This is a genomic window from Paenibacillus sp. FSL R5-0341, assembly GCF_037975235.1.
GTDB lineage: Bacteria > Bacillota > Bacilli > Paenibacillales > Paenibacillaceae > Paenibacillus > Paenibacillus amylolyticus_A.
Window position 1 is genome coordinate 2,246,596 of the sequence record NZ_CP150241.1, and the last position, 115,343, is coordinate 2,361,938.

Annotated in this window: 90 protein-coding genes and 1 pseudogene (2 of these 91 only partly in view); 76 read left to right on the forward strand and 15 right to left on the reverse strand. The window is 46.9% G+C overall.

Going from position 1 to position 115,343, the window contains the following annotated elements; translation table 11 throughout:
• The 13 genes from MKX75_RS10285 to MKX75_RS10345 form a co-directional block, all read left to right on the forward strand.
• On the forward strand, positions 1–1,228 hold the 3' portion of the coding sequence (locus tag MKX75_RS10285; protein WP_062833704.1) for a response regulator. Its footprint begins 401 nt before the window's first position; 1,228 of the gene's 1,629 nt are visible here — the last part of the coding sequence; the start codon falls outside the window, past its left edge; its stop codon occupies positions 1,226–1,228.
• A gap of 123 nt (positions 1,229–1,351) precedes the next feature.
• Complete coding sequence (locus MKX75_RS10290) at positions 1,352–3,037, forward strand: extracellular solute-binding protein (protein ID WP_062833705.1); 1,686 nt, start codon at positions 1,352–1,354, stop codon at positions 3,035–3,037.
• 190 nt (positions 3,038–3,227) lie between these two features.
• Positions 3,228–4,118: an ABC transporter permease subunit gene (locus MKX75_RS10295; protein WP_062833706.1), complete on the forward strand. Its 891-nt coding sequence runs from the start codon at positions 3,228–3,230 to the stop codon at positions 4,116–4,118.
• 29 nt (positions 4,119–4,147) lie between these two features.
• Complete coding sequence (locus MKX75_RS10300; RefSeq protein ID WP_062833707.1) at positions 4,148–5,026, forward strand: carbohydrate ABC transporter permease; 879 nt, start codon at positions 4,148–4,150, stop codon at positions 5,024–5,026.
• A 33-nt stretch (positions 5,027–5,059) separates the two neighbouring features.
• Positions 5,060–6,145, forward strand: coding sequence for an arabinogalactan endo-1,4-beta-galactosidase (locus MKX75_RS10305; protein ID WP_339169508.1), 1,086 nt, complete (start codon positions 5,060–5,062; stop codon positions 6,143–6,145).
• 51 nt (positions 6,146–6,196) lie between these two features.
• On the forward strand, positions 6,197–8,269 hold the full coding sequence (locus MKX75_RS10310) for a beta-galactosidase (protein ID WP_339169510.1): 2,073 nt from the start codon (positions 6,197–6,199) through the stop codon (positions 8,267–8,269).
• A gap of 210 nt (positions 8,270–8,479) precedes the next feature.
• A complete protein-coding gene (locus MKX75_RS10315) occupies positions 8,480–9,919 on the forward strand; it encodes an NAD-dependent malic enzyme (RefSeq protein ID WP_145146871.1) in 1,440 nt (479 codons plus the stop codon).
• 1 nt (position 9,920) lies between these two features.
• Entirely contained in the window at positions 9,921–10,646 is a 726-nt protein-coding gene (locus MKX75_RS10320; RefSeq protein ID WP_339169513.1) for an HD domain-containing protein, read from the forward strand.
• Positions 10,647–10,990: 344 nt separating this feature from the next.
• Positions 10,991–12,058: an aromatic acid exporter family protein gene (locus MKX75_RS10325; RefSeq protein WP_062833711.1), complete on the forward strand. Its 1,068-nt coding sequence runs from the start codon at positions 10,991–10,993 to the stop codon at positions 12,056–12,058.
• 353 nt (positions 12,059–12,411) lie between these two features.
• Entirely contained in the window at positions 12,412–12,873 is a 462-nt protein-coding gene (locus MKX75_RS10330) for a pyridoxamine 5'-phosphate oxidase family protein (protein ID WP_339169515.1), read from the forward strand.
• Positions 12,874–13,121: 248 nt separating this feature from the next.
• The gene (gene helD / locus MKX75_RS10335) at positions 13,122–15,497 is read left to right on the forward strand and encodes an RNA polymerase recycling motor HelD (RefSeq protein WP_339169517.1); all 2,376 of its coding nucleotides are present in this window, start codon (positions 13,122–13,124) and stop codon (positions 15,495–15,497) included.
• Positions 15,498–15,811: 314 nt separating this feature from the next.
• On the forward strand, positions 15,812–17,671 hold the full coding sequence (gene ade / locus MKX75_RS10340; RefSeq protein WP_339169519.1) for an adenine deaminase: 1,860 nt from the start codon (positions 15,812–15,814) through the stop codon (positions 17,669–17,671).
• A gap of 393 nt (positions 17,672–18,064) precedes the next feature.
• The gene (locus MKX75_RS10345) at positions 18,065–18,985 is read left to right on the forward strand and encodes a hypothetical protein (protein WP_339169521.1); all 921 of its coding nucleotides are present in this window, start codon (positions 18,065–18,067) and stop codon (positions 18,983–18,985) included.
• 174 nt (positions 18,986–19,159) lie between these two features.
• Here the strand turns inward: MKX75_RS10345 and MKX75_RS10350 are convergent, their stop codons facing one another.
• Positions 19,160–20,080 carry an AraC family transcriptional regulator gene (locus tag MKX75_RS10350; RefSeq protein ID WP_339169523.1) on the reverse strand — a complete coding sequence of 307 codons (921 nt, stop codon included), beginning with the start codon at positions 20,078–20,080 and terminating at the stop codon, positions 19,160–19,162.
• A gap of 172 nt (positions 20,081–20,252) precedes the next feature.
• On the opposite strand from MKX75_RS10350, the gene yicI reads away from it, so the two are divergent.
• From yicI to MKX75_RS10370, 4 genes are all read left to right on the forward strand, one after another.
• Complete coding sequence (gene yicI, locus MKX75_RS10355) at positions 20,253–22,571, forward strand: alpha-xylosidase (RefSeq protein ID WP_076330523.1); 2,319 nt, start codon at positions 20,253–20,255, stop codon at positions 22,569–22,571.
• A gap of 74 nt (positions 22,572–22,645) precedes the next feature.
• The gene (locus MKX75_RS10360; RefSeq protein WP_339169526.1) at positions 22,646–23,656 is read left to right on the forward strand and encodes an aminoglycoside phosphotransferase family protein; all 1,011 of its coding nucleotides are present in this window, start codon (positions 22,646–22,648) and stop codon (positions 23,654–23,656) included.
• A 19-nt stretch (positions 23,657–23,675) separates the two neighbouring features.
• Positions 23,676–26,615 carry a glycoside hydrolase family 3 C-terminal domain-containing protein gene (locus MKX75_RS10365; RefSeq protein ID WP_339169527.1) on the forward strand — a complete coding sequence of 980 codons (2,940 nt, stop codon included), beginning with the start codon at positions 23,676–23,678 and terminating at the stop codon, positions 26,613–26,615.
• A 158-nt stretch (positions 26,616–26,773) separates the two neighbouring features.
• The gene (locus MKX75_RS10370) at positions 26,774–28,075 is read left to right on the forward strand and encodes an MFS transporter (RefSeq protein ID WP_339169528.1); all 1,302 of its coding nucleotides are present in this window, start codon (positions 26,774–26,776) and stop codon (positions 28,073–28,075) included.
• Positions 28,076–28,239: 164 nt separating this feature from the next.
• On the opposite strand, the gene MKX75_RS10375 is transcribed toward MKX75_RS10370, so the two are convergent.
• Together MKX75_RS10375 and MKX75_RS10380 are read right to left on the reverse strand one after the other, a co-directional pair.
• Positions 28,240–29,586, reverse strand: coding sequence for an MFS transporter (locus tag MKX75_RS10375; RefSeq protein ID WP_339169529.1), 1,347 nt, complete (start codon positions 29,584–29,586; stop codon positions 28,240–28,242).
• Positions 29,587–29,616: 30 nt separating this feature from the next.
• Positions 29,617–30,039, reverse strand: a complete 423-nt coding sequence (locus MKX75_RS10380) for a MarR family transcriptional regulator (protein ID WP_062833722.1) — start codon at positions 30,037–30,039, stop codon at positions 29,617–29,619.
• A 257-nt stretch (positions 30,040–30,296) separates the two neighbouring features.
• On the opposite strand from MKX75_RS10380, the gene MKX75_RS10385 reads away from it, so the two are divergent.
• The 3 genes from MKX75_RS10385 (at position 30,297) to MKX75_RS10395 (ending at position 32,236) form a co-directional block, all read left to right on the forward strand.
• The gene (locus MKX75_RS10385; protein ID WP_339169531.1) at positions 30,297–30,770 is read left to right on the forward strand and encodes an RbsD/FucU domain-containing protein; all 474 of its coding nucleotides are present in this window, start codon (positions 30,297–30,299) and stop codon (positions 30,768–30,770) included.
• A 267-nt stretch (positions 30,771–31,037) separates the two neighbouring features.
• Complete coding sequence (locus tag MKX75_RS10390; RefSeq protein WP_339169532.1) at positions 31,038–31,538, forward strand: GNAT family N-acetyltransferase; 501 nt, start codon at positions 31,038–31,040, stop codon at positions 31,536–31,538.
• 77 nt (positions 31,539–31,615) lie between these two features.
• Positions 31,616–32,236, forward strand: coding sequence for a TraX family protein (locus MKX75_RS10395; protein WP_339169533.1), 621 nt, complete (start codon positions 31,616–31,618; stop codon positions 32,234–32,236).
• 113 nt (positions 32,237–32,349) lie between these two features.
• Here the strand turns inward: MKX75_RS10395 and MKX75_RS10400 are convergent, their stop codons facing one another.
• Positions 32,350–36,024 carry an amino acid adenylation domain-containing protein gene (locus MKX75_RS10400; RefSeq protein ID WP_339170416.1) on the reverse strand — a complete coding sequence of 1,225 codons (3,675 nt, stop codon included), beginning with the start codon at positions 36,022–36,024 and terminating at the stop codon, positions 32,350–32,352.
• 79 nt (positions 36,025–36,103) lie between these two features.
• Positions 36,104–37,846 (reverse strand): methyl-accepting chemotaxis protein, encoded by a 1,743-nt coding sequence (locus MKX75_RS10405; protein WP_062835977.1) that lies wholly within the window; start codon positions 37,844–37,846, stop codon positions 36,104–36,106.
• A gap of 513 nt (positions 37,847–38,359) precedes the next feature.
• Here MKX75_RS10405 and rpiA point away from each other — a divergent pair.
• From rpiA to MKX75_RS10465, 12 genes and pseudogenes are all read left to right on the forward strand, one after another.
• Positions 38,360–39,031, forward strand: coding sequence for a ribose-5-phosphate isomerase RpiA (rpiA, locus tag MKX75_RS10410; RefSeq protein ID WP_076330530.1), 672 nt, complete (start codon positions 38,360–38,362; stop codon positions 39,029–39,031).
• Positions 39,028–39,240 (forward strand): annotated as a pseudogene (locus MKX75_RS10415) (GNAT family protein); the annotation flags it as partial. The gene rpiA and the pseudogene MKX75_RS10415, both read left to right, overlap by 4 nt.
• A gap of 15 nt (positions 39,241–39,255) precedes the next feature.
• Positions 39,256–39,717 (forward strand): MarR family transcriptional regulator, encoded by a 462-nt coding sequence (locus MKX75_RS10420; RefSeq protein ID WP_062833727.1) that lies wholly within the window; start codon positions 39,256–39,258, stop codon positions 39,715–39,717.
• 285 nt (positions 39,718–40,002) lie between these two features.
• The gene (locus MKX75_RS10425) at positions 40,003–41,085 is read left to right on the forward strand and encodes a cobalamin-dependent protein (RefSeq protein WP_076330531.1); all 1,083 of its coding nucleotides are present in this window, start codon (positions 40,003–40,005) and stop codon (positions 41,083–41,085) included.
• 12 nt (positions 41,086–41,097) lie between these two features.
• On the forward strand, positions 41,098–42,813 hold the full coding sequence (locus tag MKX75_RS10430; RefSeq protein ID WP_339169536.1) for an ATP-binding protein: 1,716 nt from the start codon (positions 41,098–41,100) through the stop codon (positions 42,811–42,813).
• Positions 42,814–42,851: 38 nt separating this feature from the next.
• A complete protein-coding gene (locus tag MKX75_RS10435) occupies positions 42,852–43,829 on the forward strand; it encodes an alpha/beta hydrolase (RefSeq protein ID WP_339169537.1) in 978 nt (325 codons plus the stop codon).
• 201 nt (positions 43,830–44,030) lie between these two features.
• Positions 44,031–45,017 carry a BadF/BadG/BcrA/BcrD ATPase family protein gene (locus tag MKX75_RS10440; protein WP_076330533.1) on the forward strand — a complete coding sequence of 329 codons (987 nt, stop codon included), beginning with the start codon at positions 44,031–44,033 and terminating at the stop codon, positions 45,015–45,017.
• Between the two features lie 63 nt (positions 45,018–45,080).
• On the forward strand, positions 45,081–45,518 hold the full coding sequence (locus tag MKX75_RS10445) for a GNAT family N-acetyltransferase (protein ID WP_076330534.1): 438 nt from the start codon (positions 45,081–45,083) through the stop codon (positions 45,516–45,518).
• A 219-nt stretch (positions 45,519–45,737) separates the two neighbouring features.
• Positions 45,738–46,196, forward strand: coding sequence for a MarR family transcriptional regulator (locus MKX75_RS10450; RefSeq protein ID WP_076330535.1), 459 nt, complete (start codon positions 45,738–45,740; stop codon positions 46,194–46,196).
• Complete coding sequence (locus MKX75_RS10455; RefSeq protein ID WP_339169538.1) at positions 46,193–49,360, forward strand: MMPL family transporter; 3,168 nt, start codon at positions 46,193–46,195, stop codon at positions 49,358–49,360. Before MKX75_RS10450 ends, MKX75_RS10455 begins: the two co-directional genes overlap by 4 nt.
• Before the next feature lie 199 nt (positions 49,361–49,559).
• Positions 49,560–50,186: a GDSL-type esterase/lipase family protein gene (locus MKX75_RS10460; RefSeq protein WP_062833735.1), complete on the forward strand. Its 627-nt coding sequence runs from the start codon at positions 49,560–49,562 to the stop codon at positions 50,184–50,186.
• A gap of 92 nt (positions 50,187–50,278) precedes the next feature.
• Positions 50,279–51,340: a phosphotransferase gene (locus MKX75_RS10465; protein ID WP_339169539.1), complete on the forward strand. Its 1,062-nt coding sequence runs from the start codon at positions 50,279–50,281 to the stop codon at positions 51,338–51,340.
• 112 nt (positions 51,341–51,452) lie between these two features.
• Here the strand turns inward: MKX75_RS10465 and MKX75_RS10470 are convergent, their stop codons facing one another.
• From MKX75_RS10470 to MKX75_RS10480, 3 genes are all read right to left on the reverse strand, one after another.
• Positions 51,453–52,130 (reverse strand): tetratricopeptide repeat protein, encoded by a 678-nt coding sequence (locus tag MKX75_RS10470; protein ID WP_339169540.1) that lies wholly within the window; start codon positions 52,128–52,130, stop codon positions 51,453–51,455.
• A gap of 14 nt (positions 52,131–52,144) precedes the next feature.
• Complete coding sequence (locus MKX75_RS10475) at positions 52,145–54,133, reverse strand: translation factor GTPase family protein (RefSeq protein ID WP_339169542.1); 1,989 nt, start codon at positions 54,131–54,133, stop codon at positions 52,145–52,147.
• A gap of 216 nt (positions 54,134–54,349) precedes the next feature.
• Positions 54,350–55,276, reverse strand: coding sequence for an AraC family transcriptional regulator (locus MKX75_RS10480; RefSeq protein ID WP_339169544.1), 927 nt, complete (start codon positions 55,274–55,276; stop codon positions 54,350–54,352).
• Between the two features lie 141 nt (positions 55,277–55,417).
• On the opposite strand from MKX75_RS10480, the gene MKX75_RS10485 reads away from it, so the two are divergent.
• On the forward strand, positions 55,418–56,935 hold the full coding sequence (locus tag MKX75_RS10485) for a tagaturonate reductase (RefSeq protein ID WP_339169546.1): 1,518 nt from the start codon (positions 55,418–55,420) through the stop codon (positions 56,933–56,935).
• Complete coding sequence (locus MKX75_RS10490) at positions 56,932–58,446, forward strand: altronate dehydratase family protein (protein ID WP_339169548.1); 1,515 nt, start codon at positions 56,932–56,934, stop codon at positions 58,444–58,446. Before MKX75_RS10485 ends, MKX75_RS10490 begins: the two co-directional genes overlap by 4 nt.
• A 101-nt stretch (positions 58,447–58,547) precedes the next feature.
• Here MKX75_RS10490 and MKX75_RS10495 read toward each other — a convergent pair whose 3' ends face one another.
• The 3 genes from MKX75_RS10495 to MKX75_RS10505 form a co-directional block, all read right to left on the reverse strand.
• Positions 58,548–59,234, reverse strand: coding sequence for a hypothetical protein (locus tag MKX75_RS10495; protein WP_339169550.1), 687 nt, complete (start codon positions 59,232–59,234; stop codon positions 58,548–58,550).
• A gap of 38 nt (positions 59,235–59,272) precedes the next feature.
• Positions 59,273–60,226, reverse strand: a complete 954-nt coding sequence (locus MKX75_RS10500) for a YafY family protein (protein WP_076330543.1) — start codon at positions 60,224–60,226, stop codon at positions 59,273–59,275.
• Between the two features lie 442 nt (positions 60,227–60,668).
• Positions 60,669–62,696, reverse strand: a complete 2,028-nt coding sequence (locus MKX75_RS10505) for a beta-galactosidase (RefSeq protein ID WP_339169551.1) — start codon at positions 62,694–62,696, stop codon at positions 60,669–60,671.
• A gap of 128 nt (positions 62,697–62,824) precedes the next feature.
• On the opposite strand from MKX75_RS10505, the gene MKX75_RS10510 reads away from it, so the two are divergent.
• The 15 genes from MKX75_RS10510 to coaD all read left to right on the forward strand — a co-directional run bounded on the left by MKX75_RS10510 (position 62,825) and on the right by coaD (position 82,797).
• Positions 62,825–63,658, forward strand: coding sequence for an AraC family transcriptional regulator (locus tag MKX75_RS10510; RefSeq protein WP_076330545.1), 834 nt, complete (start codon positions 62,825–62,827; stop codon positions 63,656–63,658).
• Between the two features lie 145 nt (positions 63,659–63,803).
• Complete coding sequence (locus MKX75_RS10515) at positions 63,804–64,592, forward strand: alpha/beta hydrolase (RefSeq protein ID WP_339169552.1); 789 nt, start codon at positions 63,804–63,806, stop codon at positions 64,590–64,592.
• 36 nt (positions 64,593–64,628) lie between these two features.
• The gene (locus MKX75_RS10520; RefSeq protein ID WP_339169553.1) at positions 64,629–65,291 is read left to right on the forward strand and encodes an SGNH/GDSL hydrolase family protein; all 663 of its coding nucleotides are present in this window, start codon (positions 64,629–64,631) and stop codon (positions 65,289–65,291) included.
• A 15-nt stretch (positions 65,292–65,306) separates the two neighbouring features.
• A complete protein-coding gene (locus MKX75_RS10525) occupies positions 65,307–66,188 on the forward strand; it encodes an SMP-30/gluconolactonase/LRE family protein (protein WP_339169555.1) in 882 nt (293 codons plus the stop codon).
• A 421-nt stretch (positions 66,189–66,609) separates the two neighbouring features.
• Positions 66,610–69,660 carry a X2-like carbohydrate binding domain-containing protein gene (locus tag MKX75_RS10530; protein ID WP_339170419.1) on the forward strand — a complete coding sequence of 1,017 codons (3,051 nt, stop codon included), beginning with the start codon at positions 66,610–66,612 and terminating at the stop codon, positions 69,658–69,660.
• Between the two features lie 272 nt (positions 69,661–69,932).
• Entirely contained in the window at positions 69,933–71,480 is a 1,548-nt protein-coding gene (locus MKX75_RS10535; protein ID WP_339169556.1) for a response regulator transcription factor, read from the forward strand.
• A gap of 18 nt (positions 71,481–71,498) precedes the next feature.
• Positions 71,499–73,268: a sensor histidine kinase gene (locus MKX75_RS10540; RefSeq protein WP_339169557.1), complete on the forward strand. Its 1,770-nt coding sequence runs from the start codon at positions 71,499–71,501 to the stop codon at positions 73,266–73,268.
• A 351-nt stretch (positions 73,269–73,619) separates the two neighbouring features.
• Positions 73,620–74,900 carry an extracellular solute-binding protein gene (locus MKX75_RS10545; RefSeq protein ID WP_339170421.1) on the forward strand — a complete coding sequence of 427 codons (1,281 nt, stop codon included), beginning with the start codon at positions 73,620–73,622 and terminating at the stop codon, positions 74,898–74,900.
• A 140-nt stretch (positions 74,901–75,040) separates the two neighbouring features.
• Complete coding sequence (locus MKX75_RS10550) at positions 75,041–75,931, forward strand: sugar ABC transporter permease (protein WP_339170422.1); 891 nt, start codon at positions 75,041–75,043, stop codon at positions 75,929–75,931.
• Positions 75,924–76,754: a carbohydrate ABC transporter permease gene (locus tag MKX75_RS10555; RefSeq protein WP_339169558.1), complete on the forward strand. Its 831-nt coding sequence runs from the start codon at positions 75,924–75,926 to the stop codon at positions 76,752–76,754. Before MKX75_RS10550 ends, MKX75_RS10555 begins: the two co-directional genes overlap by 8 nt.
• 164 nt (positions 76,755–76,918) lie before the next feature.
• A complete protein-coding gene (locus tag MKX75_RS10560) occupies positions 76,919–79,966 on the forward strand; it encodes a glycoside hydrolase family 2 TIM barrel-domain containing protein (protein WP_339169559.1) in 3,048 nt (1,015 codons plus the stop codon).
• A 153-nt stretch (positions 79,967–80,119) separates the two neighbouring features.
• Positions 80,120–80,425 (forward strand): hypothetical protein, encoded by a 306-nt coding sequence (locus MKX75_RS10565; protein WP_062833752.1) that lies wholly within the window; start codon positions 80,120–80,122, stop codon positions 80,423–80,425.
• Between the two features lie 520 nt (positions 80,426–80,945).
• Positions 80,946–81,380 (forward strand): hypothetical protein, encoded by a 435-nt coding sequence (locus MKX75_RS10570; RefSeq protein ID WP_339169562.1) that lies wholly within the window; start codon positions 80,946–80,948, stop codon positions 81,378–81,380.
• A 300-nt stretch (positions 81,381–81,680) separates the two neighbouring features.
• On the forward strand, positions 81,681–82,289 hold the full coding sequence (gene rsmD / locus MKX75_RS10575; protein ID WP_036609474.1) for a 16S rRNA (guanine(966)-N(2))-methyltransferase RsmD: 609 nt from the start codon (positions 81,681–81,683) through the stop codon (positions 82,287–82,289).
• A gap of 1 nt (position 82,290) precedes the next feature.
• Positions 82,291–82,797 (forward strand): pantetheine-phosphate adenylyltransferase, encoded by a 507-nt coding sequence (gene coaD / locus MKX75_RS10580; RefSeq protein WP_085981453.1) that lies wholly within the window; start codon positions 82,291–82,293, stop codon positions 82,795–82,797.
• Here coaD and MKX75_RS10585 read toward each other — a convergent pair.
• Positions 82,775–84,112, reverse strand: a complete 1,338-nt coding sequence (locus MKX75_RS10585; protein ID WP_339169563.1) for a nucleoside recognition domain-containing protein — start codon at positions 84,110–84,112, stop codon at positions 82,775–82,777. The two genes, coaD and MKX75_RS10585, sit on opposite strands and share 23 nt — an antisense overlap.
• A gap of 314 nt (positions 84,113–84,426) precedes the next feature.
• Here MKX75_RS10585 and MKX75_RS10590 point away from each other — a divergent pair, with 314 nt between their 5' ends.
• The gene (locus tag MKX75_RS10590) at positions 84,427–85,467 is read left to right on the forward strand and encodes a SepM family pheromone-processing serine protease (RefSeq protein ID WP_339169564.1); all 1,041 of its coding nucleotides are present in this window, start codon (positions 84,427–84,429) and stop codon (positions 85,465–85,467) included.
• A 348-nt stretch (positions 85,468–85,815) separates the two neighbouring features.
• Here the strand turns inward: MKX75_RS10590 and MKX75_RS10595 are convergent, their stop codons facing one another.
• Both MKX75_RS10595 and hmpA read right to left on the reverse strand, forming a co-directional pair.
• Positions 85,816–87,048: a nucleotidyltransferase gene (locus MKX75_RS10595; RefSeq protein ID WP_339169566.1), complete on the reverse strand. Its 1,233-nt coding sequence runs from the start codon at positions 87,046–87,048 to the stop codon at positions 85,816–85,818.
• Positions 87,049–87,334: 286 nt separating this feature from the next.
• Complete coding sequence (gene hmpA, locus MKX75_RS10600) at positions 87,335–88,570, reverse strand: NO-inducible flavohemoprotein (RefSeq protein WP_339169567.1); 1,236 nt, start codon at positions 88,568–88,570, stop codon at positions 87,335–87,337.
• A gap of 463 nt (positions 88,571–89,033) precedes the next feature.
• On the opposite strand from hmpA, the gene MKX75_RS10605 reads away from it, so the two are divergent.
• The 21 genes from MKX75_RS10605 to MKX75_RS10705 all read left to right on the forward strand — a co-directional run bounded on the left by MKX75_RS10605 (position 89,034) and on the right by MKX75_RS10705 (position 109,175).
• On the forward strand, positions 89,034–89,540 hold the full coding sequence (locus tag MKX75_RS10605; protein WP_076330645.1) for a DUF177 domain-containing protein: 507 nt from the start codon (positions 89,034–89,036) through the stop codon (positions 89,538–89,540).
• A gap of 67 nt (positions 89,541–89,607) precedes the next feature.
• The gene (gene rpmF / locus MKX75_RS10610) at positions 89,608–89,781 is read left to right on the forward strand and encodes a 50S ribosomal protein L32 (protein WP_017689233.1); all 174 of its coding nucleotides are present in this window, start codon (positions 89,608–89,610) and stop codon (positions 89,779–89,781) included.
• Positions 89,782–90,154: 373 nt separating this feature from the next.
• The gene (fapR, locus tag MKX75_RS10615) at positions 90,155–90,703 is read left to right on the forward strand and encodes a transcription factor FapR (RefSeq protein WP_062833760.1); all 549 of its coding nucleotides are present in this window, start codon (positions 90,155–90,157) and stop codon (positions 90,701–90,703) included.
• A complete protein-coding gene (gene plsX / locus MKX75_RS10620; RefSeq protein WP_017689231.1) occupies positions 90,700–91,695 on the forward strand; it encodes a phosphate acyltransferase PlsX in 996 nt (331 codons plus the stop codon). The genes fapR and plsX overlap by 4 nt, the downstream gene beginning before the upstream one ends.
• Before the next feature lie 8 nt (positions 91,696–91,703).
• The gene (locus MKX75_RS10625) at positions 91,704–92,693 is read left to right on the forward strand and encodes a beta-ketoacyl-ACP synthase III (protein ID WP_076330647.1); all 990 of its coding nucleotides are present in this window, start codon (positions 91,704–91,706) and stop codon (positions 92,691–92,693) included.
• Between the two features lie 25 nt (positions 92,694–92,718).
• Entirely contained in the window at positions 92,719–93,660 is a 942-nt protein-coding gene (gene fabD / locus MKX75_RS10630; protein ID WP_076330648.1) for an ACP S-malonyltransferase, read from the forward strand.
• Between the two features lie 212 nt (positions 93,661–93,872).
• The gene (fabG, locus tag MKX75_RS10635; protein WP_076330649.1) at positions 93,873–94,622 is read left to right on the forward strand and encodes a 3-oxoacyl-[acyl-carrier-protein] reductase; all 750 of its coding nucleotides are present in this window, start codon (positions 93,873–93,875) and stop codon (positions 94,620–94,622) included.
• Positions 94,623–94,774: 152 nt separating this feature from the next.
• Positions 94,775–95,008 (forward strand): acyl carrier protein, encoded by a 234-nt coding sequence (gene acpP, locus MKX75_RS10640; RefSeq protein WP_024630176.1) that lies wholly within the window; start codon positions 94,775–94,777, stop codon positions 95,006–95,008.
• Positions 95,009–95,188: 180 nt separating this feature from the next.
• The gene (gene fabF / locus MKX75_RS10645; protein ID WP_062833763.1) at positions 95,189–96,427 is read left to right on the forward strand and encodes a beta-ketoacyl-ACP synthase II; all 1,239 of its coding nucleotides are present in this window, start codon (positions 95,189–95,191) and stop codon (positions 96,425–96,427) included.
• 13 nt (positions 96,428–96,440) lie between these two features.
• Positions 96,441–97,145, forward strand: a complete 705-nt coding sequence (gene rnc / locus MKX75_RS10650; RefSeq protein WP_036670338.1) for a ribonuclease III — start codon at positions 96,441–96,443, stop codon at positions 97,143–97,145.
• 372 nt (positions 97,146–97,517) lie between these two features.
• The gene (gene smc / locus MKX75_RS10655; protein ID WP_339169570.1) at positions 97,518–101,087 is read left to right on the forward strand and encodes a chromosome segregation protein SMC; all 3,570 of its coding nucleotides are present in this window, start codon (positions 97,518–97,520) and stop codon (positions 101,085–101,087) included.
• 108 nt (positions 101,088–101,195) lie between these two features.
• On the forward strand, positions 101,196–102,209 hold the full coding sequence (gene ftsY / locus MKX75_RS10660; RefSeq protein WP_339169571.1) for a signal recognition particle-docking protein FtsY: 1,014 nt from the start codon (positions 101,196–101,198) through the stop codon (positions 102,207–102,209).
• Positions 102,210–102,351: 142 nt separating this feature from the next.
• Positions 102,352–102,999 carry a hemolysin III family protein gene (locus tag MKX75_RS10665; protein WP_062833766.1) on the forward strand — a complete coding sequence of 216 codons (648 nt, stop codon included), beginning with the start codon at positions 102,352–102,354 and terminating at the stop codon, positions 102,997–102,999.
• A 261-nt stretch (positions 103,000–103,260) separates the two neighbouring features.
• Positions 103,261–103,611: a YlxM family DNA-binding protein gene (gene ylxM / locus MKX75_RS10670; RefSeq protein WP_017689221.1), complete on the forward strand. Its 351-nt coding sequence runs from the start codon at positions 103,261–103,263 to the stop codon at positions 103,609–103,611.
• A gap of 63 nt (positions 103,612–103,674) precedes the next feature.
• Positions 103,675–105,051 carry a signal recognition particle protein gene (gene ffh / locus MKX75_RS10675; RefSeq protein ID WP_062833767.1) on the forward strand — a complete coding sequence of 459 codons (1,377 nt, stop codon included), beginning with the start codon at positions 103,675–103,677 and terminating at the stop codon, positions 105,049–105,051.
• Positions 105,052–105,103: 52 nt separating this feature from the next.
• Positions 105,104–105,376, forward strand: coding sequence for a 30S ribosomal protein S16 (gene rpsP, locus MKX75_RS10680; RefSeq protein WP_017689219.1), 273 nt, complete (start codon positions 105,104–105,106; stop codon positions 105,374–105,376).
• Positions 105,377–105,399: 23 nt separating this feature from the next.
• Positions 105,400–105,630 carry a KH domain-containing protein gene (locus MKX75_RS10685; protein WP_017689218.1) on the forward strand — a complete coding sequence of 77 codons (231 nt, stop codon included), beginning with the start codon at positions 105,400–105,402 and terminating at the stop codon, positions 105,628–105,630.
• Positions 105,631–105,931: 301 nt separating this feature from the next.
• Positions 105,932–106,444, forward strand: coding sequence for a ribosome maturation factor RimM (rimM, locus tag MKX75_RS10690; RefSeq protein ID WP_076208924.1), 513 nt, complete (start codon positions 105,932–105,934; stop codon positions 106,442–106,444).
• A gap of 1 nt (position 106,445) precedes the next feature.
• Complete coding sequence (gene trmD, locus MKX75_RS10695) at positions 106,446–107,213, forward strand: tRNA (guanosine(37)-N1)-methyltransferase TrmD (protein WP_339169574.1); 768 nt, start codon at positions 106,446–106,448, stop codon at positions 107,211–107,213.
• A 189-nt stretch (positions 107,214–107,402) separates the two neighbouring features.
• Positions 107,403–107,777 (forward strand): VOC family protein, encoded by a 375-nt coding sequence (locus MKX75_RS10700; protein ID WP_076330654.1) that lies wholly within the window; start codon positions 107,403–107,405, stop codon positions 107,775–107,777.
• Between the two features lie 156 nt (positions 107,778–107,933).
• The gene (locus MKX75_RS10705; RefSeq protein ID WP_339169576.1) at positions 107,934–109,175 is read left to right on the forward strand and encodes a hypothetical protein; all 1,242 of its coding nucleotides are present in this window, start codon (positions 107,934–107,936) and stop codon (positions 109,173–109,175) included.
• A gap of 9 nt (positions 109,176–109,184) precedes the next feature.
• Here MKX75_RS10705 and MKX75_RS10710 read toward each other — a convergent pair whose 3' ends face one another.
• Positions 109,185–110,150, reverse strand: coding sequence for a polysaccharide deacetylase family protein (locus MKX75_RS10710; RefSeq protein ID WP_339169577.1), 966 nt, complete (start codon positions 110,148–110,150; stop codon positions 109,185–109,187).
• A gap of 348 nt (positions 110,151–110,498) precedes the next feature.
• On the opposite strand from MKX75_RS10710, the gene rplS reads away from it, so the two are divergent.
• From rplS to MKX75_RS10735, 5 genes are all read left to right on the forward strand, one after another.
• Complete coding sequence (gene rplS / locus MKX75_RS10715; RefSeq protein ID WP_024630190.1) at positions 110,499–110,840, forward strand: 50S ribosomal protein L19; 342 nt, start codon at positions 110,499–110,501, stop codon at positions 110,838–110,840.
• Between the two features lie 361 nt (positions 110,841–111,201).
• The gene (gene lepB, locus MKX75_RS10720) at positions 111,202–111,822 is read left to right on the forward strand and encodes a signal peptidase I (RefSeq protein WP_062833773.1); all 621 of its coding nucleotides are present in this window, start codon (positions 111,202–111,204) and stop codon (positions 111,820–111,822) included.
• A gap of 30 nt (positions 111,823–111,852) precedes the next feature.
• Positions 111,853–112,716, forward strand: a complete 864-nt coding sequence (ylqF, locus tag MKX75_RS10725; protein ID WP_062833774.1) for a ribosome biogenesis GTPase YlqF — start codon at positions 111,853–111,855, stop codon at positions 112,714–112,716.
• Positions 112,717–113,178: 462 nt separating this feature from the next.
• A complete protein-coding gene (locus MKX75_RS10730; RefSeq protein WP_339169580.1) occupies positions 113,179–113,880 on the forward strand; it encodes a ribonuclease HII in 702 nt (233 codons plus the stop codon).
• Between the two features lie 30 nt (positions 113,881–113,910).
• Positions 113,911–115,343, forward strand: partial view of a DNA ligase gene (locus MKX75_RS10735; protein ID WP_339169581.1) — the 5' portion only. Its footprint extends 625 nt past the window's final position; only the first 1,433 of its 2,058 coding nucleotides appear in the window; its start codon is at positions 113,911–113,913; its stop codon lies off the right edge, out of view.

Sequence of the window (115,343 nt, forward strand, 5' to 3'; positions counted from 1 at the left end):
CCGGCTCTTATACAGCCGGAAGTCTGACTATAAGATTTTACGGGAAAATCTCATGCATGATCTGCTGCTTGGTCGTGAGATAACGGCGCGGGCACTTCGGGAACAACTGCAACAATATGAGATCCATATTGATCCGGAACAACCGGCAGTGATGATGCTGATTCGCCTTACGGGACGCTTCTCGTCAATGGACCAGCAATCCCTTGATCTAATGGATTTTGCCGTAGGTAATATAGCGGAGGAAGTACTCGGAGAGCAATTTAACGTGTGGTTTGGTCGCGGACCCCATGAGTGTCTGGTTATGTTTTTACAGAGTCAGGGACAGATTGAAGCTCCACAGATGAACTTGGAAACGTTGAGAATCTCTGCTGAAACTTTCCGTGAGCATGTTATTCGATATTTGCAGGGAGATCTGTCCATGGTGGTTACACCATCATTTCCCTTTAATGAGTTGACAGCAGCGTATAGAAAAAGTCTGGGTTCCCTTGTCCTTTCCGGACCGGAAGAACACCAGATTATATACATGGACATGGATCAGGCACTTAGCAAACGACCGGACAATGATGCGACCCAGGCGCTCGAAGAGCTATACAAGCCGCCTGTACTTCCGCAATTGCTTGAGACCAAGCAATGGGAAGCGGCAGCACGCAAGCTGAACACGGTCTTTGATGCAGCCGAACAAGTACGTTTGTCGAGAGAACATGTGTATGAGATGTATCTGTCCGTAACCAATGCATTTATGTACATCGCTCATAAACAGGGACATCTGGTACATGAGATTGATCATGCGGGATTCGATCTGCTCCTTGCTCATCAGTTAATTCAGTCTCCTGAGAAGCTGCGGCGATGGGCAACCGAGATGCTGGCGAAACTTCAGGAAGAATTGTCTGATCAGGAAGGTGTGCAGAGCCGCAGACATGTGATCAAGCAGGTTCAGGAACTGGTGACTAGAGATACTGGGCAGGATCTGTCGGTGAAGATGATTGCGGACAAGGTATATTTGCACCCTGTATATCTATCGAAGATTTACAAGGCAGAGACGGGGGAAGGTCTTGGGGATTATATGATTCGTATGCGCATGGAGCGTGCGCTGTATTTGCTCAAGAATAGCAACAAAAAAATATACGAGATTACGAGTGAGCTCGGCTATCAAAATCCGCAATATTTCAGCAAAATGTTCAAAAAGCATTATGGCATGACACCCAATGAATTTCGGGATCAGGCATAATTTCAACAACATTCCAGAATATAGGTTGGCAAAGGTGCAGAAATCTTGATTTCGTATCATAGGCTCAAAGGCCTGGTCAGCCTATAATGAAAGGGTAACCAAAACGATTTAAGGGGGAACAACATGAGAGCGCAATCAACGAAAAAGAGATTCTTGACGCTTCTCGCTACAACGCTGTGTCTAACTGTCGTTCTTGCAGGATGTTCAGGAGGCAGTGGGGGCGGAGATAGTGCCACACCAAGTACATCTGGAGTTGAAAACGAATACAAAGAAAAATATGATCCGGAAGTAACCATTACGACTGCATGGGGAATTGACCCTGAGCTGAAGTTTAAAAATGGTGAATCCATGGAAAATAACGTGGCAACCAAGTGGGCCAAGGATCAATTCGGTATTAATATCAGTTCATTATGGTCTGTAACAGATACGAATGGGGCATTTGCAACCAAACTTCGCTTGGCGATGTCTTCTGGTCAAGATATGCCTGACATCGTAACCGTAGGTGATAACCTGCTTGCGCAGGATCTGATTGATTCCGGTATGTATCAGGAAGTGGGTCCACTGTTCGACAAATATGCTTCGGACACTTGGAAGAAAGCAATGGAGCAAGACCCTAACGTATGGAACCAATATAGTCGTGATGGCAAAAGAATGGGTATCCCTGTTCTGGACTACGCATACAACAATGATTACTTGCTCTGGATTCGCCAGGATTGGCTGGATAAGCTGAAGCTGGAAGCTCCAAAAACAATCGATGAGCTTGAAACCGTAATGGATGCATTCAAAAACCAAAACCCGGATGGATTGTCTCCCGATAAGGTCATCCCGCTCAGTATTGGTTTCAAAACATCCATGAACACTTGGATGGGAGACCCATCCTGGATCTTCGGAGCATACGGAACATTGCCGTTCCAATGGAATTTGGCTGCGGATGGCAAGCTGGAGTATGGCTCTATCAATCCCGGCATGAAGCAAGGTTTGACCAAATTGAGCGAATGGCTCACAAAAGGTTATATCCCGCAAGAAGCAGCTCTATGGGATGAAAACAAAACGGCAGAGCCAGCAGTTGCAGGTACAGCCGGCATTATTCCAGGTCCTTACTGGATGAGCGGATGGCCACTTCTGGATACAGCGAAAAACGTACCAAGTGCCGTTTGGAAACCAATTGAGATTCCAACTGGCCCTGAAGGTAAAGCGATGCGTCACGGTACACAGTTCGTTAATGGTGTTACGTTGATCAAGGCAGATATGGAACACCCTGAGGCATTCTTCACGTATCAAAACTACCTATTCGACAATTATGCAGACCCAGCACCAGGTAGCCCTTATGATAACGGTCTGTTTGCAGGCTATGACTATCAATTGGACGCTAATGGAAAACAAATGCCGATTGACGAGATCGAAGGCGGATACGTGAACGTTGTACGTTATTTGCTTGTTCGTGACGGTGCTCGTATTCCAGATGCACAAATGAAAGCACTCTTGAATTTGGCGGACGGCAAAGAGCCGGAAACGAAGTTGGAGAAAGATGTTGCTGTCAACTATGGTAAAGAAACGCCAGCGGCAGCGAAAGTGTTGCTGAGCCAAGAAGAAATTTCATTCAAAAACATGTTCACAGGTCCGACAACGAAGACGATGAAATCCAAGCTGGACTACCTGAATAAAATCGAGAATCAGGCATTTAACGAAATTATCTATGGCAAAAATCCGGCTGATGCGTTTGATACCTTTGTACAAACGTGGAAATCCGGTGGCGGTGACCAGATCACACAAGAGGTCAACGAATGGTATGACGGTGTGAAAAAATAGTTTTAAGCAGCGCCCAGACGATCGTCGTCTGGGCGCTTTTTTTGGTTTGTTCAGGCAGAAGCAAAGTGGTTGAATTTGTGCCATTTATATTGCTTTTATGTGCTGTTTGGACCCCGTAAAAGGTTGATATAATCGCATTATAAGCCACTCAGGGAGTACTTGAGTAGGAAGAAATACAGGGGGAGCAATCATGAGAACTTTGAAACGCACTTGGCCATTCCACGTTATGCTGTTGCCAGCCATTATCTTTCTGATCATCTTCAGTTATGTGCCTATGGGCGGGATCATTATGGCATTTCAGAATTACAAGCCATGGCTTGGGATTAGCGGCTCTGAATGGGTCGGGCTGGACAACTTTAGATATTTGTTTGAACGTGAAGACAGCTTACAAGTTATCTGGAACACATTGATTATTGCTGTACTTAAACTGATCTTCAACTTATTTATCCCATTTGTTTTTGCCATTCTTTTGAATGAGGTTCGCAAGATGGCTGTACAGCGAACCATTCAGACACTTGTCTATTTACCTCACTTCTTGTCCTGGGTCATTCTGGGCGGGATTTTGATAGATTTGCTGTCAACCGGAGGGTTGGTAAACCGGGTTCTGGGAACTTTCGGACTTGGACCATATTTCTTCCTCGGAGACAACAGTTGGTTCCGATCTACGGTCATTCTGACAGATGTGTGGAAGGAATTTGGCTATAACATGATTGTCTTTCTGGCTGCCCTTGCCGGAATTAATCCAGCATTGTACGAAGCAGCAGAAATTGACGGAGCAGGACGCTGGAAACAGACACTGCACATAACAATTCCTTCGCTCGTGCCGATGCTGATGGTTGTAGGTACACTGGCTCTTGGTAACGTATTGAATGCCGGATTTGACCAGATTTTCAACCTGTACAACCCGCTCGTATATCAAACGGGTGACATCATTGATACATTCGTATATCGTTCTGCGATGCAAAATGGTGAGATGGGCTTCGCAACAGCGATCGGATTGTTCAAATCAGTCATTAGTATGATCTTGATTCTTGTATCTTACAGCTTAGCCAAAAAATACGCTGGATACCGCATATTCTAATCGAATGAACAGAGAAAGAAGGGACCACGATGTATCATAAATCATTGCCTTATCGCGTGTTTAATATAGTCAATACCTGCTTTCTGATTTTGATCGCCATCATGTGTATCGTACCGATGATTCATGTACTGGCAGTATCCTTTAGTACGAAGGCTGCTGCCGATGCGAATCTGGTCAACCTTTGGCCTGTAGGTTTCTCACTCGAAGCTTACAAAAAGACGATGAACAATCCAATTTTCTTGAACTCGCTCTGGATTTCACTCCTACGTACAGTGATTGGTACAGCGATTACCTTGCTGATTACGTTCCTGGCGGCGTATCCGTTGTCCAAAGAAAATAGTGAGTTCAAAGGCAGAACAATCTACTCCTGGATTTTCGTATTCAGCATGATTTTCAATGGAGGACTTGTTCCATTCTATATGGTTATCCAGAAAATCGGGCTGATGGATTCCTTCTGGGTACTGGTACTCCCAGGGGCAGTTAACACATTCCTTGTCATCCTGATGCTGAACTTCTTCCGCGGTATTCCGAAAGAGCTGGAGGAAGCGGCGCTGATGGATGGAGCCAACCATTTCAGAACATTGTTCAGTATCTTCCTGCCGATCTCCTTGCCGTCGATTGCAACCATTGCATTGTTCAGCATGGTGTTTCACTGGAACTCATGGTTTGATGGATTGCTCTATATGAATAATGCCAAGGATTATCCACTTGCTACATTTATGCAAACGGTCATTATCGGACGTGACATGAGCAGCATGAGCATGAATCCAAAAGAGATGGAGTCTCTCTCTCAAACGACGGTAAGAGCGGCACAGATCTTCATCGGAAGTGCACCAATCTTGATTGTGTATCCGTTCCTGCAACGTTTCTTTGTTAAAGGTATGACGTTGGGCTCAGTTAAAGGCTGAGCCTGTATCACAAATTAAATGGAGGCTGATACAGTGAGCAACTTGGAGGAAAAGACATTCGTTCTGGGAATGGATGTATCTTTTATGGACGAGATTGAACAACATGGTGGGACCTACAGTGATGTGGACGGCAAGGAACAAGACTTGCTGTCCATCCTGAAGCTCAATGACGCTAACGCCATACGGCTGCGGATCTGGAATGATCCTGTAGGTGGGTTCTGCAATCTGGAGCGGACGGTGGCAGTAGCGAAACGGATTAAGGAGCAGGGCTTGCAGTTTTTGCTGGATTTCCATTATTCCGATCGGTGGGCCGATCCAGCTAATCAGTGGAAACCAAAGGCATGGGAACATCTCTCCTATGAGGAGCTTCAACGTGCGGTATGCACGTATACCGCTGATGTCCTGAGAACGTTGAAGGAACATGATGCTCTTCCAGACATGGTGCAGGTCGGCAACGAGATTACACCAGGCATGTTATGGAATGAGGGACGTGTCGGTGGGGAAGAGCACGATACGGATGAACAGTGGGAGCGTTTTGCAGGCCTTGTGAAGTATGGAATTGCTGCGGTCAAATCCGTTGACGCCGATATCCAGATTATGATACATATTGATCGTGGTGGAGATAACGCCGAGAGCCGCAAGTTCTACGATCGCTTTGAAGCACTGGGTGTGGAGTTCGATATCATTGGACTCTCGTATTATCCTTGGTGGCATGGCACACTCGACGCGCTACGTGACAATCTGCATGATCTGGCTGAGCGTTATGGTAAACCTGTCAATGTCGTTGAAACCGCTTATCCGTGGACGCTTGAACAGCCGGAAGGCATCGAATGGATTTTGAATCAGGAAGACTTGTTGTTGCCAGGCTACCCTGCAAGCGTAGAAGGTCAGACCAAATATCTGAAGGATCTGTTGCAGATCATTCGCGAAGTTCCTGGTGGTTTGGGTCATGGATTCTATTATTGGGAACCTGCCTGGATACCTAGTAAGGAAGAATGGTCCGTAGGACATCCGAATAACTGGGGTAACCTCACGATGTTTGATTTTAAAGGTCGTAAGTTGGAATCGTTTACAGCGCTCGCTGCTGTAGAAGAATCAGATGCAGAGACATACGTGTAATATCGTTGTATTCAATACAAATTGTAATTCAAAAGCAAGGGAGTTGTCCTTATGACATACAAATTTCCACCTGTAAGTTCCAAAGCCCCGCATATGTTGCATGGCGCAGACTATAACCCGGAGCAATGGCTCCGCTATCCTGAAGTTCTGGAAGAAGATATTCGCTTGATGAAGCTTGCCAAGTGTAACGTGATGTCCATTGGTATCTTCTCTTGGGTATCCCTTGAGCCGGAAGAAGGCTTATATACGTTTGAATGGCTGGATCAGGTCTTGGATCGTTTTGCAGCCAATGGTATCTATGCATTCCTGGCTACACCAAGTGGTGCGAGACCTGCCTGGATGTCCGCCAAGTACCCGGAAGTACTCCGTGTCTCTGAGAAACGGGTCCGCAACCTCCATGGTTTCCGTCACAACCATTGTTATACTTCACCGGTATACCGTGAGAAGGTCACTGCGATCAATACAAAACTGGCAGAACGTTATTCGGATCATCCGGCTATAATCGGCTGGCATATCTCGAACGAATTCGGCGGAGACTGTCATTGTGATTACTGTCAGGAAGCTTTCCGAGGCTGGGTTCAGAAAAAGTATAAGACACTCGATGAACTGAATCATTCGTGGTGGACCACATTCTGGAGTCATACAGTTACAGACTGGAGTCAGGTCGAGTCTCCGGCTCCACACGGTGAGACACAGGTACACGCGATGAATCTGGATTGGCGTCGCTTCGTTACCGATCAGACAGCTGATTTTATCGTGCACGAAACGAAACCATTGAAAGCTCAGAATCCAGATCTGCCGGTTACAACGAACCTGATGGAATTCTATGGTGGTCTGAACTATTGGAAGTTCGCCGATATTCTGGATTTCCTGTCTTGGGACAGCTATCCAACATGGCATGACGCAGATGACGATGCAAAACAGGCCTCCCGGATCGCAATGATGCATGACATCGTTCGTTCCATCAAAGGCGGACAACCGTTCTTGCTGATGGAAAGTACCCCAAGCTCAACCAACTGGCAAGAGGTTAGCAAGTTGAAAAAACCTGGTATGCATCTGCTCTCTTCTCTCCAGGCTGTGGCACACGGTTCCGATAGTGTACAGTACTTCCAGTGGAGAAAGAGCCGGGGGTCCAGTGAGAAACTCCATGGCGCAGTGGTGGATCATGTTGGAACGGAGCACACTCGCGTGTTCCAGGATGTGACGGACGTAGGTACAGCTCTTGAAGGCATGGAAGCTATTGTGGGAACAGCGGTTCCGGCAGAAGTGGCGATCATATTCGATTGGGAAAACCGCTGGGCTGTTAATGATTCACAGGGTCCGCGCAATATCGGTGTAAAGTATGAGCAGACGGTAGAAGAGCATTATGAAGCGTTTTGGAAAAAGGGAGTTGCTGTAGACGTTATCGATATGGATGCAGATCTGTCCAAGTACAAGTTGCTGATTGCTCCAATGCTCTATCTGGTACGTGAAGGTGTCGGCGAACGCATTGAGAAGTTTGTGGAGCAAGGTGGTACGTTTGTAGCGACCTACTGGTCCGGTATTGTTGATGAAAATGATCTGTGCTTCCTGGGTGGATTCCCAGGCCCACTGCGCAAGACGCTTGGCATCTGGTCTGAAGAAATTGACGGACTGCATGATCGGGATCTGAACGGAATCATTCCTGAGGAAGGGAACGAGCTTCAGCTCACTACAGCGTATGATGCAATTGAACTGTGTGATCTGATTCATCTGGAAGGCGCACAGTCATTGGCTACGTACCGTTCTGACTTCTATGCCGGACGTCCAGCATTGACGGTTAACCAGTTGGGTTCAGGAAAAGCGTATTACGTGGCGACACGTCTGAAAGCGCCATTCTATGATGATTTCTATGCGCAACTGATCGCTGACCTGAACATTGAACGTGGACTTGAAACGGAGCTGCCTTCCGGCACAACGGCACATACGCGTACAGATGGTACGGCTGATTATGTGTTTGTACAGAACTATACACCTGATGAGAAACTGGTTGAACTAGATGGACAGTCCTATACGGATCTGCTCAGTGGTGATGCTGTGGAAGCTAGTCTCAGCTTGCAACCATACGACATTCGTGTCCTTCGCAGACCAGCTGCCCGAAAATAATATACATTCCATTTATTACTGAATAAACGAAAAAAGTATAAGAAGAGATTACCCTGAACACCTGTTATCGGTGTTTGGGGTGTCTTTTTTATTTTATGTTTTTGGCTGTTGAACCACTTTTTCTGGACAAGATAAAGGATAAACGTGTCCGCGCAGCGAAGACAAACAGGTAACTTGTAACTCAAGACTTTCAGTCTGGGAGGAATTGAAATGAATCAGAGAAATCTGGACGGCAACAGCATTATTATTCGGCTGGAAATGACAACTAAAGATATCAAGTTTGGCGAAGTGGCTTCGGCCATCTCGGAAGCTGGTGGAGACATCATTGCCATTGACGTCATTTCGACCAATCAGGATGTCAGTGTGCGTGACTTAACCGTCGCGGTAACAGATGCACAGGATAACAGCAAAATTATAGAAGGCGTACGCCAGCTCAAAGGTATATCCATCATTAACGTATCAGATCGAACGTTCCTGCTGCATTTGGGCGGCAAGATCGAAGTGACACCGAAGACCCCGATTCAGAATCGGGAAGACCTGTCACGTGTGTATACCCCGGATGTGGCTCGGGTATGTTCGGCCATTGTGGAAGAACCGGGGAAAGCTTTCTCGCTGACGATCAAGCGGAACACGGTAGCCGTGGTATCCGATGGCAGTGCGGTACTTGGACTGGGCAATATTGGTCCCCGTGCAGCGATGCCCGTCATGGAAGGTAAGGCCATGTTGTTCAAACAGTTTGCTGGTGTGGATGCCTTCCCAATCTGTCTGGACACGCAGGATACCGAGGAAATCATTCGTACTGTGAAAGCGATATCACCTGGTTTTGGCGGCATTAATCTGGAGGATATTTCGTCACCGCGTTGTTTCGAGATTGAACGTCGTCTGAACGAGGAATTGGATATTCCGGTATTTCATGATGACCAGCATGGCACGGCGGTTGTGTTATATGCCGGTCTGATCAATGCACTCAAACTGGTAGGCAAGTCCATCACGGATGTGAAGATCGTGGTCTGCGGTATTGGTGCAGCAGGTGTAGCCTGCAGTAATATTTTGCTGTCTGCGGGAGCAAGTCGACTTATTGGTGTTGATCGTGAAGGTGCGATTGTACGGACACAAACCTATGAGAATGAAGTCTGGAGTGACTATGCGGCTCGCACCAACCCGGAACTGGAAACTGGTTCGCTGCGTGATGTCATTCGTGGAGCGGACGTGTTTATTGGTTTATCACGCGGCAATCTGTTAACTCGTGAAGATGTACAGACTATGGCCGAAGATCCAATCGTGTTTGCGATGGCCAATCCGGTACCTGAGATTATGCCTGCTTTGGTGGAGGACATTGTAGCTGTTATGGCGACAGGACGATCAGATTATCCAAACCAAATCAACAACGTGTTATGTTTCCCTGGCATCTTCAGGGCAGTTCTGGATTGCCGGGCTACCGAAATTAATGAAGAAATGAAGCTGGCAGCCGCTCAAGCGATTGCCTCGGCCATTACGGATGAAGAGCGTACACGTTATTACATTATTCCGAGTGTGTTCAATGATAAAGTAGTCAAATCAATGCGTAACCGCGTCATTGAAGCAGCTGTTAAGACGGGTGTAGCGCGACGTATTCCACGTGAGCAGGCTCGTGAAGGTGGGGAATCGTAAGATGTCAGAGAACCCTCTTCAACCATCCAACCAGAGCGTAAAAGGACAAGAACAGCTGGACAATGTAGATGGAACAACCGCAGGAGAGGCTGTACTGCGCGCTGCCCGATCTTTTGTCCAAGGGGACTCGTCCAAGTATACGGATGGTCATGACTGGCCGCATATTGAACGGGTAACTGCACTTGCGGTCGAACTCGCTCACCGTATGGGTGCAGATCCATTTGTCTGCGAACTGGCCGCATTATTACATGATGTACCGGATGAGAAGCTGAATGAGAGTTTGGAAGCCGGGATGGCGAAACTGAATGCCTGGCTGGATACCCAGCCGCTTGATTCGGATACACGCGCAGCGGTTGTGGGTATTATTAGTACCATCTCGTATGCAGGAGGCCAGCGTCCTGCGGTCAGTTCGCTCGAAGCACAGGTAGTACAGGATGCGGATCGTCTGGACGCGCTAGGGGCGATTGGAATCGCGCGCACCTTTGCCTTCTCAGGAGCGAGGGGGCGCGAGATGTATGATCCATCCCTTCCCCCACGGGAGCACATGACCCGTGAGGAATATCGCAATGGGCGCAGCACAACGATAAATCACTTTTACGAAAAGCTGTTTAAGCTCAAAGATCTGATGAATACCTCCTATGGCAAGGAACTGGCGGAGCAGCGTCATCATTATATGGTGCAGTTTGTGGACCAGTTCAAAAGAGAGTGGGAGGGCACGGACCGTTAGACAGGCATGATAAGCATGACGATACACAGAGGTTGAATAGGTAACAGAGGCGAATCTTTAAAGTGGCGAAAATCCATTTTGAAGATTTGCTTCTTTTTAGGTTTATCATTTGGGGTTAATAATGTGTATTAACATACATAAATGAATTAATAATCTATTTTTAGTGAGTGATGAGATGAATTAAGACAAGGTTTACGACTTATGACATGGCAACGGAAGGTCTTCCATGGTACAATAAATCGTTCTCCTGAATGAATTCAGGCAAAAAAAGAAATATGGGGTAATAATGAACATGATTATCAAATGTAAAATTTCAGGTTCGGTAAAGAGGAGGGGTCACCACCATGTCGTTTGGTGCACGTGTACTTAAGACGGGGATCGCGGTCACGCTTGCCTTGTACCTTAGCAGCCTGTTCTTGAACCCGCAATCTCCCGTGCCTGCCGCAATCGCGGCTATATTCGCCATGCAGCCTTCCATCTATCGTTCCTGGAAATACTTCCTGGATCAGCTGCAAACGACCACACTCGGAGCTATTGTGGCTCTGGTGGGAGGTATGGTGTTGTCCAATGAGCCAATCGCTGTTGGATTAATTATTGTACTTGTTATCATGATATGTCTTAAATTGAATATGGGCGAGACGGTTGGACTGACATTAGTCACGGTTGTTTCCATTATGGAAGCCTCAGGTGACTGGCACTTTGCACTCAATCGTTTTCTGCTGACACTGGTTGGTATTGTATCGGCGTTTCTCATCAATATTACGGTATTTCCTCCGAAACCGAAGGTTCAGTTCGTGAAGCAGATCCAGAGTGTCTTCAGCGGCATGTCGTTGCTTCTGCGAACCTCGATCTCGGATGAGATTAAGGAAGTTGTATTCCGGGAGGAGAAAAACAACCTGGGCGGTTCCATTAAGTCTCTGTCCGACAAGTATAACTTGTTCGAAGAGGAACAGAAGAAAATGAAGCGTTCGAAATTCAGTGAAACCCGGCAGATGGTGGTCTACAAACAGATGCTGCTGAGTCTGCAAAAAGGATATGAGGTGCTGGATTCGGTGGAGCGCCACTATTTCCAGGCACCGCGGACACCAGCCATGGATTTGTTTTTTGACTCCCATCTGGAACTGGTTATTAAATTCCATGAGCATGCACTGCTCAAGTTCGAGGATAAGCTGAAACCGAACGGCGAAGAGGCCGCACAGTTTGTATTGGACAATGATCGTTTCATGGAGCAGGCGATTACCGAGTTTGATATCGACAAGGACGGGATGTTACGATTATCCATCGTGGCCGCTGCAATCTATGATTACGGGTATCAGTTGGAACGTCTGAATCGACTTGCTGAACATGTGCACAGCTCCAGTGAAGATAAAGAATCACAGGACAAAATTTTGAATTGGCTTAAGTGGCCTTAAATTCAAGTTCAAAAAGTCTGGTTTTCAGTACCAAGAAGATGGAATGAAGATAGAAATGGAGTAGCGGAGCGTAGGAAAACTACGTGAGCAACTACAATGTTTCCGAAGGAAACATACTTCGTAAGCGTCTGCTTATTCGGCTGAATTTCATATTCGATGCTGATGATGCCGTTAGGCATGAATCGTAATCAAAATTAGACTTTTTGAACAACCTCTAATAACAAATTGCACATCGGCTTCGCGATCATATACAATGGAACTACAACATAGCCCGGACAAACGTGTCCGGGTTGTTTTGTCGTACATACGGCAGAATGGCATGAATGAATTATAAAGAATAGAGGGATAGACACATGATTATAGAGGAATTGGACGCTGAACTAATAGAATGGTTGAGTGGCACAAATCTGGAGCATAAACAGCATGAAGCCATGCAACTGCTGACCATATCTGAGGATCAGTGGCCGCATCAGGCAATGATTAGTATGGGCGAAGTCATTGCGATAAGTCCGCATCGACTTAGACTGGCTCTGTGGCAAGGTACACAAACCAGTATGAACATGAGCAAAACAGGCAAGGCTACCTTGATTGCGGTTCAAGGACATCGATTGCTGCATATCCGTATAGAAGTAGAACTGCTGCCTGAGATGAAGGGGGCTATTCATCCAAGAGATCGTTTTGAAGCCAAAGTGCTTCATGTACGTGTGGATCACGCGCCATATGCGGAGATCACTTCAGGCATTACTTTTCAATTAAAAGATGAACTTGGAGCGATTACCCGCTGGAAAGAGACGATTGAAGAATTACGAAAGTAGAAATGGAGTTGCTAAGTCAGTTGAGGACCCGGTGATTGGGTAATAATGAAGAATAAGAAAACAACAAAAAACGCCTCCGCTTGCATCGGGACGTTGTCACTGGTAGAATAAAAAATGGTTTTCAGAAAATTAGAACTAATTAACATAAAATTAAAATGTTTACTTTCTAATAATTATACCATTGCCTTTTCGGGCTTGTCAAATGGGATTTTGAGGACACAATCCGGGGAAAGAGGGGCTATTAACATATGAGTACAGAGCAGCAGTGGAGTGAGGAACAACAACGGGTCAACACGGTGACCGATCAGATTGAGCGCAAGATCACAACGTTAGAAGATGAAGTAGGTTCCTTCCGGGACGAAGTGGTTGGCATGAGAAAAGACTTCTGGGACGAAGTCACAATGAACTTTAGCGAAGCAGACGATGTTGGTGAAACTTCAACCAGCATGCGACAGCAGTCACAGGTATTGTCCGATCGGGAGCGAAGCCATCTGAATACAGCGGCTGCGTTGGACAAAATGAAACGACTGCATCATTCACCGTATTTTGGCCGGATTGATTTCAAAGAAGATGGATATCCAAATGCAGAACGCATTTATCTGGGTATTGCATCGTTGCTGGATGAGAAGGAAGAATCCTTTCTGGTTTACGATTGGCGTGCACCGATCTCCAACCTGTATTATGACGGGGCGCCGGGCCCGATCACGTATCATACGCCCAGTGGGGAGATTAGCGGTGATATCGAGATGAAGCGGCAGTTTGTCATTCGGGACGGACGGATCCGCTTTATGTTTGATACGGGGGTTACGATTGGCGATGAGTTGTTGCAGGCCGTGCTCAGTCGAACTTCGGATGCACAGATGAAGAGTATTGTAGCGACCATTCAGAAGGAGCAGAACCGGATTATCCGCAATGACCGGACACGCATGCTCATTGTGCAGGGCGCAGCCGGCAGTGGCAAAACATCCGCAGCGCTCCAGCGTGTGGCCTATCTTCTCTATAAATACCGCGAGCATCTGCAAGCGGATCAGATGGTTCTATTTTCGCCGAACCCAATGTTCAATAGTTATGTTTCTACGGTACTGCCTGAGCTTGGGGAGGAAAACATGTTGCAAACGACCTTCCAGGAGTATCTGGAACGCCGTTTGGGTCGGGAATATCAACTGGAAGATCCGTTTATTCAGCTCGAATATGTACTTACGGGCACGCAAGATCCCGATTACGATGTTCGCATGTCCAGCATTCGATTCAAGTCGTCCGAATCTTTCCTCAAGGTGATTACACGTTATAAGGAAAGCATGTTGTCAGGTGGCATGAAATTCAAACCGGTTCGCTTCCAGGGCCGTGCGATTGTCACGTCGGAAGCTATGGCTGAGAAGTTCTACAGTTTTGAGTCGTCCGTTAAGCTGGTGAGCCGACTAGAGATGTTGCGGGACTGGATGCTGAAAGAACTGTCTGCCTTTGGTAAAGGTGAACTGGATGCGCCCTGGGTCGATCAGCAGCTGGATCTGATGGAGCCAGAGGATCTGCAACGTGCCTATCAACGGTTGAAGCGCAAGCAAAAAGGAAAGACCCATACGTTTAATGACTTCGAGCAGGAAAGAGAAATTCTGGCACGTATGGTGGTCAGTGACCGACTCAAACCATTGCGAAAATGGATCAAGTCCTTACGATTCGTTGATATAAGACAATTATATGCACATCTGTTCAACGATGAGGCTCAGATGGTACGACTGCTTGGTGACGAAGCGCTGCCTGCTCAATGGGATGAAATCTGTAAGATGACTTTACGCAGATTGAAGCTTCAGGAGTTGGCCTATGAAGATATTACGCCGTACTTGTACCTGCGTGAGCTTATGCTTGGATTCCACATTAACTCCAACATTCGTCATGTTATTATTGATGAGGCACAGGATTATTCTGCATTTCAGCTGGCCTTTATGAAGAGATTGTTCCCACGGGCGAAAATAACAGCACTTGGTGACTTCAATCAGGCAATCTATGCCCATTCTTCTGTGCTTAGTGGAACAGGACCCTTGACTAATCTGTATGGACCTGACAATACGGAAGTGATTGAGTTAACCAGAAGTTATCGTTCTACCCGGGAGATTGTGGAGTTCACCCGTGGTATGGTGCCTGGAGGGGAAGAGATTATTCCATTTAACCGTAGCGGCGAGAAGCCTAAAGTGATCGTTTCTTCTGATTCGGAGCGTCATATGAATGTCATCACGACAGACCTGAAGCATTTGATTGAGGAAGGGTACGAATCAGTTGCAGTTATCTGCAAGACCGCCGAAGAGAGCAGAGATGTACATGCTGCATTGAGCAAGACACTGCCCACAGCACCGAAGTTAATCAAGAAAACGACGCTGGCTTTTGAGCAGGGTGTTCATGTCATCCCGGCATATTTAGCTAAAGGTGTGGAGTTTGATGCTGTCCTGATCTATGACGGCTCTGCAGAGCAGTATGCCCAGGAGCATGAACGCAAGTTGTTCTACACGGCTTGTACGCGAGCGATGCATCTGCTTCACGTCTATTGTGTGGGCACACCGAGTCCGTTCATTACCGCCCAGTCTGAAGAATGGTATGACCTTGGCAAAGTGTCTGCTGCGCAAGTGGACTGACATAACACGTTCATATGCATGAAGAAGGCTTCCGTTCACAGGAACGGGAGTCTTTCTGTATATGATACATAGATCAGGAAGAAGCTAGCTCGTGAGGAAGTATACGAGATGAGGTTCCAGCCAGGTATAGTTGATCGGATTGAACAAAAAAAACTTGACGTGAATTCGTAAGGATTGGGTTCCGTGGATAAATATGACTTCATAATTTGTATTGAGACACAATGGATGTGATTTTTCTTTACACATGAGGTCCAGACTCATATAATCGTAACAATATATTTTTTTTGGGATCGTTTATTAAAGGAGGCAACCATATGAATAAATCATCTTTTGAACGGCCGCTTATGGCCGATTGTGTACCGGATCTGGTCGCTACAGCCCGGGGAGATTTGCCAGCGACTTTGGTCATTCGGGGAGGTACGCTGGTGAACGTAATATCGGGTGAGATCTTGCCTGAGATGTCCATAGCTGTACAGGGAGCTCGAATCGCTTATGTCGGCAAAGATGTAAGTCACACCATTGGAGAACATACCCGGATTATAGAAGCAAACGGCAAGTATATCGCTCCTGGTTTGCTGGACGGACACTGCCATATCGAAAGTACACAGATGAAAGTAACCGAGTTTGCGAGAGCGGTATTGCCTTCAGGCACGACCGGAGGTTTCTTCGACCCACATGAGATCTCCAACGTGCTTGGTCTCAAAGGACTGAGACTGATGCTGGATGAAGCACGAACCACACCGATGGCTGCGTATATGCAGGTGGCTTCCTGTGTGCCTTCCACCCATCCGGGACTGGAGACAACGGGTGCCTATATAGGGCCAGAAGAGGTGGCTGAGGCTCTTTCCTGGGGGCCGGACATGATTGGCCTTGGGGAAGTGATGAACTTCCCAGGGGTCGTCTACGGGGACGAGACGATGATCGGTGAGATACAGGCGACTCTGCGGGCAGGCAAAGTGGCAGACGGTCACTTTACCTGGGCAGCAGATGACTGGCGTCTGCCAGCTTACGCAGCGAGTGGCGTAACAGGGGATCATGAATGTGTGACTAAGGAAGATGTGGTCGAACGTCTGCGACTCGGGATGTACGCGAAGATGCGCCAAGGTTCGGCATGGCATGATGTAGCAGAGACGATCAAAGCCTGTACCGAGCTTGGACTGGACACACGCCGTATGATGCTGGTGACTGATGACCGAAGCTCTGAATCGTTGCTCAAAGAAGGGCATATGGACTTTGTTGTTCGTCTGGCAATCTCCCAAGGTGTGAAGCCAGTCACGGCTTTCCAGATGGCAACCATTAACACGGCTGAGCGCTTTGGTGTTGCGCGCGACATCGGTGCGGTTATTCCCGGCAATATAGCTGATATTATTCTGCTGGACGGCCGTCTGGCGGATGTACGTGTGGGGATGACGATTGCTGCCGGGCAAGTTGTGGCCGAGAATGGGAAAATGACAGCGGCCTGGGATAGCTTCACATATCCTGAAGAAGCACTGAATACGGTGAAGTTGGAAGCTAATATTCAGGCAGAGGATCTGGAGCTGGCTGCACCGATTACAGAGGGTACGATTGGTGCCAAAATCATTCATGTTACAGAGAACCATGTGGATACGAAGGAGAAACACCTGCCTGTCACGGTGCAAAACGGCAAGGTTGTGGTTTCAACTTCAGGGGAAGTTTGCAAAATCGCGGTATTGGAGCGTCACAAGCAAACCGGGAATCGAGCGGTTGCGCTTGTTGGAGGCATCGGATTCACATCGCCAGCGGCGATTGCGATGACGGTTGCTCATGACAGCCACAACCTTTTGATTATCGGTAATGATGATGCTTTGATGGCCGAGGCTGGTAACCGTGTCATTCGCATGCAAGGTGGGGTAGCCGTGGTAACGGCTACCGGTGTAACTGAATTCCCGCTGCGGATTGCAGGTTTGATGTCAACCGAGTCTTTCGAAGTGGTTGCAGCCCAATCAGCAGCAGTCAGTGAAGCTTTACAATCCGCAGGCTGTACGTTGAATAATGCATTCATGACACTTTCCTTGTTGGCACTGGTTGTGATTCCGGAGCTGCGTTTGTCTGACAAGGGACTTGTGCGGATCTCGGCAGAAGGCATTGAACTGGTGTCCCTTTTCGATGAAGTGGTGGACGGTACACAGGTAACTCCATCGGGTAATGAATGAACGGAAATGTTGATTAGAGCAAAAGCGTCATTAAGTTAAGATACATGCAAAGCCGCCTCAGGGCGGTTTTTTTGTGCGTTCCAGGAGAAAACGCTTTCTAGGTCTTCTGGAGCTTGGCTCACATATGGCAATAATGACTGAAGTCATGAAGAAAGTAGGGTGAATTTAGAAAATAGCTGATAATTGTGACTTTAGAACTATACATACAGAACTACGAATTCCCGAAATATAATTATATGATTCTTTCGTCGTAAGTCTTAGAGATGATATTGCATATAGAAGCAATCCAAATTCGTCGTACTGAAATAAGTCTCCATAAAATGAATATGAAACGACACAATTTCATCCGGATTTGCACGTCAGAGCTGTTAACTTCAGAGGGAGTGTACAAATATGAAAAGCAAAAGGGGTTACCGTTTTATCTTATTACTCAGTTGTTTGATCCTGTGTGCGAGTACAGCCTATACTTCGAAAGCCGTTGCCATTGGTTCTGTGGATAGTTATGAAACAATTCATGGAAACCTTGATGTGCCGGTGAGAGCGACGTGGGTGTGGGACACGACCCAGATTCGAAGTAATCCTCAAGAGGTATTGAATTTTGCGACAACGAACAAGATTAATACGATCTATCTGCAAATGAACCGGGATGTGAAAATTCCGGATTATAAAAGCTTTATCCGTCAGGCGAGAGCCAAGAATATTGCGGTTGACGTTATGGATGGAAGATCAGCCTGGGGGCTGACGGAAAGTCGGGAACAGATTGCTTCTTTCCTGGACTGGATCGAAGCGTATCAGGCAGAGGCTCTGCCTAATGAGAAATTTGCAGGTATTCATCTGGATATTGAGCCACATGTGCATCCGCAATGGAAAATCAATCAGGCTAGTGTAATTACGCAGTGGCAAGGCAATGTGGAATACATTGTAGGGCGAGCATCACGGATGAAGATGCCGGTAGCCGCTGATCTGCCTTTCTGGCTGGATAACTACAAAATTCCGGGTTCAACGATGGCTGTTAGCAGCTGGATGATCCGCAAATTTGACTCCATCACCATCATGGCTTACCGCGATACAGCTGCTGCAATCTATAGTGTAGCGAAGGATGAGCTTGCGGAAGCGGCTCTGCTGGGCAAGACGATCTCCATAGCTGTGGAAACGAAGCAAAGTAAGGAAGGTGACTTCATTACTTTTTATGAAGAGGGATCTGCTTATATGGAAGCACAATTGAAATTGGTCGAAAAAATGGCTTCAGCCCATGCATCCTTTAACGGGTTCTCCGTACATGAGTACACTTCATGGAAGACGTTGAAAAAGTGAGATACTGAGAAACTGTTAAGTTTCAAAGCGTAAGGTTGATAGCAGCGAATGAAATGAGTTCTAACTGAGCCAATGTGGCCCAGATCAGTGCGTTAGCTCACTCGTTCGCAGGAAAGTTGATGAAGAGGATATAGAAGGTGCTTGCAGCTGATCAGCTGTGAGCACCTTCTTCTTTTATACCTGAACCAGGGCAGATTCCATGGCTACGTTCTCATAGAACATTTTGCGATACTGTGAAGGTGTTGTGGCTTTATGTTTTTTAAATGTAGTGATGAAGTAGCTTAGATGCTCAAAACCCACATCCATCGCGATATCGACAATTTTGTGATCCGTATTCTCAAGCTGAACGCAGGCCTGTTGAACGCGGTAATAGTTAATATAATCTACAGGGGTTTTCTGCACCATCTGTTTGAAGAAACGGCAGAAGTGTCCTTCGCTCATATTGGCCTCATCGGCCAGTTCTTTCAGCTTCAATGGTTCGGGATAACGCTTGTGGATATAGCCGAGCACGGATTTTAGCCGCTCTACCTTGTCATGACTCCCTGTAGCCACAGTACCTTTGAGCGGAGCAGGTCTCATATGTTCGAACATTCGAGCAAATACAAGATACAGGTATGCTTTCGTTGACATTTCACACGTTTCTGTTCCAGCAGCATGGTCCGCAAATATGCGTTTCAGGTGATCGAGAATTTCTTGTCCCCAATCCTCATCTGCCTTGATATGAAAAGGGGGAATCACGGTTTTGCGAATCAGTGGGCCGATGAATTTCTCCTGTACCGCATCGAAGGTGCGGCTGCCGAGCAGCTCCGGATTAAACACAATGGAAGAGAATACGCAGGGAACTTCGCCCTTCAGATAACCCGCATGAATCTCACCTCGATTGATGAAAATGGCTTCTCCAGCTTGAACCTCAACGGTGTTCATATCAATCTGAAAGACGGCACATCCTTCGGTAACCATAGTGAACTCCATCTCATCATGCCAATGGCAATCGAGAATGCTATCTCCATTAAGTTGCTGGATATCAGGGTACACACTGACTGGATACATGGCATTGCCGTGAATTCGGTCTTCCCGTAATCGTTCACGTTCCATATCAACGCCTCCTTTTACTGCATTATTAATGTAATCGTTTCCAAAGTTTGGTGTTGATGTTCAAGAATCGGATGGTTAATATCAAAATCGTGATATATTTGGTCAAAATAAGAGAAGAAATTCATTATTAATATCAATATTATTATAGTATAACCGAAGGGGGAAAGAAAACATGAAATTTACTGATGGATTCTGGATGACTCGTGAAGGGTACCAAATTCAAAACCCGACTGACATTCGTGATATTGTGCAAAAAGATAATTCTTTGACCGTATATGCGGCAACTAAATATATTCGCAGTAAAGGCGACACGTTGAACGGTACATTGCTGAAAGCAACATACAGCTCACCTATGCCTAACGTTATTCGTGTAACTTTGAATCATCATAAAGGCGGAGTGAAAAAAGGGCCTGTATTTGAGCTTAACACGCAAGATGCAAACGTTGACATCTCGAAAAATGAACAAGGTGCTGTTTTGAAAAGTGGCAACCTGGAAGTTCAAATCGACAAAACAAACGGTTGGGACGTCAGCTTCCTGTATGAAGGAAAACGCATTACAGGTAGCGGTCAAAGAGCAGCTGGTTATATTACAGGACCGAGCAAGGAAGCGTACTTCCGTGAACAGCTGGATCTTGGCATTGGTGAATATGTTTACGGACTTGGTGAGCGCTTCACGCCGTTTGTTAAGAATGGCCAAATCGTAGATACCTGGAATGAGGACGGCGGTACAAGCAGTGAGCAGTCCTATAAGAATATTCCGTTCTACTTATCCAATAAAGGATATGGCGTATTTGTAAACCATCCTGAGCGCGTATCGTATGAGATTGCATCCGAGAATGTATCTAAAGTGCAATTCAGCGTTGAAGGCGAGACGTTGGAATACTTCATTATCGGCGGTGACAATCCTAAGGATGTACTTAATAATTATACGAAATTGACAGGTAAACCAGCGCTTCCACCAGCATGGACATTTGGTCTCTGGCTGACAACATCATTCACAACGGATTATGATGAAGCAACGGTTAACCATTTCGTAGATGGCATGGCTGAACGTGATCTTCCGCTGTCTGTATTCCATTTTGACTGCTTCTGGATGAAGGAATACCAATGGTCTGATTTCGTATGGGATGAAGCAATGTTCCCTGATCCGGAAGGCATGCTTGCACGTCTGAAAGAAAAGGGTCTTAAAATCTGTGCTTGGATCAATCCATATATTGCAGAAAAATCTTACTTGTTCGATGAAGGTATGGAGAACGGTTATCTGGTGAAAACAGCGGATGGCAGCGTATGGCAATGGGATATGTGGCAAGCAGGTATGGCTCTGGTTGACTTCACGAATCCGGATGCTGTGAATTGGTATAAGAGTAAGCTGGAAGTCCTGCTTGATCAAGGTGTAGATTCCTTCAAGACAGACTTCGGCGAAAGAATTCCGACAGATGTCGTGTACTTCGATGGCTCTGATCCGGTTAAAATGCACAACTATTATACACAGCTCTATAACAAAGCTGTATTTGAATTGCTCGAAGAGAAAATTGGCAAAAACGAAGCTGCCCTGTTTGCACGTTCTGCAACAGCAGGTGGTCAACAGTTCCCGGTTCACTGGGGCGGCGACTGCTCTTCAACGTATGAATCCATGGCTGAATCGCTTCGTGGCGGCCTCTCGCTTGGACTTTCCGGTTTCGGATTCTGGAGCCATGATATCAGCGGATTTGAAAGTACAGCGAGCCCTGACGTCTACAAACGCTGGGTACAATTCGGACTGTTATCTTCTCACAGCCGCCTGCACGGAAGTACGTCGTATCGTGTGCCTTGGCTGTTTGACGAGGAGTCTGTGGACGTTGTCCGTGACTTTACCAAACTTAAAATCAGCCTGATGCCATACCTTTACAATTCTGCGGTGGAGTCGACGGTAAAAGGTATTCCGATGATGCGCGCTATGCTGCTGGACTTCCCAGAAGATCCAACAACATATAGCCTGGATACCCAATACATGTTTGGTGATTCGATCCTGGTGGCTCCAATCTTCAACAAGGAAGGCGATGTACGTTACTACCTGCCTGAAGGAACTTGGACGAACTATCTGACAGGAGCGAAAGTACAAGGTGGACGCTGGATCAGTGAAAACCATGACTTCAAAACACTGCCAATGATGGTTAAGCCAAACAGCCTGATCGCTGTTGGTGCTGTAGATAGCAAACCGGATTATGACTTTGCCAATGATGTGTCCTTGCACTTGTTCGAACTGGCTGACGGTCAAACGGCTCAAGCTGTCGTTGTGAACCAAGCTGCTGAACAGGAGCTGACTGTAAACGTTACACGTAATGGATCGGTGCTGGAAGTTCGTGCTGAAGGCGCAGGCAAACCATGGAACATCGTGCTTCGCGGCATTGAGAGTGTCTCCAGTGTTGAAGGTGGTTCCCAAGTGTCTGGTGCAAATGGTGTTGTCGTTACGGCAGCAACAGGCGCAACCTCGCTTACAATCCAACTGTAAAATGATATAGTAGAAGAAAGGACGGTGCCGCAAGGTGCCGTCTGTTTGTCTACGATGATAGGAGATTGAATGAAATGAGCACAACAAATTCCGGTTTGCACTGCACGATATCAGCAGAGGTGCTGCACCACTTGGTGGAGAATAATTTTGGAAACGCTACCAAAGTAAAAGAGTTTGCACTTCTGCAAGGTGGACTTTTTAATACAACCTATCGGATTCAACTTGAAAACGCATCATATACGGATGTAATTTTACGTTTGGCTCCAGAGCGGGCAGAGATGGCGGCCGGTTCTGCGAGTGATCCCCTGTTTTCTTTTGAACGCACCATGATGGCGGCTGAACCGGTTGTGTATGAATATTACCGTAACGCAAGCATTCCTGCTCCAAACATTATAACCTGTGATGACAGTGGATCAATTATTCCGAGAACCTACATGTTTATGGCTTTTTTCCCTAGTAAGCAGCTGGATCATTCATCGATTTCGGAGACAGACAAAGAGCGATTGTACCATCAGCTTGGCGTCTATACGGCCATCATGCATCAGATCGAAGGTGCATCGTTTGGCTGGCCGCAGGGGGATGGTTCAATTAAAGGCTCGGATCAATGGTCCGAGGTGTTGCACTCTTTTGCAGAAGAAACGGCACTTAAAGCAGCATTAGTCGAATATATGCCAGGTGTGGGGGAAGAAATCACAGCTATCTTCATCAAAAATAAAGACTTATTTGATCAGGTGACCCGTCCGGTACTCGTTCATAATGACCTGTGGGAAGCTAACGTACTTGTTCATGTGGAAAACGGTGAGCTAAATATTGCGGCCATCATCGACGGAGATCGTTCCATGTTTGCCGACAGGGAGTTTGAAGCCATATTGTCAACAGAATCGGTGGCTTTTCATGAAGGATATAATCGTGCACTCGATCCATCAGCTGATGGACAGGCACGCAGGCTTGCGTACCGAATACTGTCTTCGTATTTTAATGCCTACGTTCATGAATATCAGGTCAATCAACCCGAAGATGGTCAGAAGTATCGCCAGCGTACACTGGATTTACTGGAGCAATGGAAGCAACTTGAACACAACTAATTTGTAGGAGGAATGAAGGATGAAGGAGTATCATCAATACCCGATGTGGGACGCATCACTTTCACTTGAGGAACGGTTGGATGATCTGATTGCACGATTGACAACGGAGGAGAAAATTCGACTAATTCCTACGCGCGAAGCAGCTGTACCAAGACTTGGCATTCCAGCCTACAATGTTGGGGGCGAAGCTGCCCACGGGGTGGCGTGGAAAGGGGAGGCAACGGTGTTTCCGCAACCTCTCGGTCTATCAAGTACCTGGAATACGCGGCTCATGCGGGAGATTGGTTCCGTTATTGGCGATGAAGCGAGGGCATACCATCACCGTGATCCTGAGGTTCACGGGTTAACATTATGGGCACCTACAGTTGACCTGGAACGTGATCCACGCTGGGGCAGAACGGAAGAGGGATACGGGGAAGATCCGGTCCTCACTGGAGAGATGTCGGCAGCACTCGTCAAAGGCATGCAGGGAAACGATCCTTTTTATCTGAAAATGGTCGCTACATTGAAACACTTTTTTGCCAATAATAATGAGAAAGATCGGCTGAATTGTTCATCCAGCATCGATCCGCGCAATCTGCGTGAATATTATTTAAAAGCATTTGAGACGCCATTTGTGGAAGGCGGAGCCTTGTCCATGATGACAGCTTACAATTCCATTAATGGTACACCTGCCATTGAAAGTCCATATGTGAATGATGTGGTTAAAGGTGAGTGGTCGATGCCTGGTTTTATTGTATGTGACGGTGGGGACCTGTCCCAGACGGTCGATTATCACGGTTACCATACCAGCCATGCCGAGTCAGCAGCAGGTGCGTTGAAGGCAGGGGTGGACTGTCTCACAGATGAAGTTAATCTTGTCGTATCTGCTCTGGAGGAAGCTCTGGGCCGGGATCTGTTGGAGGTAGCTGATCTGGACCGAGCGATTCGCAACATCTTCGGTGTCCGGATGCGACTTGGACAACTGGATCAGTCGGGACGTAACCCTTATGCCTCCATACCTGAGTCGGTATTATGTGCACCAGAACATGCCAAACTCAGTTATCGTGCTGCTGCCGAATCAATTGTTTTGCTAAAAAATGATGGCTTGCTTCCTTTGCAACCAGAAGCATTGCAGAAGATCAGTGTCATTGGACCACTTGCGGATGTTGTCTATACCGATTGGTACAGTGGCACACTGCCTTATCGTGTATCCATCCTCGATGGATTGCGCAATCGGCTACCTGAAGCAGACGTGACCTATGCCGATGGGAATGACCGTATTGGTCTGAAGACATCAGACGGACAGGTTATAACCCTCGGTGCCGAAAGCACACTCGCTGCTATACCAGAGAGTAGTGCACCTGCAGCCCAGTTCGTACATCAGGATTGGGGCTGGGGAAGTCATACGCTGAGAAGTGTGAACAATAATCGATATGTAAGTTTAACCGAGCAAGGCATCTATCAGGCGAACGCACCAGAAATCGGTGGCTGGTTCGTGAAGGAAGTTGTACAATTCGATCCCCAAACGGATGGGAGCAACGTCTTGCTGACATGGAATAGCATTCCCGTTGGACTGAGCGAATATCAGGGACGTTCTGTTTTATCACCAATACCACCGCAGACAGAACAAGCGACCGGTACAACTCTGCATGATAACAGTGAATCTGGATGTACAAGTCAATTACCAAGCAACACAACAAAATCTGCGACCTTCGAGATCGATATCGTGACACGCGGAATAGAACAGGCCGTAAATGCAGCACGCCATAGCCAGGCATCTGTCGTTGTTGTCGGCAATAGTCCATATATCAACGGCAAAGAAGAAATTGACCGCCCAAGTCTGTTGCTTCCCCCAGATCAGGTCGCACTTGTCAAAGCCGTGTGTGAGGCCAATCCTAATACGGTGGTTGTCATTATGGGCAGTTATCCATTTGCCTTGCAGGAGTTGAAAGATATTGCCCGGGCAATCGTCTATATGACACATGCAGGTCAGGAATTGGGGAATGCGCTTGCGGATGTGCTGTTAGGTCATTATGCCCCGGCAGGCAGATTGAACATGACATGGTATGAAGATGAATCCCAGCTCCCTGACATGATGGACTATGACATCATTCAGAATGATATGACCTATATGTATCATGAGGGACCGGTACAATATGCATTTGGTCATGGTCTGACCTATTCTGAATTCGAATACGAGGCGATTCGTGTAAGTCGTGATACTACGGCGGAAGCCACCACTGATCAATTGAAGATTGAAGTGGAGGTATACAATAAGGGTGAACGTGACAGTGATGAAGTCGTTCAAATCTATGGATCTGCACATACCTCACGTGTGAAACGCGCTCAGAAGCAATTGCTTGCTTTCCGTCGTGTTCATGTCAAAGCAGGGTCGCGTGTTAAGGTACGTTTTGAGGTTCCTGTTCAGAAGCTGGCGCTATGGGATGTTACCCGAGATCGATACTGCCTGGAGACAGCGACGTGGGCCATCCTTGCAGGGCGTTCTTCCGCAGATATCCGCCAGTCGGCTGACATTGAGATTGAAGGTGAGACGATTCCTGATCGTCCGCTGCACTTGCTTACCTTTGCCGAGAATTATGATGCTTGTGCAGATGTTCTGTTGGATGAATGTCTGGAAGGACGTTCCGCAGTTCGGGCAATCACTCGGGAAGAACCCTTATATCGAGATGGTCAGTCATCTTGGATCTCTTTCAACCATAATGCTGTTCAGGAACTGCACGGATTTGAAGCCAGAGTTGCAGCCTTTGGGGAAGTGGGGATACTGGAGATTCGTTCTGGAGGACCGGAGGGCGATCTGCTTGGTGTGTGTGAAGTTCCCGGACCTGGAGGCAGTGTGAATGGGAAAGATATCAAGTGGACAACAATTCAGTGTTCGCTTGAGGCGCCACATAAGGTGAATGAGCTGTATATTATTTTCAAAGGTGGAGCAGCGTTACGGCACTTTAAGTTGTTGTAGTTGTAAATATTGAACTAAAGGAGCTGTCTTGCACGAATACGTGCAGGGCAGCTTTTTGGTGTGAATAAGCGGTAACATCCAGCATGTCTTGCATAATCAACCTCCGAAACAACCACAATAATGCTGTTGTGTGTAGAACCAGTGAAGGTGGTTGTGGTATGAACGATAAAAAGTGGGATCTCGTCGCACTTGCTTCCATCCCTTTAATTATGACCTTGGGTAACTCCATGCTTATACCGATCCTGCCACAGATTGAACGTGAATTGAAGGTATCTGCATTCAAGGTCAGCATGCTCATTACAGTCTACGCTGTCGTTGCCATCCTGCTTATTCCTCTCGCAGGTTATTTGTCGGATCGTTTCGGCAGAAAAGCAGTGATCATTCCCAGCCTCGTCATTGCAGCCATCGGAGGTGCTGTGGCTGGCGTGGCAGCATGGATGCTCAATGGAAATATAGCCTACTGGACCATTCTGGGTGGCAGGTTATTGCAAGGAATTGGCGCAGCCGGTGCGTTCCCTATTGTCATTCCATTGGTTGGGGACATGTTCAATGATGAGAATGAGGTAAGTAAAAGCCTGGGAATCATCGAGACCTCCAATACATTTGGTAAAGTAATAAGTCCAATTTTAGGTGCAGCGCTGGCCGTTTGGTTGTGGTATGCACCATTTATGGCTATTCCTGTACTATGTGTGCTTTCGTTGATCCTGGTTATTTTCCTGGTGAAAACACCCCGAAAAAAAGAAAAGCCTCCCACCTTTCCTGAATTTGTGGCTTCCATTCGTGACGTACTGAAAGAAAAGGGACGCTGGTTGTATGCGTTGTTTGCAATCGGTGGTATTTGCATGTTTGTCATCTTTGGTGTGTTATATTACCTGTCCGAGACACTCGAGAGCGAATTCGCCTTGAAAGGTGTTCTCAAAGGACTTGTCCTTGCGATTCCGCTGGCAGCGTTATGTCTGTCTTCATTCCTGGCAGGGAAGTGGATTGGCAAAAACAAAACACGAATGAAATGGCTTGGCTTCACAGGGCTTGCGCTTCTGACGGTATCTCTTGGCGTTATAGGTTTATTCGATAATATCTATGTTGTAGTAGGTCTATTCACATTGGGAAGTGCCGGAATAGGCGCAACGTTGCCGTGTCTGGATGCCTTGATTACAGAGGGCGTGGACAAAAAACAGCGGGGCACGATCACAGCTCTGTTCAGCAGCATGCGCTTCATTGGCGTATCTCTTGGTCCACCTGTGGTGTCTTTGCTGATCGGATCTCATCATTTTCTGCTTTTTGGTGTGCTCGCCGCGTCCGGCGCAGTGGGTGGATTGCTCACCTTATTCGCAGTCAAGCCGGATCACGGCGACCAGCCTACTTCAGGAAGCGAGCCAAAAAAGGATGAAACACATATGGATATGATCGAGACGAATAGAGGGTATGGTCCAATAGGTCGCAAAAAAAGTCCATTCTAAATAGATGGTTGCTGATAAGCCACTTTCATTCCAGTACTGCCTTAAGGTTAAACAACCGAATCTGTTCCGTTAAAAAAACGCGTTTACGCCTAAGAAAGCAGATGAGTTTGCTTTCTCGGTGTAAACGCGTTTCTCGTTTCTATGAGCAGAATGACTTTAACCAATCATTCGTGTTTGCTCTTATTCGACTGGCTAGTTTCGGTATTGCCGGCTCCAGATTCTGAATTCTTGGATTGATCTTGATCTGATTCTGATTCCGTTGCAGGGATATGAGTATGAGCGAGCAGAGCATGAGGTTCAATGGAGAAGCTGCCGCTTCGTTTTCCCTGAACCAGATATATAAGCAAGAACAAAATCATGAACATCACGGAATAACGGTACATATCGGTATAACTGGTCATGGACGCAATGGCACCAAGTAGAAGTGCACCAGTCGCAATACCCAGATCCAGCGAGTTCAAAAACATGCCGTTAGCCATCCCCCGTTGTGAAGGAGAGACCACCTGAATCATCCAGGTTTGGAGAGAGGACTGCATGGAACCATAACCAATCCCGTAGATAAAGGCAGCAATGAACAGGGTAGACATGGAGGTTGCATATGAGAGCAGAATGAGCCCGATAGCAATAAATATGGCCCCTGGAATGAGCAACGCTTTGGGACCTTTGTTGTCATAGATCCGTCCTGCAAATGGTCTAACCAGTAACACGGCGAGTGCATTGAACAAAAAGAACAGTGCAGGATTGGCCAGATTGGCTTCCTTGCCATACAAGACGATGAATCCGACAAGCCCACCATACGTGATGGATAACAGGCAATTCAGCACACTGGGCAGAATCAACTTGCGGTTGAAAGGCGTCTTCTGATTCGATTGCGATCCTGAAGCGCTAGTTGTAGCCTGTGGAATAATATTCGTACTGTTATCGGTTCTGTTGGCTTTTTTGCGTGTCAGCGAATAACTCAGTGGATAGATGACAACGAGGACACCCGCAGTACATAACATCAGGGTTACGAATCCTGCACCTTGGAGCAGAGTGACCCCTATAATTGGACCCATAGACATAGCCAGGCTAGTTGATAGCCCGAAGTAACCCATGCCTTCACCCATTCGTTTAACGGGCACAATGTCCGAGGCCATCGTTGGAAAAGCGGTGCTACTCATACCAAACCCGATACCGAACAACATTCTCAGTAATAAGAGCACGGCTATACCTGCAGCAAAATAATAGCCGAGTGTTGCCAGCAGGGCTATGGAAAGTCCTATATAGATCATAGCGTTACGAAGGCCCTTCTCCAATGCTTTCGCGGAATAGAGACGGGCTGCAATGGCACTTAGGGCAAACAGACAGGTGAAGAGACTGACCTCAAACGCATTTGCGTGAAATCGTTCCTGAACGTAGGACGGAAGTGGAGAGACGATCATGTGCAACTGCAAGAACAGCAAGAAGTTGCACAGCATTAGCAGAATAAAATCGGTGGTCCATAGCCTAACTTGTGTAGATTTTTCTTTCATGATGATGTATTCCCCCTGAGTTGTGATTCATTACAAGTTGCGGTTAATGAGGGAAAGAGTATGTTTAAATGCTTCCATCTGGTCTTCGGATATACCTTCAGCAAGTTCTTTATTCATTTCTCTTTCAATAGGAACGAGGATATCGATTAACGCTTTGCCTTCCTTGGTGAGGTATAACAGATAGGCTCTGCGATCCTGTTCGCTGGTCCGGCGTTCTACCCAGCCTTTCTTTTCAAGCAGATCAATAATCCGGGCCGTGGTGGGTTGGTCTTTGAAGACACGTGCAGCGAGCTCCTTCTGATTTACACCTTCACCTCGGTCAACATTAAAAAGGACAGAAAATTGTTCTGTCGTAATATCATAAGGTTTGAACCGCGTAGCAAGTAAAGCTACAGCTTTACGATGCGTGAAACCCAGCATGAATCCAACAGATTGTTCCAGTGTGTAGTCCATGTGATTGGGAGACCTCGCTTTCCATAATAAAAATGTTCCAAACAATTAGTTGTTATAACAACTATATGGCAAACAAGTATTTTTGTCAAAATGAAATATTCTTATATCGAACATATGTGTACGCGATGCAATGATCAAAAAATACTGTTAGAATGGAAATGAAACCGCTTCTATGGTATCCATGTCCACAGTGCTTGAAGAATGGAGAAAACCAATTTGCTCTAACCGATGTTGGAGAAGACCAAGGAGAGCTGTGTATGCTAAAGAATATTCCTGCAATAATCCCTCCGGAACTACTCAAAATCATGTCTGAAATGGGGCATGGGGACGAGCTGGTTCTGGCTGATGGCAATTTTCCGGCAGCCAGTCACGCGAAAAGACTGGTACGCTGTGATGCACTGGGAGTCGTCGAACTGCTGGAAGCCATCCTGCAATTATATCCACTGGATACCTATGCCGAGCGTCCGGCTGCTGTCATGCAGGTTGTGAAAGGGGATCAGGTGATACCGATCATATGGGAAGACTACCGCAGGTTGATTGAAGAATACGAAGGCATTACGGAGCCGTTCGATCATGAAGAGCGATTTGATTTTTATGAACGTGCTTCGCGTGCCTATGTAATTGTTGCAACCGGGGAGCGTGCACAATATGCCAATCTGATTTTGAAGAAAGGCGTCATTTTCCCAGATGCTGATTCTGGTCAGCAACAGCAGAATGCTGGATCGAACTGAATATTTACGGCGACGGAGCAACGGATGCTTTGGTCGCCTTTTTATTTTTTCCAATTCGAAGTCAATATAACAAAACACACAGAATTGCCATGGACTCGATAAGCAAGATGCAAACTGGAAGCGCGTATGAACGAATAGCGAGTCCATGTCCAAGATACTACAAACTTTGATGCAGATGATGAATGGGGAAAGGGAAGGAATTGTTTTACAATAGAAAGACACACAAACGATGAGGCGATGGTCTCCATCCCAAAGGAGTTGAATGAAATGCAGCACCGAATCAGACTAGCAGGCCTCCCTGATTGTAATGAAGTGGGGGGATTGTTCAATGAATACCGGATATTCTACAAACAAAATACAGATGTTGAGGCAGCATGTCAGTATATTAAAGAACGAATGGAAAGCCATGAATCGGTGATTTTGGTAGCAGAAACCGATGTGGAAAGTGATCACGGGACAGCTGAAAGAGACGGTACGCCACTCTCGAAGGGCATGAATTGTACCGGATTCGTTCAGCTGTATCCCAGTTTCAGCTCGGTATCGATGGGGCCCATCTGGGTGCTTAATGATCTGTATGTTCATTCGGATTATCGTCAGCAAGGTATAGCAAGGAAGTTGCTGCAAGCGACCAAGCGATTGGCATCTGAGCGTGGAGTTCTTCGTATATCGCTCTCGACTGAATTAAGTAACAAGCAAGCTCAAGCTTTATATGAATCCGAAGGATATGCACTGGATACCAAATTCATGTATTATGAACTTAGTCTATAAGAGGTTGCTCAAAAAGACGCATTATATAAATGATGGCAGGCCCGTGAAGTCGGGAAAGAGGGAGGGGGAGTCGCAACATGATGCAGTGGATTGCCATGATCACGATGTTGATTGATCATATAGGGGCTGTCTTTTTTCCACATATTATAGAACTCAGGATTATAGGTCGTATCGCTTTTCCAATCTATGCTTTTGCAGTGTATATCGGGTATAAACATACACGAGACGTACAAAAATACATATGGCGGCTGTTCTGGATTGCAATTATATCGCAAGTACCGTTCATGGCCGCGTTTAATCATTACTCTTTGAATGTGGTATGGACTCTGTGGTCAGCTCTTTTGGTCCTGTTCGTTATCGATAAACTGCCATCCCGCCTACTAAGCATTCCGATTGTAATTGGAGCAGGTTGGTTCATGGAAATTAGCCTGATGGATTACGGGATGTATGGGTTATTATTGGTCCTGTTATTCCGTTATTTCCAAGGTCCTGTACTTGTCGTGGCGCATGTCGTGTTGAATGCACTATATCTTCTGCTGCATAACAGCTCTGTGCAAATGTATAGTGTTCTCGCAACCGCCGGTATTGCTATTGCTCAGTATTACCAAGCAGGATTCCGCATGAAGGGCCCGCGTTGGGTATGGCGCTATTTCTATCCAGCGCATCTCGCCATCATTGCAATAATCCGCTGGATGTAAAAGAATGATCCAGGCACACGAAGCAAAGAAGCCACCTTGTCATCAGTGAATGACGATGAAGGTGGCTTCTCTTCGTGTAACTATATTAATTAAATGCTAATGATAAAGTGAACTTACTCCATTGCTGTAGAAGTGCCGTTATGGCGCCGGATTGCAGACGGGAAATATCCAATCTGAACGGCGTAGTCTAACATGGCGGAGATGAAGCGATCATCTGTTTTCGCACATGAGATTCCGGCAGGTTCCACATAAGCAGTTGTGACAGGGCAGGCATAGACATAAGCTGAATCTTTAGCACCGTCGCCTTCAAGCTGCGCAATAGCCAACTGAAGAGCTTCGGGCTCTTTGCTGATGTTTGCATCAAACAACCAACGTGTGTATTCCGCGAAAGGTAGTGTTTCGACTGCATAACCAGCCCGATTCACAGAACGGATCAGTTCATCATAGCGGATTGGCTCTGGATTACAGATATGGAATACACGACCGGCTGTATCCTGACGCAAGGCCAGATGAACAATGGCTTCACTCGCATAATCGATAGGTGTAAAATCAACCATCCAGTCAGCAGCAGGAGCCTTGCCAAGCAATAACATCGCTTTGATCATACGATAGAAGGCGTTGCTATCAATATTGGACTGGAAGCGTCCAGTCTCAGAGTGACAAGTGAGATTACCTGCGCGATAGATGCTGACAGGTACACCTTCCTCTGCGGCAATCATGAGCACTTTCTCTGCTTCAAGCTTGCTGTCCGAATACAGGTTGTCCACATGCAAGTCAGCCGGGAAACGATCATATTGCAGGGAGGATTCCCACTGTCCGCTAAGTGCGAGATCTTCTGGAATACCCATCGTGGATACATGGTGGAATGAAGCCCCAGGTTTACTACGAATCAGATCCAGCAATGCGACCGTTCCAGCCACGTTTGTTTTGGCGAATTGCTCAGCATCCCCGAAATGACGTACGTCTGCAGCACAGTGGATGACACGGTCAATTCGCTCCTGAACATAAGCCGTTTGTTCAGCCGACAGACCGAGATTAGGTTGTTCGAGATCCCCTTCAATAATCTCCACGCGAGCTGAGAGTTGATCAGTTAGTTGTTTGCCGAAATAACCTTCCAGCACTTTAGTCAAGCGTTCGATTGCAGTTATTCCATTGGATGGTCGACGAACCAGCGTGTAGATTCGTGTACTGGAATTCAGAATTAACTGTTGCAGCACATGAGAGCCCAGATAACCGGTCGCTCCGGTCAGTAACACATGCTCAGGTTCACGAATGACCGGATACCCCAACTGGGACGCCAGTTCCACAGGATGTTCGGATAATTGTGTGATCATGCCATCCGTCACCGCTGAATGTGTAACTTCTGCTGTACTTTGAGACAGTACTCCAACACGACGTGCGAGAGCACGGACTGTTTTCTCGGCAAAGAAGTCGGCAATTTTCAGCTGTGGATAATGCGGCTTCAGAATGACCAGTACATGAATGACCCGGAGTGAATCACCACCTACATTGAAGAAGCTATCTTCGACACCGAAGTCATCGTGCTGAAGAATTTCTTTCCATGCGTCCAGGATAATGGATTCCGTTTCCGTCTCAGGCATGACCCGATCAGGGCGATCTTCATGTCGTTCCACATGAGGCAGGGATACCATCGCTTTGCGATTGATTTTCCCAGTCGGAGCAATCGGCATTTCATCCAGCTGACAGATCCATTTTGGTACAAAATAAGAAGGCAGTTTTTCCGTCAGTTCTGCCTTGATATCCGCAACAGAAAGGGTGCTGCCATCTTTCGAAGTAAAGTAACCCACCAGCATATTTTGTCCGTCGGATTCTTTCTTCGGAATAACGGCAACGTTCTGGATCTGATCCAGACGCGCAAAGTGATCTTCAATCTCCCCGATCTCAATCCGGTGACCACGAATTTTTAGCTGTGAGTCACTGCGACCGACATATTCCAGTAGTCCCGTATCGAGCAATTTGGCAATATCGCCAGACTTGTAGATTTTCTCACCTATCGCAAACGGATTCTCAATGAATGCTTGCTCTGTACGTTCTGGCTGATTCAGATAACCTTTGGCCAGTGCAGGGGTAGAAATATATACCTCACCAGGCACACCTACCGGACAGAGCTGATGCTCTTCATTCACAATGTATACTTTGTAGTTATGAATCGGTTTACCGATAGGGATGTTCACCACATGTTCGGGAACCTGCTCACTGATGCGGTGAGTGGCTGTGGCTACCGTACATTCGGTAGGTCCGTACACATTAACAATATCAATCTGGTTCCCGAATTTGCGTTGGAAGGCGCGAACCTGTTCACCATAGAGAGCTTCTCCGGCTACAGTAATGATTCTGACTTTGGCCAACTTGTGGAAACCTTCATCAGATAAGTAGGAAGCAAGCTGATTGAAGAAAATCGTAGGCAGTATTGTAATAATGGTTGTTCCTGTCCGTTCAATTGCACTAGCGAATTCTTCAACAGATACACGTTCTTCCGCGGACAACAGATACAATTCTGCTCCATAGAACAAGGCGCCAATGGTATCCCACACAGATGCATCGAAGCTGTATGTAGCGAACTGGGTTAATACATCACCTGGTTGAATGTCACAATCACGCTGTACGACACTGCCAAGATTGGTTACACCCCGATGGGCAATCAGCGCACCTTTGGGCTTACCTGTTGAACCTGACGTATAGATAATATACGCAAGATCATCTGGCTGAATATCGAGATTGGGGTTGCTTGCTGCGAACCCGGCTAGACGACCATCCACAGCGAGAATCTGGCGGACCGTAGCTATACTGGAGAACAAGCTGGAAGCTTGGTCATAAGAAGCCTCCGTTGTCAGAACGAATGATGACGCCGTATCTTCCACAATATAACTGTTACGTTCTTGTGGATGCTCAGGGTCGATCGGAACATACGCACCACCTGCCTTTAGAATACCTAGCAGGGAGATGATGGTTTCCAGACTTCGATCCATAAAGATACTGACGAATTCACCTTTCTGCAATCCATTGGATATTAGAACACGTGCAACCTGATTAGCTCGTTCATTCAATTCTCTGTACGTATAACTTGTAGATGGCGATGTAATCGCTGGCGAATCCGGATATGCTGCTGCCGTTGCTTCGAACCAGCCATGAACCGTCTGGTTCGCTGGTTCGAGAACGGAAGTATCATTCATTTCACGGTACAGCAATCGATCTGAGGCGGAAAGTATATCCACCGCACCGATGGTTTTGTCACTGTCACGCACGAGGGCGAGTAGAAGAGTCTGATAGTATTCTGCATATCTCAGCACGGTAGATTCTTTCAACAGTGAACTATCATAGAACAGATCGAGAATGAGCAAGTTCTGATCATCTCGAACGTTCCAATTCAATATTTGTGGAGCTTGAGGCAACTGTACACTATTCAGCATAAACAACGTTTCAGGGTATCCACCGGTTTGCAGCGTGTAATCAATCTTGAGCTGCTCTGAAGCCTGATGACATAGTTCGCCAAAGGTCAATTTGCCTTGAATCTGTAATGAGAGATAGGAAGCGGCCTGATCGGGAGCTAGCACACCTATGGCAAGTTCCTGTTCAGCTGACAATCGGAATAACAAGGCTGCATAAGCTGAGAGGAGTACCGGGTACACCATCTGTTCTCCAAACTTCTGTTTAAGATCACGACTCAGAGAAGCATGTAATGTAATTTGAGCAGATTGATAAGAGAATGATTGTTGACGTCGCCCGAAATCCAGTGGAATCTGCAGAACCGGCAAGCTAGATTCCATGGAATGGGAAGATGATGATTGGTTTTCAATCACTTCAGTTATTCCTCCTTGGTTCAAACCGAATGTTTGTGGATTTGAATTATTGTTTGCTTACATTAAAATGAGAGATCAATTCTTGGAGTTCCTCAGACATGCTATTAAGGCGTGTGGAGGAGTCTACCAGTGTAATCAAAGATGCTTTTTGCTCATCAACAGATGAGGAGATTTGTTCACTGCTATTTGCTGTTTTACTTACGCTTGAAGACAAGTCATCTGCTGTAGCGGTCATTTCCTCCGTACCTGCAGAGATTTCTTCTGTTGCGCTTGAAACTTCCTGAATCTGATTAGACACTTTTTTCGCTGCTTCTAAAATATCCTCAAACAATTGTCCTGTTTGATCGGCTACGCTGAGCCCTGTATCTACTTCTGACGTACCTTGTTCCATAGCACGTACAGCTTGTTTAATTCCAGCTTGAATCTCTTGGATCAATACGCCAACCTGGCTGGTCGCTTGTTCAGACTGCTCGGCAAGTTTGCGTACTTCACCTGCGACAACTGCAAATCCTCTTCCTTCTTCACCGACACGTGCTGCTTCAATGGATGCATTAAGGGCAAGCAAGTTCGTCTGGCTTGAGATTCCCGAGATAATATTCAGAATATCGCCGATTTCCTGTGAACGACTCTCTAGAACCTCAATGGCAGAAGCGGTATTCTTAACCGATTCCGTAATCAGATTCATCTGCTCAGATACCTGACGGACAACGCTGTTACCTTGTTGTGAACGACGTTCCATCTCATAGGCTTCATCCGCTACACTTGCGGAGCTGCTGGCAATTGTCTGGATTACAGTAGCCATCTCGGACATGGCACGTGCACTATCACGGGTTGCCTGTTCCTGTGAACGAATGTTGGATGTGATTTGGGTAACATTGTTATTGATAGAATCTGCATTTTCACTGTTACGTTCAGAAACTTCATATAGTTCTTTGGCAGATTGATTCACTTCTTGTGATGTGATTTGCACTTTTACGATAGTATCGTTGATTTTGCGAACCATCGTGTTGAACTTCTCGTTAACGAGTCCCAGATCGTCCTTTCCTGTCGGAATGTTCACATTCAAATTACCCCGACTTACGTCATCAATTCCTTTGATCAAGTGACGGATTGGGGAAAGTGTGTTTTTAACCACAAGGTATTGGATAATCAGGAATAATAGCAAGAAAGCCACCAAGATGATAATTCCGTTCTTGAGCAAGGAGTTCAGTCCTGCCGGTACGGCTGTTGCATCTGCATCGATAGCAAAATAGGAGAATATTTTTCCGTTGCTGTCTTTAATTGGATATGCAATGGTTGTCCATGTTCCGAAATCATCAGAATAGAACGTTGTGAAGGTTGGACGATCCGTATTGAGCATTTCTTTCAGTGCATTGGCTACAACGACTGGCTGCTCATACATGTCACCGATATTTACGTTCTCACTTTGAAAAGCTTCTCTTAGGTTGGTCGGCATTGCTACAAGGGAAGTTAATCTCTTGTTATCGCCACCAAGTTCAACACCGAAGATGTAGGCTTGTGCAATGTTAGGATAATATTCTTGCATTTCATCGAAATACGCTCGTAATTTTGTTTGTGTTGCTCCATCATAGCTGCCTTCCGCAATAGCAGCTTGTACTTCGGTGGGATTGATATCTTCAGCCCACTTTTTAGTAATTTGTTCCACCTGTCCATGCAGCTGATCAACCAGAACTGTTTTTTGAAAATAGTAACTGCTTGCAATCAGTGCTACCCCGATGATAATGATATTCGTAAATGAGAGTAACAAATTTTTGGAGAAAAACGACATGCTTTTCCAACTTAATGATTTCACTAAATTCCACTCCTGATCTTCTTTAAATTAAGAAACTTTAGGGTTGCTTTGGTACAGTGAACTAGATCATTCCGTGATCCCCTCCAAAAGGAAATTTATGCGACCATGGTCTTGGTTTATTAGTCGCTTTTGTAGAGACTTATGTACCGTATGAACCATAGGTGTCTAATTATTAAAACACATCTATAATTAATATGTCGTATAAAATGTCGTTAAATTGAATAGTATCGTTAAATTTTTTTTAATATTTTACGTATTTATGGACATATCAGACGAATTATAGGTATTTAGAACTGTTTATTTAAAAATTTCCCATTTTTTAGCTTCATTCTGTATTCTATAACATGGTGGGTAAAAATACATCCTTAAACATTGGAAAAAATAAGATGGCAAAGATGCAACAGAAGGCACGGATATACATCGGAAGCGGTTTTATCTATAATAACTACATATGCATTTCTCAAATTATGAGCAGGCGGGGGTTTATAGATGAATCTTAAACAGATAGCAGCGGAGCGTGCGGCAGAATATGTTGAAGATGGCATGAAGGTTGGATTGGGTACAGGTTCAACAGCTTATTATGCCATCTGCCGAATTGGTGAGCGGGTACGCGATGGCTTGAATATTCAAGCGGTTGCCACTTCGGAAGCTTCGGACAAGCTTGCCCGGGAATGGGGTATTCCCATTGTTCCATTTGAACAGATTGGTCGTCTGGATCTGACCATTGATGGCGCAGATGAAGTAGATCCCGAATTTAACCTGATTAAAGGTGGCGGCGGGGCTCTTTTGCGTGAAAAAATCGTGGCGGCCAATAGTGACAAATTAATTATTGTAGCGGATGGCAGCAAAGCAGTGCAAAAGTTGGGTAAATTCCCGTTGCCAGTTGAGGTTGTTCCATTTGCTTCAGAGTGGACCTTCCAGGCGCTCGAAAAATTGGGGTGTCAACCACAGTGGCGGATGGATGGAGAGCAACGTTACCTGACAGACAATGGAAACCTGATCGCGGATTGCCATATGGAAGCGATTGATCATGCTGCGAACCTGAATGTTCAATTGAACATGTTACCGGGTGTTGTGGATAACGGACTATTTGTTGATATGGCAAGCACAGTCATTCTTGCTAATGCAGACGGTAGTATCGAAGAACTTCATCGTTCTTAGGGAAAAAGGTTCGGGTTGGATTGACTACTTGGTCCGGTAATGAACAAATGATGCGTGCGGCTGTAAAAGCCGGATTACAGGTGGAGGGGCGAATGCGGAAGTGTCGTATCGTTCGCGGGGAGTACTATGATTCAATTCGTATGGGAATGCTTCGCGAGGAGTGGGAGCAGAAGCTGTCCTCTAATGCGAGCCGAAATGTAAACAACTGATGGAGGATTATTGAAATGCTGAACACGGAGGACAACCGGGAGCTGTCGTTACAATTATTCGTGGTTCTTGTTCGGGCCTACAATTCTGTGACCTCACGTTCCAATCGGGACATCCAGAGTCACGGACTGAATACGACAGAATTTGGTGTGCTTGATTTGTTATATCATAAGGGACCACAGGCTTTGCAAAAGATCGGTGAAAAGGTGTTAATGTCCAGTGGTAATATTACGTATGTAGTCGATAAGTTGCAGAATAAAAATCTGCTGTTTCGTCGGCCATCCAAGGAAGATCGGCGTGTTATTTACGCTGAATTAACCGAGGAAGGAAGGCAATTGTTTACAGAGATATTTCCTCAACATCATCAGGTTATCATTGATGCTTTGGAAGGGCTTGACCCTTCCGAGAAAGTGGATGCGATTAAGATGTTGAAGAAGCTGGGACTGGCAGCAGAAGGGAAAACTGACTTGCGTTCATAACGCAGGTCAGTTTTTTTTGTGTAACTCGAAAAGTACAGACATATACTGGCTGACTGACTTGCAAGGCCCTTCATAATATAGGAAGATTGTTCTATACATGTATACGGTAAAATACATGATCATCAAAAGTTCATGTATAATGGAACAGGACGATTAAGAGCGGAATGGATGGATTGGATCAAGTGGAAGAACCTATCCCGATTGTAAGTTAGTTAACATTGATCTCATTCTGGATTAATTACGAATGATGATGCAATGTGATGCGGGTAGAGGAGGGGTGCATCTATGAGTCATCAAGAAGCAGGAGAACGTTTACTCCAGGAATCGGGGAACTTAGCTGATAAAATAACGGAGAAACAGTATCTCAGACAGCCCGATTTACTTGAGCGATTTGGTGAGAACGGAAAAATGCGAACCAAACAAGATTCGCAGTATAGCTTGAACTATTTGGCAGAAAGTGCGCTCGTACAGAGCCCAGGCCTATTTACTCATTACATTGCCTGGCTGAAAGTTCTGCTTGAAGGTTATCAGGTATCACATGAAGACCTGGCAATTAATCTCAATCTGATCAAAGAGACATTGGAAGAAGAATTTGACCATCCGTCAAAGGCGCTTCTGCTCGATTATCTGGAGATGGGAATATATAGAACAACACAAATGGAGTCACAGGCGGGTTATATCAACGAATCCATGCCATATGGAGAGGCTGCACAATCGTACTTGCAGTGTTTGCTTGAGAATAAACGGAAAGAAGCCTTTGAGATCATTGAAGCTCAGTTAGAGGCTGGGGTGACGATTCGTGATATTTATCGTTATATCTTTCAGCCCACCCAATATGAAGTGGGGCGATTGTGGCAATGCCATCGGATCAGTGTGGGGCAAGAACACTTTTGTACGGCAGCGACCCAGTCATTCATATCACGTCTCTATTCTCGCTGGTTGATTCATACGGGTCAGGATAAAAGGTTAGTTGCCACCTGTGTAGGCAGTGAACAACATGAGATCGGACTGCGTATGCTCACAGATGTGTTCGAGATGGAAGGCTGGGATACGCACTATCTGGGAGCCAATGTCCCCAATGGAAGTGTAGTAGAGGCCATAGAACGCCATCAAGGCGATGTGGTTGCGATTTCAGTTACGATGACGTATCACCTTCATCTGGCCAAAGAATTGATTCATCTGATTCGTCATCATCCGGCAACGGCCCATGTGAAGATTATGGTTGGGGGATATCCCTTTAATATTGATCAGGAGTTGTGGAAAACGATAGGAGCCGACGGTTATGCTCCGGGAGCCGATGAGGCAGTTGCGGTTGCAGAACAATTATTGGCGCAGCCAGCTAATCATCTAGACATGGTTAGGGATTAGGAGAGGGATGATGTGTTGTCTAATGAGAATGGAGAGATACAGAGGCTACGCAGAACGATTGAGCAGTTATCGGATCAGATGATCCGGAGCAAAGAGCAAGAGGAACGGACGCTTGCGGAATTCACGGATATGAATAATGAACTGGTGACACTCCAGCGTCTGCTTGCGAAGAACAATAACAGTCTTGAAGCTGCACGTCAGCAAGCAGTAGATGCAGGGGAATCCAAAAGCGCATTTATTGCAGGCATCAGTCATGATTTTCGTACGCCATTAAATGGCATATTAGGGATGGCTGAGATGCTTAAGCTGTCTCCGTTGTCTGAAGAACAGGAGAATTCGGTTTCCGTTATACAGGATGCTGCCAGACTACTGCTTAAGCTGATTCAGGATCTTCTGGATGTGTCCAAACTTGAGGCAGGTCAGATGCAACTTGAACTTGGAGAAGTGCATCTGCAAGAGACGATCAATTATATTGTTCGTTTGCTCGACCCCCAAGTCAGAAAAAACGGAAATCAGTTATCGGTAGATTGTGACCCCAGAATCTCTTCTACTCTTGAAGGGGATTCAACGAGAATTACACAGATTTTGATCAATCTAATTCAGAATGCAAACAAATTCACATCAGAAGGCTCTGTAGGGATACGAGTGACTCTTGTTAAAGATGATGAGAGTACACAAACGATTCGATTTGAAATTGAAGACACGGGCATTGGTATTTCGGAAGAAGATCAGACCCGACTATTTCAACCTTATATGCAGACAAAACGAGGACGCTCGAGGGAATATGAAGGAACAGGTCTTGGACTATCGATCTGCAGATCGCTTGTTGTCCTCATGGAAGGTCAGATTGGAGTCGATAGTATAGAGGGTGAAGGATCAACATTCTGGTTCGAACTTGCACTGGGCAAGAAACACGATAACCAGTCCGTTCACGAGTTTAGCACATCTGCGTCTCAGGAGATTCAGGGTCAACCTGTGCGTGATGAAGCTCCTACCGTTTCTATCTTGCTGGCTGATGATAATGTTATCAACCGGCAACTTGTGATGTTGCAGCTCAAAAAACTGGGAATAACCCAAGTGGACGCCGTCTCGAATGGGGAAGAGGCAGTAGCTGCTTTTCTCAGCAAAAAATACAGTTTGATTCTCATGGATTATATGATGCCACTAATGGATGGCTTGGAAGCAACACGCAAAATCCGCTCGATAGAAATGGATGAAATGCGTCATATCACGCCAATCATCGCAATGACTGGTAATGTCATGCAAGGTGAGAAAGACAAGTGTAGGGAAGCTGGGATGAATGACTTCATTGGCAAACCGTTTACGCTCGAGATTCTGAGTACAATGATCCAGAAGTGGCAGCAATCGGCTGAACCTACAGAGGTGCTGAATATGAGCATCGTGCATGAGATTGCGGAATTAAACACCGATGGTGGTCGTACACTCCTCGGTATGTTATTGGACATGTATCGTACAGACACCCCTGGCAAGATCGAAGTGTTGCGCAGACATATTGTCTCAGGGGACCATACTGCTGCAAGGGAGGTAGCACATGATTTGAAATCAGGGAGTTTGAGTCTGGGAATTCGTTATCTATCGACTTTATTCTCTCAGATCGAGCAGTTCGCGAAGGAAGGCCAGTCGCGTAAAGCAGAACCGTTGCTCGACGCTTTGCTTCCCGCTTATCAAACGGCATGTGCTGCGCTGCAACGAGTAAATAAAGATTGATCACATCTTAAGCTAGGAAAGAAAGGTAGGGCACGTTCATGTTATTCTACGTACTTGCGGCACTGATCTTGATCGTTCTTGCTCTTCTGTGGGCAGGAGGGCTCTACTTTTTCAAAACTGCCATTCGGCGTACGCCCAAAACGTTTTTGGTGGACAACCCAAATCTGATGCCAGAACCGGACAATGAAATTATCAGCAGTGCTGCTGACCTGAAGTGGCTGGATGCTCAGCCTGCAGAAGAGATATATATTCAATCGCATGATGGATTAAAACTGCACGGTACATGGCTTAGTTCCAATAGCGGGTCAGATCAGACGGTTATTCTGGCACATGGTTATTCAGGGAAAGGCAGAGAGATGGCCGGATTTGCCCGATTCTATGGGGAGAAGCATGGATATAACGTGTTAATGCCAGATGATCGGGGTCATGGACAGAGCGAAGGTGACATTATTGGTTTCGGCTGGTTAGATCGGAAGGATTATGTCCAGTGGACCAACTGGGTGCTTGAAAAAGTGGGGACACAAGGAGAAATCATATTGCACGGCATATCCATGGGAGGAGCAACTGTACTGATGACAGGTGGTGAAGCCCTGCCGATTCAGGTTAAAGCGATTGTCTCTGACTGTGCGTATACATCTGTGGAAGAAGAACTGACGTTCCAGTTGAAGCAATTATACAAGCTTCCTGCATTTCCTTTTATCCCTGTCACCAGTCTGATCTCCAGATGGAAAGCAGGATATTCCTTCAGAGAGGCGTCCGCTCTCAAACAGCTTGCCAAAGTCAACGTGCCTGTGCTGTTCATCCATGGTGAGGCCGATACGTTCGTACCAACGGAAATGGTGTACAGGTTGTATGAAGCTTGCCCAACCGAAAAGAAATTGCTGACCGTTCCCCGTGCGGGTCATGGCACAGCGTTTCAAGTCGATCGTACTGGATATGAAGCGGTATTGGAATCCTTCTTAGAAAAGAACCTGTCGCCTTCGAGCTTCGTATCCGAAAGTTCAGAAGCCAAGTGAAACCGTGACATTAAGCCGTTAATTGAACTGAATCTGTCCACAGCTGAGGCGATCGCGACGATTGAAGAAGAAAAGTATGATGAACCAACACAGTTTCGTTGTGAACTGCTTCGTTTCGCTGTACAAAAGCAATAAACTCTCTGCCGGGACCTAGTAATAGCCCGGCACTCTTATTGTTCGTTGGGAAGGGGATAGTTAAGGATGAATACATACGTGATTGGGATGGATGGAGGAGGAAGCCACACGCGTGTGGCTGTCGCCGATCAGTACGGAAAGCTCTTGTCCTATGTACAAAAGGGTGGTTGCAACCGTTATCACGATACTCATGCCGAGCAAAATGTGCTGGAAGGTATCGCTGAAGCTATAACCAAGGCTGGGCTCAAGCCAGACCAGATCGTCTCCATTCAGGCAGGCATGGCAGGTCTGGATCGGCCTGAAGATACAGTATGGGCGGAAGCGTTACTTGCTCGAACGGGGATTACTGGCAGAATCAGTGCAGTAAACGATACGCATATCGCACATACTGCGGCCTTCGACGGTGAGCCAGGTATTGTCGCTATTGGAGGTACAGGCTCTCTGATCCTTGGCAGAACGGAACGGGGGGCTTGGCTCCGCAACGATCAGTTCGGTCATTATGCACCGACAGCAGCACGTTTTCTGGCTTACGACACGGTTCATTCCATATTGGCAGGACGTTATGAGTCGCAGGATCAAGAATGGATTGAGCAGGTTTTAACGTATTGGCATGTAGGCTCTATCCGGGAGCTTGCTGCGCTGGGAGTGTCTGGTTTTGCTGAAAATAAACAGGCTACCAATCGGAGATTTGGTCAAATGGCACCTTTGGTGACTGAAGCAGCTGCCCGGAATATTCCCCTCGCGGTTAGGGTATGTGACTCTGCTGCCGATACAGCTGTTGTGGGTATCCTCATGCTGGCATGCTGTTTCGATCAGCCAACAGTGTCTATCGCGCTTACCGGAAGCTGTCTGAGTTCACCGTACATGGTGGAGGCTGTTCAGAAAGGACTGGATGCTGCCTATAGGCCCGAAGGGAAAAAAATCCAATACATAACAAGCAACTTGCCGGCAGTTGGGGGTGCATTGCTAGATGCCTATCATTTGGCGCAAATCAAGGTATCGGATAACATCCCGACTATGCTTCAATGCGAGCTGAATCGTTATATGACTTGAACTTTGAGAGGCTAACGACTACAATACGATAACGGAAACAAGCAAGGTATAGGAGGAATAAAGGTGTTAATTAATTTGAAATCACGCATAGAAGAGCCGGTAGTACAGGAGCTGTTATCTTACTCGGTCTTTCCTGATCCGGATCATCTGAAACGTGCGTTAAAACAATATGTAGAGAATGACGAACTGTATCTGGCCGGATACGAAGCAGAGGAGCAATTGATCGGTCTGATCGGTTATGAGCATACTGGCTCAAACGAGATCACCATCCACCATATAGCCATTCTGCCGGAGAACCGCTTCAAAAATTATGGTCGGGGCATGATTTCACAATTGCTGGAGAAATACAATCCTGACACTTTGATTGCTGAGACGGATCTGGAGGCCGTGGAGTTTTACCGGAATACGGGATTCGTCGTATATAGTCTGGGTGAGCTGTATCCAGGTGTGGAGCGGTTCCGTTGTGTGCTTGAAAAAGAGGAAGACACAGACGAAGAGTAACGCGAACGCAGTCTCTACTGTCTGGCATAGAAAACAGATTATCATTAAAGCAGGATGTTGGATTTGGCAATGAGCTGAGTCGGACGTCCTGTTTTTTTGTCGTTTTTATTATAAATCCAGGAAAAAGTATTGCTTCAAGAGATTGTTTCATTATAGAATAGTTTCACAGAAGAATAGTTCGTCAAGTGAACTATATGTATTTGGAAAGGAGAATGAAGAATGAGCACACCCGATGCAAAAAGTTTGGTGAACCGCTATTTGGATGCTTCGTTTATGGTAAACAAGCGGTTTGATACGCGAATACGCGAACAAGTGGGGCAGACCATAACGACCGATCAGTTCTGCGCACTTCGTCTGATTGAGGAGAAGCCTTCCTGCACACCCTCCGATCTGGCAGAGCTTCTGTGCATAGGCAAGAGCAGCATTACCGCTTTGGTCAATAAGCTGGTGGATCGCGATCTGGTCCATCGGGCCGGAGATGAACGTGACCGCAGGGTCGTGTATTTGACGCTGACGGAGACTGGAAGACAAGTGTATAGGGAAACAGAACAGGAAATACAGCAGATTCTGGAGCCATATCTGGTTCATTTTAAACCGGAAGAGGTTCGTAATTTCATTGAATCTTTTGAGAAGCTTGCAGCTTTGCTAACGCATGAAGGAGGACAGGAGAACGAATGAGAGCGATATTGAAAGCGCGATGGTGGTTAATGGGGCTATGGGTTGTTGTAGCTGCCGTATTAATGTTTACCGCCCCTAACATGAGTGAACTGATTCGGGAAAAGGGACAGTTTTCGGTTCCGGAAGGATACTCTTCCACCCGTGCTGCAGCGATTCTGAATGAAGCTGCAGCGCAAAAGGGAGAACAGCAAGGCAGCCAGATCGCTCTTGTATTTTATAATCCGGATGGTCTGGGTACCACGGGAAAACAAGAGGCAGAGAAGGCTGTTAAGCAATTGGAGGCCGACAAGCAGAAGCTGGGCATTCTGTCCATTCTGGAACCTTTCTCTCAGCCTGAGTTGTCCGAGAAGATGATCTCAGCTGACGGCAAAACCATTCTAACGTCGCTATCCATTGATCAGGGAGATCGTACGGTCAAGGAAATGCGGGAAGACCTGAATGAAGCATTGGAGTCCGTCAATGTGGAGCACTACATAACCGGTAAAGGTTTGATTGACGAAGATACCATTGAAAGTTCCCAAGAGGGGCTTAAGAAATCGGAATATATTACCGTTGTCTTTATTTTACTGATTCTGTTCCTGGTGTTCCGTTCGTTTGTAGCTCCGTTTGTCCCACTGCTGACGGTGGGGATCAGTTACATTGTATCGCAACAGATTGTTGCATTCCTGGTGGATGGGCTCGACTTCCCGATATCCACGTTTACACAGATCTTTATGGTCGCCGTCATGTTCGGGATTGGTACGGATTACTGCATCCTGTTGATCAGTCGGTTCAAGGAAGAACTGGCTCATCATGAGAATACGTGGGATGCCATCATTGCTACCTATCGTACTGCCGGTAAAACGGTACTCTTCTCCGCACTTGCCGTGCTGGTTGGATTCATTGCGATCGGCTTTGCCCAGTTTATGTTGTACCGCTCTGCGGTTGCTGTAGCTGTGGGTATCGCTGTGATGATGCTTGCCTTGGTGACGATCGTACCATTCTTCATGGCGGTGCTGGGCAAGAAGCTATTCTGGCCGTCGAAGGGTTCACTGGATCATGCCGAGAGCAAGATCTATGGTGCAGCTGGCCGCTTCTCGCTGAAACGTCCATGGGCTGCGCTGCTCATCGTCGCGGCTGTTTGTGTGCCACTTCTGGCAACCTACGATGGCAAACTGTCGTTCAACAGTCTCGATGAGATTGGTGAGAAGTATGATTCAGTAAAAGCATTCAACATTATCTCTGACAGCTTCGGTCCAGGTGAATCATTGCCGGGTCAGATCGTTGTTCAGAACGATGAAGCGATGGATAATGCGAAATATATGGCCGTTGCTGAGAAAATCAGCCGGGAAGTAGAGAAAGTACCTGGGATCTCCGGTGTCCGCAGTATGACACGACCTACGGGTGATGAGATCAAAGATTTTGAAGTTACACAGCAAGTGGGAACATTATCGGATGGACTTGGTGAAGGCAAGACGGGTCTGGACAAAATCCGTGATGGTCTGAGTGAAGCGAGCAGTCAACTAAGTAAAAATGAACCACAGTTAAAAGAAGCTGCCGATGGGGCAGGTGAACTGACCAAAGGAACCACCCAGTTGCAAACGGGTATCGCGCAACTAAGTGAGGGACTTGGCCAGATTGAAAAAGGGATTCGAGATGGTTCCTCAGGTGCGGGTGACCTGAAAGCAGGACTTCAGCAAGCCAAAACGAGCGCAGATCAACTCGCGCAGGCGAACAATCAGTTGCTTGAAGCCTATCGTCAGGCAGGAGCAGGAGTCGCTGCACTGAGCGATGGAACCCGCGAACTGGAGCAACAGCTGAATGGGGTTTCAACGGCTTTAACCAGTCTGTCTGAATCCTTCACAGCACTCGAAGAACGTTATCCTGAGTTGCAGCAAGATACGGATTACCAGCGTATCAAAGGTACGATTGGTGAAACAGGTTCTGGTACAGCCCAGCTCGCTCAAGGTTTGGGTCAGATTAAGACCAAGCTGGGAGAAGCCGCAGCTGGAATTAATCAGGCCAATGAAGGCTTTGCCTCCGCAGCAGCCGGACAGAAGGCTCTTGCCGATGGTCTAAGCCAGATTGTAACGGGAATCAGTCAGCTTGAGACAGGTCTGAAACAGGCCGCTGATGGTCAAGGAAAAGTCATTAAGGAGATACCTTCCATCCAGAACGGGCTTGGTCAGCTTCAAGGTGGACAGGAGAAAATCCAGCAAGGCTTCTCGGATCTGAGTGGTCAGCTGACACAATTAACAGATGGCCTGAATCAAAGTGTCGATGGTATTAAACAGGTATCCGGTGGACTGGATTCAGCGCAGGACTACCTGACGCAATTGCAAAATTCACCGGATTCCGATCTGGCAGGCTGGTACGTTCCTGAAGAAGCACTGAACAGCAAAGACTTCACACAGGTATTTGATACGTATCTGTCCCAAGACCGGAAGACGATGACGATTGATGTTATTTTCGCCGAAAATCCATACGGAACAGAAGCCATTGATCTTGTTCCTGACATTGAGGCGGCAGTACATCGTGCGGTACAGGGCAGTACGCTTGAAAAAGCCGATATTGCCGTAGGTGGGGTTACCAGTACGTTTGCAGATCTGCAGGAGATCTCAAATAACGACTATACACGTACTGTAATGCTGATGCTGGCGGGCACATTTATTATTCTGGTCGTTCTGCTTCGTTCCGTGATTATGCCATTGTATCTGATCGTTTCCTTATTACTGGCTTATTTCACATCGATGGCGCTAACCGAAGTGGTGTTTGTTAATATTCTCGGATTCGCAGGCATTAGCTGGGTTACTCCGTTCTTCGGATTTGTCATGCTAATTGCACTGGGTGTGGATTATAGCATCTTCCTGATGGACCGTTTCAATGAGAACAAAGGCATGAAGGTACAGGATGCGATGTTGTACGCCATGAAGAACATGGGAACCGTAATTCTATCCGCAGCCGTCATTCTGAGCGGTACATTTGCTGCCATGTATCCATCCGGTGTTCTCTCGATGATGCAGATTGCCACAGTAGTCCTTAGCGGACTGGTCTTGTACTCTCTGTTGTTCCTGCCATTCTTCGTCCCAGTGATGGTGAAGATGTTTGGCCGGGCCAACTGGTGGCCGTTCCCTAACAAGGAACAGGCGGATTCCGTTGATTCGGATCGGACCATAGGCATGTAATGCATTGTAATGGATTAGGCTCTGCCGCCTTATGCGGCAGGGCTTTTTCTTTTTTTACCTCAACAGAAGAAGCACGGTCTTGTGCAAAAGAAAGGTGCATGCCTAAGGACACCATCCCGCGCCTTGTCTTGCCGCTCATCATAAGATATAGAGCAGTTCATTATTGTTCAGAGAAATCACAGCAGAGAGGGGCGACGGGATGGTATATCGATATGTGGCTATAGGAGATTCATTAACGGTAGGTACAGGAGCGTTGCTGGGCACCGGCTTTGTTCCTTTATATCGGCGAATGGCGGAAATGAATGTTCGTACGTTTGTATCCATGGAAAATATGGGCGTGAATGGACTGACGTCGGGGGAAATGTTGCAGATGATCTCTTCGCATCCCCGAGTGCGGCAATCGCTCCGTGAAGCGGATATCATTACCATATCCATTGGCGGAAATGATTTGATTCGTACGTTTAAAGCAAGTAATGGCATTCCAAATGCCAGCAAAATGACACAGGTGCTCGGAGAAACCCGTAGTAATGTATCCCAGATCATGCGGCACATTCGGCAGTTAAAGGGCAACAGTGAGTATATGGTCCGATCCATCGGATTGTACAACCCGTATCCACAAGCGACGGAAGCTGCGTACTGGGTGCGCCAATATAATTCGTTTCTGAATGGAGCGGGATCAGGCAACTATGCGTGTGCTCAAGTCTATGACAGGTTTGAGGGCCGTGAACGTGAACTGTTGTTCTGGGACAGAGTGCATCCCAATGCAAGAGGGTATCGTGTCATTGCAGAGCAGCTTAATCGGACCGGATACTATCCATTCTCTTGATCACTTTGGAACAGAACTAGACCGAGCGATGGACTTCCTTTAAGATAATTAGAGGACAGTTCCATTATGTGAGATAAAGGGGTTAATATTTGGTGCAAAACATCGATTCCGGTTCCCTCCATCATTCAGAGCAGCAGCGTATATCCGAAGTGTTGGCCTTATATGGTTTCACATCGGACTGGAAAGGTGAGCGTGGAAAGGGTGGGATGAATAATTCTACCTACATGCTCCATGTAGACGGGGCTAATTACGTCATGAGACAATATGAAACACATAATGATTCGATGAAAATTGCCTTTGAACACGAGGTGCTGGAAGCCCTCCAACGTTCGAATTTTAAGCTAGATACACCTTCACCTGTAGGACGGTTATCTGGTGAGGGAGGTACATTCCTTGCTGTAAAAGAAAACCTCACAGGTCACACCAAAATCGTGACTTTGTTTCATTATCGGGAAGGCGTCAATCCCATCTGGCATACACCAGATCAATTGATAGGGCTCGGTAAAGCGGCGGGGGCCCTGTCTTCTGTTATGGCTACGCTGGAGATACCAATTGAACCTGTGTATCCACCATACTATCGAATTCAGGATGCGTATCCGCTCTGTTCACCAGAACGATTATTACAGCTATGCACATCACCACCGGAGCAATTGGTCGCATGTTCGAATGAACTGAAGCAGTTGAGGGATGTGCTGCCAGATCTGTTTGAAGCCCTGCGGGGTATGGAACAGTTGCCACATCAATTGGTTCATGGGGATGTGAATGCTTCGAATGTATTGGCAGATCAGCAGGATGGTGAAATCTGTGCCATTTTGGATTTTGAATTTGCGACATGGGATTTGCGGGTAATGGAGCTGGCTGTTCCGATGTCTGACCTCCTCACCATGGACAAGAGTGAAGATTGGATGTGGCAGGCACAGGAGGGACTGATCAGGGGATTTCGGGAACAGGTCAGCCTGAAACCGGAAGAGTTGCTGGCCATACCTCAATTGATTTTGCTGCGCAGTCTGGATGTGGTCATGCATTTCATCAGTCGCATGTTCGAGGGTACAGATGAGCCCGAAGTGGCTGTAGATCAGATTGTGAAGCTCAAACAGCGGATCGACTGGATGCGTGATCATGAAGAACGACTGCGTGAGATATTGGTGTATTAATATCGTTGCTATAAATAAAGTGCACTGTTTCTGCTCAAACGAGGGCAGAGATCAGTGCACTTTATTGGTTAGAAGAGTGATAAACGCGTGTTATTGCGTGAATCAAACGAGGTTACAATCCACGCTTACGGAACCAACTGCGGACAGCCCAACGGCGCTCCTGACGTTTCTTGTATTTGGGCAATGAACGGTACACGTTCAAGGATTGCTCGTAAGCCTGCTTCGCATCTGCATTGCGTCCGAGGGAACGATGAACTGAGCCGAGCAGATAATAAGCTTCACTGGATGAGGAATGAATTTCCTGAAACTGATGCACATAATTCAGCGCTTTGTCCTCATGCGTATCTTTGAAGGCTCCAGCAAGGGTGAGATACGGACGTCCATACTTGACTCTGGGGTTGATCTCGAGGGCTTGCAGAATATGACGTTCGCCTTTTTCGATGTTGCCCAAATGAAGCTCAGTCGTCCCTAATGCCTCCCAATACTCAGCTGATTGCTCATAGGGGCGTTCCAGTTCAAGCAATAACGCATGTGCCTCGCTGTAACGTTTGCGCTCAATCAGCAGGCGAGCCAATTCCAGCTTGGAAGAAACTTCATTGGGACTCATGGCAAGCTGTTGGCGAAGCCGGGAGATGTTACGCATACGCTTGAGAGGTTTCGTGAAGCTTGGGAATACGCCAACATAGCGACGATCCAGGAAGTACAGTATTACGAGTAAAATTAGAATGGCAATGAACGGATTACCTATAATCCGCCATAGAAGGCCAAAGATAAGAAATTTAATAAGCACAAGGTCAACTCCATTTATGATGTAATCGCGTTTCGTACACTTAAAATATACTTCGATTGATCCAGCGGGTTAACCCCTCTGCGTTTGCGAGTATGAGTCACATCTGCAGGACAATCCTGATATCCGGCAAATGAAGTCGTGAGCACCCCGCGGCCACTTGTCTCGGAACGCAGTTTCACCGGATAATCCATTGAGGTGGCAAGAGGCATAACTCCTTCAATAATACAACGTCCGTTACCAATGACGGGTGCTTCGAAGGTTGCACGCATATATACCAGATCGCTGAGGGCTTTTCCGCCATATTCTTCCGGGACCGTCAGTCTGAACTGAAGGAGGGGTTCTAACAAAGTGGTACCTGTTCTCGCCAATCCATCCATGATTCCCATCGGCGTGGCTACGACAAAATCAAGCGGATGGGTATGCCAGACATGATGTTCCCCTTCCACCAGCGTGATGCGCAGATCGGTTACTTCCCAACCGAGCATGCCTTGAGACAGTGCTTCGGGAATCCGCCGTTCGACTTCATTCTGATAACGTAGCAGCAGATCATCTGTCCTTACGGTTGAGGTATAGATCAGACCGCTTCCACGAGGCAAAGGTTCAATTCTGAAGCGTAGGATGGCCCAGCAGGGCTTAGGCATCGTGTAGGCAATATAACCTTCTCCTGCTGCACGTGGCGTTTCCTTATAGATGACGGATGGCGGGTCGAATACGACATCCAGTCCGAAACGACTCATTAACAAGCTGGATAAAATCTCAAGCTGAATAGTTCCCATAACCTTGAGATGCAGCTCTCGTTCCTCCGGCAACCATTGCAGATCAAGCAAGGGGTCTTCGTCCGTCAACGCCTGTAATGCAGCCACAAGATCGGGGTAACGTGCCGGGTCCCTACCATGTACTTGCACGGTCAGCAAAGGCACAGCCATCTGTGGCAGAGGAGGTACACCTTCAGGATTGCCGATAATGTCACCCACATGGGTGTCACTCAGTCCGTACAGCGTAGCGATCTGCCCCGCGTGAACGGCACCGGTATCTGCCCATTTCCGTCCATCCATGCGGCGAATCTGCGTTATTTTCTCCTCAAGCTCCCGCGTCGAATTATAGATGGTATCCCGGTTGTGAAGACTACCACCATACATGCGGACGTAGGCCGTGCGTCCCATCGTGCGGTCACGTTCAATCTTGAACACAACACCCGATACGGGAGAATCCACTGGCTGTGGAGGTGGAGGCAGAAATGCAAGGACTGCGTCCAGCAATGCCGTGACGCCAATTCCTTTGCCGGAAGCACCGTAACACACAGGGAACATCTCACCCTGATGCACATACCGCAGGAATGATTCGTTTAGATCCCTTTGGGATAACGCAGTCTCTTGAATGTAGGCTTTCATGACTTTTTCGTCCAGCTCCGCAAGTATCTCGAACAGACCTGGAATGGAAGGTGTGCCACCGGACAGCGTATCTTGATTCTCATTCCATAGGGAGTCGATGCCATGAAATGACTCTTCATGGCGTTGATACGTTTGGATTTCGCATGCGAAGGGAGACAGGGTGGAACGAATCTGCTCCATTACTGCTGGTGCAGACGCGCCAATCCGATCCATTTTATTGATATAGATGATGGTAGGAATGCGAAGTGAACGAAGGGCATGCCAGATGGCTTCACTTTGGGACTGAACCCCCTCCACTGCTGATAGAATCAGAATAGCGCCATCCATTACGCGCAGTGTTCGCTCTACTTCGGAGCTGAAATCAATATGCCCAGGCGTATCAATAAGGTCAATGATGGTGTTCTTCCAGATCAGAGAGGTCATAGCTGCTTGAACGGATATGCCACGTTCTTTCTCAATGTCCAGCGAGTCTGTGGCTGTTGTTCCGTCATCCACGCGTCCCGGACTGCGGACGACACCACTCTCATATAACATATGCTCGGTGGTAGTTGTTTTCCCCGCATCCACATGGGCGAAGATGCCGATATTCCTGCGATTCAATTCGTTTAACATGGAATGTTAAGCTCCTCTGACAACGGAATGCAATGTTTCCGACAATTAATAATCCAGATTATCATACCACATCTTCCATATGGAAGAATATGTGGATATATATGATTAGGGCGTGTCTAAAACTCGCTGAAGTATATCTTTTACCGACTTTTCGCCCCCTGCTGACTCACTTTCCCTCGACGTGCCCCGGCACCTATGTTCCAGTCTGTTTCTATTTTAACGTGAGCTGTTCATGGTTCTGCGGTAAGCTGCGGGCGTTGTGCCGGTTAATTTTTTGAATTGACGGTAAAAGTGGGGCAGGCTGTCAAACCCGCAAGCATCAGCTACGGCTGCCATTGTCTCATCGCCTTGCACCAGATGTTCTTTCGCCATAATGACCCTTCGCGCTAATGCGTAATCCGTCAGAGTCATGCCCGTGTATCGTTTGAAGGCACGGCTGAAATGAGCAGGGGATACAGAGGCGTACTGGGCCAGTTCAGGGAGGGACAGGCCATTCCGAAGGTTATCGTCAATATGAGAGATCGTAGAAGAGAGCCACGAGGGACCGGGAGTAGATTTACTCGGATTCGCAGGTCCCGAGGCTTCCAGACGTTCCAGAAAAATAAGCAATAGTTGCAGCCTTAACAGGGCCGCATGTGCACTCAGATGATGTCCGAGCTGAAATTCGGTCTGAATATCATCAATAAGGGCGGCCACCTGTGATTGCTCTTCTGTGTCCAGATGTCTCTTATACACCCGTTGTCTGCGACAACGTTCAAACAGACTCAGCAAGGAAGAAGCAGCTCCCCCGGCGGTCGATGCCAGCAATCCCGGGCTGAAGAACAAAGCGGAAGATGTGACAGGGTTGCCTGCATCCGGCAAGGCGCGGTGAACCGTACTGCCTGGGATAATGAACAGATCTCCTTCCTGCATATCCTCAAGTCCTGTATCAATAAAGATGCTGCCCTGACCACGATATACATAGATAATCTCATGCCAATCGTGAAGGTGATCCGGCAATTCGTTTTGAGGGGATTTTGTATCGCTGTACACCAAGCGGAACGGAATACCGGATTCTGCCTGGATAGTCGTACGAACAGGTGAACGCTCCATAAAGACTCCTTTCCAAACCAGCGTCTTCAACGAGATGTTATAGCTAGTCATGAGAGAGTATATTTACCGCAATATAAGCAATTTAATTTCCTTTTATTGATGATACAATGAATTTAAAGCGTTTACAATATAAGGGTGCTAAGCCTTTGGGCGGCATTCAGAGTGTACAAATAATCGATGAGGTGAGTGTCCATGTCGGCAAGCACGAAACGGCCAAGGTTGAAGCTGAATTTGCTCGGGAACGACGGTCAGCGCAAGTGCAAGGAGATTATGGAGCGTCCCGTGAAGGTTTTGCAGATCGGAGAAGGTAATTTCTTGCGGGGATTTGCAGACTGGATGCTTCATGAGAGTGCCAGACAAGGCAAATTCCATGGGAGTGTAGCTGTTACTCAGCCACGGCCTGGAGGCAAAGCAAAGCTGGAGCAGATTCGCGATCAGGATGGGTTATATACCATGATCACGCGTGGGCTGTCTCAAGGAAAGCCGGTTGAGCGGACAGAGTTGATCTCCATTTTCTCACAGTGTATCAATCCGTATGAGGAATGGGATGCCTTTCTGAACTTTGCGGAACTGCCTTCACTTGAGTTCGTTATTTCCAATACAACCGAATCAGGATTGAAATATAAGTATGTGGATTATATCGAGGGTGAACCCGTTCAATCATTTCCGGGGAAATTAACGGTTTTTCTGCATCAGCGATATTTGAAATTTGATGGTGATCCATCCAGAGGTTTGATTCATCTCCCATGTGAACTGCTTGAAGGCAATGGTGATGTGCTGCGCAGTTGTGTCCTCCGTCATAGTGAGGATTATGGGTATTCGGATGGCTTCCGTTCATGGATCGAGAACCATAATCACTTCTTGAATAATCTGGTAGATCGAATCGTAACAGGTGCGCCGACCCAGGAGGAAGCCGATTCCCTGACGAATCGCTGGGGTTATGAGGACCAGTTGATTAATACGGCAGAGCCATATCATTTCTGGGCCATTCAGGGTGATGAATCATTGGACAAAAAGCTACCACTCAAGCAAGCGGGCCTCAATGTACATTGGGTGAAAGATCTGAAGCCGTTTCAGATACGCAAGGTTCGGATTTTGAATGGGGCACATACCCTAATGTCATCACTGGGAATTCTGCAAGGCAAGCAACATGTGAGAGAAACGATGGAGGATTCGCACTTTGGCCCATGGATCCGGGAAGCTGTACATCAGGAGATCGTACCTGCTCTGGATATGCCGGATCATCAGCTGGAACAGTACGCGGAAGAAGTGTTCGAACGTTTCCTTAACCCGTACATTGATCACAAATTGCAAGATATTGCATTAAATACGATCGGAAAATTCAAGGTTCGTGTGCTGCCTACACTATTATCCTATGAGCAAAACCAGGGAAGCTGGCCAGAACGTTTAATTCTGGGGTTTGCGGGATTACTGTGTCTCTATCGTCCTGTAAATACGTCAGAAGGTTACAAAGCACAACGACTGAATGGGGAGGACATTCTGCTGCGGGATGATCCGGATGTCCTGGCCGCTTTGGCTGCACACTGGGAAGGTTATGACACGCTTAACAGGAATCAGAACCAACTGGCTGAGCGGGTAGCGGCTGTGTTGTCGGATACCCTGATCTGGGGCGAAAATCTGGATGCAAGAGAAGGGTTGCGTGAAGCACTTGTTCGTGAAATTGGTTTGTTGGAAGGTGAAGGGAAATGAACACCACAAGTACAATTAATGACTGGATTGCCATTCAACCACAGGATGATGTCATTATAGCGCTTCGGGATTATGCCAAAGGAGAACGCATTACACTGCCAGACGGAGTTTCTTTTACCTTGCTGGATGACGTGCCCAAAGGGCATAAGATTGCTGTGCATACCCTGGCACCGGGTGATGATGTGATGAAGTATGGTTTCTCCATCGGCATTGCCAAAGAGCAGATTGAGCAGGGGAGCTGGATTCATAGTCACAACTTGAAGACGGGTCTGCACGGCTTGCTTGAATATGAGTACCAACCGGGAGCACAGGTTCAGACGGATATGCCTCCGGAACATCTACGCTCATTCGATGGATATTTACGTCCTAATGGTGAAGCCGGTATCCGTAATGAAATCTGGATTGTGAATACGGTTGGGTGTATTAATAAAGTGTGTGAAGCATTGGCACGTATGGGTCAGTCCCAGTTTGGAAGTCGGGTAGATGGTGTATATCACTTTCCGCATCCATTCGGATGTTCACAGCTTGGTGATGACCTGAAATATACCCAACAGTTGCTGGCCTCCTTGGTGGAACATCCGAATGCAGGGGGCGTGCTGGTCATCGGTCTGGGCTGTGAAAACAACCAAGTAGACGAGTTCCGTGAATGTATTGCTCCGGAATACCGAGGCAAAGTACGGTTTCTCAAAGCGCAGGAAACAGATGACGAGCTTGAGGAAGGGCTTCGACTGATGGAAGAACTTGTGGAGATCGCTGAACATGAACAGCGGCAGCCGCTTCCGCTCAGTAAACTCAAAATTGGTTTGAAGTGTGGCGGTTCCGATGGTTTATCCGGTATTACAGCCAATCCGCTGGTCGGTGCAGTTGCTGATATGCTGGTGGCTGCCGGCGGTACGGCGATTCTGACGGAAGTTCCGGAGATGTTTGGTGCGGAGACGATCTTAATGAATCGGGCTGCCAATGAGCAGGTCTTTCACGATTTGGTGGACCTTGTGAATGGGTTCAAACAATATTTTGTGAACCATGGCCAGAACATCTATGAGAATCCTTCTCCTGGTAATAAGGCTGGCGGCATCACAACGCTGGAGGAAAAGTCACTTGGATGTACACAAAAGGGAGGACGTTCTTCGGTAGTCGACGTGCTGCGCTATGGTAAACGTGTAACTCAAACCGGTCTGAACATTGTAGAAGCACCGGGTAATGATCTGGTGTCTGTTACGGCACTGTCTGCAGCCGGTGCACATATTGTGCTCTTCACAACAGGGCGGGGGACTCCCTTCGGAGGTCCGGTACCTACTGTCAAGATTGCGACCCAATCCGATCTGGCGAATCGCAAAAAACACTGGATTGACTTCAACGCTGGCCAGTTGTTGGAGGGGCAGACGATGGATGAGGTGAAAGTACAGCTGTTCAGCCAACTGATTGACATTGCTTCAGGACGGTCACACACACTCAGTGAGCAGCATGGATTCCGGGAGATTGCCATATTCAAGGATGGCGTAATTCTCTAAATCCATTGTCGATGGGGGCTGTTGAACGTCTGGGTTACATTATATGGTGAACCGCAGCCAATTCCGGTTGAAATGTGCACTACAACCGGAATTGGCTTTATTTAGATTCCACGGATGCCAAGGGCTTTGGCGATGCTTGATAATGCCGCTGGTGAAGCATGTTGTTGCAGTTGAGCCACCAGCAGTTCACGCGCTTCGGCAACACTTCCTTCAAACGGCTGAATGCCGTGACGTTGCATCCAGTGACCAGCAGTCTCGTACGCAGAGCTATTCCAGGCGACTTTGCCTTCTGCGAGCCCTTCTTTTTCTTTGGTGCCACTAATCACAATGGCTGCACAGCCCTGAAGGTCGAGAAATCCACGGTCAAATGCTTTTTTGTCTTCTTTTGCTCCAAATCCTGCTTGAGAACGAAGGGCACGTCCATCGATGCCTTCCTGTTCTGCAACTAACGCATGGAGTTTGAACGCTTCACGGGACAGTATACCCGCCTCATACTGTTCCTCGATGGTTCTGGAGTCGGCAAGCAGTCGGTGTACCCAAGGGAAGTATTCACTCGAGACAAGAAGCGCTTTCTTTTTGACGAACTTTCCATATGCAGCAATGCCCTCTTCGGCCAGGCGTGAACGCCATAACCAGGGATCCAAATCATCATCCTTGTGCCAATGTTCTTTGGGGGTTAGCGATGACAGTGAAGGGTATTCGGTAAATAGGGGAGCAAGAGGCAGCAGTCCTATAGACTGGATACGCTGTACTGCTTCTTCGTACGTTACAACGGGTTCATATGTCATGATATCAGCAGACTCCTTTATGCAGTATGGTGAAGAGATTACTTGGTTGAAGCAAGGTATATCCGGCTCACTTCCTCGGCATGCTGACGAATCTCGCTGCGAAGTTGGAGAGGTTCAATCACTTCAGCTTCACGTCCCAAGCGGTAAAAGAATCGTACGGCCCAGTCCCATTCTCCTGGTGGACAAATGAATGACAATTCCCAGAGATCCTGGGCAATTTCAATCATCTTTTCGCCGATATGCTCATCCTGTTCGGCTTCAATCATCCCCCGATAACTCAGTCGCACCGTCACCCGAGTTGGCGGCTGTTCTGGAGGGATCGGGTTGCTCTGCTGTTGCTGTGCCTGTTCGTTCAGCACCTGTGTATCCTGTGGTTCGATCGCCTTGACATCGATAATTCGGTCGACCCGGAACAGACGCTGCTCACCATGTTCGATGGAATATGCTTCACAGTACCAGAAGCCGGAGGAAGCATACACCCGTGAAGGGCAGATATGCAACCATCGCTGACGCGATACGGATCGATACAGCACATTGATCCATCCATGTTCAGGTATGCATGCCAGCAGCGCGTCCAGATGAGGAAGGATGTAATTGCGGTCTGGAATATGATGATGCAACTGTTGGAGCATGGGGTCGATTCGCGACATGATATCATCCGGAATGATGGCCTTAACTTTGTTCATCAGGGTCCAGCGTTTCTCATGAAAGGGTGTGTCGGCGTAGCGACTCAGACCCTCAAGAGCGAATATGAGCGTCGCTGCCTCAACCGGGTCCAGCTGCAATGGGGGCAATACGTAACCCTCCATAAGTCTGAAGCCGCCTCCCGGACCGGAAATGGCAATAATGGGCACATTCATTTCCGAGAGGGACTGAATATCCCGGAGAATGGTGCGACGGGAAACTTCAAATTTCTCGCCCAATGAGTGTGCTGTTTCGTGACCATGCTGTAATGCCATAACGATGGCGGCAAGCCGATTTGTTCTGTTCATGTCAGCCACTCCGTTTCGTTCATTGCCCCGCCGGAAAGTGATGTCGTAGTTATAATTCTATTGTAACAGCTTATAAGTGACATCATGAGTGTCACCAATATTTCAGCTGCAACATTATTTTCCAATGGATCAGCTACATGGTTCACACAAGCAAGTTCCGGCGGGCTTCATTAAAATGTGTGTCTCGTCCAATTCGCTTTACATACTGATATTTCCTTCTATCAAAAATACCACAGATAATACCAAAAACCCGTATCCGATGTAGACGGATACGGGAAGTAGCAGCTTTTGGCTTACAGAAGACGATAAAGGTATGGAATCTATACCAATATCCTCACTGAAGACAAAAATAAGCTTAAAAGAGATGTACATGTGACACTTTGTATCACGTGCTTTTCCTTTGCAATATAGGCTTCCATTATGACCCATATAGCGAAATACCTTATTTCATTTCAAGCAATTGTACCCCGCGAGCTTCAATCTCAACACTTCCCGAAAGCTCGCGATTGGTGAGCAGATCAAGTGCCTTGGCTGTACCGAGATCATAGGATTGCGTGGAAGCGTTATGGTTCATGACGAAAAGGTAGGGTTTGCCGTTTTTGGTACGTGCGCTTACTTCAACACCTTCCGGTGTCTCCAGTAGGGACTCTACATTCTTGGCTGCTGCAAGCTGTCCCAGCAAACCATCGAGGAAACGTTCATCCGGGTCGGATGCAACGTACCAGGCTTCACCTTGACCATAAATGTTACGTGTTACAACAGGCATGCCTTTATAAAAGTCGTCTCCATACTCCGCGATGACTTCGGCTCCTTCACTGTGCAGCAGGTCACACAGCATGCCGCAGCCATATTCTCCTTGAAGATCGCCGTAAGCTTCTTTGAGGACTATGCGGTTCTTTTGCTCAGGCAGCAGGGCATCAATCTCTTCCACCCAGATTCCGAGCAGTTTACGGAGTTCTCCCGGATACCCACCAGTGGTCACGAGATCGTTCTCGTTGACAATGCCGCTGAAGAAGGTCGTCAGGAATGTTCCACCTGCTTCAACATATTTCTCCAGTTTGGCGGCAAATTCTGGTTTAACCATGTAAAGGACAGGCGCAAGAACGATGTCGTATTTGCTAATATCCGTATCCACACTGACGATATCTACCTGTATGTTGCGGCGGAAGAAAGCGGCGTAATATTTATGAATCTGATCCACATAATTCAGGGCAATCGTAGGTCCACTTGATTTTTCGATGGCCCACCAGTTATCCCAGTCGAACACAATGGCTACTTTGGATTCAACAGATGCATCCAGGGTGGTGTCACCGAGTACCTGCAATTCCTTGCCCAGTTCAGCGACTTCGCGGAATACACGTGTATTCTCGTGTCCGGCATGCTCAATAACTGCACCATGATACTTCTCACAGGCACCAATGGAGCGGCGAAGCTGGAAGAACATAATGGTATCAGCCCCATGCGCAACAGACTGGTAACTCCACAGACGCATGACACCTGGACGTTTCAGTGAGTTATACGGCTGCCAGTTCTGTTGACTTGGTGTTTGCTCCATAAGCATGAACGGTTGACCATCTTTCAGTCCGCGCATAAGGTCATGAGCCATTGCTGTGAAGCTGACGGGTGTAGCGAGACCAGGATAGCTGTCCCAAGAGATGATATCCATATATTTTGCCCATTTGAAATAGTCCAACTGCTTGAAGAATCCCATCAGATTGGTAGTCACGACGGAGTCGGGAATGTGTTTTTTGATCGCATCGTATTCCAACCGATAACAATCCAGCATGCTGTCGGAGTTGAAGCGGGAGTAGTCCAGCGAGATTCCCTGAAACGTTGAATTGTTGTTACCCCAGTGTTCGCTCAGGTTGCTTGGTAGAACAATCTCGTCCCAATTGTAGAAGGTATGCCCCCAGAAATTTGTGTTCCATGCTTTGTTGACCTGTTCCAGGGTCTGATAGCGTTCTTTCAGATAGACGCGGAATGCTTTCTCACAGTTGTCACAGTAACAGTCACCGCCATATTCGTTGGAGATGTGCCATACGAGAACAGCGGGGTGATCCTTGTATCGTTCGGCCAGTTTATCTGCAATCTTCTCGGAATATTTGCGATAGGTCGGGCTGTTTGGACAGGAATTATGGCGCCCACCAAATTTGCGTTTGCGTCCATCGGCATCTACACGAAGTACGTCTGGATATTTCTTCGCCATCCAGGCCGGATGGGCAGCAGTGCTCGTTGCTAGGCATATATAGACACCGTTTTCATATAGACGATTAATAAGTTGGTCGAGTTCTTCAAAATGATAAGTAACTTCATCAGGCTGAATCAGTGCCCATGAAAATACGTTGATTGTGGCAATATCAATGCCGGCCAATTGGAACATGCGCAGGTCTTCAAGGTGGGTTTCGTGATCCCACTGTTCCGGGTTATAATCTCCCCCGTAGAACATTTTGGGTAGTTTGCTGCTAATCAATGTGTTCACCTCTTGTATAAGAATAATCCTATACTATATGATACATATGACTTTTAAAATATAATAAAAGTAATGAACTATATAAGAATACGGAAGTGTATTTTGGCTTATATCCAAGGGGGCATCTCATGTTTATCTCACCACGACATCAACGATATTTCATGACATCACGTGATCAGCCGCTGCCCCTTTATATTGAGAGCCTTGGCTATAATGGCAATCAGGAGAAGGTATCCAGACCTGTAGGGTATCCATGTTACCACTGGCTTCAGACTGTAAAGGGAGCGGGGGAATTCAAGTTTGCCGGGTCCACGGTTATACTTGGGGAAGCATCAGGTATTTTGTTGCCCCCGAATGAGCCACATGAATATGTGCGTGCCCAAGGAGAGTGGGAGACACTCTACATTACATTTGGCGGTTCCCAGTGTCCTGCTATTATAGAGTCGCTTAGTCTGGGTGAAGCAGCATTCTATCAGTGGGAGCAGAGCAGCCCGTTCAACGATTATGGTCAGGAAGTGCTGGATTCGATCAGCAGTGATCAAGATTTGTCGGGACTCGAAGCGTCAGCGGATATATACCGATTTCTGATTTTGCTCAAAAAACATGGCATGACAGGCAATCGTTCTTCGATCTCACATGCCGTGGAGAGACTCGCTCCGCTCATTGCATTCATGGAACAGCACTATGCGAATCCCGAGATTGGTCTCGAACATATGGCTGAGGTCACGGGGATCTCATCCAGACATCTGAACACCTTGTTCAAACAATCCTTTGGCATGACGGCCTACAGTTATTTCATTCTGCTGCGTATTCGCAAAGCCAAGGAAATCATGACCGGCGATACTGCCCTGACGATCCGGGAAACTGCAGTTCGGGTGGGCTTTCGGGATTCAAGCCATTTTGTAGCAACCTTTCGCAGGATAGAGGGAGTCACTCCTGAACAATTCCGGAATTTATACTAATCCGTAACGAATTGAATAAAAAGTGATGCCAGGAAGGTATTGATGCATGAGGGTCATTGCCGTTATGATGATATCGATTCCTGAGATATTCGAAAACGTTTAAACGGATGCATGAATCCGTTCTACCTAGAGAGGATGATTGAAGATGACAACAACGATACCCTTATGGGACTATGCTGCACCACATGCAGCGCAGGGCCATGAAGACGAAATGCCACATTTGATTCCATTTATTCAGCCCGGTTCCGAGAGCGCTGTCATTGTATGTCCAGGTGGCGGCTATGGATTTTTGGCGGATCATGAAGGTGCACCAATAGCCGAGCTGTTAAACCGTGCAGGCATCAGCGCATTTGTCCTTAAATATCGGGTAGCACCTCACCAGCATCCTGCACCGATTACAGATGGTCAGCGAGCCATACGTTATGTTCGTGCACATGCTGAGCAGTATGGCATCAATCCTGCCAAAGTTGCCGTACTTGGTTTCTCCGCGGGCGGACATCTTACAGCAACACTAGGAACGCTGTATGACGAGGGACAACCGGATCATGAGGACCTCATTGAACGTCAAAGTTCACGCCCGGATCGGGTTATCCTCTGTTACCCGGTCATTACGATGGAGTCTTATGGACATGCTGGTTCCCGTGAAAATTTGCTTGGATCTGACGCGTCTGCCGAGCAGATTAAGGCATTCAGTGCGGAACAACAGGTGAGAGCGGATGCTCCAGAAGCGTTCATCTGGCACACCAGCGATGACCAGGCTGTACCTGTGGAGAATAGCTTGCGTTACGCACTTGCCCTGGGCGCGCATGGTATTCCCTATGACTTGCACGTTTTTGAGAAGGGCTCACATGGTCTCGGATTGGCTGAGGACAACCACGCGGTTCGGGCCTGGTCTGATCTATGCTTGACGTGGCTTAAAAATCAAGGCTGGTAATCATATTAGCGCTCTCGAGCGAAGGAGAAAATGACGATGAAATTGCAGAAAAATGACAAGCTTCTGTTTATCGGAGATTCGATTACGGATTGTGGCCGGGAACATCCTGTAGGCGAGGGCAGTTCAGGTCTGGGCCATGGTTATGTTACGCAAGTCCATGCACTGTTGCGATCCATCTATCCGGAATTGATGTTGCGTATCCAGAATGTGGGTAATGGTGGAAATACGATTCGTGATCTGAAACAACGATGGGATCGTGATGTGCTTGACCTAAAACCGGATTGGTTGACGATCATGATCGGCATTAACGATGTGTGGCGTCAGTTTGACAACCCACTGTCAACAGAATCACATGTGTTCCTGGAAGAATACGAATCCACATTGCGTGAACTGGTGGCTTCGGTTCGACCCAATTTGAAGGGGCTGGTACTGATGTCTCCTTATTATCTTGAGGCCAATCCGGAAGACCCGATGCGGGCAACGATGGATATTTACGGAGAAGCGGTACGCAGGGTAGCCAGCGAGTATGATGCGGTGTATGTGGATACACAGGCTGCATTTGCTCCATTTTGGGATCATTTCTATACGGCTGTGCTGACTTATGACCGGGTACATCCGGATGCAACAGGCCATATGGTGCTGTCCAAAGCATTCTTGGATGCGATCGGATTCGAATGGTCAGGCGGCGTCAAATCTTAAAAAGGACGTGATGGCATGAGCAACGTAACTGTAGCAGTACAAACTCCGGCATTGCTGGGCGAAGGCCCAAGCTGGGATGCGGAGAACAATCGATTATTGTGGGTAGATATTGAAAGCTTCAAGGTACATGTGTATGATCCGGTTACAGGACAGGATCAGGCTTATGATGTCGGTGAACATGTCGGCGCGGTTGTTCCGTATCGTGGTGACGAGGTTGTGGTTGCTTTACGCAGTGGATTCCATACGTATAATCTGCTTACGGGTGAGCTGCATGCCATTGAGGATCCTGAACAAGATAAGGATACCAATCGTTTTAATGATGGAAAATGTGATGCACAGGGACGCTTCTGGGCAGGCACAATGAGCTTGAATAATGAGGCCAAAGCAGGATCATTGTATTGTTTGGAACAAGGACAACCTGTGCGCACGATGGTACAAGACGTGTCTACATCCAATGGCCTGGGATGGAGTCCGGATCGGCAGACCATGTATTACATTGATACCCCAACACGTGCTATTGACCGATTTGATTTTGATTTGGCAGCCGGGACGATACAGAATCGGACAAGCGTCATTCATATACCTGAGGAATTCGGTTTTCCGGATGGCATGACGGTCGATGGTGAAGGCATGTTATGGGTTGCGCACTGGGGTGGAGGAAGAGTCACACGCTGGAACCCGGATACATCAGAACTGTTACAACAGATTGAAGTGCCCGCAGATCAAGTAACATCCTGCTGTTTTGGTGGACCGGAGCTTGAAGATTTGTACATTACAACAGCACGTACCGGAATAAAGGAAGAACGTCTGAAAGAGACACCAGATGCTGGCTCACTATTTGTCATCAGACCGGGGGTTAAAGGCCAGGAGACTCACGCTTATGGTAGCCAGAAATAAACGGTTGCCAGTCATGCAATGAACTTCTGCCTGGTTTGCGAGGAAAGAAACGATGATATTTTTTAAACTTTTATATGAAATGTCGAAAGATGCTGCTAAAACAGCATCTTTTTTGTTGTGTAAACAAGATAAAACACTGAAAATATTTTACAAAAATAGGATTTTGGACAGAGGTGTTTGTCTTTTGCTATCGAATGTTATTTATTGAAAGATTTATCCATATAACGACGAATGAAGATTAGTTTTGTAAGCGCTTAACAAAAGGACTGAAAGGGGGTGATATTTCTTGTAATCTGAATGCATGAATTCGTCTGACACGCCATTATCAGCACGCTGAGACAGCGGGAAGACCGGAATGCAGTTACCGAGTTGAAGAGGAGGCTGAGTAAAAATGAGAACGTTTATGGGGAAATTACGGATCATGAGTTTGACGGTTGCCGTGGTAACGGCTTCGCTGGGAGGACTTGTTGGAACCACAGCAGCGGCACCGAGTGAAGCTTATGAGTGGAAAAATGTAGTGACTGGTGCAGGAGGCGGATTTGTACCGGGCATTATTTTCAACGAGTCGGAAAAGGATCTGATCTATGCCCGTACAGATATCGGGGGAGCTTATCGCTGGAATGCGGCTAACGAGAGCTGGATCCCGTTAACTGATTTTGTCGGGTGGGATGACTGGAACAAAAACGGTGTAGACGCACTGGCTACGGATCCGGTTGATCCTGATCGGGTGTATATGGCAGTCGGGACGTATACGAATTCATGGGACAAAAATAATGGCTCCATCTTGCGCTCTACGGACCGGGGAGATACATGGCAGACCACAACACTTCCGTTCAAAGTGGGCGGCAATATGCCGGGACGTTCGATGGGAGAACGTCTGACCGTGGACCCGAACGATAACAGTATCTTGTATTTCGGTGCACGAAGTGGTCATGGACTTTGGAAGAGTACCGATTACGGTGTGACTTGGAACGAAGTAACAAGCTTCCCGAATCCGGGAAATTATGTGCAAGATCCTTCGAATGAATATACCAGTGACATCGTAGGTCTGGCATGGATTACGTTTGACAAAACAACAGGTTCGGCAGGGCAGGCAACCCAGACAATCTATGTGGGTGTTGCGGATAAAGCTCAAAGCGTATATCGCAGCACGAATGGTGGCCTGACCTGGTCAGCTATTGCTGGTCAACCTACGGGTTTTATTCCGCATCATGGTGTGCTTGATTCCAATGGAAGCCTTTATATTACGTATAGCGATGGTGTTGGACCCTATGATGGGGAGGAAGGTGACGTTTGGAAACTGAATACGTCGACAGGTGTCTGGACCAACATCAGCCCTGTGCCAAGCAGCAGCACGGATAATTATTTTGGATATGGCGGGTTGGCTGTGGATGCACAAAATCCCGGTACATTGATGGTTGCGACATTGAATTCCTGGTGGCCGGATGCCACCTTGTTCCGCAGTACAGATAGTGGAGCGACGTGGACGCGCATATGGGAATTCGACGGATATCCGAACCGGAAATTGCGATATACACAGGATATTTCGGCAGCGCCATGGCTCACCTTTGGTATCACGCCTGCCCCGCCTGAACCATCTCCAAAACTGGGTTGGATGATCGGTGATCTGGAGATCGATCCATTTGATTCGGATCGCATGATGTATGGAACAGGTGCTACGATCTATGGAACGAAGAACCTGACGGACTGGGATGATGATAAAAAAATCAATATTTCAGTGATGGCGAAGGGTGTTGAGGAGATTGCCGTACTGGATCTAATCAGCCCGCCTAGTGGTGCGCATTTGTTAAGTGGAGTGGGGGATGTCTCCGGATTCCGTCATAACAATCTGAATCAGGCTCCAGCTACCATATTTACGAGCCCGAACTATTCTTCCACAGAAAGTCTGGATTTTGCAGAGTTAAGTCCGAATACGATGGTTCGCGTAGGTAAAGCAGATTATGCTGCTGATCCAAATGCGAAATCCATTGGTTTATCCAGTGATGGAGGTACCACATGGTATAAAGCCAATGCAGAACCTGCAGGCACAACTGGAGGCGGTACTGTAGCCATCTCTGCAAATGGTAACCGATTGGTATGGAGCACGTCAGACAAAGGCGTACATTATTCGACTGGCGGTAATTCCTGGACGGCAAGTACGGGGATACCTGCACAGGCGAAAGTGATTTCGGATCGTGTAAATCCAAACAAATTCTATGGATTTGCAGCGGGTAAAATCTATGTGAGTGTAAATGGTGGAGCTTCCTTCACTGCCTCGGCGGCTACCGGACTTCCGATCGAAGGAAATGCAGATCTGGATGCTGTTCCGGGTGTTGAAGGCGAACTGTGGTTTGCTGGCGGTAGTGAGGAAGAAGGTCCTTACGGGTTATGGCATTCCACGGATTCAGGAGCGACATTCACGAAGCTTGCCAATGTAGAGGAAGCAGATAGTATCGGATTTGGTAAAGCTGCCCCTGGGCAAAGCGTTGTCGCGTTATACACGGTTGCACAGATCGATGGAACACGTGGATTCTTCCGCTCCGATGACGGTGGGGCCAATTGGGTCCGGATCAACGATGATCAGCATCAGTATGCTCGTGTAACCACGATTACGGGTGATCCGCGTCTGTATGGAAGAGTATATCTCGGAACGAATGGCCGCGGAATTTTGTATGCGGACCGTGTTGGAGGTAACAATGGTGGAGGAGACGGCGGGGGTACACCAGTGACCAACTCGGTGATTACACCGGTTACAGCCGAATTTGATCGCAAAGCAGGCAATCAGGTTAATATTCCAGTCACGTTAACGCTGAACGGCAATACACTTGCATCCATTCGCAACGGGAATGCAACGCTGGTTTCGGGTACAGATTACACGTTGACAGGCAATGAGGTCGTGTTAAGTAAAAATTACCTGGCTTCACTGCCAAATGGCGCAGCGGCGCTAACCTTTCAATTCAGCGCAGGCGCTCCTGCGACCTTGAATCTGCTCATTAAAGACACGACAGCTATACCATCTGGAACCATACGCATTGAGATGTTTAATAGCAACACTCAGGCGACGGGCAGTTCCATTAGTCCCAAATTCAAACTGACGAATACAGGGACTACAGCATTGAATCTGTCCGATGTGAAAATCAGATACTATTACACGATTAACGGGGAACAGCCTCAGAACTTCTTCGCTGACTGGGCGACTTCTGGTAGTGCGAATGTAACAGGCACGTTCAGTGCACTCAATCCAGTACGGACAGGTGCTGACCACGTGCTTGAGATCGGCTTCACGGCTTCGGCTGGAACACTGAATGCGGGACAAAGCACGGAAATCCACACTCGCATCTCCAAGAGCAATTGGACCAACTATACACAAACCGATGATTACTCCTTTGCAGCTAGTCAGACTTCCTATACGGACTGGACCAAAGTTACCGGTCATATAGCGGGAAGTCTTCAGTGGGGAATCGAACCTTAAGTGTGTAATGTAACGAAATAAAGGTTTGAAAATAGGAGTCCTGCTTCGCCAAATGATCGAAAGGCGATTCAGGGCTTCTTATTTTGTCGAAATATAGTGTAAACTATAGAGAGTTACCATTGCTTAAAGGATCGTTTTAGGATATAAAAAGATGTACAATCATTTTAAAATTAATGTAACCGCTAACACTGGAAGGCGTTTATAACCGATATATAATAGTTGGTATAACCTGTACAGATATAGAGGAAAGATTAGACAAGGGGGTCGCGATCATGAACCGGTTGTGCAAGGTGCTGATTGTTGACGATGAGTTTCTGGTAAGACAAGGTATAAAGCACCATATGAACTGGGAAGCTGAAGGATTTATCATTGTGGGTGAAGCTTCCAACGGTGAAGAAGGATTACAGCAGGTGAGCCTGTTAAAACCGGATATTGTGATTACCGACATTGTCATGCCTGTCATGGATGGCGAGACTTTTGTCCGTACACTAAAAGCCAGTAATCCGCAGATTGAAGTGATTGTACTTAGCAGCTTCAGTGAATTTGAATATGTTCGTTCAACGCTCCAGCACGGGGCAGCGGATTATATATTGAAACCGAAGCTGGATACGAATGAATTATTGCAGGTCCTTCAACGCACAGCAGGTAAAATTCCAGAGTTACAGTTTGAGCCGTCACACGATGGCTGGAGACTTGGTCAACTGATGGAGAAGATGCTGTCCGGATTTACTTTGGACGAGGATAGCGAGATGCCGATGATTCGAGACACCTTTCCACACGAATCCTTTCGCTTGCTGGTGTATAAACCAATGGATGCTGAAGGGAATCCACTAAAACTGGATCAGGAAAAAATTGAATCCAGACTCCGTAGTGATCTGCCTGAAGTGGAATGTGCAATAGTTCCGGCAGAGGGCGCACTGCCTGTCATGCTTCTTAATGTCGATCCTGCGCGAGATGAATGGATGGTTGAACGCATTAAACAGCTTGCTAGTGAAAATGCAGCGGGACAAGGCAACCCTGGATGGGTGCTTAGTGACAGCTTTACTTCATTTGAACAGATGGGTATCGTATACCGTGAACGCCTGATCAAGCTAATGGAATATCGCTTCTATTATAAGGATCGACCGATCCTTGTGTATGGTGAACTTCCGCCGATGCATCCGGCAGGTTACCAGTTCAATGTGAATATGTTTTTGCAACATGTGAAGCGTAACCGGGTCGAAGCAGCAAGAGAGTACTTGCAGGATCATGCGACAACACTTGGTCGGGATTATATTGCTGATGTGTTTGAGATTAAGTCATTTCTCGGTAACCTGATCTTCAACGTAACGATTACCCTCGCGGATATGGACGTTCAGTCTGCAGGGCTTGAAGAGAGCAAATATACGTATTTTAAAAATGTGGACGGGGCTACGAGTCTAAATGAAGTCATGACTGTGCTTGATCAGTTTATGACGGAAGTTCAGGAGTGCACTGTTGGTGCGGGTGGAAAACGAAGTGATCCGAATATGAAGATGCTGCTGGATTACATGCATGAGCACTTTGACCAGCCGCTTGGGCTTGCTGAAGTAGCCAAACACTTTCATTTTAATCCATCGTACTTATCCAGTTATTTCTCATCTCACAAAAAAGAAGGATTCAATGAATACCTGAATAAAATTCGGATTGAAAAAGCGGAGGAACTGCTCCGATCCGATGATGTAACAATTTCGGAGATTAGCAGTATGGTTGGTTATTCCGATCATAGTTACTTTTGCAAAGTGTTCAAAAAATTCACCGGACTATCACCAAGCCGATACCGGCGCAAATTCTGGGCATAAAGTCAGAAGGATAAGATCATGAAGAAATGGATGAACCAATTATCTCGTCTCGGATTATTTCCCAAGTTGTTTCTGGTTATGGTCGTCAGTATTGTTCTCGTCTCTGCACTCATACTATGGACGACCATTCACATGTCTACCAATCTGTTTACCGAGACGTTCAGTATCACGAACTCTAAGGTGCTTAATCAGATCAAGACGAATTTTGAATCCTTTAATGACGCAATTGCTGCCGTATCCAACAATGTGACGCAAAGTGGAGCGATTCGAGGGTTCCTGTCCGAAGGAGATGCCGATTCCCTCACTATGGCAAAATCCTTCTATAATATGAGGGAAACGATGGATCGGATTCAATCCATAACAGAATCCTACGAAGTCGGGATAACGATTATCGGGATTAATGGACGCAGCTATTCCACCAATCGTGCTCACCTTCAGATGTCAGTGGATGAATTGAAACAGGAGCCGATCACGATGGAAGCCGCTGAGACGCCTAGTCGTCTGATCTTTGATGATTACCAAAACGATGAAAATGTCGGAACTCAGCAGATGATCTCTGCCACGAAGGCGTTGACAGATCGAGCCCGCAGCCGAATATATGGTACACTTTATGTCACCATGAGAGAGGATGCGTTCCGGCAGTTCTACACCAGCTTTACAAGTCGAGGCAATGACGTGGTCATTATGAACGAAAAAGGTGAGATTGTTTCTTCGAATCGTGAAGACTGGATCGGGACAACTCAGCTGGATTTGCTGTCATATGCTCGAGAAATGAACAAAACGTCTCCGAGAAGCATCAATGCTCGTGTGATGGATCAGGATAGCGTCGTTCTATCCGAGTATTTACCGTTCTATCGGTTTTACATTGTCAATGTAGTGGATAAGGATCTGGCGATGGGTCAACTCATCGACATGAAGACGGTTGCCTTGATCTGTGCAGCTATTGTTGTGGGGGCACTCATTCTCGTGTTTCTCATCACCAGCCAGATTACCAAGTCATTGCGCAGACTTGTGAAGCAGATGTCCAACATTACGAAAAGTGATCTGGACAACTATATTCCCGTGAGCGGCAGCTACGAGAGCAGGCAGCTGGGTCATGCTTACAATTACATGCTTGATGAACTGCACGATTATGTGGATCAGTTAGTACAGACACAGCATGAACAACGTAACGCAGAGCTTGCGGCATTACAGAGTCAGATTAATCCTCACTTCTTGTACAATACCCTTGCTTCCGTCAAAGTTTTAGTGCAACAAGGTAACAAGGACAGGGCAGCGGAGACCATTAATGCATTGATTGGATTGCTGCAAAATACGATTAGTGATGTGAGTCAGACCGTTACAGTTGAACAAGAAGTCGAGAATTTGAAAAATTATGTCTTCATTAATCACGTCAGGTACGGAGGCCGGATTAAAGCAGCCTTCTATGTTGCTCCGGATTGTACTCACTACCATGTACCGAAGCTGGTGATTCAGCCGTTTATCGAGAACGCTTTTTTCCATGGATTTATCAAAAAAGAGACGGGTACCATTCATGTCATGGTTTCCAGAGCGGGGGAATCGCTCATCTGTGAGATCATGGACAATGGTGACGGAATTGAAGGACTCATTATGGGAGAAACATTGCCTAATCCGAAAAACAATCGTCAACTATTCAGCGGCATCGGCATTCGCAATGTGCATGATCGCATTGAGCTATTATATGGTTCACCTTACGGTGTCACCATTATGAGCAATGTTGGTGAAGGAACGAGAGTGACCGTAACACTACCATTAATCACGAGTTGAGTTGAAATCTAATCCAACTAAATACACCCGAAAATGAGATCCCTCGCTTCTGTATTTCTACGGAGACGGGGGATTTTCACGTGTCAGAGGTAAAGTGAAAATACATATTTGTACTATTTCAAGATCAAGAAAATACAAAATCAAAAGAAATTACAAAAAACCAAATTTAATGCAAACGGTTTCTGTAAAGGTTTTCATTGTGGCAATAAGATGACAAATCCGTACAAAATTATTACTAACGAATGGAGATATGGGAATGATAAGATGAATACATCGAAAGCAACCGCTTTCAGAAAACGTAAACAAATTACACACAAAGAGGTTGAAGGGGAGTTGAATGTTTTGAAGAAAATGTGGGTATTGATGCTCGTTACAGTATTGCTGTTGTCTGCATGTTCATCCGGTGGTGGAGGTAATTCCGCTGGTGGTGACGAAAAAACAAACGAAATTACGGTCTGGGCTTGGGACAAAGCTTTTAACGTTGCTGCAATGGAAACAGCAAAAGAAGCATACCAAAAAGCAAATCCTGATGTGAAAATTAACATCATTGAATACGCTCAAGCTGATATTATTCAGAAACTGAACACGGGTCTTAACTCCGGAACTGCCAGCGGTCTTCCAAACGTAGTTCTGATCGAAGACTATCGCTCACAAAGCTTCCTGAATGCATATCCTGATGCGTTCAAAGATCTGTCTTCCAACGTTACGGCTTCCGACTTTGCAGATTACAAACTCGGACCAACAGCGTTTGATGGCAAACAATACGGAGTACCATTTGACTCCGGCGTTGCTGGCTTGTACTACAGAACAGACTTGCTTGAGCAAGCAGGCTACAAAGCTGCTGACCTGCAAGACATCACTTGGGATGACTACATCCAAATTGGTAAAGATGTAAAAGCTAAAACAGGTAAAGAACTTCTTTCTCTTGATCCAAATGACCTCGGAATCATTCGTATGATGATTCAAACAGCAGGCAAATGGTATTCAGCAGAAGATGGTAAAACACCTGACATTGCAAACAATGCTGCTCTGAAAGAAGCTTTCACTACGTACAAAGCGATGATGGATGCAAATATTGTTAAATTGCACTCTGACTGGAGCCAATTCATTGCAAACATGAATAATGGTAGCGTAGCTTCAGTACCTACTGGTAACTGGATTTCACCATCTATACGTCAAGAAGCTTCCCAATCTGGCCAATGGGCTGTAGCACCTATGCCGAAAATGGCTGGTCAACCGAACTCTGTTCACGCAACGAACTTGGGTGGTAGCTCATGGTATGTTATGAACAACGTTCCTGGTGCAGATCAAGCAGCTGATTTCGTAGCAAAAACTTTCGGTTCTGACAAACAATTGTATCAAGATCTGTTGAACAACATCGGTGCAATCGGTACGTACAAACCGGCAGTTGATGGTGAAGCTTATGCCAAAGAAGACGAGTACTTCGGCGGACAAAAAATCTTCACAGACTTCGCAAATTGGACTGAACAAATTCCAAGCGTAAACTATGGTATCAACACATATGCCATCGAAGACATTCTGGTTGTAGAAATGCAAGCATTCCTTAACGGAAAAGCAATTGATGATGTTCTGGCTGATGCACAAAAACAAGCTGAAGCACAATTAAACTAAGATACCCAAGGTAACTTATAGAACCCCAGGAAACATCGGAGCCGTCTCCCTTGTCCGGCGCAAGTCGAACGGACATGGCGAGAGGCTCTGTGGGTTCTACCCATGTTCCATGGAGAGAGAGGAGCCATACTGTGAAAGCCATGAATACAGGAGACAGTCTCCAAAAGAAAAATAATTTGACTGGATGGGCTTTTGTTTTGCTGGCTGTTGTCGGGATTGTTGCATTTTACTTCTACCCGATGATCCAAGCGCTGCTCTTATCGTTCAAGTCTGGTGTAGGAGCCAATCTTGAATTTACGGGCCTTTCTAACTACAAAAGATTGTTAGTTGACACAACGTTCCGTACAGCATTATCGAATACATTTATCTACTTGATTGTTCAAGTGCCTTTAATGATTATTCTTGGTTTGTTTATTTCCGTATTGCTGAATGACAGCACACTGCGCTTCCGGAGCTTCTTCCGTACAGCGATTTTCTTGCCTTGTGTAACTTCATTGGTAGCATACTCTGTTGTATTCAAATATTTGTTCGCACCAGATGGAATGGTGAATCAATTCCTGATGGGCCTGCACATTATTGGAGATCCAATCCAATGGATCACAGACCCGTTCTGGGCTAAAATTACGATCATAATCGCCGTTACTTGGCGTTGGACCGGATATAACATGATTTTCTATCTGTCATCCCTGCAAAACATCGATCAATCGATCTATGAAGCTGCAAGAATCGACGGAGCGAATGCTTTTACACAATTCTTCAAAATCACAGTACCGTTGCTTAAACCGATTATCCTCTTCACGTCGATCACATCTACTATTGGTACACTTCAAATCTTTGATGAGATCATGAATATTACCAAAGGTGGTCCGGGTAACGCGACCATGTCGATCTCACAATATATCTACAACCTTTCGTTCAAATATTCACCAGACTTTGGATATGCAGCAACGGTTTCGTACTCTATCGTAATTTTGATCATTATTTTGTCCATTATCCAGTTTAAAGTGGCAGGTGATAATAAAAATGGCTAAAGCTAAAGCAAAACGGATTTTCACATATGTGTTCTTATCCATCGTCGCCTTTGTATCCATTTTCCCATTTTTCTGGATGCTGGTCAGTGCAACAAATGCATCAGTTGATGTAACGAAGGGCAGATTGCTGCCAGGTTCAGCTTTTCTTGATAACTTCAGCAAATTGCTTGATTCGACAAACCTAGTGCAGGCTCTGGGGAACTCAGCTATGATCTCGGTCATCTCTACTGTGCTGGCCTTGTTAATCGGCTCCATGGCTGGTTATGGTTTTGAAGTATACCGCACGAAGTCCCGTGATATCGTATTTAATATTCTATTGTTGTCCATGATGATTCCGTTTGCAGCGATCATGGTGCCACTATATCGAATGTTCGCAACGATCTCTGGGGTTACTCCAGTTATCGGAATTAACACGATGGCAGCCGTTATCCTGCCAACCATTGCAACAGCGTTCCTGATCTTCTTCTTCCGTCAGAACACCAAAATGTTCCCGAAAGATCTGCTGGAAGCTGGTCGTATCGATGGTCTGAGTGAACTGGGGATCTTCCTGAAGATCTACATGCCAACAATGAAAACAACATATGCAGCGGCAGCAATCATTACATTCATGAGTAGCTGGAATAACTATCTGTGGCCACTCATTGTATTGCAAACGCCTGACCAACAAACGATCCCACTATTGATTTCTAATCTTGGTGCTGGTTATGCTCCGGATTACGGAGTAATTATGACAGCGATCGTTATTGCAACACTGCCTACAGCAATCGTATTCTTCATCATGCAGAAACATTTTGTTGCAGGTATGGTAGGTTCCGTGAAGTAATGAAAATGGCATAATCCGTGCAAATGAACGGGTGCAGGAAAGAAGAGAGGACGCCAGTTATGGCGTACCTCTGTCTTTTTTGTTTGTTTATGTAAAGCAAAAAGGAAATCCAGATGAAACCTTGAATAAGTCAAACTATAACGTTTTAAAGGGAGAGAGAGCCGATGAAAGCAACAAAGGCAGATATCAACTGGTTGGGAGACGTAAGTGTATTTGAGGTGAACCGTCTTCATGCCTATTCCGATCACCGTTATTACCAAACGATGGACGAGGCTGTAGGTTCAGGCGCGATGTCCATGCGTTATGATCTGAATGGTACGTGGAAATTCAACTATGCGATTCGTCCAGATAGCCGTTCTGAGTTTTTCTATACATCCGATTTCTCCAGTGAAGGCTGGGATGATATTGAAGTTCCGGGACACATCCAACTGCAAGGATACGGACAGATTCAATATGTAAATACCCAATATCCTTGGGACGGTTTGAACGAGATTCGTCCACCGGCATTGCCACAGGACAAAAATCCTGTAGGTAGTTACATTCGCACATTCCACCTGCCGACAGGTTGGGAGTCGAATCCGGTATATATTTCTTTCCAAGGCGTAGAGTCTGCATTCTATGTATGGCTTAACGGACAATTCGTAGGATACGGAGAAGATAGCTTCACGCCGTCTGACTTTGACCTAACGCCATTCCTTCAGGATGGAGAGAACAAACTCGCGGTTGAGGTGTATCAACGCAGCACGGGCAGCTGGCTGGAAGATCAGGATTTCTGGCGTTTCTCCGGCATTTTCAGAGATGTGTATCTGTATACCGTCCCGACTGCACACGTTCGTGATGTTCATGTTCGCACAGATCTGGACAAGTCCTACACGAACGGTACATTGCAATTGGATCTGAAGCTGGAAGGAAAAGCCGTTGCTGGATCGCGGGTAGAGGCTGAACTTCGTGATCGTGAAGGCAAGACCGTTAAGACGTTTGAATCCAAAGTTAATGATGGACAAGTAAGTCTTCGTGAAGACATTGGTACAGTGAACCTGTGGAGCGCAGAGATTCCATACTTGTACCGTCTCTATATTCGTGTATATGATGCTGCGGGTGCATTGGTAGAGGTTGTTCCTCAAGCCGTTGGTTTCCGTACATTTGAAATGATTGACAAAGTAATGCACATCAACGGTAAACGTATCGTATTCAAAGGTGTGAATCGCCATGAGTTCAACCCGCGTCGTGGACGTGCGGTTACGAAGGAGGACATGCTGTGGGATGTTCGTACCATCAAACAGAACAATATGAATGCCGTACGTACGTCACACTATCCAAACCAAAGTCTGTGGTATGAGCTATGTGATGAATACGGACTCTATGTTATTGACGAGATGAACCTGGAGACACACGGATCTTGGCAGAAGCTTGGTGCTGTTGAGCCTTCTTGGGTTATCCCAGGTGACAAACCGGAATGGCATGATATCGTTATGGACCGCGCTGTATCCATGGTGGAACGTGACAAAAACCATCCGTCCATTCTGATCTGGTCTTGTGGTAATGAATCACACGGTGGTGAAGTCATCTACAAAGTATCCCAATACTTTAAATCGGCTGATCCAACACGTTTGGTGCATTATGAAGGTGTATTCCATGATCGTCGTTTCGATGAGACAAGTGATATGGAGACCCGCATGTATGCCAAACCGGCTGACATTGAGGAATTCCTGAATGCGAATCCGACCAAGCCTTATATTAGCTGTGAGTACATGCACGCCATGGGTAACTCTATTGGTGGTATGCACAAATACACGGAGTTGGAAGACAAATACCCGATGTATCAAGGTGGATTCATCTGGGATTACATCGACCAATCCATTTACAAAAAAGATCGTTACGGCAAAGAGTTCCTCGCTTATGGCGGAGATTTCGGTGATCGTCCATCAGACTATTCGTTCTGTGGCAACGGTATCGTCCATGCTGATCGTAAAGTGACTGCGAAAATGCAGGAAGTCAAATTCCTGTATCAGAACATCAAACTGTTCCCGGATCGTGAAGGCGTTAAAATCGTGAACGGTAATCTGTTCGCAGATACATCTGCACTGGAACTGGTATACAGCCTGGAGCGCGAGGGACATGAAGTGCTACGCGGAACATTGGAAGTCAACGTGGATGCGCAAAGCGAGACGGTAGTGAAGCTTCCGTTGGAGGCAGCCTCCTTGGCAGACGGCGAGTACGCTGTAAACACTGCACTTGTGTTGAAAGCTGCTACACTGTGGGCTGACAAAGGCGAAGAAGTGGCATTTGGACAGTTTATTTTCACACAGGATCAGGTAAATGATGCAGTTGAAGTGGACTTGAACCTTGTAAGTGATGTACAAGTTATCGAAGGTGACGTTAACATCGGCGTTCGTGCTGGCAAAACGCATGCGCTGTTCTCCAAACAGTTCGGTACACTGGTTTCCCTGAAATTGTCCGGTCGTGAGACCATTGCGGTACCACCTGCACCGCTCTTCTGGCGTGCAATGACGGATAATGACAAAGGCATGGCGATGGGCTTCGAACTGGGTGCCTGGTATGCAGCAAGCCTGATGCCACGTTCTGTAGAGTGGAAAGCGGAACAGAAACCGGATCAATACCGGATCGAGTTCACGTACAAGCTCAACATTTCGGCGGATGTACAAGTAAAAGTGGTCTATACTGTACATGCAGATGGAAGCGTGCGTGTGCATAATGCGTACAAAGGTACAGCTGGATTGCCGAATCTGCCAATCCATGCATTGTCCTTCAGAACGTCACCTGACTTCGAAAACGTGGAATGGCTCGCGATGGGACCTGAAGAAAACTATGCAGACCGTGCATTTGGCGCACGTTTGGGCATTCATGGCAGCAAGGTAGCTGATACTGTAGCTCCATATCTGGTACCACAGGAATCTGGCAACCGTACAGGTGTACGTTGGGCCAAATTGACAGACAACGCGGGACGTGGCTTCAAAATTGAAGCATCCGGAACCCCGGTTGAGCTGAATGTATCACCATATACGGCATTTGAGCTGGAGAACGCACAACATGCGTACGAATTGCCTCCTGTGCACTATACGGTCGTGACTGTAGCGGGTAAACAAATGGGTGTCGGCGGTGATGACAGCTGGGGTGCTCCAGTTCATCCGGAATACCTGATCCCTTCAGACGGCGAACTGACATTTGAATTTGTTATTCGTGAACTGTAAATAAAAGGTAATTCGCAATAAAGAACAGAGGTCTTCGCTTGTTGGAGGCCTCTGTTTTGTTATGTCCATAAATGGCTTGAGATGTGATCTATGAAACCGTTCTCTCTCTGCCCTCGTAATGTACAAGACAGGAAACATAATAGGGGGTTCAAGATGAGTAGAAAAGCAAAGACAGGTATATGGGTGACGGTGTTGGTCTTTCTGGGCATCATAGTTGGATGTTTCATATGGTATTTCAATACCGCTTCGGGTGAACGTGCACTCAAAACGATGAGATCCAATAACTCGGGCGGCCTGGAGCGGGTCGTTAAAGTGTACAGTAATAATGGTGAATTGATTCAAACCTATGATGGCAAAATTGACGTGGAAGATACGGAATACGGGAATAAAGTATTATTCGATCTCAATGGGAAACGTGTCGTGATCTATAATGCAACGATTGTTGTTGAAGAGAAGTAAAGCGTAATTTGTCAGCCTTGACAAAGCGCTGGTTCGGAATTTGGAATGACACCCTATTTCTTATATGGTAAAATTAAGGGAATGACATAAGGGTCGGGTGAGATTTATATGGTGGATATGTACCTCATAATTACTGTTGCAATTTTGGGAATGATTCTGTTCTATAGCTTGATCGCTTATTTCTTGATTCGTTTCATTTCGAGAAAAGCATTTAAGCTTACGTTAACCAAATATGAAATGATGGAGATTATGACTTGGCTCGCCGTGCTGTTTATTACCTTCATGATGATTAAGAATGGTTCAATAAATCTTCTCTTGCCGGTTGTTTTACTTATCATTCCATTGATCAATTTGCGAAGGTCTAATCGGAAACATAGAGAGATGAATTAGTATAGTCTTCCTAAGTTGGGGCAAGGCACAAGAAGGACGAACATAGGAAAGGTTGACGGAGTTTACATCACTAGTCAGCCTTTTTTAGTTTCATTACGCATGTTGAGATTGAACAAGGAGGAGTTTAGTGATGATTCTGGGCCGATCAACTGACACTTCAGGTTTAACGCAAGTTGCCAATCTTTCGGATGAGTTGCAGTCTGTGTTTGATCAAGCAGAAAGCAAATATCAAATAGTTGATATTGAACTATTCTTTGTTTTCAGGTGTCTTCCTGAAGAATACGATAGAAGGTCCACGGTCAGGCATGTGAAGAAGGAGAATGTCATCTATTTTGATCTGGTGGTCAGCGAGGATCGGTATAAGACATTAAGCAAAAGCAAACAACGGTATGTATTAAGCCATGAGTTCTATGCTTTTTTGAGTGAGAAGCTCCAGAAATACAAAATTGAACATCTTAACGCGAATGAATTTATTGCAGATATGGGCATATGGCTGAGGGAGATCGGATGGTTGCAGACTGAAGAGGAAGCTGAAATAAGTGAATTTGAAGAAAAATATAACTAACATAATAAATTAAACATAAACCACAAAAATAGGCCCTCTTTCGAGGGCCTACTTTTCATGGGAGAGGAGAAACCGGACGAAGAGCTTATGGGGAAACGTAAGTCTTCTCCGCGGTTGTCTACGACACTTGTGATGTCGATAATTATAGAATCGCCCGATTGTTTCCTTTTTATACATATGCGTCAACAATTCGCCAACAATTTTCCAAGGCAAATGAAGACCGAACATTTTTCAAACTGAACCGGAGTGTGGTACGATAGCCGTATCAATAAACTTACATAGAGAAAAGGTGACTCGTCAGTGAGAGTGGTATCTGGGAGTGCGAAAGGTAGGCCGCTGAAGGCTGTTCCTGGCACAGGCACGCGACCGACCACCGACAAGGTGAAGGAAGCGTTATTTAGCATGGTTGGTCCTTATTTTGAGGGCGGCACAGCATTGGATCTGTTTGCAGGCAGTGGGGGTCTCGGAATTGAGGCGCTGAGCCGCGGCATGGACAAGGCTGTTTTTGTTGATTTGGAATCGAAAAGTATTGAAGTGATCCGCATGAATCTGAAGGCGACCAAGCTGGAAGACCAGGCGGCTGTATACCGTAATGATGCAGGTCGTGCATTGAAGGCACTCGCCAAGCGAGGCACAACGTTCGATCTGGTGTTTCTCGACCCGCCATATCGCATGAAGAACGGGCACGAGTTGATGCTGACCATGCACGAACTGGAACTTCTGGAACCCGAAGCAACCATCGTGCTTGAATATGAATCCAAACATGATTACCCTGAGCAATTCGGCCCGTTTGAACAAACGCGCAAGGCTTTGTATGGGGAGACGGCAGTATCCATCTATTATTATGCGCCTGAAGCGGTTGAAGATGGAGAATCCATTACACCGGAAGAGGAGGCTCCTCATGACTGAAATGATACATCGACAGGAACGGATCGCCGTATATCCTGGAAGTTTTGATCCCGTAACGATGGGGCATCTCGATATTATCGCCAGAGCGTCGAAGCAATTTGATCGCGTCATTGTGGCTGTGTTGAACAATATGAGCAAAAATCCGCTGTTTACGGTGGAGGAACGCAAGGAACTGATCACGGAAGTAACCCGCCATCTACCGAATGTGGAGGTGGACAGTTTCCGTGATCTGACGGCCAATTACGTTCGGCAAAAGGAAGCACAGGTTATCGTTCGCGGTATACGCTCAGTTACTGATTTTGAATACGAGCTGCAATTGGCATCGACCAACAGCAAGTTGAATCCGGATGCGGAAACGATATTTATGATGACGAATCCAAAGTATTCCTATTTAAGTTCCAGCATCGTCAAAGAAATCGCTCATTATCATGGAGATGTAACAGATCTTGTATCACCTGAAGTGGAAGCTGCGCTCCGTCAGAAAATCAGCGAGAAAACCGGCGGTTAAACCAGAAGGTAAGACCTGATAGACTAATCATAATTGCAAGAAGTAACGCTAGACCCATGCAGGCAGCAGGTAAGGCGCTCCATATGGCGTTAATTGTGTATGTGTTGCCTGGATTATGTATGAAGAGCCAACTGAATGGTGTTGACAGGTCCTGGTCTGCATTCGTCTGTAATGTGGTCCAGGCTTGTGTGCTATATCGGCTGAACGGCATCCAGAGGAACAGACTGATAATAAAGGCGATGATCCCATGAATCAGACGAACTCCGGCAAAATACAACATGGATTTGCTGTCGGGTCCAGTTCCTTTCAGGACAGCAGAGACTTGCAGATGGGAGCATAGACCGCCCCATCCCAAAACAGCTGCAAGCAGGGACATCAGCAGGGCAGGTGTAAGCGAAGTTTGGCTCAAATGGTAGGTGCCCAAATGAAGCTCCAAAAAGGCTGGCCACAGCGCAGCAGAAGAACCAGGAGTCACATAAAGGGAGAGTAGCCGGATAAATACGGCAAAACCGATCATGTATCCTCCGGTCATCATCAAAGTCTGCACAGCCTGGGACACGGTGTCACCTAACAGTTTGCCAAACCCTCTTCCATCACGACTATGGGCTTCCCTGGCTGCAATCATCATATCAGACCATATGCTACGTCGTTTGATCTTAGAGTGGTGGGGGAGAGATGAGCGACTTGTGGAACTTGCAGGACTTGCCGTCTGAGGACCACGAGAACTGTTATCCGCTTGGAGGGCTGTCGAACCAACCAGATCTTTCTGGTTACCCGGTGCAGGCAAGAGACGCACGGCAAAAATGGCAGCAATCCAGCCGCTGATCCAGTGAACCACTAAGAGGAAATATCCGGCAGCAGGCTGGTGAAGAAAAGCAGCACCAACGACCAGGATGATCATCATTGGATTGGCAAAATGAGCTGCTGCTGCAAGGACAACCGCCTGCTTGGCGGTAATTTGTCTATCCTGAAATAAACGGGATACTGCATCTGCTCCTGCGGGGAATCCGCCGCACATGCCAACAGCGATAGCGAGCCCAGCGCTGCCTGGAAGTCTGAACCAGCGTTGCATTAGTGGTCCGAGCAAGGCACCCATCGCGTGGGTGAAGCCAAACGCAGTGAGCATTTGGGATAACATCAGGAACGGAAGCATGGCAGGGAAGATGATTTTCCACCATATATCCAGACCTTGAATAGAGGCATCAAACGCTTCTTTGGGGGAAGCAACTACTGCAATGACCAGTGCTAACGCGCCGGTACTTAGAAGTATCGTTCGTAACGGGCCAGAGTCTCTAACCTCGCTCTGTATTGTCATCGTTTCACCTCATATCAAATAGCGCCAATTCGGCTTCTGAATCGTTATGGACGGCCGAATGACGCCCCAAGGGCGGTTCGGCCTTGACCGGACAGGCTATGGTATACAGTGGCCTATCCGGCCTGTACCATTGTATGCACAGGGACCAGAGTGTTAGACTTGAAATAAATATTAAACAAGATGAGCTGCGTATCTGCATGACAAAGAGTGCGAAATCTAACCGGAGAATGGAAGTATTCAAAAGGTGGTATTGCAATCGCTAATTAGTGTAGAGTTTAGCTTATATAGAGATACAAAGAACGGAGGCTCATGCGATGAATCGGATTCGGAAATCTGGCGGATTCAGAGCTTCGATCTTTGTGATCGTGGTGGCTCTGGTCGTCTATGTTGCCGTGTACATGCCAACGCCGTATATCATATATATGCCTGGCAGTGCAGATGAAGTAAAACCAATGGTAACCGTTAAGGGCGGAGACCAGGATGAACGCGGTGTATTTATGATGACGACTGTGTCGGCAACATATGCCAATGTGTTTTTGCTAGGGACCTCTCTGTTCAATCAAAATGCTCAAGTGGATAAAAAGGAAGACCGACTGCGCGGCAAAAGCGAAGCGGAATACTCTGCTGAACAAGTATGGTTCATGAGTGACTCGCAATCCTCCGCAATGGAGGCTGCGTATGAGCAGGCTGGCGTTGCGTACTCCATTGTACCTGAACATATCTTTGTATTTGGACTGTCCGAAGACCCAAAACCGGAAGGAGACATTGCTCCGGGCGATATTATTCTGGGAGTGAACGGAACAGCTACGCCGGATAATACGGTCCTTTCTGCCCAGTTAAAAGATAAAAAGGTCGGAGATACGGTCGAAATGCAACTGGAACGTGGTGGAGAGACCATTAGCCGGGACGTGAAGCTGATTCAGGTCAAAGACAGTAAAACGGGTGAAACCCGACCGGGACTCGGCGTAATGATTGGTGCGGTTCAGAAGGTGAAAGCGGAAGATCCGGACAAACAGATCTCCTTCACCGATACCCAGGTTGGTGGTCCGTCTGCCGGATTGATGTTTACTTTGGAGATTTATAACCAGTTAACACCTGGAGATCTGACGAAAGGTCATCGAATTGCGGGTACAGGTACCATTACCAAGGACGGTGTGGTGGGTGCAATTGGTGGTGTAGTGCACAAAATTGTAGCTGCTGACCGGAAAGAAGCGGAGTTCTTCTTCGTGCCGAAGGATAATTACAAGGAAGCGGAAGCCAAGGCTGAACAAATTGGTACCAAAATGAAACTTGTGCCTGTGAGCACGGTGGATGATGCGTTGGCTTACCTGAAAACCTTGTCCGTGAAATCATAGGATTTTAAACGGGAGGGAAGAGATCGAGCTAACGTTGAACCGGATGGATAAAGAACGGATGAAATCGGAATAATTGATTACAGTGGAATGAAGTGTGATCAAGAGATTAGAGAAGATTAACAGACTCGCTAGACCCACAAGACTCAAAGTTATTAAAATAACTAAAAGAATTAAGATAACAAGAGAAGTGAATAAGGAAATCCCCTTGTTGCGAGGTGCCTGAGCGGCGCGCAGCAAGGGGATTTTTTTACTTGTACAATTGAGTGTCGAATATTTAAGAATCAATGATCCCTAAATGATGGGAATTAAAAGCTCTATATGAGATTAAGCCTTTTGATCAAAAGCAGATTACACTCTCACAGGCGACTCATAGTAGTCACTGAACATCCTGCGTGTATCCCTATGCTCGGAAGAGAGCCCATACGCAACCTGAGCTTGGATATCCAGTTCCAGCTGATTGTGGGTGAACGTCGACGGTTTCAGCACAACAGGCAGTGACGCGGTCTTCTTCATCTGTTTAAGCAGGCTTTGCCCTTGAGTATTAAATCCAAGGACGCGGAGATATCCGGGTCCGGCAGCCAATTGCTCTGGGGAACACTCGGCTTTGGTGTGATTCAGGAGCAAGTGGGCAAGCATACGCTGAAGCTTTGTGCGTGTGTAACGTTTGGTCTTCAGTGCATCCAGGAGTGATTCGACTGAAGGCTCCGGGAGCTGAGCGAGTGTACGGCTCAGCCGGTGTTCCAGGCCTTCCGTGACTTCGGCGATGCGTTCCAGCTCGGAGGCACGGCGGGTGGCCGCAAGGTGCAACAGCGGCTGTGCAAAGCGCTCCCAGTGTATGGGAGCGCGCCCTTCCTGCCATTCGCGATGAAGAATGGCAAGGGTCGCCGCCGGCACGTATGGCGCGGCGGCATCGGGGCCGTCCGCCATCAGCAGGCGGCGGACGGCTGTGGCACTGGCGATCGCCCCCGGCCCGGGCGTCGCGTCATGATACGCGGCACCGGTACGCGCCGCCGTAAAGGGCTGGATCGCGCTGCCAAGTCGTTGCAGCGCGATCAGGTAGTGCAGCCCAAGCGAATTGTTGGGCTGCTCCAGCAGTGCAGCGGCGTCGTGAGCATCGACGCCGCCGGGCGCCAGCGCTGCCGCCGCGCCTGCGTACGCGGCGGGGTAGCTGGCGCCTTCCCGCAGGCGGCGCGCGATGTCCTCGCGCATCCCTGCGGGCTCTACAGCCAGCACGCGCGCAATGCGCTGCAGGCTGTCCAGGTCTCCGGACTCGCTGCCAAAGCAGAGCGAGTCCACAACGCCGGTGCGGTGCAGCAGGGATACCGCACCGAAGGCGAACCACTCGGCCGGTTGGACCGCGTACGCAACCGGCAGTTCAAGCACGAGATCCGCGCCTGCGTGCAGCGCCATCTCGGTGCGCGCCCTTTTACCCACGATGGCGGGTTCACCACGCTGGAGAAAAGGGCCGCTCATGACCGCAACAACGGCGTCTGCCCCGCTTAGCCGCCGAGCTTCCTGCAAATGATAGACATGCCCATTGTGCAAAGGGTTATATTCAACAATGACGCCCACGGCTTTCATGGTTAGAGGTACTCCTTTCGATTGGATATCCGATTATGTATAACATCCATTCCATCATAGGGGATGTCATGTATTAGATCAAATCATGCACCAATTCAGACAAGAAAAAAGCACAAATCCGACATCAACGGATGTCGGACTGTGCCTGTAAATCTATTGTATATTATATATTTTGTATAATTGGAGAATGACCTCTTCATAACTTCATCTTAATAAATTAACATGATAGGACACTTACCTATAAACTTATACATTAGGAATTTAGGACAATCACATCTCAGAACACCTAGACACTCTCCGGCGCGGGAGAAAGACTAGCTTTCGGTCCAAAAAATTCATAATGAATGTTGTCTGCTGCAACTCCAAGCGCCAGAAGCTCCGTATACACTGAGCGCATGAACGAAACCGGTCCACACAGATAATAGGTGGCATCCAGTTCATTAATCACTTGGCGAAGCCAGACCGCATCCATATAACCTTCCTTATGAAAATGACTGCTCATATGATCAGAATTCTCAGGTTGTGTATAACAATAATATGCTTTAACGCTCTCATTAAGTTCGGCCAGACTGTTCACATGATCACGGAACGCGTGAGATTGACCATTGGGACTTGCATGTAAAAAAGTAATTGCACGGTTTTCGTTCAACTGAACCAGCGTATTTAACATACTGATCATGGGCGTTAAGCCAACACCCCCACTAAGTAACACAACAGGACGTTTATCCTCTGCATCCAGCGTGAAGTCGCCAGCAGGAGCGGATAGTTCCACTTGACTACCTTCTTCAATGTGGTCGTGGAGATACGTGGATATGACTCCATCAGGGCGATCTAATCCACCTAGCTCACGCTTAACGGAAATGCGATAGTAGGGTTTACCCGGGGTATCTGAAAGGCTATACTGACGAATCTGGGTAAATGACTGTGCCTCTGGCTGGATTTTGATACTAATGTATTGTCCGGGTTTATAGCTGGCGATAGGCTGACCGTCGTCTGGAACGAGGTAAAAGGACGTGATGATTTCACTTTCCTGCACTTTCTTGGCAACTTTGAAGGTACGAAATCCTTCCCAGCCACCCGTCTGGTTTTCCGCTTCCGTATACATGTCCTGTTCGATCCCGATAAAGGCGTCTGCAATGACATTGTAGGCTTCGCCCCACGCCGTGATGATTTCATCCGTTGCCGCGTCTCCAAGCACATCCTTGATGGCTTGTAGCAGATAGGTGCCGACAATCGCATATTGCTCAGGAACGATACCTAGGCTGCGATGTTTATGTGCAACTTGCTGGACGGCAGGCAGGATGGAGGACAGATTATCGATATGCAGGGCAGCGGTGTATACCATATTGGCTAGGGCGGCTTGCTGTCGTCCCTGTTTCTGATTTGCGTGATTAAAAATATTTAGCAGTTCCGGATGAGCCGTAAACATCGTTTCATAGAAATGGCGTGTGATCGCTTCCCCGTGGACTTCAAGTACAGGTACTGTAGACTTAATGACTCTAATTGTGTGCTCGCTTAACATACATTTTCCCTCCCGATATAATATGAAATAGTTGGATAAACAATCGGTCATGGAGCTGATCGTGCTTCGGTTTATAGCAAGTATAGATAGGGGGCAAGTGGGTCTGTGTGATATAGATCACACTAAACGTTAACGAAATGTGACCGCTGTTTGCAAGGAGCAACAACTAAAATGACGACTTGTAGTTTATCTTGAAGTGAGTCTATAATAGACCAGATGGAGTAAACGGTTCTGGGCCATTCGTTTTAAAATAGGGTGTAAAGTTAAAAGTGTTGACAAACGTCTTGAAAAATCGGTATAATGATTTTTGTTTGTTAAGTCAATTTCATAATACTTTTAACGGCGAAGCGTCAGAATACATACAGTCAGGATTTATTGCTTTACAAAAGCAGGCTTGACCTGTATAACTGTCGTGATACGTTTGATACGAACTATGAAATTGGTTTCGTTTGGAGTGATGGAAATGTTAATGCCATTTCGCAAAGTGGCTACCAGTGATGGCCCCCTGAAGTTTAACGAAGAGTGGGATATCAAGGAACTGGTTTCTAACCGACAAGATATCACAGCCGTTACCCCGCTGACTGCGGACTTATCTGCAGCATTCAGAGAAGGTGACGTTGTGGATGTTCATGGCAAGCTGACTATAGGAGTGGACATGTTGTGCTCCCGTTGTCTTAAGCCGATCAATGAACATTTTCATATTGATTTTCATGAGCAATTCAAGCAAGGAAAACAGCCAGAGGATTTACACGAAGACGATGATACGCTCTATGTGGATGGAGATAGCGTTGATCTGAAGGGTTATGCCGAGGAAGTTTTTCTGCTGGATCTTCCGTTTATACCGCTATGCAGCGATACATGCAAAGGGTTATGCCCCAAGTGTGGCCATGAGCTGAACGAAGGTGACTGCGGTTGTGATAACCAGGTTATCGATCCGCGGCTTGCAGGGCTCAAGGATTTTTTTAAATGAGCATGATTGAAAATCGAACATTTTAAGACTACCTGCAAAGGTTGATTTTGATAAGGAGGTGGGAATAATGGCAGTACCTCAACGGAGAACGTCCAAGACGCGTCGCGACAAACGTCGCACTCACTTTAAATTGGCTGTACCGGGCATGGTGAAATGTGAACAATGTGGCGAACTTAAACTTAGTCACCACGTGTGCAAAGTGTGCGGAACGTACAAAGCAAGAGAGATCATCTCTCAATAATAGTTGGACATTAAGTAGCACTTCATTTCGATGAGGTGCTACTTTTTTTGGGGTTAGAGGGTATCGGTAGAGTGCGTTAGCACGCATGAAATCTGTGCTCTACAAGAGTGGATTGTTTTTGTTAGGCCAGCCTTTCTTTTTGACACGGGATGAGATATACTATAGTTTAGTACCAGGTTCTAAGATTTGACGTTACATATAGATGAACCATGATCCGTTTGAGAACGACCCTGGTGACCAGGGATGCAACTATAGAAGCAACAGGAACGAATGGTTGAACTGGCCGGATGGGACGGTTCCGTAAACGATACAGCGGGGGGTGTCAGGCATCGAACGTGTACCGAAGAGACAGAGGCAACAGCAGTTAACCAAAATGATAGAAGAAAACCCGTTTGTGACGGATCAGGAACTTACGCGCCAATTGAAGGTGAGTATTCAGACGATTCGTCTTGACAGGTTGGAACTTGGAATACCCGAACTTCGGGAACGGATGAAACTGATGGCAGAACGCTCGTATGATCAGGTACGCTCGCTGCCCCTGCATGAGATTATCGGTGATATTGTGGATTTACAGCTGGACAAGAGCGGTATTTCCTTGTTCGAGATTAAGGAAGAACACGTATTTTCCAGAACAGGCATTGCACGTGGACACTATGTCTTTGCACAGGCCAACTCCCTGGCTGTAGCGATTATTAATGACGAGATCGCGTTGACCGCATCAGCAGACATTCGTTTTGTCCGTTCGGTTCATTTGGGAGAAAAATGTATTGCTAAGGCTTATGTGAGATCGATTCCGGGTCAAAAGGGCAAAGCCAAAGTGGAAGTATTCACCTATGTAGGTGAAGAGATGGTGTTTCAAGGCAACTTTGTAATCTACCATTCAGGTGGAGAAGACAGCGGAGAAGGAGGTCATTTGGAATGAAAATCGTCATTGATGCCATGGGAGGCGACAATGCACCTGCATCCACGGTAGAAGGTGCGATTGCCGCAGCTACGGAATGGGCGGATACACAGATCGTCCTGATCGGCGATGAAGCCAAGCTGGAACCTCTTTTGAGTCAGTCAGGTGTGAGACCTGCCAATCTGACGGTCCGGCATGCTTCGGAAGTTATTGGATCGGATGATGAACCCGTTAAAGCAGTACGTCGCAAGAAAGATGCCTCCATGGTGGTAGCTGGCCGGATGTTGAAAGAAGGCGAAGCGGACGCGATGATCTCGGCGGGCAACACTGGAGCGTTGATGACAGCGGGTTTGCTTGTTGTAGGTCGTATGGAAGGCATCGAACGTCCGGCACTTGCGCCGATGATTCCAACGATTGATGATGTGGGTGTACTTGCTCTTGATCTCGGAGCGAATATGGATGCCAAACCGGAGCATCTTGCACAATATGGCCTGATGGGCAGTTTGTATCGGCAAAAAGTACAGGGCATAGAATCCCCAAGAGTGGGATTGCTCAATGTAGGAACAGAACCAGGCAAGGGTAATGAGTTGACCAAACATGCGTATCCCTTACTGGAGCAACTCCCAATTCGCTTTGTTGGTAATGTAGAAGCACGTGATGTGCTGACCGGTGCTTGTGATGTGCTTGTATGTGACGGTTTTGCAGGGAATATACTGCTGAAATCGTTGGAAGGCACAGCAGGGGCCATTTTCGCCTTGCTTAAGGAACAATTCTCATCTTCCCTCAAAAGTAAACTGGCTGCGGCTGTACTGATGCCTGAACTGCGTGGGTTGAAACGTAAGCTGGATTATACGGAGCATGGCGGAGCGCCGCTCCTTGGTTTGAGTAGGCTGGTTGTGAAAAGTCATGGATCTGCTGATGGCAATGCCATCAAAAATGCTGTACGCCAAGCTCGGATTGCAGTGCAGAATCAGCTGGTAGAGAGCATATCTAAGGAAATTAGCGGGAAGTGAGTGACGACATGAATAATTTGCGCCCAGTAGGGATTATTGGTACAGGGAAATATGTGCCTGAGAAAATTTTGACGAATAGCGACCTGGAAAAAATGGTCGACACCAATGACGAGTGGATCGTCAGTCGTACAGGGATCAAAGAACGTCATATTGCTGCACCCGATCAGGCAACTTCCGATCTGGCGTACGAAGCGGCTATTAAAGCCCTTGAATCTGCAGGCATGACAGGCAGTGATCTTGATCTGATTATTGTTGCAACGATTACCCCGGATTCTTCGTTCCCATCGACAGCCTGCATCTTGCAGGACAAACTGGGTGCAAAAGGTGCGGCGGCATTCGATTTGTCGGCTGCTTGTTCCGGATTTGTATATGGTTTGGCGAGTGCTACGAGCTTCATCCAAAGCGGCATGTACAACAATGCACTTGTTATTGGTGCGGACTGCTTGTCTCGTATTACGGATTATACAGACCGTAACACATGTGTCCTCTTTGGTGACGGAGCAGGCGCGGTGGTCGTTGGTGAAGTTCCGGAAGGCCGTGGATTCAAAGCATTCGATCTTGGTGCCGAAGGTGCTGGCGGCAGTCTTCTTCAGATGGAAGGCGGCGGTTCTCGTTTGCCTGCTACTGTAGAGACCGTTGAAAATAAAAAGCATTACATCTATATGAACGGTCGTGAAGTGTTCAAGTTTGCGGTACGTGTCATGGGAACGGCTACCATCGAAGTATTGCGCAAGGCTGGTATGGAGCGCACGGATGTGGATCTGTTTGTTCCTCACCAAGCAAATATTCGGATTATCCAATCTGCGATGCAACGACTTGAACTTCCTGAAGAGAAGGTTGTAGTCAACGTGGACAAGTATGCTAACACATCTGCTGCTTCCATTCCACTTGCTCTGGTAGAAGCTGCCGAGGAAGGTCGCATGAAAGCCGGAGATACTGTTCTGATGGTTGGATTCGGTGGCGGTTTGACATGGGGTGCATCCGTACTCGTTTGGTAAACTAGAGAGCTGGGAGATGAATGAGATGGGTAAAATAGCATTTGTATTTCCCGGACAGGGATCACAGGCTGTAGGCATGGCGAAGGACGCGTATGAGTCCGTGCCTGCGGCAACCGAGATTTTTCGTACAGCGGATGAAACATTGGGTTTCTCGCTGAGTAATCTTGTATTTGAAGGACCGGAGACCGAGTTGAAACAGACATCAAATACACAACCGGCTCTGTTGACAGCAAGTATTGCCTTGCTTGAAGCTTTCAAAGAAAAAGGAATTCAGCCTGATTATACGGCTGGGCACAGTCTGGGAGAATACAGTGCACTGGTGGCGGCAGGCGTTCTATCGTTTGCTGATGCAGTGAGCATTGTACGGGCTCGTGGTCAGTATATGGAACAGGCAGTTCCGGGTGGACAAGGAGCTATGGCTGCTGTGTTGGGTGCGGATCGGGAAGCGCTGGGGGTGCTTTGCCGTGACGTATCTGAAAGTGGTCATGCGGTTGAACTTGCGAACATTAATTGTCCAGGACAAATCGTCGTTTCTGGTGTAAAGGAAGGCGTAGCTGCAGTCGCGGAGCGAGTGAAAGAAGCTGGCGGTAAACGCGCCATTGCATTGGAAGTAAGCGGCCCGTTCCACTCTTCATTGATGAAGGGTGCAGCTGAGAAGCTGAAAGAAAAACTGAAAACCGTCACGTTCTCACCGGCAACGGTTCCTGTAGTTGCTAATGTGACGGCAAGACCTGCAGAGAATGGACAAGTTCAGGATTTGTTAACAGCTCAGGTCTATTCTCCTGTATTATGGGAAGACAGTGTGACATGGCTTATTGAGCAAGGCGTGGATACGTTCATCGAGATTGGATCAGGCAGTGTATTGACCGGTTTGATTAAAAAAACAGATAAAACCGTTAAACTCTACAATGTGAACAGTCTTGAAACGCTCGAAGCAACGGCAAGTGAATTAGAAGGAGTTATATGAGTTAAACTAAACTTTTTACACGAGAACGGAGAGGACAGAAAAAAACTGAAGAAGCGGAGCGTTCGCCTTTATCACCGGATTTTCCCTTTAGAAAAGGGAATCAAAAAAAATCTGGGGATAACAGCGATCGGAAGTTTATTCTGTCATCGGAGTGGCAAGTGTAAACATTCTTTGGTTGAACTGATATAGATTTGGGGAAAGGAGGAATGATTATGTCTAAACCATTAGAAGGTAAAAATGCACTCGTTACCGGGGCATCCCGGGGAATTGGGCGCAGTATTGCACTGGCACTGGCTGAGGCTGGAGCGAACGTGGCCGTGAATTATGCGGGCAGTCAAGCTGCAGCTGAGGAAGTGGCGGAAGCAATCCGTGCCAAAGGAGTCAAGGCGATTACACTTCAAGCCAATGTTGGCCTGATGGATGAAGCTGAACAAATGGTCAAAGCTACACTCGAAGCATGGGGCAACGTTGATATTCTGGTGAACAATGCTGGGATTACCCGTGATAATTTGATCATGCGTATGAAAGAGGAAGAATTCGATCAGGTTATTGAAACCAATCTCAAAGGTGTGTTTAACTGCCTTAAGGCGGTTACTCGTCCAATGATGAAACAACGTTCGGGAAGAATTATCAATATCTCCTCGGTTGTAGGTGTGCTTGGTAATGCTGGACAAGCGAACTATGTTGCTGCCAAAGCAGGCGTCATTGGTTTGACGAAGGCATCCGCTCGTGAACTGGCTTCTCGCGGAATCACAGTCAACTGTGTTGCACCAGGTTTCATTGAGACGGATATGACAAAAGAGTTGTCTCAGGAACTGGTGGACGGTATGCTGAGTGGTATTCCGTTGTCCCGTTTGGGTCAGCCGGATGAAATCGCCGATGTAGTCACGTTCCTGGCTTCACAGGCTTCATCTTATATGACAGGGCAGACGCTGCATGTCGATGGTGGCATGTACATGTAATTCTTCCCGGACTTGAACAATAGTCGGGGAACAGGCGCTGGACGATCCGAAATGCCGGAAAAAGGCCGGGTTCCCCGGCCGGGAGCCGCATATGTCTTCTATGGCATTTTGCCTGCGATTCTCGTATAATACCAAAGAAGGAGGTGAACCGGATGTCCGATGTATTGGAGCGTGTAAAACGCATCGTCGTCGACCGCTTGGGCGCAGACGAAGCTGAAGTTACACTTGAAGCATCTTTCAAAGAAGATTTGGGTGCTGATTCTTTGGATGTAGTGGAATTGGTCATGGAATTGGAAGATGAATTTGATTTGGAAATCTCTGATGAAGATGCAGAAAAAATCACGACCGTAGGTGAAGTTGTAAACTACATACAATCTCATACCTAAAGTCATTTTAGTCCCGCACATGTTTTCGAACAGGCGGGACTTCTCATCATTCATTGGTTTTTCTCATTCCGCAAGCAGCTCTACTCAAGCAGGTCTTCTGATCTTGGTTGAATATATGCCTGTTTGCGGATATTCCCACAAAATACTTGCGTAATGCAGTCGATATAGAGGTGAGTCGGTTTGAAACAAAGAGTAGTAATTACCGGAATGGGCGTAATGACATCGCTCGGAAAAGATTTGGAAACGTTCTGGGGCAGTTTAATGGCAGGAAAGTCCGGAATCTCTCAGATTGAGGCGTTCGATGTGAGTGAATATACGACACAGATTGCAGCCGAGATCAAGGATTTCAACCCGGAAGAATACATGGATCGCAAAGATGCTCGCAAAATGGACCGTTTTGTTCAGTTCGCTGTGGCAGCCGGCTTCAAAGCCGTTGAAGACAGTGGTCTGAAAATTAACGAGAACATTGATGCAGAGCGTTTCGGTGTATCCATCGGATCAGGTATTGGTGGATTGGGTACTTGGGAGGACCAACATAATGCATTGCTGCAAAAAGGTCCAAAACGTGTAAGTCCATTCTTCATTCCCATGATGATCTCGAACATGGCTTCAGGTCAAATGTCGATTTCTCTTGGTGCCAAAGGTCCTAACATTAACGTTGTTACCGCTTGTGCAACAGGTACACACTCCATCGGAGATTCCTTCAAGCTGATTGCCAATGGTGATGCAGATGCCATGATCTGTGGTGGTGCGGAAGCAACAATCAGACCAACAGGTCTTGCAGGGTTCTGTGCGATGCGCGCAATGTCTACACGTAATGATGATCCTGCGAAATCAAGCCGTCCTTTTGATACAGAACGTGATGGTTTTGTTATGGGCGAAGGCGCGGGCGTTCTGATTCTGGAATCCCTGGAACATGCTCAAAAACGTGGTGCACGTATTTATGGTGAAGTGATTGGTTATGGTCTGACTGGCGATGCACATCACATGACAGAACCAGATCCGGACGGAGCAGCACGTTGCATGAAGATGGCACTTCGCAATGCGGGCATTGAGCCTGAAGAAGTGGATTACATCAATGCACACGGAACTTCGACGCCTGTAGGCGACAGATCCGAAACACTTGCGATCAAAAAGGCGTTTGGCGATCATGCGTACAAGCTTGCAGTGAGTTCCACTAAATCCATGACAGGCCACATGCTTGGCGCTGCTGGTGGTGTAGAAGCAGTCATCTGCGGATTGTCACTGACACATCAGACACTGGCTCCAACGATTAACCTGGAAAATCAGGACCCAGAATGTGATCTGGATTATGTACCAAATGTTCCACGTCAAACTAAAGTTAATATTGCCATGTCCAATTCATTTGGATTCGGCGGTCACAATGCCACCATTATTCTCAAAAAATTTGAAGCATAAGGGGCTAGTTCGTTTGAGTGAAGATCTGAAGCAGTTACAACACAAACTTCAAATCAAATTTGACAACAGGCAGCTTTTAAAACAAGCGTTTACCCATGCTTCTTATGTAAACGAACACCGGTTCAGTCAGCATCAGGACAATGAGCGTCTGGAGTTTCTGGGCGATGCCGTGCTGGAACTGACTGTATCGGAATACTTGTATCATTTGTATCCTAACCGTCCGGAAGGTGAATTAACTAAGCTGCGGGCATCCATTGTCTGTGAGCCTTCCCTCGTCAAATTTGCTGAAGCGTTGGGTTTTGGGCAGTATGTACTTCTTGGTAAAGGTGAGGAACTAACTGGAGGCCGGACACGACCGGCTTTGCTGGCAGATGTGTTTGAATCTTTCATTGGTGCATTGTATCTGGATCAGGGGCTTGCGCCTGTTCGGACATTTCTTGACCAGCATGTCTTCCCATTAATCGTTCTGGGCAGCAAGCTGCAAATGAGTGATTACAAAACGGAACTGCAGGAACTTACTCAGCATCACAATATGGGAGCTTTGGAATACCGTATCGTTGAGGAACGGGGACCTGCCCATGAACGTGAGTTTGTCTCGGAGGTCCATATGGGTCAAGAACGGCTTGGCAGAGGTACAGGGCGTTCCAAAAAGGAAGCGGAACAACAGGCTGCATCTGCAGCACTTGATCGTTTGAAGCTTCCGGAAGCCGGAGCTTAACCGATAGCGCATAGACAAACGAAGAGCAAAGAGCAGCCCGCGGGTCCGCCCCGGCGGAAGTAATCGGCCGGACTGCTTTTTGCTCTTTTTTTTGTAAAGAGGTTCAGGGGGAGTTAGCCTGATCGTTAACTAAATAAGTTGAATCTTAATTTACACAAAACGAAGAGTGCAGAACCAATCTGAAGAAGCGAAGCGTGCGCATTTATCAACGGATTTTTCCCTTGGATAAGGGAATAAAGAAAATCTGGGGATAAGAGCGATCGGAGGATGGTACTGCAATTGGAGTGATCATGTGTAATAGCAATGGTTCAATTCATTTAGGCGCTAGAATGCAATACTTGAAATTTGCAATAGGAGGTGACGAGAAACCCTATGTTTTTAAAACGGATTGAATTGGGTGGATTCAAGTCATTCGCCGACAAAACGGAGATGGAATTCGTTCGTGGCATTACGGCTGTTGTAGGTCCGAACGGAAGTGGTAAGAGTAATATATCGGACGGAATCCGCTGGGTTCTGGGGGAACAAAGTGCCAAGTCGCTACGTGGTGGCAAGATGGAAGATATCATTTTTGCAGGCAGTGATGCACGAAAGGCTGTTAATTTCGGCGAAGTTTCGCTAACGCTCGATAACGAGGATCACGCACTTGCATTGGATTTCGGTGAAGTGACGGTAACTCGTCGTGTACATCGCAGTGGAGATAGTGAGTATTTTATCAACAAACAATCTTGTCGTTTGAAGGATATCACGGAGTTGTTTATGGATACCGGCATTGGTAAAGAAGCCTACTCGATTATTGGACAGGGGCGAATCGAAGAGATTCTGAGTACCCGTTCAGAGGATCGCAGGGGCATTTTTGAAGAGGCTTCAGGTATCGTTAAATATAAATCCCGCAAGCGGGATGCTACGCGCAAACTGGATGAGACAGAGCAGAATTTGCTGCGGATTCATGATCTCGTGACCGAGTTGGAAGATCAGATTGGACCGCTTAAGGAACAATCGGAGAAAGCGATCCACTATAAGGAACTTCGTTCACAGCTCAAATCGCAGGAGATCTCGATGTATGTGTACCAGATCGAACAGATTCATGCTTCCTGGAGTAAGGCGAACGAAAGGCTGCAATCGCTAAAACAGGAAGAGGTTGGACTGGCGGCCATTGTCTCTACGCATGATGCCAAGCTGGAAAATGATCGGAATGCGCTGCGTATCCTGGAAACAGAGACAGAGCAACTGCAATCCGCATTATTGCAATTCAGTGAAGCGACGGAGAAAAGTGAAGGGCTTGGGGAACTGCTCAAAGAACGCTCGCACCATCTTCAAACGAATCAGGAGCAGCTCAAAGTAACGCTTGCCGCCAGCGAAGAGAGACATTCTGAACGGGAAACCGAGCTCCTTGCACTGCGTGACAAGTTTGGCAAGCTTGAGCATGAACTGAATGATGTGAGAAATCAGCTGTCGCAGGAAGAGGCCAAACTCATCGGTGTCACAGGCGGCATTAGCCAGCAGCAAGAGGAAAGCCTCAAAGGCAACTTGCTGGAACTGATGAATCAGATGGCCCAGACACGAAATGAAATTCGTTACGTGGACCAGCAGAAAGAAACGCTGGAGCGCAGAATGAATCGCGCGGCTGAGGAATCGGGCAAATGGGAAGATCAGAAGGAAACACTGGAGAGTCGCAAAGCGGACATTGAGAAAAAAGTTGTTCGCTTGGGCAAAGAAATCAGTGATCTACGTGGTGGTTACATTACGGAAAGTGAACGACTCCAGTCGCTGCAGAAGCTGCTCGAAGAAAGTCGGGGCACAGTCCGTAAATGGGAACAGAAACGTGAAGCACAGGTCTCCCGCCGCGATACGATGAAAGAGATGCAGGATGATTTTGACGGATTCATGCTGGGTGTCAAGGAGGTCCTCAAGGCTTCACGTAAAGGTACGCTGAGCGGTGTTCATGGAGCTGTGGCTGAACTCGTCAAAGTTCCAGAGAAGATTGAACTTGCGGTAGAGACAGCGATGGGCGCATCCTTGCAGCATGTGGTCATGGAAAATGAATCAGTTTCCAGACAGGCGATTGCTTTTCTGAAGCAACGTCAATTGGGCCGTGCAACGTTCCTGCCTCTGGATGTTATTCGTCCACGTGCCATTGGGGCGGCTGAACGTTCCATGATCGAAGGCATGGAGGGTTTTGTGGGGATCGGTGCTGATCTCGTACAATTCGAATCCAAGTATGCTTCGATCATTGGAAGTCTACTGGGTAATGTTATTATTGCCGAAACGCTGGAGGTCGCCAATAAAATTGCGGCTCGTTGCCAGTATCGTTTCCGGGTTGTGACACTTGAAGGTGACGTGGTCAATGCGGGTGGTTCCATGACCGGTGGTAGCCAGCACAAGAAAAATGTGAGTCTGCTCAGCCGGAAACGGCAGCTGGACCAGCTCGACCAGGATATTTTGGATACCGAAAATCAGATCGTGAAACTGCATCGCAGTGTGGATGATGTAAAAGTTCAACTGGAGCAGTGCCAGGACAAACTGGACGAACTTCGTCAGTCCGGTGACGATACCCGAAATGCAGAACAGCAGGCTTCGATGGAAATGAAGCAGGTAGAGCATGAGCTTCGCCACGTGCTAGAACAGGTTGCTGTTGCCGGGCAGGAGAAGAGCGGATTCACCGAAGAGATCAAAGAGCTGGATACGGCTCGCATCGTCGCTGTGAAGAAGCTGGAGCAGCTTGAAGAGGAAGAAAAAGCGACTCATCGTGCCATTCATGCAGCCGAGTTTGCTCGGAAAGCCAATGAATCCGCGAAGGAAGAATTGCAGAGCCAACTCACCGAATTGAAAGTGCGCGAAGGTAAGCTCGATCAGGAGCGGTTCTCTAATGGGGAACAATTGCGGCGTCTGGAGCGTGAAGTGGAGTCGCTGGTGAAAGATCTTCGTCAGAATCGCACGTTGCTGGCTTCGATGGAAGCAGATCTCAAGAAAACACAGACCGAGAGTGTCAAGCAGATTGAAGATCTGAACCAGTACAAGCTGAAAAAAGCGGAAGCTTCCCAAGAGCTGGACTTCAAACGTGCTGCGCGAAGTGAGTTGTCGAAGAAGCTTGAGCTTGCTGAAAGCGAAACGAAGGAACAGCGCACGCAGTTGAAAGCGGTGGAAGAGCAGATGCGACAGACGGAAATTTCCGTGAACCGCTTGGATGTTGAGCTGGAAAATATACTGCGGAAGCTGACGGATGAATACGAACTGGGCTATGAGCTCGCCAAAGAGCGTTATCCTGTACCGGAAGATGTGGAGCATACACAGGCAGAGGTACAGAAGCTCAAGCGCAGCATATCCGCCCTGGGTGAGGTTAACCTGGGAGCGATTGAGGAGTTCCAGCGGGTCAATGAGCGTTATGAGTTCCTGAGTGAACAGAAGAATGACCTGGTGGAAGCTAAAACAACGTTGTATCAGGTTATTCGGGAAATGGAAGACGAGATGGCGAAGCGATTCAAGATCACGTTTGATGCGATCCGCCGTGAGTTCGGTACCGTGTTTACCAAGCTGTTTGGCGGGGGACGTGCTGACCTTGTTCTGATGGACCCGGAGCGCTTGCTTGAAACGGGAATAGATATTGTGGCCCAGCCACCAGGCAAGAAACTGCAAAACCTGCAACTGTTATCTGGTGGGGAGCGGGCTTTGACGGCGATGGCTCTGTTATTTGCCATCCTGCATGTCAAACCTGTACCATTCTGCGTGCTGGATGAAGTAGAGGCAGCGCTGGACGAAGCTAACGTGGTACGTTTTGCCCAGTACTTGCGTGAGTTCTCCGAACAAACACAGTTCATCGTTGTTACCCATCGTAAAGGTACGATGGAAGAGGCTGATGTGCTGTACGGTGTTACGATGGAAGAGGGCGGCGTATCCAAGCTCGTTTCGGTTAAACTGGAAGATGAGGAAGCAATAATTGCCTGATCTGATCCAAACCTGCGAGACATATGAACTCATTGTAATCATTTAAATTTGATTTAGATTGAGCATCTTTGCAAAACGCTCAGATTATGGACACGATGGAGGGGCTTTATGAGTTTTTTTAAGAAGCTGAGAGACAGCATTGCAAGCAAAACGGAGTCGGTCACCAAACAGTTCAAGGATGGATTGGAAAAGACACGTAAAGGGCTTGTGGAAAAAGTGTCGGATCTCGTTATCCGCCGCAAAAAAATTGATGAAGAGTTCTATGAAGAATTGGAAGAGATCCTGATTGGAGCAGACGTTGGCGTGAATACGGTCATGAACCTGATCGAAGACCTGCGGGTTGAGGTGAAAAAACGTAAAATTGAGGACGCGGCTGAACTACAGCCTGTATTGTCCGAGAAACTGACGGATCTTCTTCGTGGTGAACAGAATAACGAACTGAAAATGAACCCGGATGGTATTACCGTCATTTTGTTCGTTGGCGTTAACGGTGTTGGTAAAACAACAACGATTGGCAAGCTGGCTCATCGCTTTAAACAGCAAGGTAAAAAAGTCATCATGGCAGCCGGAGATACGTTCCGTGCGGGAGCTATCGAACAGCTGGAAGTATGGGGACAACGTGCCGGTGTCGATGTGATCAAGCAGCAGTCCGGTTCTGATCCAGCAGCTGTTATGTATGATGCGGTGCAGGCAGCAAAACAACGGGGCGCAGATGTTCTCCTCTGTGATACAGCAGGTCGTTTGCAAAATAAATCTAACCTGATGGACGAGCTTAACAAGATCTATCGTGTCATTCAGCGTGAAATTCCGGAAGCTCCGCATGAAGTACTGATGGTACTGGATGCAACAACAGGTCAAAATGCCTTGAATCAGGCTAAACTTTTCGGTGAGAAAAGCGGCGTGACTGGTCTGGTACTGACGAAACTGGATGGAACAGCTAAGGGTGGGATCGTTGTTGCGATCCGTCAGGAACTGGACCTGCCAGTGAAACTCGTGGGACTGGGTGAGAAGATTGACGATCTGCAGCCGTTCGATTCGGAGCAATTCGTGCATGCCTTGTTTGCCGGATTGATCCAGGAACAGCCAGCTGAAGGTGCTCAAGAAGAGGAAGCTAATTCCTAGATCTTAATAAATGGAATAAATGAGTAGCGTTAGCCGTATTGCCAGTGATATACGTGATAAGTGTCACGTGTAATGTCACTGGCAATACGTGTATAATGGGAATATAAAAGGCAATGCTGTAGGGTTAGAAAGGACGGTTGAAATGGCCAATACTTATACCTATTCACGCCGTGAAGAAGTCGCCAATGCGGTGACACATGGAATCGGCGCTGCACTCAGTGTAGCTGCACTGGTGCTATTGATTGTATTTTCAAGTATCAAAGGCACGGCTTGGCATGTGGTCAGTTTCACGATCTACGGGATCACCATGCTGCTGCTCTATACGAGCTCAACACTCGTGCATGCATGGAAAGATGGAAAAGTGAAAGATTTATTCGAGATTTTCGACCATTCATCCATTTATTTGTTTATTGCCGGATCATATACTCCGCTTTTGTTTATTGCCGTTCGCGGCACACTTGGATGGACCTTGTTCGGTATAATCTGGGGAATCGCATTATTCGGCGTGATCTTTAAGGCGTTTTTTACGAAAAAGTTTCTATTCATGTCTACGATTTTCTATATCGCGATGGGCTGGCTCATCGTTATTGCCTGGCAACCGCTTATGGCTGCCATTCCTACTGGCGGAATCGTGTTGCTGGTTGCTGGAGGTCTGATGTATACACTGGGGACGCTATTTTATGTGTGGCGTGGATTTCCTTACCACCATGCGATTTGGCATCTCTTTGTGCTAGCAGGCAGTATTCTTCATTTCTTCATGGTACTGCTGTACCTGACACCACTTCGCTAGAACACCATAAACGGATGCATCTCCATTGGCTGGGACGCATTCGTTTTTCTTCTACATAGAGGTGGAGCGTGGAGGTTCAGATTGGATTTGCTTGTTATGAAAAAGGGCAGAAACCACCTGTTTAGCAGCGAAATGGGACGTCATCAGAGCTGTTTTTATTGTGACAAGTATTTTTGCTTGACAACCTGATTTGTTTTAGGTATTATTAGGAACGTTGCAAGAGTGTAAAGTGTTTTTCCTTGACGAAGGGAGTGCCCCGATGTGAGTCAAGAAAACCGGCTTGAGAAGACAAACCGGATTAACTTGCTGTTTGCTTTTTATGAATTGTTACTTACCGAGAAACAGCAGACTTTTCTAAAGTATTACTTTCATGACGATTTTTCACTTGGTGAAATTGCAGCCGAGTTTGAGATCAGCCGCCAGGCGGTATACGAGCATATCAAGCGTGCCGAACAAGTGCTGGAAAATTACGAAAGCAAGCTGGGCTTGCTGGAAAAGCATGAACGGCGTAATCGCAATCTTGAAGATTTGCAAAATGCATTGGAACGCGCAGGCGTCTCCATTGATAACAACAAACAAATACACGATATCGTTGCTCAGCTTAGTGAATGAAACTTTAGTTGAGCGGAACGTATCGGTCTGGAAAACAGTATTAAAGCTTAAGGAGGTGGGATCATGGCATTTGAAGGATTAACGACCCGATTACAGAATGTGTTCAGCAAGCTGCGCGGCAAAGGCAAGGTGTCTGATGAGGATGTAGCCGAGGCTATGCGCGAGGTACGTCTGGCATTGCTCGAAGCGGATGTAAACTTCAAAGTGGTCAAGGAATTCATCGCCAAGGTGAAAGAGAAGGCTGTTGGCAAAGAAGTGATGGAGAGCTTCACGCCAGGAATGGTCATCATCGACATCGTTAACAAGGAATTGACGGATTTGATGGGCGGAAGCCAGGCGAAATTGGCTAAAGCGAACAAACCGCCTACGGTGCTGATGATGGTTGGTTTGCAGGGTGCTGGTAAAACAACCACATCTGGTAAACTGGCTAAAATGCTGCAAAAGCAAAACAGCAGACCATTGCTTGTTGCAGGCGATATTTATCGTCCGGCAGCGATCAAACAGTTGCAAGTACTCGGCGAGCAGATCAAAGCGCCGGTATTCACACTGGGAGATCAGACAAGCCCTGTTGAGATTGCACGTCAAGGTCTTCAACATGCCAAAGATAACGGTAATGATTATGTCATTATCGATACAGCTGGACGTCTGCATGTCGATGAAGAGCTGATGGAAGAGCTTCGCCAGATTCACAGCGTAGTGAATCCGGATGAAGTACTGCTTGTCGTAGACAGTATGACAGGTCAGGATGCGGTTAACGTAGCAGAACACTTTAATCAGCAACTTAATCTGACCGGGGTTGTCTTGACTAAGCTGGATGGCGACACTCGTGGTGGTGCTGCACTTTCCGTCAAAGCAGTTACGGGTTGTCCAATCAAGTTTGCTTCCCTTGGAGAGAAACTTGACGCTTTGGAGCCGTTCCACCCGGAACGTATGGCTTCACGGATTCTCGGTATGGGTGATATGTTATCTCTGATTGAGAAAGCTCAATTAAACATTGATACCGATAAAGCCAAGGAAATGGAACGGAAGATGCGTAATGCAGAATTCACGTTTGAAGATTTCCTGGAGCAGATGGATCAAGTGAAAAAGCTGGGACCAATCGATCAGATCATGGATATGATTCCTGGCATGGGCAAGATGAAACAAGCCAAAGACTTGAAGGTTGATGATAAACAGATGGGCCGGATCGAAGCGATCGTCTACTCTATGACGACCGAAGAGAAACGGAACCCGGACATGATCAACCATAGCCGCCGGAAGCGTATTGCTACGGGTAGCGGAACATCTCTGGCTGAAGTAAATCGTCTGATCAAGCAGTTTGATGAGATGCGCCGCATGATGAAACAGTTCTCGGATATGATGGGACCTAAAGGCGGTAAAAATAAAGCTATGAAGCAGCTTAAAGGTATGGGTAAAGGAATGAAGTTTCCTTTCCGTTAATTAAGCGAAGCTAAATCATATACAGATTTCATTGAAGGAGGTGAATTTTCAAATGGCAGTTCGTATTCGTCTGAAACGTATGGGTGCTCACAAAGCTCCTTTCTACCGCGTAGTGGTATCGGATTCCCGTTCCCCACGTGACGGTCGTTTTATCGAGGAGATCGGTTACTACAACCCGGTTGAACAACCGGCTGTTGTTAAGATCGATGAAGATAAAGCATTGGCATGGCTTCAAAACGGTGCACAAGCATCTGACACTGTCCGCAACTTGCTTAGCAAAGCGGGCGTGATGAAGAAGTTCCACGAGTCTAAATTATCTAAATAAAGTGCTGATTCGGAGGGTCATCTATGGAAGAATTAGTAAGCATAATTGCTAAGGCTTTGGTCGATCATCCGGAAGATGTGACGGTTCGGACGGTTGAGAAAGACCGGCTTGTCGTTTATGAGTTAACTGTTCATCCTGACGATGTCGGGAAGGTAATTGGTAAACAGGGACGAATCGCAAAATCTCTTCGCACGGTCGTCACATCAGCAGCAGTTAAGATGGATAAACGGGTTACCGTTGATATCATATCTTAAAGATATACGAAAGGGGGTTAGGATGCATGTCCTAGCCCCTTTTCGTGCATGCTGAACTTAATATGTTGGATTAGATATTGAATTAAAATATTTTTGGGTATGAGTGACTTCGTAGCAGTGCAGGGGACGGGATCGATTCTAGAGAAGCGTTAGCGTTCGCCTTTATCACCTCATTTTCACCTTTTAAAGTAAGTTTGAAAAATGAGGGGGTAACAGCGATCGAAAGAACGAACCGTCGCCGGAACGATCATACGAGAGTTGAAGTGGCTGTTTAGTTTGATTTAATTTCGTAGGAGGAAATATGGCAGAGTTTATGAATGTAGGTAAAATCGTCAATACCCATGGAATTCGTGGCGAGGTAAGAATCATGCCTTTAACTGATTTCCCGGAAGTGCGTTTCGCGAAAAATGCAGAGTTGTTTTTCTTTACACCAGATAATCATCCAGTCATGGTCAACGTGGAATCTTCACGTTTGCATAAGAATATGTATATTCTTCGTCTCAAAGAGTATGGCAATATTAATGAAGTCGAGAAGTTTAAAGGCGGCATGGCCAAAGTGTTGAAAGAGAACCTGGCTGAGCTGGACGAAGGTGAATATTACTTCCATCAAATCGTTGGGTGTTCGGTCATCACCGAAGAGGGTGAAACGCTTGGGACTATCTCTGAAATTTTGACTCCTGGTGCTAATGATGTATGGGTTGTCAAAACGCCAGCAGGCAAAGAAGTACTGATTCCCGTTATTGATGATGTAGTACTTGATGTGGACATCGAACAGCAGCAAGTGAAGATTCACCTGATGGAAGGGCTGCTGTAACATGAAAGTGGATGTATTAACACTATTCCCGGAGATGTTTGACGGCGTATTCGGAGCAAGTATTCTGGGTAAAGCCCAAACGAAGGGCCTGGTATCCCTCGGTGCAACCAACTTCCGTAATTATGCGACCAATAAACACAATACGGTTGATGATGCTCCTTACGGTGGAGGTGGAGGCATGGTGCTGAAACCAGATCCGATCTTTGCTGCTGTTGAAGATGTGCTGGAGCAACGCGGAGAAGCCGGGGCAACCATGAAAGCTCCACGTATCATTTTAATGTGTCCGCAAGGTGAGACGTTTACACAGAAAAAAGCAGAAGAACTTGTACAGGAAGATCATCTGATTTTTATATGCGGACATTATGAAGGTTACGATGAGCGAATCCGCGAATTTCTCGTGACGGATGAACTATCCATTGGTGATTACGTACTCACGGGTGGGGAGTTGCCTGCTATGGTTGCGATTGACAGCATCGTACGTCTTATCCCCGGTGTGCTTGGCAATGAGACAAGCGCAGTAACCGATTCATTCAGCACCGGACTCCTGGAATATCCACATTACACACGTCCACCCGAGTTTAGGGGCATGAAAGTACCGGATATGCTGTTGTCAGGACATCACCTGAACATTGAGGCGTGGCGTAGAGAACAGTCTTTGCTTCGTACGTTAGAGCGTAGACCAGAGATGTTGGAAACGGCCGATTTGACGGACAAAGAGCGAATTTGGTTGAAAAAGATACGCTCAAACCGTGATAATAACACAGAGTAAATAAATGCATCCTTTAAACACGTAAATATATCTTTTTATAGCGTTCGAAAAGCTAACCTTGATACCAAGGTTAGCTTTTTTTTTATTTAAATTGTATGAAGAAAGCTGGATTTCGATTGGTCTATCCTATAAAATGGAGATATATTTTAAAACTAAGTTTCATTAAGTGAAACAAGAGGCGGTGTATGAATGACTTACAATATTATTGGTCTTGATCATATTCAGCTCGCAGCACCAGAAGGTTGTGAGGCAGAGGCGCGTCATTTTTTCAATAATGTATTGGGATGGACGGAGATCGCTAAACCTGAATCTCTAAGAAAACGGGGTGGTGTATGGTTTGAGTGTGGCAGACACCAAGTGCATATTGGCGTACAAAAAGATTTCATTCCCGCTAAAAAAGCTCATCCGGCATTTCATGTACAACATTTGGATCAGTTGCGTGATCATCTGAATGATAACCATATTCATATTGTCGATGACGAAGCAAGGGTAGATGAAGGTGTACGACGATTCTATATAAATGATCCTTTTGGCAATCGTCTTGAGTTCTTAGAGTGGGTATGAATCATTCGTTTAAATCGGTTATTGTTGACATGAGCACTTTCTTGCAGGTTTGAACATTTTTGCATGACCACATAATAGGGTTGTAAAAATAAGGGGTTTTCTTTATGGTGAACTCAGCTGGATTTGAATAATAACGATACGCTGAGGAGGAAGGTTATGAATCATCAGCCTTATGAAATCGCCAGAGTAGATATTAGCCAAGCCGGAGAACGCTGCAAAATGCTTTTGGGAGATCTAAATGGGGACGGCAGACTTGAGATGTTGCTTGTACAGGCAGATGGAGGAATAGACGATCGGTATGTTCCACATCAGGTCTGTTGCTTGACTGCGTTTGATCTGGAAGGAACATTACTATGGCAGGTGGGGACTCCCGATCCGAACGCAGGCGGTCCGGGCTCGGACTATCCCGCTCAGATCGCAGACTGGGATGGGGATGGAAATAATGAAGTATTGTGTGTCATGGACAAACAATTTCTCGTGTTGAATGGTGAGACTGGAGAGATCAAAGAAACACATGATCTGCCAGGTGATGAAGCACATGATTGCATTATTCTCGCCAACCTGACGGGTAACCAGCAGAAAATGGACATTATACTGAAAGACCGTTATAAGACGTTATGGGCACTCGACCATGAATTCAATTTGTTATGGAAGCATGAAGGGAATCCAGGGCATTTTCCATGGGTATATGATATTGATGGAGACGGTAAGGATGAAGTGATGGCCGGATATGACATGCTGGATCATGATGGGACGTTGTTATGGTCTTGTCAGAATCTTGATGATCATGCCGACTGTATATGGTTTGGAGATGTTGACGGTGATGGGCAAGTCGAGGTTGTTATTGGTGGCAGTGTCACGGTCATGATGGACCACTACGGTAATGAGAAATGGCGTTATGAAGATTCGATTGAATCACAGCATATTGCGCTGGGCCATTTTTGTACTGGAATGGAAGGTTTACAGGTTGCAGGCTTGGACCGGATTGTGCGGGGGGATGAGAATGGTAAGGATGGAATGTTCATGCTGGACAGCAAAGGGAAAGAAATATGGAAAGAAAATCGCACGACTCGTGGATGGTTAACGATTATAGAGCCTGTATGTAACTGGGATGAAGGCGGACTCGATTATATTTTGGCATATCGCCGAGGTGGAGATGTATTGCCTGCTTTGGTGGATGGAAATATGAAAACGGTTACTGAATTCCCGAAAGAGGGATATGTGGTACATGCAGACCTGGTTCAGACGGGGAAAGAACAGATCATCATCTATGACGCACGGGAAGCAGTGGTGTATGCCAGCTCTCCGATGACATTATCACTTGCTGATGCAAAAAGAGCCAAGCCACAGCTTAAAAGGCTGTATAGCTCGACTCTGTATCCCGGGGGTGAAGTTTAAATCTAGGTTTCATTGGTCATTCTGCGATGCAGCGAATCCGTTCTGCGGACTGGATTCGGGCTGAAGCAAGGATGCCAGGTCAGTACCTGTCGTGACCGTCAAGCGAGGTAGCTTCATGGGATGATCTCCTGGATGCACAAATCCAGACTTTACGGTCAAGGCCATACGATATCCATGTTGTTGTAACTTGTAGATCATCTGTGTACTGGTATAGCCAAAAGGATAGGCCAGATAAGGTGTGTCTATTCCGGTTTGCTTCATTTGCTGGATATCATCATCCAGAAGACGGGTGTCCAGACCGACGGGTACACTGTTACCACAGCGCATAAATCCCTTGTGATGCAGGTTATAGGTATGGCTGTTGAATTCAAATACGTCAGTTGCCGCCTGCATCTCTGGCTTGGAGATGAAGCTGTTAATGGCAGGATCAAATACCGAAGGTTGCTCCTGAATTTTACTGCCTATGACAAACAATGAGGCGTGGAAATTATATTTTTGAAGCACAGGGTAAGCTAACGTATAATTGTTCTGGTATCCATCATCAAAGGTAATTACAATGGACTTTTGTGGTAGGGAGATCTTTCCGTTGACATATTGTTCAAGCTGATCCAGTGTAATCGTACGGTAGCCTTCATCATGCAGGTATTTCATATTTTGCTCGAAATCCTCCAAATTAATGATGGATTTATTACCTGTTTCGTGATTGTTCAGTTTGGGCTCTATGTAATGATACATCAGTACAGGCACTTCTGTAGCGGTACCATGTTCAATCTTGAAGGTAGAACGATCCAGCGTAGATTGGCTAGAGAAGTCAGTGTGTGATAGCTGGAATGCTTTGCCTTTGACCATATCCCAGGAGGTACAGGCTTTGTGTGACATGGCATTCGTAGGATGAGTTACGGCATATGCATATAGTGTAATGGAGCATGTGAGTATGGCGAGTACAGCAAGCGTGATCTTTTTCCAATATTTCATGAGTCTTTGGGTTCTCCTTTGAAGTGGTCATTAAGTTATATCATAGACGATATTTCTGTACGGGAGGTTACATTATTTTTTCCTGAATCAGGTTGACATGCTGAAGAGAGTGTTTATAAATTGCCATGTGGGAGAATGTATTTTAGAATGATGTCTATATGTGATGGATGAGTTTCAAAGCGGCAGATTGAACAATAGGCATTTTGTTTAATTTGTCTTGTGTTTTGATATGCTGCGTGATACAATAAGTCTGTTATGTGGAATACGGCGGTCCTCTATGGATAATGAAGGAGACAAGGTGATCTCTGGAAGAAGTATGAACGCCTGTACGGAAGGAGGGAGTCATAGATGAATATCGTTCAAGCGATTACACAAGAACAACTTCGTAAGGATATTCCGAGTTTTCGTCCTGGTGACACTTTGAAAGTGCACGTTAAGGTAATCGAGGGAACTCGTGAGCGTATCCAATTGTTCGAAGGTGTTGTGATTAAACGCCGTGGTGGTGGAATCAGTGAGACTTTTACAGTTCGTAAAATTTCTTACGGTGTAGGTGTGGAAAGAGCTTTCCCGCTTCATTCCCCTAAAATCGATAGAATCGAAGTGGCTCGCCGTGGTAAAGTGCGTCGTGCGAAGCTTTATTATCTTCGTGAACTACGCGGTAAAGCAGCGAGAATTAAAGAAATTCGTTAATATAACGGATACCGGGAAGGGCTTGGAGACAAGCCCTTTTCGTTTTTGTCCGGGAAAAGTTGAACCGGAGGTACACTTCCGAGTAAAATGGTATGGCAACACATGCAGGGAATAGTCCGGGAGGCTTGTAAAATCAGTTATTGAAGTGTGTGTTCAAAAGACCGGTTTCAGTACCGACTTTTTGAACAACCTCTTGAAGGCATTTGAATTGTGGATTAAATGTACTGTAATGCTTGGTGTAAGATTACATAACTGATGTGAATATGATGTATCCATTCCATGAGTGATTGGTTGGAATGATGCAGAATGCTGGATGTGTGTACTGCTATAAACATGTACTGTGAAGAGAGGAAGATCTTGAATGGAACAAGAAGTTCAACATGACCGGGGAAATCCTGCCGAAGAGAAAGACAGTCGATCCAAAAAAGCTAAAAATGAAATTGTTGAATGGCTCAAAGCCATCGTTATCGCATTAGTTCTCGTCATTCTGATTCGGTGGTTGCTCTTCAAACCGTTTGTTGTGGACGGACCGTCCATGCAGCCGAACTTTGAAACGGGTGAACGGGTGATCGTCAACGAAATCTTATATGATATCAGAGAACCGAAGCGCGGTGAGGTTATCGTCTTCCACGTACCAACCGAAGGTCGAGATTTCATTAAACGTGTTATTGCTGTAGAAGGTGATACGGTGGAGGTTCAGGACGATACCGTGATGGTTAACGGTAAAAAGGTTGATGAAACGTATATTCAAGGAGCCATTGATGCTGCTGAAGCGAATGGTGGAACATATAATGTGAAGGATTTCCCGAATGAGCAGTTCCCTGATGGCAAAGTGCCGGCAGGTCATGTGTTTGTTATGGGAGACAACCGTCCAAATAGTACAGACAGCCGTATGATCGGTTATGTTTCGTTAGAAGATATTATTGGTCGTGCAGATGTGATTTTCTGGCCGATCGGTGAGATCAAGTGGATTAACCACTGAAATTGAAGTAAATAATGAGGTGAAGACAAGGTGACGATACAATGGTTTCCAGGTCATATGACTCGAGCCAGACGCCAGATTCAGGATAAGTTAAAGCTCATCGACGTGGTCATCGAACTATTGGATGCCCGTCTGCCTGTCTCCAGCCGTAATCCGATGATTGACGAAATATTGCTGGACAAACCCCGGATGATTTTGTTGAACAAATCGGATTTGGCAGATGCTAAAGTGACGCAAGAATGGATCGAATATTTTAAAAAAGAAGGAATTACCGCCTTTCCTGTGGATGCCTCGACAGGCACCAACGTTAAAGACATTCCAGTACAGGCGAAGCTGCTTCTGAAAGAAAAAATTGATCGTCAAATTGCCAAGGGAATTAACCCTCGTGCGGTTCGCGGATTGATTGTGGGTATTCCGAATGTTGGTAAATCAACCCTGATTAACCGACTGGCTGGACGGAGTATTGCGTTAACAGGAGATCGTCCTGGTGTCACGAAGGGGCAACAGTGGATCAAGGTAGGCAAAGAAATGGAGCTATTGGATACTCCAGGTATTCTTTGGCCCAAGTTCGAAGATCAGAATGTAGGTTATCGTCTTGCCGTAACAGGTGCGATCAAAGAGGAAATTCTGAATGCAGAGGATATCGCCTTTTTTGGAATCAGCTACCTGATGCGTTACTACTGGGACGCCCTGGAAGAGAGATATGGACTGCAGGAGTTTTCCAAGGATGCAGATGATTCAGACAGTGTTATTGCGATTATGGAACAAGTCGGCCGTGTCCGTGGTTGTGTTGTAAGCGGTGGACGCATCGATCTGGAAAAGGCATCGCGAGCATTTCTGCGAGAACTGCGAGCGGGTAAAATGGGACGTTTCTCCATGGAAGCTCCTTATTAAAAAATGGACTCTACACGATGAAGATCAACATCCTCATCTGTTCATTTCATATATACACGTGCCGAAAGAAGCGGCCGTTACCGGATTACCGGGAGCGGTCGTTTTTTTTGTATCAAAACTCGGAAGTAGAAACGGAAATTGCGTTAAAAACGATAAAAATGGAAGAGGATTGAAGAAGAGTACGCTTAATGGAATTGCCTGACCTATATATCAGGTGTGTCAAAATCGTGCTATGATAAATGGTGGTGCAATTTAAATTAGACGAGGTCTGATATATTCAATTTAAACCATCAAATACCGATAAATGAAGACATCACTATCTTTATTATTGTAAACCTCAAGGAAAAGTTTTGCTAAGAGATACAGGTTGTACAGAACAAAGACAGAGAATCTACGTCTATATTATAAAAAGTTGTAAGTGATACGCATGCTGAAGAAGCGTGGGTAGAGGAGATGAGTGTTATGGGTGAAAATAATGAAGAGATCGGGTTGAATCTACTGGATACCCCGGTTGGACCGAGGAAGAAAAAAGAAGCCAGTGAACCTCGAGATCTGTTGCTCTACGAGCGGGAGTATTGGGACAGTGGATTTGAACGTATTGCTGGTATTGATGAGGTAGGACGGGGATGCTTGTTTGGGGATGTTGTCGCAGCGGCGGTTATTTTACCGAAGGATCTCATTCTGGAAGGTGTGAATGACTCCAAGAAATTGACAGAGAAAAAACGTGATGCACTATATGACGTCATTATGGAAAAGGCACTAGCGGTAGGAATCGGATATGCGGATGCAGAAACGATTGACCGCCTTAACATTAAGCAGGCTGCGAGACTCGCGATGAAACGTGCAATTGAAGCATTGGGAGAACTTCCTGATTATATGCTGGTGGATGCCGAGAAGGTGGATCTGAATGTACCTCAACTGTCCATTATTAAAGGTGACGCCAATAGTCAATCGATCGCAGCGGCATCTATTATTGCCAAGGTAACGCGAGATCGGCTGTGTAAGGAAGAATGGGATACGTTATATCCGGAATATGGTTTGTCGGTACATAAAGGATATGCAACAAAAGTTCATCGGGAGCAAATTATGGCGTTGGGGGCAACCCCGATGCATCGGCGCAGTTTTCTGGGCAATCTGCTTGGAGAGCAGCAATCGTTGTTTTAAAAGAGGTTTGAAGGAAGGAGGGGGAGAGATTTGAATATCGGTTCCATGATTAAGGGGTTAATGGGAGATAGTAAGCCCGGCAATGCCAAACCGCTTGAATTAAAGGAAGGTCAGGTGGTTCGTGGCTCCGTCGTTAGTGTATCCGATGATGGGGGAGAAGCGGTTCTGCAGATTCAAGGTGTGCAGGTGCGCGCCAAGTTGGAGACTCCACTCCGTCCGGGTGAGACTACGTTGCTTCAAGTACAGCCTCCAGGTGAAAATGGCATAACGGTAATGAAACCTATGGCGGGAACACTTGCTGAGCTGCCACAAGCTTCGCTGAACAACCTGCTTAAGGATGTAGGACTGCCGGATACGAAAGGAAATCGGGAACTGTTACTTGCCATGCAGCGTAGCGGATTACCGTTAACGAAGGATAATGTAGCTATGGTCCAAAATATGATGACAGCTAAACCTGCACAGGTACCTGTGGAAGAATGGGTACAGGCGACGGGAATTGCTTTTCAGCGTGGTCTCCCGGTTACGGCGGAAACGGTAAAAGGATTACATCAGACGGTGTTTGGCCCCCCTCTGCATCAGTTGTTAAGCGGGTTGGCTGATCAGTTGGAAACGATGTTGACTCAAACAACAGGTAAACCGGCATTGCCTGGAGAACAATTGGCTGTCATGAAACCAGCTATTGTGGCTGGTGTGCCTGTATTGCCGAATGCAGCGCAGATGGAAGAAGGGTTGGCTGCATCAGGCAATGGTCGTCAGGTAACGGGATCCGGAACACCTGCTTTGTCGACACAACAAGGACAAGCGGCATTGGCAGGAGCTATATCTATGACGGATGGCGGGGCAGAGGATGCAGCTAATGCGGTGAAAGGAAACCTGCAGGCCGGCGGAGGAACAGGAAATGCTGAAGCCGGGGCAAAGGCAGTTGCCAGCAACGTTGAAACGGCTGGCAAAGGGGGCGCAGGTATTCCGTCTGGAACCGGAATACCTGGAGAGGGCCCGCGCGGGGCTGACGCGGGCCAAGCTGGGAGCCGCCCGGGTACACCAGGGGCGGCAGCAGAATCTGTGGCTGGCCGTGTAAATACAGGCCAGCCTGAAGCAGGCGCGGCCGGCCGGACTGACGGCCGCGCTGAAACGCCTGCTGCTGTGGGGACTCCGTCCGCAGCAGGCCAGGCGGCGCCAGCAGCGCCTACGGCAGCGCAGCTGGCGCCCAAGCTGCTGGCGCTGCTGGACGCCCTGCGCAGCGCGTCCACTGCCGCACCGGCACAGCCTGGTGCGGCAGCACAGGCCGCCCCTGCATCGCAGGGCGGCCAAGCGGCTGCGGCTGCCGGAGGCGTGCCGCAGCCGTTGCCAGCCGGCGCTGATGCGCCGCCGGCTGGCGGTAGTGCCGCAGCACCTGCGGGAGCTGCGGCAGTGCCCGCGCCTGTCACCCACGGGGGGGACCCGTGGGTGGGGCGCGTGCTGAA

Bases quoted from the DNA above. Each gene is read 5' to 3' on its own strand.
- MKX75_RS10290 (WP_062833705.1), top strand. From the start codon at position 1,352: ATGAGAGCGCAATCAACGAAAAAGAGATTCTTGACGCTTCTCGCTACA.
- MKX75_RS10295 (WP_062833706.1), top strand. From the start codon at position 3,228: ATGAGAACTTTGAAACGCACTTGGCCATTCCACGTTATGCTGTTGCCA.
- MKX75_RS10300 (WP_062833707.1), top strand. From the start codon at position 4,148: ATGTATCATAAATCATTGCCTTATCGCGTGTTTAATATAGTCAATACC.
- MKX75_RS10310 (WP_339169510.1), top strand. From the start codon at position 6,197: ATGACATACAAATTTCCACCTGTAAGTTCCAAAGCCCCGCATATGTTG.
- MKX75_RS10315 (WP_145146871.1), top strand. From the start codon at position 8,480: ATGAATCAGAGAAATCTGGACGGCAACAGCATTATTATTCGGCTGGAA.
- MKX75_RS10320 (WP_339169513.1), top strand. From the start codon at position 9,921: ATGTCAGAGAACCCTCTTCAACCATCCAACCAGAGCGTAAAAGGACAA.
- MKX75_RS10325 (WP_062833711.1), top strand. From the start codon at position 10,991: ATGTCGTTTGGTGCACGTGTACTTAAGACGGGGATCGCGGTCACGCTT.
- MKX75_RS10330 (WP_339169515.1), top strand. From the start codon at position 12,412: ATGATTATAGAGGAATTGGACGCTGAACTAATAGAATGGTTGAGTGGC.
- helD (WP_339169517.1), top strand. From the start codon at position 13,122: ATGAGTACAGAGCAGCAGTGGAGTGAGGAACAACAACGGGTCAACACG.
- ade (WP_339169519.1), top strand. From the start codon at position 15,812: ATGAATAAATCATCTTTTGAACGGCCGCTTATGGCCGATTGTGTACCG.
- MKX75_RS10345 (WP_339169521.1), top strand. From the start codon at position 18,065: ATGAAAAGCAAAAGGGGTTACCGTTTTATCTTATTACTCAGTTGTTTG.
- MKX75_RS10350 (WP_339169523.1), bottom strand. From the start codon at position 20,080: ATGGAACGTGAACGATTACGGGAAGACCGAATTCACGGCAATGCCATG.
- yicI (WP_076330523.1), top strand. From the start codon at position 20,253: ATGAAATTTACTGATGGATTCTGGATGACTCGTGAAGGGTACCAAATT.
- MKX75_RS10360 (WP_339169526.1), top strand. From the start codon at position 22,646: ATGAGCACAACAAATTCCGGTTTGCACTGCACGATATCAGCAGAGGTG.
- MKX75_RS10365 (WP_339169527.1), top strand. From the start codon at position 23,676: ATGAAGGAGTATCATCAATACCCGATGTGGGACGCATCACTTTCACTT.
- MKX75_RS10370 (WP_339169528.1), top strand. From the start codon at position 26,774: ATGAACGATAAAAAGTGGGATCTCGTCGCACTTGCTTCCATCCCTTTA.
- MKX75_RS10375 (WP_339169529.1), bottom strand. From the start codon at position 29,586: ATGAAAGAAAAATCTACACAAGTTAGGCTATGGACCACCGATTTTATT.
- MKX75_RS10380 (WP_062833722.1), bottom strand. From the start codon at position 30,039: ATGGACTACACACTGGAACAATCTGTTGGATTCATGCTGGGTTTCACG.
- MKX75_RS10385 (WP_339169531.1), top strand. From the start codon at position 30,297: ATGCTAAAGAATATTCCTGCAATAATCCCTCCGGAACTACTCAAAATC.
- MKX75_RS10390 (WP_339169532.1), top strand. From the start codon at position 31,038: ATGCAGCACCGAATCAGACTAGCAGGCCTCCCTGATTGTAATGAAGTG.
- MKX75_RS10395 (WP_339169533.1), top strand. From the start codon at position 31,616: ATGATGCAGTGGATTGCCATGATCACGATGTTGATTGATCATATAGGG.
- MKX75_RS10400 (WP_339170416.1), bottom strand. From the start codon at position 36,024: ATGGAATCTAGCTTGCCGGTTCTGCAGATTCCACTGGATTTCGGGCGA.
- MKX75_RS10405 (WP_062835977.1), bottom strand. From the start codon at position 37,846: ATGTCGTTTTTCTCCAAAAATTTGTTACTCTCATTTACGAATATCATT.
- rpiA (WP_076330530.1), top strand. From the start codon at position 38,360: ATGAATCTTAAACAGATAGCAGCGGAGCGTGCGGCAGAATATGTTGAA.
- MKX75_RS10420 (WP_062833727.1), top strand. From the start codon at position 39,256: ATGCTGAACACGGAGGACAACCGGGAGCTGTCGTTACAATTATTCGTG.
- MKX75_RS10425 (WP_076330531.1), top strand. From the start codon at position 40,003: ATGAGTCATCAAGAAGCAGGAGAACGTTTACTCCAGGAATCGGGGAAC.
- MKX75_RS10435 (WP_339169537.1), top strand. From the start codon at position 42,852: ATGTTATTCTACGTACTTGCGGCACTGATCTTGATCGTTCTTGCTCTT.
- MKX75_RS10440 (WP_076330533.1), top strand. From the start codon at position 44,031: ATGAATACATACGTGATTGGGATGGATGGAGGAGGAAGCCACACGCGT.
- MKX75_RS10450 (WP_076330535.1), top strand. From the start codon at position 45,738: ATGAGCACACCCGATGCAAAAAGTTTGGTGAACCGCTATTTGGATGCT.
- MKX75_RS10455 (WP_339169538.1), top strand. From the start codon at position 46,193: ATGAGAGCGATATTGAAAGCGCGATGGTGGTTAATGGGGCTATGGGTT.
- MKX75_RS10460 (WP_062833735.1), top strand. From the start codon at position 49,560: ATGGTATATCGATATGTGGCTATAGGAGATTCATTAACGGTAGGTACA.
- MKX75_RS10475 (WP_339169542.1), bottom strand. From the start codon at position 54,133: ATGTTAAACGAATTGAATCGCAGGAATATCGGCATCTTCGCCCATGTG.
- MKX75_RS10480 (WP_339169544.1), bottom strand. From the start codon at position 55,276: ATGACTAGCTATAACATCTCGTTGAAGACGCTGGTTTGGAAAGGAGTC.
- MKX75_RS10485 (WP_339169546.1), top strand. From the start codon at position 55,418: ATGTCGGCAAGCACGAAACGGCCAAGGTTGAAGCTGAATTTGCTCGGG.
- MKX75_RS10490 (WP_339169548.1), top strand. From the start codon at position 56,932: ATGAACACCACAAGTACAATTAATGACTGGATTGCCATTCAACCACAG.
- MKX75_RS10495 (WP_339169550.1), bottom strand. From the start codon at position 59,234: ATGACATATGAACCCGTTGTAACGTACGAAGAAGCAGTACAGCGTATC.
- MKX75_RS10500 (WP_076330543.1), bottom strand. From the start codon at position 60,226: ATGAACAGAACAAATCGGCTTGCCGCCATCGTTATGGCATTACAGCAT.
- MKX75_RS10510 (WP_076330545.1), top strand. From the start codon at position 62,825: ATGTTTATCTCACCACGACATCAACGATATTTCATGACATCACGTGAT.
- MKX75_RS10515 (WP_339169552.1), top strand. From the start codon at position 63,804: ATGACAACAACGATACCCTTATGGGACTATGCTGCACCACATGCAGCG.
- MKX75_RS10520 (WP_339169553.1), top strand. From the start codon at position 64,629: ATGAAATTGCAGAAAAATGACAAGCTTCTGTTTATCGGAGATTCGATT.
- MKX75_RS10525 (WP_339169555.1), top strand. From the start codon at position 65,307: ATGAGCAACGTAACTGTAGCAGTACAAACTCCGGCATTGCTGGGCGAA.
- MKX75_RS10530 (WP_339170419.1), top strand. From the start codon at position 66,610: ATGAGTTTGACGGTTGCCGTGGTAACGGCTTCGCTGGGAGGACTTGTT.
- MKX75_RS10535 (WP_339169556.1), top strand. From the start codon at position 69,933: ATGAACCGGTTGTGCAAGGTGCTGATTGTTGACGATGAGTTTCTGGTA.
- MKX75_RS10540 (WP_339169557.1), top strand. From the start codon at position 71,499: ATGAAGAAATGGATGAACCAATTATCTCGTCTCGGATTATTTCCCAAG.
- MKX75_RS10545 (WP_339170421.1), top strand. From the start codon at position 73,620: ATGTGGGTATTGATGCTCGTTACAGTATTGCTGTTGTCTGCATGTTCA.
- MKX75_RS10550 (WP_339170422.1), top strand. From the start codon at position 75,041: ATGAATACAGGAGACAGTCTCCAAAAGAAAAATAATTTGACTGGATGG.
- MKX75_RS10555 (WP_339169558.1), top strand. From the start codon at position 75,924: ATGGCTAAAGCTAAAGCAAAACGGATTTTCACATATGTGTTCTTATCC.
- MKX75_RS10560 (WP_339169559.1), top strand. From the start codon at position 76,919: ATGAAAGCAACAAAGGCAGATATCAACTGGTTGGGAGACGTAAGTGTA.
- MKX75_RS10565 (WP_062833752.1), top strand. From the start codon at position 80,120: ATGAGTAGAAAAGCAAAGACAGGTATATGGGTGACGGTGTTGGTCTTT.
- MKX75_RS10570 (WP_339169562.1), top strand. From the start codon at position 80,946: ATGATTCTGGGCCGATCAACTGACACTTCAGGTTTAACGCAAGTTGCC.
- coaD (WP_085981453.1), top strand. From the start codon at position 82,291: ATGATACATCGACAGGAACGGATCGCCGTATATCCTGGAAGTTTTGAT.
- MKX75_RS10585 (WP_339169563.1), bottom strand. From the start codon at position 84,112: ATGACAATACAGAGCGAGGTTAGAGACTCTGGCCCGTTACGAACGATA.
- MKX75_RS10590 (WP_339169564.1), top strand. From the start codon at position 84,427: ATGAATCGGATTCGGAAATCTGGCGGATTCAGAGCTTCGATCTTTGTG.
- MKX75_RS10595 (WP_339169566.1), bottom strand. From the start codon at position 87,048: ATGAAAGCCGTGGGCGTCATTGTTGAATATAACCCTTTGCACAATGGG.
- hmpA (WP_339169567.1), bottom strand. From the start codon at position 88,570: ATGTTAAGCGAGCACACAATTAGAGTCATTAAGTCTACAGTACCTGTA.
- MKX75_RS10605 (WP_076330645.1), top strand. From the start codon at position 89,034: ATGTTAATGCCATTTCGCAAAGTGGCTACCAGTGATGGCCCCCTGAAG.
- rpmF (WP_017689233.1), top strand. From the start codon at position 89,608: ATGGCAGTACCTCAACGGAGAACGTCCAAGACGCGTCGCGACAAACGT.
- fapR (WP_062833760.1), top strand. From the start codon at position 90,155: ATGATAGAAGAAAACCCGTTTGTGACGGATCAGGAACTTACGCGCCAA.
- plsX (WP_017689231.1), top strand. From the start codon at position 90,700: ATGAAAATCGTCATTGATGCCATGGGAGGCGACAATGCACCTGCATCC.
- MKX75_RS10625 (WP_076330647.1), top strand. From the start codon at position 91,704: ATGAATAATTTGCGCCCAGTAGGGATTATTGGTACAGGGAAATATGTG.
- fabD (WP_076330648.1), top strand. From the start codon at position 92,719: ATGGGTAAAATAGCATTTGTATTTCCCGGACAGGGATCACAGGCTGTA.
- fabG (WP_076330649.1), top strand. From the start codon at position 93,873: ATGTCTAAACCATTAGAAGGTAAAAATGCACTCGTTACCGGGGCATCC.
- acpP (WP_024630176.1), top strand. From the start codon at position 94,775: ATGTCCGATGTATTGGAGCGTGTAAAACGCATCGTCGTCGACCGCTTG.
- smc (WP_339169570.1), top strand. From the start codon at position 97,518: ATGTTTTTAAAACGGATTGAATTGGGTGGATTCAAGTCATTCGCCGAC.
- ftsY (WP_339169571.1), top strand. From the start codon at position 101,196: ATGAGTTTTTTTAAGAAGCTGAGAGACAGCATTGCAAGCAAAACGGAG.
- MKX75_RS10665 (WP_062833766.1), top strand. From the start codon at position 102,352: ATGGCCAATACTTATACCTATTCACGCCGTGAAGAAGTCGCCAATGCG.
- ffh (WP_062833767.1), top strand. From the start codon at position 103,675: ATGGCATTTGAAGGATTAACGACCCGATTACAGAATGTGTTCAGCAAG.
- rpsP (WP_017689219.1), top strand. From the start codon at position 105,104: ATGGCAGTTCGTATTCGTCTGAAACGTATGGGTGCTCACAAAGCTCCT.
- MKX75_RS10685 (WP_017689218.1), top strand. From the start codon at position 105,400: ATGGAAGAATTAGTAAGCATAATTGCTAAGGCTTTGGTCGATCATCCG.
- rimM (WP_076208924.1), top strand. From the start codon at position 105,932: ATGGCAGAGTTTATGAATGTAGGTAAAATCGTCAATACCCATGGAATT.
- trmD (WP_339169574.1), top strand. From the start codon at position 106,446: ATGAAAGTGGATGTATTAACACTATTCCCGGAGATGTTTGACGGCGTA.
- MKX75_RS10700 (WP_076330654.1), top strand. From the start codon at position 107,403: ATGACTTACAATATTATTGGTCTTGATCATATTCAGCTCGCAGCACCA.
- MKX75_RS10705 (WP_339169576.1), top strand. From the start codon at position 107,934: ATGAATCATCAGCCTTATGAAATCGCCAGAGTAGATATTAGCCAAGCC.
- MKX75_RS10710 (WP_339169577.1), bottom strand. From the start codon at position 110,150: ATGAAATATTGGAAAAAGATCACGCTTGCTGTACTCGCCATACTCACA.
- rplS (WP_024630190.1), top strand. From the start codon at position 110,499: ATGAATATCGTTCAAGCGATTACACAAGAACAACTTCGTAAGGATATT.
- lepB (WP_062833773.1), top strand. From the start codon at position 111,202: ATGGAACAAGAAGTTCAACATGACCGGGGAAATCCTGCCGAAGAGAAA.
- MKX75_RS10730 (WP_339169580.1), top strand. From the start codon at position 113,179: ATGGGTGAAAATAATGAAGAGATCGGGTTGAATCTACTGGATACCCCG.